Origin of the sequence: Bradyrhizobium sp. Arg816, from assembly GCF_029989365.1 — a bacterium.
Lineage (GTDB): Bacteria > Pseudomonadota > Alphaproteobacteria > Rhizobiales > Xanthobacteraceae > Bradyrhizobium.
The window spans coordinates 112,623-223,243 of the sequence record NZ_JAPRAQ010000012.1 but is presented as its reverse complement, the minus strand read 5'-3'; the positions used below and the strand labels follow the sequence as shown (position 1 = coordinate 223,243).

Genomic DNA, 110,621 nt, shown 5'->3' with positions numbered 1-110,621 from the left:
AAACATGCTTGGCGATATCCAGACCGATTATGATAACCTCTGACACGGACGCCTCCCTTAAGTGGTGCTCAACAACTCCACTTTGGCACATCGATGCCGTCGGGCGGGGCGTCCACCCCATCATAAAGCGAGCTTGATTGGTGCAGGCTCGCCCAATGTCCGTTGTGCCCTGGTAGCGATCAAATTCCGCACCGCCGCGAAACGACGCGATGGGCCAAAACCGGAAGTCGTCAATTTACCAGGAATACCGCACCGCGCCCTTGCCGGCGTAGCTGGTGGTGACGTCGGAGAACTCGCCCTCGAAGGTGGCGGCGGCGGACCAGCCGTTCAGCCATTTCTTTTCGGCAGAGGCGGTGACGAGCGCGGAGTCGCGGGCTTGCGCGGCGCCGCCAACGACAAAGGATGCGCCCGGCAGCGTCTGGAACGTCGCACCGATATTACGGTTGGGATTGAAATCCTGCGCCCATGCCAGGCGCCCCCGCAGCGTGAAGATTCCGTCCGGCATCGCATATGATTTGTCGCTGCGAAGGCCGAGTTCGCTGCGCGTATCGGTGACGCTCTTCGCGCCGTAGGCCAGCGCAAACGTGTTGGCGCCGGTTACTGCCTGCTCGGCATAAGCCGGCAGGTCGAAGGTGGTGAACTGGCCTGCGGCATAAGGCGTGATGCCCACCCCGCCCATCCCTGGGCTGACAAAACGATAGCCGCCTTCGACGCGACCGGACCACGCATTGGTGTTGAACTGCGCGCGCAACTGGTCGATGCCGGCCACCGTCACGGTGCGGTTGGTGGTGATGTCCTGCCAGCCATAGGCCAGCGCGCCGGAGAGATACGCCGCACCCGCATTGTGCCGGATGAAGGCGCCGGCCTGGAACATATCAGATCGGCCAGAGCCGCCATTGACGACGCTGAAGTTCGTACCACCGCCCGCCAGCGCAAAGCCCGCCAGCGTATTCGGCGAGATACGATAATCGGCGCCGACCGCGGTGCCTGCGATGCGGCTGGTCGTGTTGTTGGAGCCGAGTGTCGTGTTGCCATCGGTGGTCTGCGAGCCGCCATAGCCCGCCGCCCACACGCTCCAGCGCTGCGCGAACGGATCGGCCATGACGGCCGCCTTGGTGAACATCGCATTGGCGTCCCGCGCCGCACCGGAACGCGGTCTGTCCTGCGAGGCGTAGGCCGATGCGCCCGCGGATGATCCCGCTGAAACGCCATCGCCGCGACCGTCGACGAAGGGATCGGTCAGCAGACCCATGAACTGGTTCATGGCGTTGAACGTGGTTTGCTGCGATCCCGTGCCGGTCTCGCCGGAGATCTGGGCCAGTCCCGCCGGCGTCAACCCGCCGAACGCCAGCGGAATACCGCCGTTGGTGTTGAAGAAATTGACGATCGAGTCGGCGATGTTCCGTTGGTTGATGTTGAGACCCGTCCCGGTCAGCGGCACGAAGCTGAGAGCGAGATTGAGATAAGCATTGTTGGTGTCATAGCTCAGGCTCGACGTGAATCCACCCGGCAAGTTGGTGTTGACGATCGAGCCGAACTTGCTGGTGCCGATACCGCCGGTGGCGTTGAGGATGGTGTATTGCTTTGCGACATAGGTCCCGGCTGCGAAAGATGCCTTGACGGTGGCGCCGCCGAACGTCGCCACGCCGGTGACGTTGGTGCCGTCGGCCGCCGAAGGCGATACCTCGACCATGTAGCTCGATGCGGCCGTCAACACGAGATTGCCCTGCACGGTCAACGTCCCGATCGAATTGCCGGGCGCCAGCGTGCCGCCATTGATGGTCGTGTTGCCGACCGTGCCGTTGCCGCCGAGCGTGCCGCCGGCATTCACCGTCACCGCGCTGGCCGTGCTCGTGCCGTTGACCGAGAGCAGGCCGCCGTTGACCGTGGTCGCGCCTGTGAAGGTGTTGGTGCCCGTCACATTGGTCGCGCCGCTATTCACCGTCAGCGTCATGGCGCCGCCGAGGCTGTTCAGCGTGCCGCCGCTTGAGGTCACTGCGCCGGTCAACGCGCCGTTGGCCAACGTGCCGCCCGATAGCGAAGCGATATTGATCGTTTGTCCCAGCAAACCGAGATCGAGCGTGCCACCGGTGTTGATTGTCGTCGCACTCGTAGCGCTGAATGTGTTCGCCGCAGCGCCCCTTAGCGTGCCGGCATTGATCGTCGTAGCTCCGGCATAGGTGTTGGCGGCTGTGAGCGCAGTTGTGCCGACGCCGTTCTGCTGCACGCCGCCGGTACCGGAGATCGCGCCGTCGAACTGGTAGGCGTTGGAGCGATTGAACGCGAGCGTGGCGTTGTTGAGCACGTTGCCCAGGATCGAGCCGGTGGTGCCGCCGTTGCCGAGCTGCAGCACGCCGCCATTGACCGTGGTCGGCCCGCTATAGGTGTTGGTCGCGGTCAGCATGGTGGTGCCGTTCTCCACCGTCACCGACCCCGCGCCGGAAATGGTCGGGGCGAAGTTGTAGTTCGAGGCGGTGTGGTTGAAGACGATGCGGCCGGTGCCTGCCCCGAACGCGATCGAGGGCGTGGTCAGAGTGCCCGGCGCGGCCGCGGTCTGGCCGAGGCGGCGCCGATATTGAGCGTGCCGGTCGAGCCGGCCTGACGGGCGATTTGCATGCCCGAAGCCGGCGAGACGGCGCCGCCATTGGCGATCGTCAGCGTGCCGGTGCCGGATTCGCCAACAACGAGCACGCCGGAATTGGTCCAGGACGAGCCGGCGCCATCAACCGTCAGGGTGCCGGTCGAGCCGGCATTGTTGCCGAGGAAGGCGTGGCCGACGTTGCTCGCCTTGCCGCCGTTCTGGATCGTCAGCGTGCCGGTGCCGGAATAGCCGACAACGAGCGTGCTGGAACTGGTCCAGGCCGAGCCAGCGCCATCAACCGTCACGGTGCCGGTCGAGCCGGCAACGAAGCCGAGATAGCCGATGTTGGCGGTGCTCACCGTGCCGCCGTTCCGGATCGTCAGCGTGCCGGCGCCGAAATAGCCGACATAGAGGTCGCTGGAATTGGTCAAGGCCGAGCCGGCGCCATCCACCGTCACGGTGCCGGTCGCGCCGAAACCGTAGCCGAAATAGCCGAACCCGGCGTTGCTCATCGTGCCGCCGTTCCGGATCGTCAGCTTTCCAGTGCCGGAAATGCCGACAAAGACACTACGCGCCTGCGCGCCGGCCGCTCCGACCACTGTGGCATTGGGCGCAACGGTGTCGATATTCGCGTCGACCGCGCTGGTTGGAACGCCGGCCGACCAGTTGGTGGCGGTGAACCAGTCGGTTGAGGTGCCGCCGGTCCAGTCGGTGGCGCGCGATGGCGTCGATGTTGCCAGGACCAGTCCGAGCGCCACCATGGAGCTGGTGCCCAGCAGGCGGCGGGACAACGCGGCCAAGGTCAGCGCCGCAAAGCGGCTAATCGATCGCTTGCGCGCAACAACGGCCGCGCCGGTTTCCAGCGCGCCTTCAGACGCTTCAAAATAAGACAAACAAATCTCCCCGCAGCCCAAATAGCGACGTTTGAAATTCCGTTGCGCCGTTGTGGCGCCGGTCGCGCATGAACCCGTTAAGCGGGGCTCTGCGGTATCAGGTCTAGCGGGGGAACATCGCGGAGTCCGACCAATATCGGTCATCCGACAAAGCGCGCCGCCGTATTTGGCCGACTGCGTCACTAATATCACAGGAGGAACGCGGACAGGATATGAACGTCACCAGTTGGCAAAGAGGCGAGGTCCGTTGCGGGTCATTCGCGACCAAGTCGAGTCGCAGCAAGGTGCGCAGCACCTCGTCCATCGGACTACCCCACCAGTCGTTGGAGAATATCTCGATCTTCGAATAGCAGGATTTGTCCTGAAGCTGCCTGCGTCGGAAGATCGCAATGCCGGCCGCAGCCAACGACGAGTTAGCGGTCCGGCCAGAACCGGACTCGTGCAGCGCAGCAAACAGTAGTGACTCATGGTCCTAAGGCAAAACTCGGCATGATCCCGGCAACCGGATGAACGGCGTGCGTGGAACCTATCGGAGCGACGGACGTTTTTGTCCGCGAATGAGCAGCGCCGTGCCCGGCGCAGCAAGCGCTGAGGCCGGAGGCGATGAGCTGCGCGGATCGGAGAAATGCTCATGAGACTCACTCTTTCAGTCATCAAAGCTGACGTTGGCTCCGTTGGCGGGCATACGAAACCGTCTTCACGCATGATCGCGACTGTCGAGGGCGAGGTTGCCAAGGCGATCTGCAATGGCCTGCTGATCGACGGTTTCATCTGCCACACCGGCGACGACATTGCGATCATCATGACGCACACTCGGGGCGAAGGAAGCTCCGAGGTACATCAGCTCGCTTGGAAGTCGTTCCTCGCGGCCACCTCGGTCGCGAAAAGCTCAGGGCTCTATGGCGCTGGCCAGGATCTTCTCGCCGACGCGCCTTCCGGGAACATTCGCGGCGCCGGCCCAGGCGTCGCCGAGCTCAGCTTCGACCACAGCCTCTCCGGCGTGCGACCCGCGGAGTCCTTCATGGTGTTCGCGGCCGACAAATGCGGCCCCGGCGCCTACAACCTGCCGCTCTATCTCGCCTTTGCCGACCCTATGTACTGCGCTGGGCTGATGCTGCCTCCGATGATCAAGGGATTCCGTTTCCATGTCATCGACATGGACAACACAGCCGGCGACAGCCTACTCGAGCTCGACGCACCCGCCGACAGCTACCACATCGCCGCCCTGCTTCGCGACAACGAGCGCTTCGGCATCGATCGCATCATTTCTCGAACCCATGGCGAGGTCGTCGTAGCCGTTTCGGCACAGCGCCTCCACGCGATCGCAGGCAAGTACACCGGCAAGGATGATCCAGTCGCGATCGTCAGGAACCAGGGGATTTTCCCAGCTCCGGAGGAAATAATCTCGCCGTTCGCCAAAGCGCACTTCGTGGGCGGCGATGCACGCGGCTCGCATGTGATGCCGCTCATGCCGGTGCCACTCAACACGCCCGTTACCGGCATGTACTGCCTGCCGATCGTTTCTTGCGTCGGCTTTTCGATCGACAGGGAAGGCCGCTTTGCGGAGTCCTACACCGATTTCTTCGACAACCAGGCATGGGATGAGGTTCGCCGGCGCGCCCAGCGCAAGGCCATCGAGATGCGCAGCCAAGGCTGGTCTGGCGCCGCCATGCTACCCTATTCCGAACTGGAATATGGCGGCTTCCGCGACACCGTGTCCGGACTGCTGAAGCGCTTTCGACTGCGCGACGACCGCAAACCGGAAGCGGCCGAGTAGCGACCGCCTCCAATCAGAAGCTGGAGCGACGTTCACCATTCAATCGACAGATGCAGGCGCTATGACGACATGCCGATCCGGAGGTGGATATGGCCAAGAAACGCATCGGCATTCTCACGGGCGGCGGCGACGTCGCCGGCCTCAATGCAGTCATCAAGAGCGTGACTTATCGCGGCAGTGAGGACGACATCGAAGTTGTCGGTCTGCGCCGTGGTTGGGAGGCCCTCACGCACCTGAACCTCGACGACCCTAACAGCAGGTCCCACTACGTCATCCCGCTGAACCGTGAAAACACTCGAACCATCGACCGGCGCGGCGGTACCGTGCTGCACTCGAGCCGCGTCAATCCCTCCAAAATACAAAAGCTGCCAGATCATCTCGTCGGCAATGATGTGCCGGTCTCGCTGAGCACCAACGGCGGCATCGCGACAAAGACGTGGGACCTCACCAACCGGGTGCTCGCTAACCTTTCGGGACTTGGCATCGAACACCTGATCGCCATCGGCGGCGACGACACGCTCAGTTATGCGGCCAAGCTCAACGAACTCGGCGTCAAGATCATCGCCATCCCGAAGACGATGGATAATGACGTCCGCAACACTGAGTACTGCATCGGGTTCTCGACCGCGATCACCCGTGCCAGCGATGCCATCCAGCGGCAGCGCACCACCATCGGCTCGCATGAGCGAATTGGCATTTTCCGCGTCTTTGGCCGCGATGCCGGATTTACGGCACTCTACACCGCGTATGCGACCTCGATACGATGCGTCATACCGGAGTATAAGGTCGACCTCGACAAGCTGATCCAGTTGCTCGTCGAGGACAAGCGCGCCAATCCAAGCAACTACGCGCTGATCGTGCTCAGCGAGGGAGCTCAGTGGGAAGGCTACAAGCTGCGGGAATACGGCGAGCCTGACGCCTACGGTCACCGCAAGAAGGCCAACGTGGCGGAATCGCTTGCTGACGAGATCAAGCAGCGTACCGGGGAGGAGACGATCACCTCCGATCTCACCTACGATTTGCGATCGGGCGATCCGGACTTCATCGACAAGCTTGTGGCCCTGACTTTCGGTAACATGGCCTACGATGCCATGCTGGAAAGCAAGACCGGCCTCATGTCGGCGCTGGTCGAGGGCCGCTACGACCTCGTGCCCATCCCTGACGCCAAGCTCGGTCCGCGCAAATTGGACGTTGCGAGCAGCTACAACACGGAGCGCTACCGCCCCATCTACGCCAACAAGCAGGGGCTGCCGATCTTTCTCAACCGCGCGTCCTAGCGTGCCGGACCGGGCGCGCCAGCGCAGCGCCTCGTCCAATTGCCCCACCAGTCGTTGGAGAAGATCTCGATCTCCGAGAAGCCGGCATAGTCCTGCAAGGTCTTCCGACGTCAGCAACTCGCCCGCAATTGGCTCAAGCTGGACAGCCGCTTGAAATCGACTGGGCGCTGGAGCAGTTCGCCACCACCCTGACGCAGGATTTCTCCTGAAGCTGCCTGCGTCGGAAGATCGCAATGCCGGCCGCGGCCAGCAAAGAACGATTCCGCCAGCCGTGCGTTGAACGTCGTGGGCGATTACGAGCTGGGAGCGACAATCATGCTTCCGCGTGGCGTTTGCCTGACGGCTGTTCTAGTTGGTGTCTCGATGCTGACGGCGAGCATCAGTGCGTTCGCCCAAGGACCCGGCCAGGGACATGGAAGAGGCGGGCCACCCGGTCCAGCTGCAGCGCCGGCAGCCCGGCCAGCACCACCACCTGCGATGGCGCGTCCGGCAGCACCACCTGCCATGGCGCGTCCCGCCGCGCCGGCATTTCATCCTCCGGCCATGCCGCAGCGACCGGCCATGGCGCCGAATCCGGCGCCTCGCATGGCCTCACCGCCACCGCGCCCGGCCCCGCACTTCGCGGCACCGCCGCAGCGGGCTACCCCGCACGTGGCGGCGCCCCGGCCTGAATTCCACCGCGCGCCGGCAGCGCCGCAACGTCCGGCGATGGTACCGCAACCGACGCCGCAGATCGCCGCCCCCTCACACCCAAGCGCACCGTCGGCTGCGAGCGTGCGGCCGGAACAGCCGCGCGAGACGCTGTCGCGCCAAGCCTCGGAACGCCAGGGCCGCATCGACCGCTTGCAGCAGCGTGTGCAGACATTGCAGTCGCAAAAACCGGAAGGCGCGAGAGCGCAACGCGATCAGCAGCGATTGCTGCAGTCGCAGAACAGGCAGCTGGAGCGCGAGCAGCGCGTACAACAGCGTGAGCAGCACGTCGAGCAACGGCAGCGCGTGATGCTGTCGCGCCAGACGACGGAGCGTCAGACCCGCATCGATCGCCTGCAGCAGCGCGTGCAGACATTGCAGTCGCAGAAACCGGAAGGCGCACGCGCGCAGCGCGAGCAGCAACGGATACTCCGGACGCAGAACCGCTTGCTCGACCGCGAGCAACGCGCACAGCAGAGCGATCTGGCGCGCCAGCAGAGGCTGGGACCGCAGGCCCCCGCTGCAACAGTTGCAGCGGCAGGCGCCGCGCGCGGGCGGTTTGGCGCGCACTTCCGCGAGCGGCCTCTTGCGCAAACCCAGGCGGCCCTCGTCGCCCGCCAGAGCGGCTGGGCTCCCCGGCAGGCCTGGCGACACCGCCATCCCGCGGTGTTCGTGGCATGGCTTGGGCCCGTGTTCTGGCCCTACGCCTATTCCGACATTTTTGACTACACGTTCTGGTCCTATGCTTACGAGCCCGGCTATTGGGCGTACGCGTATGACGACTTCGTCGACACCGTGTTCTGGGGCGATGACAGTCCCTATTCCGCCTATGCCAGCACCAACCCGAATGACTATCCGCAAGCCGGCGGCGGCACCCGCGCGCGCCAGCGCGCCAGCGCGAGCCCGCAGACGCTGCAGCAATTGTGCGGCACACCGGACAAGGGCGTCACTGCTTGGCCGCTCGACGATATCACGAGCGCGGTGCGGCCGACGGCGGAGCAACGCGCGCTGCTCGACGCGTTGAAGACCGCGGCGGCCAATGCTGCCGGTGTGTTCAAGGACTCCTGCGCTGATACTTATGCACTGACGCCGCCCGGCCGCTTGCGGGCGATGATGAACCGCGTCAGCGCGACACTGGATGCTGTCAAGATCGTGCGACCGGCACTGGAGAATTTCTACAACTCGCTCAGTGACGAGCAGCAGGCCCGCTTCAACGCGCTCGGCCCCAACATCGGCGACCGCTCGCCTCGGCAGCAGGAAGCCGGTGCCCAGGAAGGCAGTGCCGAAGGCTGCGGCGATCCGAAGTCCGGCCTGACCCAATTGCCGATCCAAAGGATCGAGGCTGTGCTCCATCCCGCGGGCAAGCAGAAGGAGGCGCTCGACCGTCTCGGCGAAGCGACGGCGAAGGGCGTTGAGGGCCTACAGGCAGCCTGTCCGAACGATGTGCCGCTGACGCCGGTCGGACGGCTGGAAGCGATGCAGCACCGGCTCGAGGCCATGCTTCAGGCCGCCAAGCTGGTCGAGCCCGCCCTGGACGAGTTCTATGCCACGCTGAGCAGCGAGCAGAAGGCGCGCTTCAACACGCTGCAACAGCTCGCAGGCCCTTGACGGCGGCGTCGCATTCTCTCGTTGCAATGTGAGCAGCGGCCGAACGACGCGGGGTGCCATTATCGCCCTGCTCCACAGTTCGACCAGAACATGCGTGTCCGGGCCGCTTCTCTCTGTGATAAGTGCGGTGGCACGGGATGCAAACAACCGCTTCGTCTTGACCTCACGCGACGGAAATCGTCTTCGGTCCAGCGTCATTCGTGGTTGGGATCGCTTGAGGCCGCTCTTTCTCATCCGAGCCGACGGCGTTGCATTGCTGGGAGTGAGCAGACAACTCAAGATCGGCCAGGTGGTCCCAGTATTCTGCTTCTGCGAGCAGCTTCCATTTGTTCATGCTGTTGTACGCGGCCTGTTGGCGGCACAGCGAACCCATCGCACGCAAGCGCTGCACTCTCTCCACTGCCTCCACTGCCAACCTCCCTTCGCGCCAGCTTGTTTACAAGCGCATTTGTGTCGTCACAATTTCGCAGATTGAATTGACGAGTGATAGTCCGGTGTTTGACGTCAATCGATGATAGCGCAATCGTCAGACTTTTCACCGACGTGAGCAGCTTCAGCCCTCAGAGCTAGTCGAAGTTCTCAGCGCCGCAGCCCCTTCGGCCACCGCTGCACACAGGCACGCAACAAGACTCGCCTCGGACGGCGGGTTCCCAAGCCGCAGGTGCATTCCATTTCAGGACTGAAATCTTAATTGTCAGCGGCCTTCCCGGGATAGTGGTTAGCTGGCGATCAGACCGGGCCGGACAAGGTTTGATCCCGAAACTATTTTGGCCCGGCCCATTGGACTGCAAGACCGCCTTCGGGCGGTCTTTCCTTGTCGCCGCAATGGAACGGGCCTGGGGCTGGAACACGCCGGGGCCTCCGGCAAAAGTCGTTAGCGTTGCCCCCGCCGATCACAACAATGGCCCCGACGATTGCGCGCCGGGGCCATCCAAGATCATCAGGCGTGGGTACATCCGCCGTGCCTGCCGACCGTTGATGCCACTGATTACCGCATCCGATCTGGCGCAGACCGTGGCGAGGCTGCGGCATCGGGATGATATCATTCTGCCTGAAAGCTGACGGCTGTCCACCTCTCGTTGGTGGTACTCCAACCGGCTCGCTGAATCGCTCGAGCCCGCCGCTTCGGTGCCGTCAAGCGGAAGGCGCGCTTCAACGCGCTGCAACAAGTCGCACGCCCGTGAGGACAGCGCGCGTGGGAGCTACACCACCCTCTTGTGCCGCGTAATGCACGTGCTCAGCACCTCGTCCATCGGCTTGCTCCACCAGTCGTTGGAGAAGATCTCGATCTCCGAATAGCCGGCAAACCCCTGCGCCTCGACCGCAGCGCGCGCCGATTTGATGTCGATGACGCCGTCGCCCATCATGCCGCGGTCATTGAGGATGTCGTTGGTCGGCACCAGCCAGTCGCAGACATGGAAGGCGAGCAGGCGATCCTTGCCGGCGCGCGCGATCTGTCCCATCAGCTCCGGATCCCACCAGATGTGATAGACGTCGAGCGCGACGCCGAGGATGCCGGTACGATCAGGGTCGAGCCGGTCGCAAATGTCGAGCGCCTGCTTTGTGGTGTTCACGCAGGCGCGGTCGGCTGCATAGGCCGGATGCAAGGGCTCGATCGCCAGCGGCAGCTTTGCCTGTTTGGCATAGTCGAGCATCTCGGCAAGCGCTTCCTCAACCTGCCCGCGTGCGCGCGCGATATCCTTCGACGCCCCGCTGCCCGGCCGCGAATATTGCGGCAGGCCGCCGACGACGAGAACGATGCAGGGCGCGCCCAGCGCCTTGGCCTCATCCACGCAGCGGCGGTTGTCGTCGCGCACTTCCCCCCGGAGCGATGCGTCCGAGGTGAACATGCCGCCGCGGCAATAGCCCGACAGCTCGAGGCCGGCATCGCGCACCGCGCGCGCGGCGCGATCGAGACCGACGCAAGCGACCTGGTCGCGCCAGGGATCGATGGCGCGGATGTCATGCCTTGCACAGGCCTCGATGATCTCGACGAGGTCACCCTGCTTGCGGACCGTCGCTGTGTTCAGCGACAGCCAGCGATGGTCGGACGAGAAATCGCGCATCAGTCTTCCAGTCCGCGCGAGGCCAGCACGGTCTTCATCCGCCGCGTCGCGAGCTCAGGATTGGCGAGCAGGCCGGCCTGATCGGCAAGCCGGAACAGCTCGGCCAGATGCAGCATCGAGCGCGCGCTCTCCTGTCCCCCGACCATGGTAAAATGATCCTGGTGGCCATTGAGATACGCCATGAAGACGACGCCCGTCTTGTAGAAGCGCGTCGGCGCCCTAAAGATATGACGTGACAGCGGGACGGTCGGACCCAGCACGTCATGGAAGCCGGCTTCGTCGCCTGCCGCGAGCCGCGACAGCGCGTAGGACGCCGCCGGCGCGATCGCGTCGAAGATGCCGAGCAGCGCGTGCGAAAAGCCCTGGTCGTCGCCGGCGATCAGCTCCGCGTAGTTGAAATCGTCGCCGGTGTACATCTTGATGCGCTTGTCCAGGCGCCTGCGCATGTCGATCTCGCGTTGCTTGTCGAGCAGCGAAACTTTTACACCATCGACCTTGGCGGCGTTGCCGTTGATGATGGCCACCGCTGTGTCCATCGCCTTGTCGAGATCTCTGGTGCCCCAATATCCCGTCAGCGCCGGATCGAACATATCGCCGAGCCAGTGGATGATCACGGGCTCACGGACCTGCGACAGCACGCGGTCATAGACTTTTGCGTAGTCATCGGCGTTGCGGCCGAGTTTCGCCAGCGCGCGTGACGCCATCAAGATGATGCGGCCGCCGACCTTCTCGACCGCCGAGATCTGCTCCTCATAGGCGCGAATCACATCGTCAAGGCTCTTGGCATCCTCGACCGCAAGATGGTCCGTGCCCGCACCAGAGAACACCAGCGCATTGCGCCGCTTGGCGGCGCTGACCGAACGCGTGATCAGCTCCAGCGAGGTCGGCCAGTCCAACCCCATCCCGCGTTGCGCGGTGTCCATGGCTTCGGCGACGCCGAGGCCGAGGTCCCAGACGTGCTCGCGGAAGGCGATGGTTTTGTCCCAGTCGACAGCAGCGGAGAGCCAGGGATCGTTGTCCGCAAAGGGATCGACGACGGTGTGCACCGCCGAGAAGGCGATGCGGTTCAGCGGTCCCTCGAGTTTCGTGGGAAACGTTCGCGAGGCCGCGAGCCGGTAGGTCTCGATCGAACGATCCGCCTTCGGTAGTTTCAGGGACAACGACGACATCGGCTGGACGGGCTTGTTCATGACTTCGAACCTCTCTCCGTCATTGCGAGGAGCGAAGCGACGAAGCAATCCAGAGTATATCCGCGGAGGCAGTCTGGATTGCTTCGCTTCGCTCGCAATGACGGCTCAACATTGAGACTTATCCAATCAACCTCAGGCCTTGATCGGGGCGACGTCGATCCAGCGCCGCTCCTTCCAGCTCTTCAGCGCGCATTCGGCGAGCTGCACGCCCTTGACGCCTTCGAGCAGCGTGAACTTGTAGGGCGCGTCCTCGTAGACGTGGCGGATGAACATCTCCCATTGCTCCCTAAAGCCGTTGTCGTAGGTGACGTTGTCAGGCAGCTTCTGCCAGTCTCCGTAGAAATCGTGCAGCCGCTTCTCGTCGGGATTCCACACCGGCCGGGGCGTCGCCTGCCGCGTCTGGATCATGCAATCCGACAGGCCCGCGACCGCCGAGCCGTGCGTGCCGTCGACCTGGAAGGTGACGAGGTCGTCGCGATAGACGCGCGTCACCCAGGACATGTTGATGTGCGCGATGACGCCGCCTTCGAGCTGGAAGGTCGCGTAGGCGGAATCGTCCGCGGTCGCCTTGTACTTCTTGCCCTGCTCGTCAAAACGCTCGGGGATGTCGGTGTTGCCGATGCAGACCACGCTCTGGACGTTGCCGAAGAGATTGTCGAGCACGTAGCGCCAGTGGCAGACCATGTCGAGGATGATGCCGCCGCCGTCCTCGTCGCGGTAGTTCCAGGACGGCCGCTGCGCTTCCTGCCAGCCGCCTTCGAACACCCAATAGCCGAATTCGCCGCGCACCGAGAGGATGCGGCCGAAGAAGCCGGAGTCGCGCAGGAAGGCGATCTTCTTCAGGCCCGGCAGGAACAGCTTGTCCTGCACCGTGCCGTGCTTGACGCCCTTGGCGTTCGCAAGCTTGACGACTTCGAGGGCCTCTTCAAAATTCGTCGCGATCGGCTTCTCGCAATAGACGTGCTTGCCGGCATTGATGGCCTGGGTCAGAAGGCCCGGCCGCGCCTGCGTGGTCGCGGCGTCGAAGAACATGGTGTCGTTCTTGTCGGCGAGCGCCGCATCGAGGTCGGTGGTCCAGCGCGTGATGTTGTAGCGCTTGGCGAGGGCTTCGACCTTGTCGGCGCTGCGGCCGACGAGGATCGGATCGGGCATGACGCGGTCGCCGTTCCTCAAGCGAACGCCGCCCTGCTCGCGAATCGCGACAATCGAGCGGATCAGATGCTGGTTGAGACCCATGCGGCCGGTAACGCCGTTCATGATGAGGCCGAGGCGTTGGGTGGTCATGCCAATTGCTCCTGAAGTGAAGTTGGATGTTCGAGCGGGCGGAGCGCCGACCAGTCCGGATGGACCGACGTCGCAAAGCCCACTGTCTTGAGCGATCCCGTCAGGAGATCGCCGTTGTGAATGGAGAGGCGGATGCCCTGCCCGGCATCGGCATAGAGATCTGGATGCGCGGCCGCGAAAGCCTGCGCTTCAGCGGGCGGCGTCTCGCCGAAACCGTCGACATAGTGGTGGCCGTTGCGCTCGGCATGCTCGAGGCAAAGGAGCGCGCCGAGTGCCAGATCCTGTTGAAGAGCAAGCCCGGGCTGGCAAGTCAGATCTTCGCCCGTCACGAGACACTCCGCACCCTCGTCGTTCAGCTTGGCGATGCGGGTGAAGTTTACGATCGACTTGTAGATGCCTTTGCAGGACTTCGACGAGACGCCGCGGTAACCGAGTTTGTAAGCGGTCGGCCAGGCGTCATAGGAATCGTCCGCTTCGTCGATAATGAAATCGCGCCAACGCAAGGCTTCACTGAGCGACGATTGACGCGTGACGTCGCGCGGCATGGGCTGTTCGATATAGAGCAGCTTGCGAAAGATCGGTTCCAGGGCGTCGTCGCGCTCCAGCCGGCTGACCAGGGTCGTGAGCGCCGTCAAATCCGCATATTGCTCATTGCCGTCAAGCGTCACCTTGTAATCAAAAGGCAGCGGCGCCAGCTCACGTCCAATACGGATCAACCGGGCGGCATCTGCCTCCGGATCGCCGCCGAGCTTCAGCTTGAAATAGCGAGCGCCGGAATTCTCCTTCGGATCGGCTACGCCGCCATCGCCCTCGACCTTGTCGTCGAGGCCGACAGTGTGGCGAACGGCAACGCGTTCAGACCGGTACTGATTGGCAATAACGAGAAATCGCGCGATATCCCCATCATTCAGGTCAGGCGAGAGCCGCGCATCGATGCCGGCAATGTTGCCTCCCATGCCGTCAAAGAAGTTCGTCTCGACACCGCGGAGCAGCGCATCGAGGATCGCCTTGTCGATTTCGGCCGGGCCATAAGCCGCCGCAAGCGCCGGAATGTTCTTGTTCGCACAGGTCGCGATCTGCGCACCGATGCACGAGGCATGCAGATCGAACGCCGTCAAGAATCCGGTCCGCGCCAGGTAAAGACCGCGCGCGATCTCAAGCGAGCGTCGCAAGCCATCGACCGTTTGTGCCGGCGACAGCTCCGGCCGCTTGTCGAACCATTTTGGCACCAGCAACTCGGCGCTGGCGCCGACGGCCGTGCCCCTGCCCTCGACCTCGACCTCGACCCGCACGAACAGCTGCGGCGTCGCGTTGATCGTGATCGCGCCAAAGCGGAACGGCCGCGCGAAATGCACGGGACGTTCGAAGAAAGCGATGTCTCGCAGCTTCAGGCGCGGCGCCATGATCGTCAGTCCAGTGCACCCTGTGAGAAGAAATGCTTGCGGATGCGTTGCACGAGCTCGGTGAAGACAGGATCCGCCATCACGTCGAGCGAACGCGGGCGCGGCAGCGGCACGTCGTAGATCGCCGCGATCGCGCCGGGCCGCTCGGTCATGACCAGCACGCGGTCGGCGAGGAAAACGGCTTCCGGAATCGAATGCGTGATCAGCAGCACCGTCTTCCTGGTCTCGCGCTGAATCCGCATCAGCTCGACATTCATGCGCTCGCGCGTCAGCGCGTCGAGCGCGCCGAACGGCTCGTCCATCAGCATGATCTTGGGATCGTGCACCAGCGCACGACAGATCGAGGCGCGCTGCTGCATGCCGCCGGAGAGCTGCCAGGGCAGCTTCCTCTCGAAACCTTCCAGCCCGACCAGCTTCAGCAGCGCCTTGGCGCGGTCGAGATAGTGTTGTCGGGCGAGACGCTTCATGTCGATCGGCAGCATCACGTTGTTGAGGATGTTGCGCCAGGGCAGCAGCAGCGCGTTCTGGAAGACGATGCCGACATTGCCGTGCGGCTTCGTCACATTCTCGCCCTCGACCAGGACCTCGCCTGATGTCGGCGGCAGCAATCCCGAGATCAGCTTGAGCAGCGTGGACTTGCCGCAGCCGCTTGGGCCGACCACGACGAAGAACTCGCCGTCGTTGATGTGGAAATCGAGCGGACGCAGCGACGGCACGTCGCCGTCGCGCGTCCGGTAGGTTTTCGACACGCCGGACAATTTGATGCCCGACGCATCGCCGGCAGCCCGGTCGCTCACCAGTCTCAGATGCGCGGCCTGCTGCGCGGTTTCGCTCACGGCTGCGGCTTGCTTCACGATCCGCTCTTCGGCAGATAATCGTTGGTGTAGAAGGCCTTCGGGTTCTCCTTGGCCTTGGCATCCAGCCCGCCATATTCGACCATCAGATTGACGGAGTCCGTCATGTTCTGGTCGGTGACCTGGAACGGCCGCTTGCTCTTGGTCTCCGCGGTCCGGTAGAGCGGAATGGTCAGCTCAAAGCCCTGCGTCAGCGTATCGATCTTGCCGCCCTTGGGGTTGGCATCGAGGATCGATTGCGCGGCGGCCTTCGGCTCCTTCTCGGCGGCTTCGACCGCCTTGGTCGTCGCCGACATGAAGCGGCGGACGAGATCGGCATTGGCCTTCACATAGTCGGCGTTGGCGATGATGCCGGAGGAGACCATGTTGATGCCGTAGTCGGCGAACTTGATCGGGAACACGTCCTTGCCGGTGGCGTCCTTGATCTTCATCGACTGGTCCATGACGTAGCCGAGCAGCAGATCAGCCTGGCCGTTGATGACGGCGTTGAGCTTGGTCTGGCCGTCGCCGGCGACCGTCTGGAAATCGCTCTCCTTCAGGCCGGTCTTTTTCAGGAACAGCGGCCAGATCTGGGTCATGGAGTCGGCCGGCGTGATCGCCACCGTCTTGCCCTTGATGTCCTCGGGCTTTTTGATGTTCTTGTCGGCAAAACCCATGGCGGACATCGGGCTGGTCTGCAGCAGCACGCCGGTCGCGACGACAGGCGCGCCCTTGATCGCGGCGCGCATCATGGTGGGGACGTCGACATAGCCGAAATCGGCGGTCTTGGCGGCGACAGCCTGCGTGGTCGCAGCCGATCCGCGGCCTTCCTGGATTTCGAGATCGATGCCTTCGGCGGCATAGATGCCCTTGGCCTTGCCGTAATAGAACGGCGCGTGCTCACCATAGACGTACCAGTTGAGCATCAGCACGACCTTGTCGGCTGCCTGCGCGGGCATCGCCGCAAACACCATCAGCGCAGCCGAGACAGCTCCTATCCACCGCTTCATCGTCACTCTCCCTTGTCGTTGTTGCGTCGGCCGTTGGTGGCCGTTCGTTGTTGTAGTTACGAGGCGAAAATCACGTCTTCACGCTGGCTGACATGCCAGGGAATGACCAGCTTCTCGATCCGGTCCACGATCCAAAACAGGATCACGCCGAGCAGCGCCAGGATCACCAGCGCTGCGAACATCGTCGGCAGGTCGAACGTGCCGATCGAGCGCTGCATCACGTAGCCGATGCCGGAATTGGAGCCGACGAACTCGCCGACGACGGCGCCGACCACGGCGAGCGTCACCGACACTTTGAGGCCGGAGAAGATCGCCGGCAGCGCGTGCGGCAGGTTCACCGCGAGGAAAACCCGGAAGCGGCTGCCCTGCATGGCGCGGGCGAGATCGACCATGTCGGGGTCGACGGACTTGAAGCCCTGCACGGCGGAAACGACCACGGGGAAGAAGCCGAGCAGGGACGCCGAAATCACTTTTGGAATGATCCCGAAGCCAAACCACACCACGAACAGCGGCGCGATCGCGATCTTCGGCACGGATTGCGAGAACACCAGCAGCGGATAGACATAGCTCTCCACCGTCTTCGAGCCCGCGATCAGCATGGCGACGGGGATGCCGAACAGCGCCGACAGCAGGAAGCCGCAGACGGTGGCATAGGTGGTCGGCCAGGACTGGCGCAGCAGTTCCGGCCATTCGGTGCGCAGCACCGCGACGACGTCGGCCGGCGCCGGGATCTGATAGGCGGGGATCCTGAACAGGCGGATTGCGAGGTCCCAGGCCACGACGATGAAGACCAGGAACAAAAACGGCCGGACCCAGGCCGCGTTCAGCATCTTGGACACCGCACCTTGCGGCTTCAACTCAGCCACGTCTCACTCCCGGCATTCTTCTTCGTTCGGGGGAGAAATTAACTCGTTGGATAAATACTGTCCAGAGCTTTCCCTGTGACGTTTTGTGCCGGTTCCTGGCCTCCGCTCGTGTCCCGGACGCGCTGCTGCGCCACGTCAGGGCACGAGACCGCCCCACCCTCGGTGTCATTCCCCGCGAAGGCGGGGAATCCAGTACGCCGCGGCTTCTCGGTTCAATCTCAACCGTCTCTGGAATACTGGATTGCCCGCCTTCGCGGGGAATGACGGCGGAGATTGAGGAAACGACGGACGATTAGTCCACCAACGCGCGGATTAGGCCGCTAAACCGTCTGCGCCACCGCGCTGCGCGACTTCGGCGCCTTGGCGATCTCGAACAGCGCGGTCGATCGCCCCGTCAGCGCGGCCAGCACGAGGCCGACCATGTGCGAAAGCCGCTCGTCCTTGGCGTCCTTGGCCAGCAGATCGCGGCCGAAGATCACGCTCAACGTGGCCGAATTGGAGAGATAGAAGAAGCAGAGCCCCGCGATCGAGATATAGAGCTGCACCGGATCGACCGCGACCTGGAAATCGCCGCTGTCGACGCCGCGCAGCACCACGGTGCGGATCATCTCGACGAAGGGCGAGTGCATCGACTTGACCTTGGTCGAGCGCTTGAGGTGCTTTGCGCGCGCGAGATTCTCGGTCTGGAGCAGCGACAGGAATTCCGGGTTGCGCAGGAAGTAGTTCCAGGTGAACTCGATCAGGCGCCGGATCGCTTCGGGTGGATCGAGATGCTCGAGATCCAGCCCCCGCTCTTCGCTGCGGATCTTGTCATAGGCGCCTTCGAGCACCGCGAGATAGAGCTCGTCCTTGTTGCCGACGTGATAGTAGAGCATGCGCTTGTTGGCGCCGGCCTTCGCCGCGATGCGGTCGACACGCGCTCCGGCAAGGCCGTGGGCCGAAAACTCCTGCTTGGCAGCTTCGAGAATGCGCAGCCGCATCCCCTCGGGGTCGCGCTGCCATTTCAGAGTTCGCTTTGCCTTCGCCAAACCGGTTGCTCGCTGGGTGCTGTCATGACGCGTGTAACACGCGGGCGGGCGTTTGAGAACGATCTCGTGCCCCGGACGCAGCTTCGTAGGGTGGGCAAAGGCGCATTTGCGCCGTGCCCACGTCTTCTCATCAATTGGGCAAAGACGTGGGCACGCTCCGCTTTGCCCACCCTACGGGAGTCTTCGTCGCATCCGCACAACGACGCGGGAAGAGTACGGCCCCTTACTCCACCGGCTTCGGCGAGCGTTCCAGCAGCACCGTCTGGATCCCGCAGGTCCCGTTTCGCACCGTCATGATCCGCGTGCCCGGCTTGCGGCCGTTGCGCACCTCGGTGACGTCGAGGCCGGCGGCGATCAGGCGGGCGCGCGTGGCGTCGATGTCGGCGACCCGCCAGCTCAGGCCCCAGAGACGGTCATGCAGGGAATCCCCACCGGCCACGGGGCGGCGCACCAGTTCGACGATGAGGTCGCCGCAGCGGAAGAACATCAGCTGGCCCCAATCCTGGTGCGAGCGGTCCAGTGCGAGCTCAAGGCCGAGCCGCGCGCCATAGAGCGCAGCGGCGCGGTCGGACTCCTCGGTGGTGATCACGACATGGTCGAGCCCATCGATCGGCGCGAGGTCGGTCGCAGCCGACAGCGGCCGCTCCTCGGCGAGCTCGAGGAAGAACATGCGCACGCCGCGCGTCAATTCGGTTGCGGCACGCGTGCGTTTCCAGTGCAGGACTGCGCCGCTCTCGACGTCGTTGCTTTCGACCTCGGCGACCGGATCAGGCCTCAAGGCCACCCGCTCCAGCCGCCGGCGCATCTTGCCCATGTCTGCGACACGAAAGCACAGGCTGGCGAGCACGCCCTCGCGGTCGTCGAGCAGCGCGCGGATCCGGTCCGCCGCGACGTTAAAGCCGCTCGGCGCCATCAGCTCGATCGTCATGTTCGCAAGCGTGAACAGCACGCGGTCGGCGCCCTCGCCGGAATTCTGCCAAGCCGGCGCGCGCCCGAGCAGCGTCTGATACGCCGCCTTGGCCGCACCGATATCCCTCACCAGGGCGACGACGTGATCGAGGCCGGTGATCATCATTCCCCCCTTGATCGACCTGGAACCATATTCCGAAGGACGGCGTTTGTCCGGGCTTGGCATGGACCGGTGATGGTCGTATTCCGGCCCCATGCCGACCTCAAGCGCTCGGGCGGCAGATTTGCGAATAATTTCAGCGTCCCTAGAGCGGAACCGGTGTTAGAGTAAGCCCGCCGGCCGGGACCACCCAGCGCATCACGGACAACCAATGCAGGCTCTCTTTATCGGTCAGACCTATATCGACGTCGTCTTCATCACCGACCACATGCCGACCGGCGACGAAAAGCACGTGGCAACCGATTACGCGGTCTCCTTCGGCGGCAACGCGGTCACGGCGGCGTTCTGCTGCGCCAAGCTCGGCATCGTGCCCGATCTCATCGCCACGGCGGCCAATGACTGGCTGGGGCGGATGTTCCAGGACATGTGCGCGAAATACGCGATCTCGCTGCACGGGCGGAAGGTGAACCAGTCCTCGCTGTCCTTCATCATGCCCAAGGACGGCAAGCGCGCCATCGTCCGCTGCCGCGACGACGAGCACATCCATCCGTTCCCGATGCTCAATCTCGGCGGCTGCCGCGCCCTGCACATCGACGGCCATCAGCCCGATGCCGCGATCCACTATGCAAAGGTCTGCCGCGAGGCCGGAATCCTGACCTCGCTCGACGGCGGCGGCCTGCGCACCAACACGCATGAGCTGCTCGCATTCATCGACGTCGCCATCGTCGCCGAACGCCTGTGCGAGCAGATGGACCTGACGCCCGAGAAGATGCTCGACTACCTCAAAAGCCGCGGCTGCAAGATCGGCGGCGTCACCATGGGTGAGAAGGGCCTGCTCTGGTACAATGAAACGGGTGCGGTCGAGGTCATGCCGGCGATGCCGATCCCGCGCGAGCGCGTGATCGACACCAACGGCGCCGGCGACGTCTTCCACGGCGCCTATGTCTATTCCTACCTCGCCCACCCCGGCAAAAGCTGGCGCGAGCATTTTGATTTTGCCCGCGCCGCCTCGACCTTCAAGATCCAGCGGCTCGGCAACGAGGCCGGGCTACCGACCCTTGTGGACATTGCCAAAGTCAGGCACGAGTTCGAAGTCAGGGTCTAGACTTCGAAGAGGTTGTTATGGGGCGCGTCTTTATCGCCGGCAGCATCAACATGGATGTGGTGGCGACCGCCGATCGTCACCCAAAAGTCGGCGAGACCGTCGCCGGCCGGCAGGTGCTGTATTTTCCCGGCGGCAAGGGCGCGAACCAGGCCGTCGCGGCGTCACGGCTCGGTACGAAGACCACGCTGATCGGCCGGCTGGGCAAGGATTCATTTGGCGCTGAGTTGCGGACGTTCCTCGGTGCGCAGGGCATCGACCTCGGCTCTGTTCGGGACGCCGACACGCATAGCGGCACCGCGATCATCACCGTCGCGGCCTCCGACAACACCATCGTCGTCATCCCCGGCAGCAACGCGCTGGTCGGCGCCGACGATGTCGCGGACGTTCCGCTGGCGACAGGCGATGTGGCCGTCAGCCAGTTCGAGATTCCGCTGCCGACGATTGCCGCCTTCTTCCAACGCGCCCGTAGCGCCGGCGCCACGACGCTGCTCAACCCGGCACCCGCGCAAAAGATGTCCGCCGAACTGCTGGCGCTCGTCGATATCCTCGTGCTGAACGAGACCGAGCTCGGCTTCCTCGCGGGTGTGGAGCTCTCCGACGGCGACGAGGCCGCAAGGATCATCGACGTCGCGCGGCAACTTCAGGCGCGCGCGGACCAGACCATCTGCGTGACGCTCGGCAAGCGGGGCGTGCTCGCGCTCGCCGGCGGCGAGGAATTCGCGGTGCCCGGCCGCGCGGTGAAGGCGGTCGACACGACAGGCGCCGGCGATTGCTTCGTCGGCGCACTCGCGGCGCAGCTGGCGGAGGGCGTGTCCCTGCGTACCGCGCTCGCTTTCGCCAACGCGGCCGCCTCGATCAGCGTGCAGCGGATGGGCGCCGGGCCGTCGATGCCGACGGCCGCGGAAGTCGCCGCGGTCGTCAAGGCCGGCTGATCAGGCGAGCGCGCTCTTCAGGTCGAAGCCTTCATCCGCGGCCTGCTCCGGCGTGATCGAGCGCTCCAGTCCGAACAGGCGGCGGCCGAACATGTGGTCGCCGGCACGGTTGACCGACTCGATGCCGAGCAGTCTGTCGCCCTTGTAGCAGAACGCCGAGAACGCCTTCTTCGCGGGATCGCCGCGCAGCACGACCCGATCGTAGCCGGTGGTCAGCCCCGCCATCTGGAGCTTGTCGTCGGCCTGGTCGCTCCAGAACCAGGGATGGCTGGCGTAGGCCTTGAGGTCGCCGGTCAGCCGCGCCGCGAGGCAGCGGGCCTGATCGGTGGCGTTCTGCACCGATTCCAGCCGCTGCGAGCCACCAAAGCGCGGACTGGCGAACAGCGCGCAGTCGCCGACCGCGGAGATGTCAGGATCGGACGTCGAGAGATATTCGTCGACGATGATGCCGGCGGCGACGGGAAGCCCCGCCTCCGCCGCAAGCTCGATGTTCGGCAGCACGCCGACACCGACCACGACGAGGTCTGCCGGCAGATGTCTTCCGTCGCTCAAGGAAACGCCGGTGACCTTGCCGCCCTCAGCCTCGATCGAGGTTGCCTGCACACCGAGGTGAATGCGGATGCCGGCCTCGCGATGCCGCGCCTGAAAATACTCCGAGACCTCCGCCGTCACCGCGCGCGCCATCACGCGCGGGGCGAGCTCGAGCACGTCCACCTCGAGGCCCTTGATCCGCGCGGTGGCCGCGAATTCGAGGCCGATGAAGCCGGCGCCGATCACCACGACACGCGACTTCGACGGCATGATCTGTCGCAGCGCCTCGCTGTCGTCGAGGATGCGTAAGTATTTCACGTCGGGCAAATTTGCATTCGGCAAATCAAGCAGCCGGTTGCGCGCGCCCGTGGCCAGCACGAGATGGCCGTAAGGCAGCGTCTCGCCGGATGCGAGATGCACCTTGTGGTCGGCGCGATCGATCGACACCGCGCGGCCCGCGATCAGCTCGATCTTCTGATCCTGGTAGAATTTCTCCGGCCGGAACATCAGGCTCTCCGGCCCGGCCGAGCCCTTGATATAGGCCTTGGACAGCGGCGGCCGCTGATAGGGCAGATGCGCCTCGTCGTTGATCAGGCAGACGCGATCGGAAAAGCCCGCCTGACGCAGGGATGCCGCGACCTGATAACCGCCATGGCCGGCACCGACAATGATCACCGGACCGTCAGTCATTGCAACAGCCCATTTCCGGAGACACGAGCGTCACCCATGTCGTCTCCTTTCTCGCTGATATTGGCTTGGCTTGCCCAGGAGGAGCCGGCGCTCGTGTCCGTTCCTAAACGAAGGCGGCCCCATTTGAGCCCATCATTCCGTCCTGCGCAAGAGCGGCATGCGGGGCACTGGCGGCCGGGGATTGTCACCCCCGACCTTCTGCGATTTAGTTGCAGCAACGACCTCATGCCGGGGATATTCCAGATGCCAGCTCCCGTCTCCAAACCCGATGATCCCGCCCTGCTGCGGATCGACGGCCCGATCGCAACCATCACGCTCAACCGCCCCGCCGCGTTCAACTCGGTCAACCTTGCAATCGCGCAGAAGCTCGAACAGCTCGCGGCCTATCTCGAAGGCGCCGACGACATCAGAGTCGTCGTGCTCGAAGGAGAAGGACGCGCCTTCTCGGCCGGCGGCGATCTGCAGACCATCGGCGCTGCGGCCGAAACCGGCACGGTCACGCCGGTCGTCGGCGAGCTGCTGAAGCACTATCACGCCTTCATCGAGATGATCCGGCGCATGCCGAAGATTTCGCTGTCCAGCGTGCACGGCTCGGCGGCCGGCGCCGGCATGGGCCTCGCCTTCGTCACCGATCTCTGCATCGCCGCGGAGGATGCCAAGTTCACGCCGGCCTATGCCAAGATCGGGGTGTCGCCGGACGGCGGCTCAACGGTCGGGATCGTCGGCACGGCCGGCTCCCGCCGCGCGCTCCAGATCTTCCTGTCGGAGGACAATTTTACCGCGCAGCAGGCCTATGAATGGGGCCTGGTTGCGAAGGTCGTCCCCGCCGCGGAGTTGAAGGCGGCCACGCGAAAACTCGCCGAGCGCCTGGCGCAGAACCCGCCGGCAGCGATCGCCGGCACCAAGTCGCTGGTCTACCAGGCCGCGACCACGCCGGTGAAGCAGCAGCTCGACGCCGAGGAGCACAAGATCATCATGGCGATGAACACGGAGGATTTCCGCGTGGCCGTGAAGAAGTTCACGAGCAAGGGCAAGTGAGCGCGCCGGCACCGACGCGCTCGTTCTGCGGCCTGCGCCACGGCGCGACCGACTGGAATAGGCAGGGGCTGTTTCAGGGACGAACCAACAACCCGCTGAACGCGGACGGCCTTGCGCAGGCGCACGAGGCCGCGGACATGTTGCGCGGTATCGGCATCAGCCGAATCGTCGCGAGCCCGCTGGTGCGCGCGGCACGGACGGCCGAGATCATCGCAGACGCCATCTCGGTGCCGCTCTCGATCGACGACGGCATCATCGAGTTCGATTTCGGAAGCTTTGAGGGCCTCCCTGTCCGCGACCTCATGATCAAGCACGGTGTCAACTCCGCGACGGGCCTCGTCTCGATCCTGCCCGCCGACGGCGAAAACTGGGACGCCATGACCGATCGGTCGCTGGCTTGCGTCGCCGCATGGCTCGACCGTCATCCTGACGATGACTTCCTGTTCGTCTGCCACGACGCGGTGATGCAGGGAATGGCGAAATCGCTGTGCGGCAGCTATTTCAAGAACAGCCACGGCACGCCGTTTCGCTACCTGCGCGAAGGCGAGCAATGGCGCGTCGAGCAGCTCGTCACTTAGGACAGATGTAGCCCGTCCCTGCCGGCGACTTGAAGCAGCCGACCGATTCCGGCAGCACTTTCTGTGGCAGCCACAGCACCACGCTCGGGAAGTAGATCGCGAACGCGATCGTGGCCAGGAACACCACATAGATCGGCAGGGCGGCGCGTAAGGCCTTGGCAAAACTGATGCCGACGAATTTCGAGGCCATCAGCAGCACCAGGCCGTATGGCGGCGTGATCAGGCCAAAGGCGAGCGTGGCGATCAGCACCACGCCCATGTGCACGGCGTTGATGTCGCCGGCCTCGGTCAGCGCGTTGACCAGCGGCATGAAGATGATGATGGTCGGCACCGGCTCGATGAAGTCGCCGACCACGGTGAAGAGCAGCACCATCAGCAGCATGATCAGATGCGGATCGTTGCCGGCGATCGAGGTGATCATGTCGGCGATGTAGCTCGCACCGCGTAAGTAAGCGAGCATCCAGCCGAAGGCATTGGCGGCGCCGATCGTGATCAGCGGCAGCGAGAAGATCAGGCCTGCAAGGCAGAAATCGTATGGGATCTTTTTGATATGCCCGCGGTTCAGCGCGGGGATCACGACGACGACAATCCACACCACCGCAACGACGCCGGCTTCCGTCGGCGTGAACCAGCCGGTGAGGATGCCGCCGAGCAAAATGACAGGGATCATCAGCGGAAGGGCAGCGTCACCCGCGGCGAACACCACCTGCCGCAGCGGCGCGCGCGGCTTGCGCAGGCCGGAAGGGCCGAAGAAGTAGCAATAGATCATCAACCCGAAGCCGATCATCAGCCCGGGCACCACGCCCGCCATGAACAGGCCGGCGATCGAGACGTTGCCGACCGCGCCATAGACCACCGCCGTGATGCTCGGCGGCACCAGCGCAGCGATGGTCGAGGCGGACGCGATGATCGCCGCAATGAAGGCGGGCTCGTAGCCCTCGCGCTTCATCGGGCCGCCCAGCGCACGGCTCATCACGGCAACGTCGGCGGTGGTCGAGCCCGACATTTCCGAGAAGAACATGCTGAAGACAACGACGACCTGCGACAGCCCGCCCCTGATGTGTCCGACCAGCGATACCGACAAATTGGCTATTCGTACCACCACGTTGGCCGAGCTCATGAGCTCGCCGACCAGCAGAAAGAACGGGATCGCCAGCAACGCCTCGGAGTCCACGCCGTCAAATATCTTCTGGATGATCGCGGCCAGCGAGACATCGGAGAGGAGCGCACCAATGAACACGCCGGCCATCAGCGAGAACGGCACGGGCACGCCGAGATAGCCGAACGACAGGAAGCAGATCGACATCAACGCCAGGACAACGGGTGCGCTCACGGCTGCGCCCTCATCTGCACGTCCGTGATGACGGGCGCTCCGTCCTCTTCGGGCGGCTCGCGATGGTCAAAGCCGTTGCGCAAGCCGTTGACGAGCTGCTCGATGGTGAACAGGCCGATCAGCACGCCGGACAGCGGGATGATCGCATAGAGCGAGGCGATCGGGGTGCCCGACGGCAGGCGGAAACTGCCGAAACCGCGGAGATAGTTCTGATAGCCGTACCAGATCAGGCAGAATGCGACACCGAGCACGACGAGTCGAATGATCACTTCGACGATCAGCCGCGCCGTGCCGTGCATCGCTTCGGAGATCGCCGTGAGATAGAGGTGATCGTTGCGCCGGGTCGCGACCGCGGTGCCGACGAAGATCGCATAGATGAACAGCGTCGATGTGACTTCCTGAAGCCACAGCCAGGGGTGGCCGACGGTGCGTGTGACGATGTCGGCGGTGACCGACAGCGAGAAGCCTAAGCAGAGCACGCCGCAGAGGATCATCAGCGCGAGCTCGAGCCAGTCGAGCCAGCGCCATTTCAGGTGGCGTTGCCGTTGCACCAGAAGTTTGTCGGCGATGGCCATTTACGTCCCCTGTCGTCCCGGAGCTATCGCGTGTGACAGCTGGGAAGCTGCCGATCGTGCTCGGCCTGCATGGTTCGAGACGCCCGCTTTGGCGGGCTCCTCACCATGAGGGTCTAAAATCTCGCCGCAAACGAGACCTCATCCTGAGGGCCCGCCGTAGGCGGGCGTCTCGAAGGATGGCCGCGGGCGACCTAGTTGACCGACCGGATCAAGTTCTTGATCTTCTCGGCATGCGGGCCGAGCTCCTTGGCGAGCTTATCGAGATAGGGATCGGCGATCACCGTAAAACTCTTCTTGTCGACGTTGTCGACGACCTTCACGCCCATCTTCTTCAGCTTGTCGGCCGCGGTGCGCTCGAGGTCGAACGCTTTCGCGGGCTCTTTCGTGCTGACCTCGTTGGCCGCGGTCTGCACCCACTGCTTCTGCTCGGCCGACAGGCTCTGCCAGAGCTTGTCGGAGACGAACACCAGCGCGTTGTTGGCCTCGTGCTCGGTGATATTGAGGACCGGGGCGACCTCGTAGTGTTTGTTGACGAGGTAGACGTTGATGCTGTTCTCGGCGACGTCGACGACGCCGGTTTGCAAGCTCGTGTAGACGCTGCCGAACGGCATGTGCACGGTCTGGGCGCCGTAGGCCGGGAACATGGTGTCCTCGGTCGCGGTCGCCTGGACGCGGATCTTCAGCCCCTTGATGTCGCCGACATTGTGGATCTCCTTCTTGGAGTACATGTGGCGCACACCCTGCGAACCGGTCGCAATCACGTGCAGGCCCTGCGTGGTCTCGTCGATCAGGGTCTTGAGCGCTTCGAACACGCGGGGATCGGCCAGCCCCTTGATCACGTGGTTCTCGTCGCGGAACAGATAGTGCAGCGACATCACGCCGGCCTGCGGCGAGATCGTCGCGGTGTTGGCCGAGGAGATGATCGCGAATTCGATGTCGCCGGCCTTCACGAGCTGGAGCACCTGCGGCTCCTGCCCGAGCTGCGCACCCGGATACTGGTCGATGATCATGGTGCCCTTGCTCAATTCCTTGAGCTTGTCGGCAAAGAGGTCGCCCGCGATGGAATAGCCGGTGTTGCGCGGCTGATCATAGGCAAAGCGGTAATGCTTCACCTCCTGTGCCCCGGCCCCGGTGACGAAGAGTACGGCGGCCATGGCCACCAACCCATGTAAGAATCTTGGCATGGATCGTGCAATCATCGTTTCCCCCTGTTTTATCGCCCGCCGCTTGTACGGTCTGAGCGCTCGTTCGGGTGGCTCGTCACCCCTTCTCAGTCTGCTTCCCAGTCCTCTGCATGAAATCGAAGTCGCAGCCCTCGTCGGCCTGCATGATGGTCTCGTTGAACAGCCAGGCGTAGCCGCGCCGCGCCTCGTCGGGTGCTGCGGCCGGCTTCAATGCGGCGTGCCGGCGCTCCAGCTCGGCGGCATCGACCAGCAGCTCGATGCTGCGCTTGGCAACATCCAGCCGGATCATGTCGCCGTTCTTCACCAGCGCGAGCGGTCCGCCGACGGCTGACTCCGGCGTGATGTGAAGCACGATGGTGCCGAACGCGGTGCCGCTCATGCGCGCATCCGAAATGCGCACCATATCCTTGGTGCCGCCGCGCGCGAGCTTCTTCGGGATCGGCAGATAACCCGCCTCCGGCATGCCGGGCGCGCCCTTGGGGCCGGCGTTGCGCAGCACCAGCACGTCGTCGGAGTTCACGTCGAGATCGGGCTGGTCGACCCGCAAGGTCATGTCCTCGACGGATTCGAACACCACCGCGCGCCCGGTGTGCTGCAACAGCTTGGGGCTCGCGGCCGACTGCTTGATGACGGCACCGCGCGGGGCGAGATTGCCGTGCAGGACGGCAAGGCCGCCTTCCTTCTTGATCGGATTGTCGCGCGGACGGATCGCATCCTGGCCCGGCACGTCCTCCGCATTCGCGACGACATCGCGCAGCGTCTGGCCGCTGATGGTCTTCGCGTCGAGATCGACGAGATCGCCGAGCTGCGCCAGCAATTTCGGCACGCCACCGGCGTGGTGGAAATGCTCCATGTAATGTTCGCCCGACGGCTTGAGATCGACCAGCACCGGCACCTCGCGGCCGATCTGGTCGAACACTTCGAGATCGAGGCGGTGAGGCGAGCGGTGCGCCATTGCCGTCAAATGGATCAGGCCGTTGGTCGAGCCGCCGATCGCCTGGAGCACGACCTGCGCATTCCTGAACGACGCCGGCGTCAGCAATTCGCTCGGCTTCGGCCCCTTGGTCTTGGCCATTTCGGCCGCAACCCTGCCGCTCGCTTCGGCCAGGCGAAAGCGCTCGGCATGCGGCGCGGGAATGGTCGCGCTCATCGGCAGCGACAGGCCCATGGCTTCGATCATGCAGGCCATGGTCGAGGCCGTGCCCATCACCATGCAGGTGCCGACCGACGGCGCGAGGCGGCCATTGACCGCCTCGATCTCGGCATCGTCGATTTCACCGGCGCGATACTTGCCCCAGAGACGGCGGCAGTCGGTGCAGGCACCTAACACCTCACCCTTATGGTGGCCGACGACCATGGGACCGACGGGAATGACCACGGTCGGCAGGTCGGCGCTGATCGCGGCCATGACCTGCGCCGGAAGCGTCTTGTCGCAGCCGCCAATCACGATCACCGAATCCATCGGCTGAGCCCGGATCATCTCCTCGGTGTCCATCGCCATCAGATTGCGCAGATACATCGAGGTCGGATGCGCAAAGCTCTCGGCGATCGAGATGGTCGGGAACACGAACGGCATCGCGCCCGACAGCATCACGCCGCGCTTGGCCGCCTCGATGATCTGCGGAACGTTGCCGTGGCAGGGATTGTAGTCGCTGTAGGTGTTGGTGATGCCGACGATCGGGCGCTCCAGCGCGTCGTCGGAATAACCCATGGCCTTGATGAACGCCTTGCGCAGGAACAGCGAGAAGCCGGCATCGCCATAGCTCGTCAGCCCTTTACGCAAGCCACTCGTCATCATGCCACTCCATTCACGTTGCCATTGTCGTACAGCCTACCCCCTGATTGTCAATAAGATTGGTCTATATCGCCGCACCTTCTCGCCCCGAGCGCCGCTTGCGGCACAAATTATTGACAATCCGTCCCTTCCCTGCTCCACAAGGCGGACCGGCCGAAGCCGGAGGCTGAGGGCATGTCCGACATTCGCACCGCTGAGGCACTGCCGGTCCGGCGCGACGATCCGGACGATGTCGTCGCGCGGCTGGAAGAGGACATCATCTTCGGCCGCCTGCCGCCGGGCGCGCGCCTCACCGAGGACGCGCTGATGTCGCGCTACGGCACCTCCCGGCACTTCGTGCGGCAGGCCTTGGTGGATGCGGAGCGTCGCGGCATCGTCCGGCGCGAGAAGAACGTCGGCGCCACCGTGCGGTTCTACTCGGCCGAGGAAGTCCGGCAGATCTACGAGGTCCGCGAGATGCTGACGCGGCAGGCCGCGCTGATGATCCCCCTGCCCGCACCGCAAGCCCTGATCGACGAGCTGACCGCGCTGCAGCGGCAATATTGCGCGAAAGCCGATGTGCAGGATCTGCGCGGCATCCACGAGGCCAACGACGCCTTTCACCTCGCGCTGTTCTCGGCCTGCGGCAATCCCTATCTCGTCCGCTCGCTCCAGGACTACATGAGCCTGACGCTGCCGATGCGCGCGAAAAACCTCGCCGACCGCGATGGCCTCGCGCAATCGCGGCGCCAGCATGAGTTGATGATCGAGCTGTTGAAGGGCCGCGACAGCTGGGCGCTGGCGCAGCTGTGTGTCGATCACATGCAGTTCAGCAAGTCGGATTATCTGGCAAGGATTGCGGGAGAAGAGGCGCGACGGTAGGGCTTCGCTTCGACGTCTCAGGAACTCGCGACCGGCCGGCGCGCGACGAGGACTGTGCCGATGCATTGCAGCACGATTTCACGCTTTTGATTGCGGAGATGAATCTGGTTGCGGACGACACCCCTGTCGGAATGCGACTTGGTTTCGCGCTTCTCTAGGATCGTCACCTCAAGACCAAGCTCGTCTCCCGGGCGCACCGGCGCGGGCAACCTGAGTTCATCAAAACCGAGCCCGGCCAGGACACGAAGCGAAAAGGGCTGTGTCTTGCTCAACAACGAAATGAGGATCGCGAAGGTGTGAGCACTTGATGCCGTCAGCCCCGCAAAGACCGAGCGCGCGGCAGCTTCCTCATCGACATGAAAGGGCTGCGGGTCGAACTTCCTGGCAAATTCGATGATTTCGTCCTTCGATACCTGATACGGGCCCGCCGTCCGCAATCTGCCGACCTCAGCCTCGTCGAAATACAGGATGGCCATCAACGCCTCCCACGTGCTGGCTGGATGTGATGCAACCCTACCCGTCCCGCCGCTCAAGGTCTGCAGATGGCGCGGTTCGGCGCTACCGCATACGCACGTTCAGTACCGCCTCAGCAAACCGCGATCCACGCTGGCATCGCCGTAGTCAGCACAGGCCCTTTTCGGGTCCCTGATCAAGTCCGCCCGGACGCGCCTGAACGTTTTGCCGGCCGCCTCACGCACCTCGGGGCGGAACTTGCCGGGATCGTAGCTCTCGCCGCCGCGAGCCTTGATGGCGGCGGCATAGGCGTCGATCATGGCCATCGCCGCCTCAGGGCTGCCGAGAAGCCGGGCGCCGAGTTGAACGCCGCCGGCACCATCGACCTCGTAACCGTCGCATCGCTGCTCCAGCACCACGGATGCGGTGACGAGCTGGTCGAGAAACGTCGCCTCGGCGTCGCTGAGGGCTGCGGCTCGCGCCGGTCCTGATACGATCATCGCGAGCATCGCGACGGCAGGCAGTTTGAATTTCTTGCGCAACCGGATCATGCGGGCCGATCAGGCGCGACGACCCATGACAAGCCCGTACACGAAGAGGAGAATGATGGCTCCGACGATGCTCCCGATGAAGCCGGCGCCCTCCCCGAAATGATACCATCCCACGGCTTGACCGAGCCAGGTCGCAACGAACGCGCCGACAATTCCCAGAACCGTCGTCAAGATGAACCCCTTGGGCTCGGACTTGTCGCCGGGCATGATGAACTTCGCAACCACTCCAACAATAAATCCGATGATAATCGTCCAAAGTATGCCCATGCCATCGCTCCATTTGGTCAGTTTGCACATCTACGTCTGAAGGCGTGATCGCTTGATGGGCCAGACGATCTCGGGAACGACGTTGATCTAGATCAATAGGCAGCAGCGGCCGAACCGAAGGCTGGCGCCTGCTCTTTCTTGTGTGGACGGTGCTCAACGAGCCGCGCAATGCGAAGCGGATCAATGCATGGCGATCATTGGCGAGATCACGCACACCACGACCTACCGCTATGCAAAGCCGGTGACCTTCGGCACGCACCGGGCGATGTTCCTGCCGCGGCGCGGCGCCTCGACCCGGCTGCTTCGCTGGTCCGCTTCGACCAGCCTGCCGTCAAAGGTGCGTTGGGTCACCGACTCCCGCTCCAATGCCGTCACGGTGATGGACTTCAGCGAACCCGGCAGCGAGCTGACCTTCACGTTCAGGGTTCGTGGCGTCTATTTCGGCATCAAGGGTCTGGAGACATTTCCGCTGGAGCCCCGGGCCGAGGAGGTCCCCGTGCAGTACACCCCGGACGAATGGACCGACCTTGCCGGTTACCTGCGCCCGCATACCGACGATGCAGACGGCAGTCATGCGGCGTGGACCAAGAGCTTCGTTGCCGGCGATCAGGATCGGACCGCCGACGTGCTGCGCCGAATGCTCGGCAAGTTTCGCAGCGACTTCAGCTATCGCGGCAGAGATGCCGAAGGCACACAGACACCCGGCGAAACGCTGCGCACGAAATCGGGCACCTGCCGGGACTTCGCCTGGCTGATGATCGAGACGTTGCGCCGGCTCGGCTTCGCCGCTCGCTTCGTCAGCGGTTATCTCTATGACGCGGCGCTCGATGGCGGCGCCGTGGGCATGACCGGCTCGGGCGCGACCCACGCATGGGTGCAGGTATTCCTGCCCGGCGCCGGCTGGCTGGATTACGATCCGACCAACAGTTTGAGCGCCGGCTTCGACCTCATTCCGGTGGCGATCGCGCGGCATCCGGGCCAGGCCGTGCCGCTGACTGGCTCGTGGTTCGGCGATCCCGGCGATTACCAGGGCATGTCGATCAATGTCGCCGTCAACAAGATCGGCGAAATGCTCGATCCTTCGGAAGCATAGGCTACCGAGATGCGCGGCGGTCGCTGACCATGGCATTTTATCGCAACAGTACGAAGGGACATGGGCCGCTCGACGCCGTCGCCGTCCCATTTGAGGCCCTGAAGGGCAGCGGCCGCCTGATCACCGTCGTCATCATGATCTTTGGCGTGACCCTTTTCCTGAATCTCGCCAAGGCACTGCTCGCGCACCGTATTGAACATTCCCGATGAAGGCATGGACTAGGCTGCGTGCCGGCGCGCGTGCCGCGTAGAGGCCCCCTCACCTCATCACTATAGAGAGGGGGCATGGCATTTCAGCGCTTATTCCAATCAATGATCCGGCTCGCGTCGCCGTCGAACTCGTTGCTGCAGAACGCGCCGCCCTGATAGTGGTCGCCGACCGGATCCGGCTTCAGCTTGGCCTGCTCGGCCATGGCGTGCTCGCGGAAATCCTCGGCGCGCCCTGTCGGGCGATAGCCGAATTCGTAGGCGCGGTGGTTGTCCCACCAGGCGCGCTCGTTGAGGGAGGCGCCGTAGAAGACCTCGAAATGAATGTCGGGATGTTCGAGCCCGATGCGGCAGAGCTGCACGAGGTCGTCGGGCTTCAGCCAGATCGAGAGCCGGCGCTGGTCGAGCGGCATGTCGCCGAAATTGCCGATGCGCAGGCAGGTCACCTTCAGGCTATGCTTGTCGGCGTAGAGCGCACCGACGGCCTCGCCGAACACCTTGCTGACGCCATAACGGCCGTCGGGGCGCGGGGTGACGTCGGTCCCGATCTTGTGGTGGCGGGGATAGAAGCCGACGGCGTGGTTGGACGAGGCGAACACCACGCGCTTGACACCCTTGCGGTAGGCGGCCTCGAACAGATTGTAGCCGCCGATGATGTTGGCCTGGAGGATCTGGTCCCAGGTGCCTTCGACCGAATAGCCGCCGAAATGGATGATGCCGTCGACGCCCTCGCAGATCGCCTCGCACTGCGCGAGATCGGCGAGATCCGCCGCCTTGAATTGTTCGTTCGCACCGAGATCGGCGGGCGGCTTGATGTCGGAGAGCAGGAGATCCGGATAGATCGGCGGCAGCAGCTTTCGCAGGCTCGTGCCGATTCCGCCCGAAGCTCCCGTCATCAAAATACGCGGCATGTCTTCCCTCGCCCGTGGTGACCGATTTGCGGCCGTAGATAACTGATGCTAGCAGACTTGGACAGAGGGAACGCAACAAAGAGACCTGCACATGAACGATGCATCGTCCCACACTCAAGGCTGGCGGCCGGCGACCTATTACCCCGATCCGGCGATAAAAGCACTGGACCCCCGCTTCGAAAAATACTGGCTGAAGCTGTCGGCGGTGGAGCGGCTGGCGACCGGCCTGCGCTGGGCCGAGGGGCCCGTGTGGTTCGGCGACGGCCGCTATCTCTTGTGCAGCGACATTCCGAACCAGCGCATCATCAAATGGGAGGAGGAGACCGGAACCGTCTCGGTTTTCCGAAAGCCCTCGAATTTCGCCAATGGCAACACCAGGGATCGTCAGGGCCGGCTCGTCACCTGCGAGCATGGCGGGCGGCGCGTGGTGCGCACCGAATATGACGGCAGCATCAGCGTGCTGATGGATTCCTTTAATGGCAAGCGGCTGAACTCGCCGAACGACGTCGTGGTGAAGTCCGACGGCTCGATCTGGTTCACCGATCCGACCTTCGGCCTGCTCGGCAATTACGAAGGCTACAAGGCGGAGCCCGAGATCGAGCCGAACGTCTATCGGCTCGATCCCGCGACCGGCAAGGCGACCATCGTTGCCGAGGGCGTGCTCGGTCCGAACGGGCTGTGCTTCTCGCCCGACGAGAAGATCCTGTATGTCGTGGAATCGCGCGGCGTGCCGAACCGAAAGATCCTCGCCTATGACGTCTCGCTTGACGGCACCACGATCTCCAACAAGCGCGTCCACATCGATGCCGGCCCGGGCACACCGGACGGCATGCGCTGCGACATCGACGGCAATCTCTGGTGCGGCTGGGGCATGGGCGATCCCGAGCTCGACGGCGTCGTGGTGTTCGCGCCCGACGGCGTCATGATCGGCCGCATCGCGCTGCCCGAGCGCTGCGCCAATCTCTGCTTCGGCGGCGTCAAGCGCAACCGCCTGTTCATGGCGGCGAGCCAGTCGATCTACGCGCTGTATGTGAACACGCAGGGTGCGGTCGGCGGCTAGCGCTGCACTCGTAGGGTGGGCAAAGCGAAGCGTGCCCACCACTCCTCGTTCGTCGCGCAATGGTGGGCACGTCGCTTCGCTCCTTCGCCCACCCTACGAAGGAGCCGTGTAGCCCGGATGGAGCGAAGCGCAATCCGGGGACCGGTCCCGCATTACGCTTCGCTCCATGCGGGCTACAAAAAAACGCCGGAGCGGTCTCCCGCTCCGGCGCGTTGTTCGTTCAGGCGAAAAACTTACGCCGCGTTGAAGCCGGCGACCGCCTTCACTTCGAGGAAGTCCTCGAGGCCGTACTTGCCCCACTCGCGGCCGTTGCCCGACTGCTTGTAGCCGCCGAACGGCGCGGTGCGGTCGTTGGGCACGCCCTGGAGGTTGACGTTGCCGGCGCGGATCTGCCGGCCGACGCGCTTGGCGTCCTCGACCGAAGCACCCGTAACGTAACCAGCAAGGCCATACGGCGTGTCGTTGGCGATCTGCACGGCCTCAGACTCGTCCTTGGCGCCGATGATGGTCAGCACCGGTCCGAAGATTTCTTCACGGGCGATCGTCATGTCGGGGGTGACGTCGGCGAAGATGGTCGGACGGACGTAGAAGCCCTTGTTGACGCCCTCGGGCAGGCCCGGGCCGCCGGCGACGAGCGTTGCGCCCTCGTCGATGCCCTTCTTGATCAACCCCTGGATCTTGTCCCACTGGCCGCGGTTGACCACGGGGCCGATCGTGGTGCCGTCGGCGCGCGGATCGCCCGCCTTGGTCTTGTCGGCGACAGCCTTCGCGATCGCGGCGACGTCCTTCATCTTCGACAGCGGCACGATCATGCGCGAGGGCGCGTTGCAGGACTGGCCGGAATTGTTGAACATGTGCATCACGCCGCCGGTCACCGCCTTCTGCAGGTCGGCACCTTCGAGGATCACGTTCGGCGACTTGCCGCCGAGCTCCTGGCTGACGCGCTTCACGGTCGGCGCGGCGCGCTTGGCCACGTCGATGCCGGCGCGGGTCGAGCCGGTGAACGAGATCATGTCGATGTCGGGGTGCTCGCTCATGGCGGCCCCGACCTCGGGGCCGAGGCCGTTGACGAGGTTGAACACGCCCTTCGGCACGCCGGCTTCGTGGAGGATTTCCGCGAAGATCAAAGCCGAGGTCGGGGTGAACTCCGACGGCTTCAGGATCATGGTGCAGCCGGCGGCGAGCGCGGGCGCGACCTTGCAGGCGATCTGGTTCAGCGGCCAGTTCCAGGGCGTGATCATGCCGACCACGCCGATCGGCTCACGCAGCACCATGGCGGTGCCGACCGGTTCCTCGAAATGGTAGTTCTTGAGCACGTCGAGCGTGGTCATGAGGTGGCCGAGGCCGGCGCCGGCCTGGAGCTTCTCCGCCATCGGCAGCGGCGCGCCCATCTCGTCGGAGACGGCGGCGCCGATCTCCTTGAGGCGGCCCTTGTAGATCTCGATGACTTTCGTGAGCAGCGCGACGCGCTCCTCGCGGCTGGTCTGGGAGAAGGTTGCAAAGGCGCGCTTGGCAGCAGTGACGGCCTTGTCGACGTCAGCCTTGGAGCCCAGCGCAACCTCGTACATCGCCTCTTCCGTCGCGGGATTGACCACGGCGGTGGACTTCTTGACGGCGGGATCGACCCAGGCGCCGTCGATGTAGAATTGCATGCGATTGACCATCGTTAACCTCTTCTTGGGGGCTTGGAGGGGGCGTTTCGGCAGGCATCCTTGCACGAAAGCGCCGGCAATTGAACCCGCCATATGCGGGGCCAGCGTTGCGGCGGACGGAGGATATATGAGCCGATGGCGGGAACGAGGCAAGGTGGCCCCGCCGTCATTCCGGGGCGCGCATTATCCCGTGGAATGACGGCCGGGTTACTTCAGCTACACCGCCATCTTCCGGTGCAGCACCGGCGCGCCGGTGGTGAGGCTTTCCGCCGCATCGATGATCGCATTCGCATCAATGCCGTAATGGCGGTAGAGGTCCGCGATGGTGCCGGTCTGGCCGAACTGCTCGACGCCGAGCGCCTCGACGCGATGACCGCGGACGCTGCCGAGCCAGCCGAGCGCGGAGGGATGGCCGTCGATCACGGTCACGATGCCGCAGTCGCGCGGCAGCGGTGCGAGCAGCTTTTCGATGTGGCTGAGATGCTGCACACCCCGCCGATCACGCCGCAATTTCCGCGCCGCGGTCCAACCTGCATGCAGACGATCCGCCGAGGTGATCGCGAGCAGGCCGATGTCGCGGCGGCTCTCGCCGATGAAGCCGGTCGCCTCGATCGCTTCGGGCGCGACCGCGCCGGTATAGGCGATCACGAGTTCGGCATTGGGCCCCGGCTTGCGCAGCCAATAGGCGCCGTCGGTGATGCCCTGCGCAAGCTCCGGCGTCATGATCCGCTGCGCCTGCTCGATGCTGCGCGTCGAGAGCCGCAAATAGACCGAGCCGCCCTCGCCCGGATCGCGCTGCATGTGATTGAAGCCCCAAGCCATGATCACGGCGAGCTCGTCGACGAAGGCCGGCTCGAACGAGGCGAGCCCGTCCTGCGCCATGCCGATCAACGGCGTCGCGATCGACTGGTGCGCGCCGCCTTCAGGCGCGAGCGTGATGCCTGACGGCGTCGCCGCCACCATGAAGCGCGCATCCTGGTAGCAGGCATAGTTCAGCGCATCGAGGCCGCGCTCGATGAAGGGATCGTAGAGCGTGCCGACCGGCAACAGCCGCTCGCCATTGATCTGGTGCGACAGGCCGAGCGCTGAGAGCATGATGAACAGGTTCATCTCGGCGATGCCGAGCTCGAGATGCTGGCCCTTGGGAGAGAAGTCCCAATTGAACGTGGAGGGAATTTTCTCGCTGCGGAATAAGTCCGCCCTCTCGCCGCGCGCGAACAGGCCGCGCCGGTTCACCCACGGACCGAGATTGGTCGAGACCGTGACGTCGGGCGAGGTCGTGACGATGCGTCTGGCCAGCTCGCTGTCGTCGCGCGCGATCTCGTTCAGCACGAGGCCAAAGCCCTGCTGGGTCGACATCTGCGGCGACGGCTTGAACGCGAGCTGCTGGGGCACCTCGATAACAGGCGCGGTCAGCCGGCGGCCGTCCTGGTTGAACGGCACGCGCGCGAGGAAGGCGTCGAGCTCGGCGGCGTCCTGCGCGAGGCCCTCGTACTTGTCCCATTCGTGGCCCGGACGGATGTTCTGGCTCTCGCGATATTTCTCCATCTGCGTGACCGTCATCAGGCCGGCGTGGTTGTCCTTGTGGCCCTGGAAGGGCAGGCCGACGCCCTTGATGGTGTAGGCGATGAAGCAGACCGGGCGATCGTGATCGATCGACTCGAACGCCTCCAGCATGCTCGCCATGTCGTGGCCGCCGAGGTTCGACATCAGCGCCAGCAGTTCCTCGTCGCTGCGCTTGTCGATCAGCTTGGTGATCGGGCCCTGGTCGCCGATCTCGTCGTGCAGATGCTTGCGGAAGGCGGCACCGCCCTGGAAGCATAGCGCCGCGTAGAGCGCGTTCGGGCAATTGTCGATCCAAGCTTTAAGCGCCTCGCCGCCGGGCTCGGCAAAGGCTTCACGCATCAGGCGGCCGTATTTCACGATCACCACGTCCCAGCCGAAATTGCGGAACATGGTCTCGAACTTTTCCCAGAGCCCTTCGCGCACGACGGCGTCGAGCGACTGGCGGTTGTAGTCGACCACCCACCAGGTGTTGCGCAGGCCGTGCTTCCAGCCTTCGGCGAGCGCTTCGAAAATGTTGCCCTCATCCATCTCGGCATCGCCGACCAGGGCAATCATCCGCCCTTCGCGGCGGTCCTTCATCCAGCCATGCGCCTTGACATAGTCCTGCACCAGCGAGGCAAACAACGTCTGCGCGACGCCGAGGCCGACGGAACCGGTGGAGAAATCGACGTCGTCGACATCCTTGGTGCGCGAGGGATAGGACTGCGCGCCCTTGAACCCGCGAAAGTTCTCCAGCTTCTCGCGCGTCTGCCGGCCGAACAGGTACTGGATGGCGTGGAACACCGGGCTCGCATGCGGCTTCACCGCGACGCGATCCTCAGGGCGCAGCACGCTGAAATACAGCGCCGACATGATCGTCGCGAGCGAGGCGGACGAGGCCTGGTGTCCCCCGACCTTGAGCCCGTCCGCATTGGCGCGGATGTGGTTGGCGTGGTGGATGGTCCATGACGACAGCCACAGCGCCTTGCGGGCCAATGCAGTCAATGTGTCCAGACGGGCGGTATCAACGGGCATGACAATGGCTCCCGGAAACAGGTTCCACGATGATACGCCTGCGGGCGGCGCCAAACTTCTCAATTTTTCGCGCCATACCTCCAAATATTGGGATACTTTACCAATGAAACACCACATCAGACAGGTTTCATTCCAATGCCCGACCTCGACGCCATCGACCGGAAAATCCTCGCTTTGCTCCAGAACGACAGCCGGCTGACCATGCAGGAACTGGCCGACAAGGTCGGGCTCTCGGTGTCGCCCTGCCATCGCCGGGTCAAGCTGCTGGAGGAGCGCGGGGTCATCAGCCGCTACATTGCGACCGTCGACCAGAAGGCGCTGGGGCTGCACGTCAGCGTCTTCATCTCGATCAAGCTGGCGCGGCAGAAGGAAGAGGATCTCAACCGATTTGCGCGCGCGATCTCGAAATGGGACGAGGTGCTGGAGTGCTACCTGATGACCGGCAACCGCGACTATCTCCTGCGCGTCGTCGCGGCCGACCTCGCCTCCTACGAGACCTTCCTGAAGACCAAGCTGACCCGGCTCGACGGCATTGCCTCGATCGAATCGAGCTTCGCGCTCAGCCAGGTCAAATATTCGATCGCCCTGCCGGTCTGACGGCCCCGCCGGGCAATTTCGGAACCGGTGTCACATGGGCGCAATAAACCCCGCCGATGGTCACGGGCGACAGGCACCCTGCCGAAAGAAGGACCCATGACCGCATCCGATCGCACCCCTGAAATGGCCAAACGCGAGCGCATCATCCGGGAAATGACCGACGATCTCGACGAAGAGCTGGAGATGGAGCTCGATGACAGCAGGCTCGACGAGCTGCTGGACGAGACGGACGCGCTCCGCCCGACGGTGGACCGCAGGCTGTATTTCCGGGAATTGCTCCGCCTCCAGGGCGAGCTGGTCAAGCTCCAGGACTGGGTGCAGAGCGAGAAGAAGAAGGTCGTCGTGCTGTTCGAGGGCCGCGACTCCGCCGGCAAGGGCGGCGTCATCAAGCGCATCACCCAGCGCCTCAATCCCCGCATCTGCCGTGTCGCGGCGCTCCCCGCCCCGAGCGAGCGCGAGCGCACGCAATGGTATTTCCAACGCTACGTGGCGCATTTGCCGGCCGGCGGCGAAATGGTGCTGTTCGACCGCAGCTGGTACAACCGTGCCGGCGTCGAGCGCGTGATGGGCTTCTGCACCGACGAGCAATACCAGGAGTTTTTCAAGACGGTGCCGGAGTTCGAGCGGATGCTGATCCGTTCCGGCATCAATCTCGTCAAATACTGGTTCTCCATCACCGACGACGAGCAGCAGTTCCGCTTCAGCATGCGTATCAGGGATCCGCTGAAGCAGTGGAAGCTGAGCCCGATGGACGTCGAGGCGCGCAGCCGCTGGGAGGCGTACACCAAGGCCAAGGAGACGATGCTGGAGCACACGCATCTGCCGGACTCGCCGTGGTGGATCGTCGACGCCGTCGACAAGAAGCGCGCCCGCCTCAATTGCATCGCGCATCTCCTCAGCCAGATGCCGTACCAGGAGGTCGCGCGCGTGCCCGTAGTGCTGCCGCCGCGCGTGCGCAACCCCGACTATCACCGCGGCCCGATTCCGCCGGAGATGTACGTGCCTTCGAAATACTGACGGCACCCGCCGCGCCTGCCGTCGGGCGAGCTTGCCGATGAGGAAAGCGAGATGCCCGTGCCGAGCGATCTGAGCGTGAGGAGAGACACGTCGTCTCGCCGCCGCAATCGCTTTGGCCCGTGGCTCGCGCTCGCAAGCGTGCTCTCGGTGCTCACGGTCGCTCTGGCCCTCGCCTATTGCGTCTGGCAGCCGGCGACGCTGCGCATCGCGGTCGGGCCGGCCGGCAGTGACGACCAGGCGCTGATTGCGGCGGTGGCGAAGGCGTTCGACGCCAGGGGTGGCGCGGTGCGGCTCGTACCGATCGGGACCGACGGCACGCTACAAAGCCTCAATCTGCTCGGCGCCGGCAAGGCCGACCTTGCGGTGGCTCGCGGCGACCTCGCCATGCCGGCCGACACCAATTCGGTGGCGATCCTGCGGCGAAATTTCGTGGTGTTGTGGGCGCCAGCGGCGCGCAAGGGCGCCGCCAGGAAGATCATGGAGATCGCCTCCCTCACGGGGCGCCGCATCGGTGTCGTCGGCCTTGGCGATGCCAATCTCAATCTGCTCCGTGTCATCCTCGCCGAGTCAGGCGTCAACCCGCAGAAGGTCACGATCGCACAGTTCAGTATCGACCGCATCTCCGAGATGACCCAGGACTCGACGCTCGACGCCTTCATGATGGTGGGCGCACTCGACGACAAGGCGATCGCAACCACGATCGCCACCACCGCGCGCCTGCGTGGCGAGCCCAAGTTCCTGTCCGTCGACGTCTCCGACGCCATCGCCGAGCGGCATCCGCTCTACGAATCCGAGGAAATTCCCGCGAGCGCATTTTCCACGACGCCGCAGCGGCCGGACGACAAGATCGACACCATCGCCGTCAATCATCTGATCGTCGCGCCCGCTTCATTGTCCGAGGACACGGTCGCTACCTTCACCCGCGAGCTGTTTACGGTCCGTCAGTCGCTCGTGAAGGACTTGCCCGGCGCCAGTCACATTCAGAAGCCTGACACCGACAAGGACGCCGCGCTGCCGGCGCATCCGGGAGCCGCCGCCTTTATCGACGGCAACGAACGCACCTTCATGGACAAATACAGCGACTACATCTGGGGCGTGGTGCTGCTGCTCTCCGGCCTCGGCTCGGTCGCCGCATGGCTGCGGCATTATCTGCGGCGCGAGGAGCGCAGCGAGAACGCGCTGCATCGCGACCGCCTGCTCAACGCGATCTCCAGCGCGCGCGAGGCGACGTCGCTCGACGATCTCGCGGCAATGCAGAGCGCAGCCGACGACATCCTGCGCGAGACGCTGGCCTGTCACGAGGACGGCGCCATCGAAGACGGCGACCTCACCGCCTTCGGTCTCGTGCTGGCGCAATTCCACCAGGCGATCGTCGATCGCCGTGCCGTGATCGCCCAGATGAGCGATGCCGACGTCGCCGCGAAACCCGATGGCGGCGTGCTTCAGCCGTTCCCTATTTCCACGGCTGCACGATGATCTTGGTGTGCGCCTCAGGATTGGCGAGATCAGCGAACGCCTTTGCGACGCCGTCAAGGCCGACCTCGGCGGTGACCATCGCGGCCGCATCCACCTGCCCTTCCGCGATCAGGCGCAGTGATGCCGCGAACTCCTCGGGCGTGTAGCCGAGCACATATTGGACGTTGAGCTCCTTCATGATGCCGAGCATGGGTTCGCTCTTGTCGGTCTCCATGCAGACACCGACCACCACGATGCGCGCATCACGCGGGGCGCCCTCGAACACCTGCTGCAACAGGCCGGGCACGCCGACGCATTCGAAGATGATTGCGGGCTTCAGTGCCGGCAGCATGGCCTGCAACGGCGGCCGAACCGCCTTCTCGGCCTCCGACATCTGCGCGTGCTCGGCCCAAGTCGCGTAGGGCTGCGTCACCTTGGGATCGACGACGATATCGGCCCCCAGCTTTGCGGCCAGCGCACGCCGCGCCGGCGAATAGTCGGCCGCGACGATCGGATGCAGGCCCTTGATCCTCAGCGCGGCGATCACCGCGAGGCCGACCGGGCCGCAACCGATCACGAGCGGCACCTCGCCGCCCCGGATATTGGCTTTCGCCACGGCATGGACGCCGACGGCGAGCGGCTCGGTCAGCGCCGCATGTTCCGGCGCGAGACCGTTCCGCACTTCGAGCAACAGCGGCTCGCTCAAAATCATCTGCTCCGCATAGCCGCCGACAAGATCGTTGGAATAGCCGATCCCCTTGATGCCCTCCGCCGTCACCAGCGCGGGCAGCGAGCAGACATGCGTCCCCGGCTTGAGCTTGCGTTCGGTGCCGGGGCCGCAATCGACGATCTCGCAGCAGAACTCGTGGCCGAACACGACGTCGCGCGACAGGTCCATCGGTGTGCGCCCGGTCTTCCTTGCCATCTCCACCATGCGGGGCGCGTGCTGGCGCGCGTGCAGGTCGGAGCCACAGATGCCGCAGGCGAGCGTCCTGACCAGCACCTGGCCGGGGCCCGGCTTCGGTTCGGCCATTCGGTCGACGACAATCTCACCGTTCCTGAAAATCGCAGCGCGCATCCGGCTCCTCCCGTGTTGTTGGCGCCGTTGATAGCACGAAGCGCGACGCGCGAACTTGCGTCAGGGGTTCGGGGAACGCTCTTCCAACACCAGCAGCTGGGCGCGGCGGATGCGCTCGCGATGGGCGATGTAGAGACCGCTGGCGACGATGAAGGCAGCACCAGTGACGGTCCAGACGTCAGGCAGTTCGCCGAACAGGAAGAAGCCCAGAATGCTGACCCACAGCAACTGCGTGTAGGAGAACGGTGCCAGCACCGAGGCATCGCCGTAGCGATAGGCCAGCACGATGATCCACTGGCCCACGGTGGACGCGACGCCGATCACGATGCCGAGCCCGATCGCGGTCCAGCTCGGCGTCACCCAGACGAACGGCACCATCAGGCTGAGGATCGCGACGCCCGTGAGCGCCGAATAGGCCATGGTGGTGAGGACGGCTTCGCGCCCGCTCATCATGCGCGTCAGGATCAGCGCAGCGGCCCAGCAGAATGCCGAGATGATCGGGAAGAACGCGGCGGCGTGAAACGCATTGGAGCCCGGACGCAGGATGATCATCACGCCGATGAGACCGATCGCGGTCGCGATCCAGCGGCGCATGCCGACCTTCTCGCTCAGGAAGATGATCGACAGCGCGGTGACGAACAGCGGCGAGACGAAGCCGGTGGCCGAGGCTTCCGCGATGGGGAGGAAACGGAGACCGGTGATGAAGAACAGCGAGGAGCCGAGCAGCGCGATGCCGCGCATCAGCTGCAGGCCGAGGCGATCGGTGCGCATCGCATGCAGCGGCGAGCCCGGCAGCATCACCGGCGTGAACATCAGCGCGAACGTGACGAAGCGGATCCAGGTGATCTCGATCGACGGCAGGCTCGTCGACAGGTATTTTGCGGTGACGTCGGAGCAGCCGAGGAACACCGTCGACAGCAGCACCAGCGCGATGCCCTTGAAGGGATGATCGACGCGCGCAGGCGCGCGGCGAGCCTCCTGCTTCTTCTCCGGCACGGGCATGGGAATACTGTCGAGCCTTGCGGCTACGGCGGGCGGCGGTGTCACGGCTGGAACCTGGGAAAACGACGATTCGGGAACGATCGTAAAAAACGACAAATGCGCTGCTTTCACAACTTCCGAAAACAGGATGCCGATATGCGCTGACGACCCCGCGCGTCAATACTCCATTAATAATAGGCGCTTGTGCACTACAGCATGGGCAGGCTGCGCGGCTTCGGACCGCGCGGAAACGCCGCATCGAGCGCCGAAATCTCTTCTTTCGTCAGCACGAGATCGCCCGCCGCCGCATTCTCGCCGGCATGTTCCGCGGACGAGGCCTTCGGGATCGCGAACACCGTAGTCGCACGGGTGAGGAAGCTCAGCGCGACCTGACGCGGTGTCACACGACGCGCCTCCGCGATGCGTGCCAGCACCGCACCTCCCTTGCTGTTGCTTGCGGGAAAATCGTCGTGGCCGAACGGAGAGTATGCGACGACAGCGACGCCATGTTTCTCGCACCACGGGATCACCGCATGCTCGATCGCGCGCTCCTTCAGATGATAGAGCACCTGATTGCAGGCGATGCGGCCTTCGCCGGAGACGTCGAGAATCTCGTCGAGATCGTCGGCGTCGAAATTGGAGACGCCCCAGGATTTGATCTTGCCGGCCTTCACCAACTCCTCGAATGCGGCGACCGTGTCTTCGAGCGGATAGGAACCGCGCCAGTGCAGCAGATAGCAGTCGAGACGATCGGTCTTCAGCCGCTTCAGAGAGCGCTCACAGGCCGTGATGGTGCCGCCGCGCGAGGCGTTGCTCGGCAGCACCTTTGAAACCAGGAACACTTCATCGCGGCGGCCTGCGATTGCATCCGCGATAACGAGCTCGGCATCGCCGTACATCTCGGCGGTGTCGATGTGGGTCATGCCGAGATCGAGCCCGCGCTGAAGCGCCGCGACCGCGCGCTTGCGGTCGCCGTGGTCGAGATACCAGGTGCCCTGCCCGATGACAGAGACGTTGGCGCCGGTCTTGCCGAAGGGTTTCGTGTTCATGTTCGTTCCTTCAGATGCTCTATAGGCCACTGATATCCGCGACCAGCACGCTGCCGGTCCCGGACTCCGTGATATAGAGCCGATCTTTCTTGACGCCACCGATGGCGACATTGGTGCAGCTCGGACCCGCGCACGACTTGATCTGCGCGATCAACTCCCCGTTCGGTGCGAACACGAAGACGTGGCCGAGCGAGGCGTGGCCGACGAACAGGCGACCGGCCGCGTCCATGGTCATGCCATCAGGTCCGCTGGTGCCGAACAGCGAGCAGAAGCGGCCGACCTTCGACACGCTGCCGTCCTTCATGAACGGCAACCGCCACACCGCGTTGTCGCGCGTCATGGCGACGAACAGCACGGTTTCGCTGGGGTCGAGCACCAGGCCGTTCGGGCTGATGCCGGTGTCGAGCAGGCAATCGAGCCGGCCGCTCGGCGTCAGGCGATAGACACGACCGCTTGCGTCGTGCAGGCCGGTCTGGCCCTGATCGGTGAACAAGATGTCTCCGTTGGAGGCGAGATGCAGATCGTTGCAGCCACGGAACGATTCTGAATTGCGCGCGGTCAGGATGGGCCTGATGCGCCCTGCCCCGGCGTCGAGCTCCATGATGCCGTGCATATAGTCGGCCACGAGGATGCGGCCGTCGGTGGCAATCTTCAATCCGTTCGGCCAACCGTCGTACTCGATCACGAGCGACCACGCGCCATCAGGCGCGATGCGGAAGATGCGGCCGAAGGGAATGTCGACGATATAGAGGTTGCCGTCTTTGTCGAACGACGGCCCTTCGATGAAACTATCGGTCGGCACACCCGGCCGGTTGGCCTCGGCCCAATCGGTCCGCACGCCCTTGCGGCGGAATTGGTCGGGCATGGCGGAGAAGATCTTGGTTTCGATCAAGCGCGGCGGCGTTTCCAGGTACATCATGATTGTTGTGATTGTTGACTTTGCGTGAGATGGACGGAGTGGGCGTCAGCATAAGGCACAACGCGGCGGCCGTCGATTGGCACCGACGTCAAGGCTGCGCGACCGCCCCACGCACTTTTGCAGATGTACTTCAAATGAATTCGTGACTGCAATGCGCGCAGCTCCGCCCAAGCCGCTCCAATGAGCAACCCGTGGGATCAGGCCGGTGACTTGCGATTGCAGCTCTCTTCGCCGACAGGCAGCTCGACCGACGGTCCGTCAACAGCGACGAACGACCATTTGTAACCGTCGCGATAAAGGGTGAGCTTCAGAAAGCCCCTGCTCTTGTTGGCAAAGCGCTCGCTCAGTGGATGCTTGATGTATGTTGAGTACAGCGTCGCACCGCCGGTGCCGACCACAAACGGCCGCACGCCTTTCGCCTCATCCCGCTTCCCGGCACCATCGACCTTCGGAAACTGCTCCAAGTGATGGTCGTGACCGGATACCAGGACGGTAGCGCCTTGCGCATAGAGGATGGGCATCAGCTTCGCTATCGGCGTGTAGGCTTCGCCCTGCCCGTGCTCGCCTGAACTGATGAAGAAAGGATGCGTAAAAACCAAAACGCATCGTGCCGTCGATGCCGAGAGTTGCTCCTTAAGCCATGTCTTCGAATCGACGTCGCTGCCGTAGAAATTCAACCCGGCAAGCAGCCACCCCTCCTTGTCGGGAAAGCGCGTGGCGAAGCTGAGCCTCTTGTCTTGCGGTCCAGATGAAATGCCCGTCGCACTCTTCAATTCGGCGATGCGCTGTCCGAAATAGTCCCGATAGTGCTTTGCCGGCGTAAGCTTCTTGTTGGGTGTAATATCGTCGGAATAGTCATGGTTGCCGGGTACGGGAAAGATGCGATCCTTGTGCACGCCCCATGTCGCGGCGAATTTGTCGAAGCAAGGCCCATACGTCCCCGGCTGCGGCTTCTGGTTTCTATAATTCGCATAGGCCAGATCGCCCAGAGCCAGAATGCCAACCGGAACCTGGTTGGCGGCGTCGATCTCTTTCTGGATCTGCGCCGCCACCTCCGCATGTTTGTTTCCGGTCTGGTGGCAACCGGTGATATCGCCTGCGGCCAACAGGATTCCAATCGGCTCTCCACTCGGACTCTCGGCCCGGCAGACTGTGACACCCGCAGCGGTGAGCATCGACAGGAGCAACGCGCCGACCGGAAGCGCCCGAATACAGCGACGCGAGTGGTTCGAGAGAGCATCCGCAATCTGTCGAAGCATCATCATCTCCAATAGCTCGATGTCTCGCCCGGCAATTCGGGCCCATCTTAAATTCATTCGTGAAAATCGCTCTCAAGTTGAGCCGCATCTTATCAAGTTGCAAGAAAAGAGAGCAGGCGGCGAGCCCGTGCGGGTGCGTCAGAATGTAACACAACCCATGGATGAAACCACAATGACAAGAGAGCTCGTAGCCCGGATGGAGCGAAGCGTAATCCGGGTTCTCGCCACGCGGCACGGAGAGAGGTCCCGGATTTCGCTTCGCTCCATCCGGGCTACAAGAGCGGGAGCACCTACCCCGCCGCGACCTTCGCCTGCTTCGCCGGAGCGACCTCCGTCGTCGCAATGAGCCGCTTCAGCTCGGGGATACATGACCCGCAATTGGTGCCGGCCTTCAGCTTGGCGCCGATCTCGGCCGCCGTGCGCGCGCCGCCGGCGATGGTGTCGCAGATGGTGCCGCGGCCGACGCCGAAGCAGGCGCAGACGATGGGGCCGGTCGAGGCCGCGCCCTCCGTCGATTTGCCTGACAGCAGCATGCGGCGCTGCTCGTCGGTGACGTGATCGGCCACGAACAGACTCTTCACCACCTCCCAGTCGCCGGCATCATGCGCGGGGCCGACGAACAGGCAGGTCTCGATGCGGTCGCCCGCGAACGAGGCCGCGCGATAAACGCCGCCACCGAAATCGCGATAGTCGGCGACGTCCTCGCCCGCGACGCCGTCGAGCCAGGCCGGCCAGCGCGACAGATCCGCATTGTCGGCGAAGAGATAGCCGAAGCCGCCCGTAACCGTGACACGAGTCCACATCAGGTTCGGCGGCAGATTGAGCTGATCGCGCGACAGCGCAAAGCCGCGGAAGACGTATTCATAAGGCGAGATCGCCGCCGGCGTGGCTTTCGACTCCGGCTGGCCCGAGAACGGATCGGTGAAGGGCTGCACGAGCGCCCCGACGCGGCCGTGCGAGGCGTTCATCGCGCTCCAGTGGATCGGCGCGAACACGGTGCCGCGCTGCTGACGGTCGCTGACGACGACTTTCAGGATGCACTGGCCGTAATCGGTGGTGATGCGGGCGTAGCCGTCATGCAAGATGCCGTATTTGCTGGCATCATCAGGGTGGATCTCGACGAACGGTTCCGGCAGATGCGCGCCGAGACGCTGGCTGAGCCCCGTGCGCGTCATGGTGTGCCACTGGTCGCGGATGCGCCCGGTGTTGAGCCGCAGCGGGCGCGACGGGCCGGTCTCGCCGCGCAGTGACGGCACCTCCGGCGCGACGAAGCGGCCTTTGCCGTCATTGGTGAAGAAGCCGCCGCTCGCGAAGAAGCGCTCGCTCGACGCCTGCCCCTCGCGCACCGGCCACTGAACCGGCTTCAACGCATCGAACGCCTCATCGGACAGCGAGGTGAGCCCGCTGATGTCGAAATCGCGGCTGCCATCGTTCTCGAACGCCGAGAGCGCGGCATGCTCGCGAAAAATGTCGGCGGCGGATTTGTAACTAAAACTGTCGCCGAAGCCGAGACGCTTTGCGGTCTCGCTCAGAATCCACCAGTCCGGCCGTGCCTCGCCCGGCGCCGGCAGGAACGAGCGCTGGCGCGAGATGCGGCGTTCGGAGTTGGTCACCGTGCCGGACTTCTCGCCCCAGGCCAGCGCCGGCAGCAACACGTGCGGGCCAGCCTCGACCGTGTCATTGGACAGCACGTTCTCGGAAACGACGAACAGCTCGAGCTTCTTCAGCGCTTCGCGTACGAAATCCGCATCGGGAAGCGACACCGCCGGGTTGGTGCCCATCACCCACAGCGCCTTGACCTCGCCGCGGTTGATGGCCTCGAACAGCTGCACCGCCTTCAGTCCTTCATGGGTGGCGATGCGCGGCGCCTTCCAGAACCGCCTGACACGATCGATGTCCGGCGGGGTGAAGTTCATATGCGCGGCGAGCTGGTTGGCGAGGCCGCCGACCTCGCGGCCGCCCATCGCGTTGGGCTGACCGGTGAGCGAGAGCGGCGCGGCGCCCGGCTTGCCGATGCGCCCCGTGGCGAGATGGCAGTTCAGGATCGCGTTGACCTTGTCGGTGCCCTGCGCCGACTGGTTGACGCCCTGCGAATAGAGCGTGACGACCCGCTCGGTGTCGCGGAACATCTTGAAGAAGGCGGCGACGTCCTGTTCGGACAAGCCTGTCGCAAGCGCGGTCGCGGTGACACTGCCGGCGATGTTGCGCGCGCGCGCCAGCGCGTCATCGAAGCCCGACGTGTTCTGCGCAATGTAATCCTGGTCGAGCGCGCCATTGTCGGCGAGATGGACGAACAGGCCGGAGAACAGCGCGGTGTCGGTACCGGGCTTGAGACCGAGGAACAGATCGACGTCACTGGCCGTGTCGGTACGGCGCGGATCGATCACGATCATGCGCGCGCCACGTTCCTGCCGGTTCTTCAGCATGCGCTGGAACAGCACGGGATGGCACCAGGCCGCGTTCGAGCCGACGAAGACGAGGAGGTCAGCCTGGTCGAGATCCTCGTAGCAGCCGGGCACGGTGTCGGCACCGAAGGCGCGGCGATGGCCGGCGACCGAGGACGACATACAAAGCCGCGAATTGGTGTCGACATTGGCCGTGCCGACAAAGCCCTTCATCAGCTTGTTGGCGACGTAATAGTCCTCGGTCAGGAGCTGGCCCGAGAGATAGAACGCGACCGCGTCGGCACCGTCGCGCGCGATGATGTGTTGCATGCGATGGGCGACGTGGTCGAGTGCATCGCTCCAGGCGACGCGCTCCAGCACGCCCTTGCAGCGGATCATCGGATAGAGCAGCCGGCTCTCCAGTCCGACGGTCTCGCCGAGCGCCGAGCCCTTCGAGCACAGCCGGCCGAAATTGGCGGGATGATCCGGGTCGCCCGCGATCGCCGCCCCGCCCTTGCCATCGGGCGTCGCCAGCACGCCGCAGCCGACGCCGCAATAGGGACAGGTCGTCTTGGTGGCGCGGAGCGTGGGATCGATCGCCGTCATATCGAGCTGCCTTATCAAGCCGCCTTGGAAGGACGCGCCAGCGCGCGGCCGAACATCATGTCGGTGCGGATCGCCGTCACCTTGTCGCGATTGCGGATCAGCTCGAGATACCAGAGCGCATCGACGGTATCGCCGATCAGCACCGCGCCGGTAAGCCGGCCGTCGGCGATGACGAGCTTCTTGTAGGTGCCGCGCCTGCGGTCCGACAGCACCAGGCTCTCGCTGCCGTCCCCACCCATGAAGTCGCCGGCGGAGAAGACGCTGACGCCGGAGACCTTCAGATTGGTCGAGACCACGCTGCCCTGATAGGCGGCGGGACGTCCGGCGAGATGCCGCGCCAGCACGCGCGCCTGCTCGTAAGCGGGCTCGACCAGGCCGTAGCAGGTGCCGCGATGCTCGGCACATTCGCCGAGCGCGTAGATGTCGGGCGAGGCCGTCTGCATCTCGTCGTTGACGACGATGCCGCGGTTGACCGCGATTCCCGCCTCTTTGGCAAGCGCCACATTCGGCCTGATGCCGGCGGCGAAGATCACGGCATCCGCCTCGATGCGCGTGCCGTCGGCAAGCTCGACAGCTTCGACATGGCCCTCGCCGTGAATCCGGGCGGTGGATGCATTGAGCAGGATGCGGATGCCCTTGCGCTCGACCAGCGTCTTCAGCAGGTCGGCCGCCGGCAGATCGAGCTGGCGCTCCATCAGCCGGTCCATCAGGTGCAGCAGCGTCACCGGCGCGCCGGCTTTCGCAAGGCCATAGGCCGCCTCTAACCCGAGCAGGCCACCGCCGACCACGACGACGCGCTTCTTCGCCGCAGCGAGCGTCAGCAGCAGATCGACGTCGCGCGTGTCGCGAAAGGTGTGCACCCCCGTGAGATCGGCGCCCGGCACGTTGAGCCGCAGCGGCGTCGAGCCGGTGGCGAGCACGAGCTTGGAATATTCGACGCTCTCTTCACCTTCGATCTTGAGCTCGCGGCGGCCGGTGTCGATCTCGGTGACGCGATAGCCGTAGCGCACCGTGACGCCGCGATGGCGCCACCAATCGGCCGGTCTCAGCTCGATCTCATGCGAGCCGGTCTCGCCGGCCAGCACGGAGGAGAGCAGCACGCGATTGTAAGCGAGACGCGGCTCTTCGCCGATCACCGCGACCGCGTAGCGGCCGAGCGAGGTCTTGGCGAGCTCGTCGACCAGACGCGCGGCCGCCATACCGTTACCGACGATGACCAGCGGTTCACTCACAAGGCATCTCCTATTCGGCGGCCTGCGCCTGTGCGCCGTAGGCCTCGGAAATCATGTAGCCGGACAGCACGCCATAGGTGTCGGTCCAGGCCGTGGCGAGTTCGGGCGTCCAGGCTTCGCCGAGCCCCTTTTCCAGGGTCCACAGCAAGGTCGCGCCGACCACCGGATAGTGCTCAGCCTTGGCGCCATAGGCGACGTGACGCTTGGCGAGCGCCGAGGCCGCGGGAAGAATCGTCTCGAGGTTCGACAGGCCGCCGACGACGGCGGCGAGCATGCCCATCAGCTTCTTGCGCTGCTCGGTCATGTCCTCGGGAAACATCGCGCGCACGGACGGCGCCACCTCGAACAGGCGATCGTAGAACAACACAGAGGCTGCCTCTGAAATCGGCGCGACCTTGGAAAAGCTCTGCTGGACGAGGGTAATCTGTTCGGGCGTCATGATGTTCTCCTGTCTGTTTCGGTCTGCCTTTGTCCGCGCCGTTGCGAACAAGGTTCATGGGTCAAACGTCATCAGAGAGTCTTCTCCCCGCGTACGGGGAGAAGCGACATTCGTGCCAAGTGTCACACACGTGCTTCGGCCAGGCTTGACGCGCCCTCACCCTGCGGGCTGCGACGCAGGTAGAACCACCAGGTCAGTCCGAGGCAGGACGCATAGAAAGCGAGATAGATCGCGAGCGCGAGCGACGGACCGCCGGTCATGGCGATCGACTTGCCGAAACCGGTCGGGATCAGATAGCCGCCGACCGCGCCGATCGCGCCGATGAAGCCGACCGCCGCACCGCTCTCGATGCTCGCCGTCTTCAGCGCGAGCGCGCGCGCCGCATCGCCCTTGCCGCGCACCCTGAACAGGTTCTGCTCGCGGAAGATCGAGGGGATCATGCGGTAGGTCGAGCCGTTGCCGATGCCCGTCGTCACGAACAGGATCAGGAACATCGACAGGAAGCCGATGAAATCCTTGTGCCCGACGAAGTAGAGCACGCCGACGGTGGCGCCCGCCATCGCGATGAAATTCCAGAAGGTGAGGATCGAGCCGCCGATCTTGTCGGCGAGCAAGCCGCCGAGCGGTCGCGACAGCGAACCGACCAGCGGCCCGAGGAACGCGATCGAGATCGAGATCGCCGGAAACTGGGTCTTGATCAGCAGCGGGAACGCCGCGGAGTAGCCGATAAAGGATCCGAACGTTCCGATATAGAGATACGCCATGATCCAGGTGTGCTTGCGCTTGACCACGGCAAGCTGGTTCTTGATCGACGACTTGGCCGTGGTCAGGTTGTTCATGAAGAACACCGCACCGAACACCGCGATCGCGATCGGCAGCACCCACATCAGGCCGGCGTTCTGAAGAAAGATGCCGTCGACAGGGCTTGCCTGAAACAGGTTGATGACGGCGAGAGTCATCAGGATCGGGGTCAGCAGTTGCACGCTGGAGACGCCGATATTGCCGCCGGCCGCGTTCAGCCCCAGCGCCCACCCCTTCATCCGGTCAGGGAAGAAGAAGGAGATGTTGGTCATGCTGGAGGCGAAATTGCCGCCACCGAGACCCGCAGTCGATGCGATCAGCAGCATCAGCCAGAACGGCGTGTCCGGCTGGCTGACGAAATAGGCGAGCGACAGCGTCGGGATGAACAGGACAGCCGCGCTGAAAATGGTCCAGTTGCGGCCGCCGAAGGTCGTGACCGCGAACGTATACGGGAAGCGCATCAATGCGCCGATCAGCCCTGGCACCGCCACGAGCTGGAACAGCTGGTCGGTGGTGTAGTGGAAACCCGCCTGCGGCAGCTTGGTGGTGACGATGCTCCAGATCAGCCAGACGGAGAAGCCGATATGCTCGGCCACGATCGACCAGATCAGGTTGCGCCGGGCGATCACTTTGCCGCCCGCATTCCAGAACGCCTCGTCTTCGGGGCGCCAATCAGAAATCCACGTCGGATTTCGAGTCGGATTCGTCGTCATTGATAATCCCTTCTAGGCTCACCGCTGCGTCGTTGCAGGCTCAGCCTCCACGCGGAGGCGCGCGCCGAGGCCATGCCCCGGTGGCGAGTTCACGATGCTGATTGATGATGTTGAGGGACGTCGTCGTTGGCGTCGGAAAAGGTATTTCAATTTCCGTGCCAATTGCGCGCGTTCGGGAAATACAGGGAATTCAGGGGCTTGTTCGCATTGCCCGAAATTGTTCCAGGTGTATTTCGCTCGCAAATTTTGCGATTCGCTCAATCCTTGTGCGGCGCACAAGGATTGAGCGAGGTGTCGATTATTTAGGCGCGCGGATCTTCCGCGTTAAACCTTCGTTTACGCGGCCTCGACGAAGCGATGACGCTCGTAGAGGAATTCGAGCACGCGATGCCGGCACTTCAAATAAGTGGAGTTGGTCGCGAGATCGAGCCGCTTGCGGGGACGTGCGAGCGGCACCTCCAGCACCTCGCCGATGCGCGCGCTCGGCCCGTTCGTCATCATGACGATGCGATCGGATAGCAGCACCGCCTCGTCGACGTCGTGGGTGATCATCAAAATGGTGTTGCCGAGCTTCTGATGCAGCGCCATCACCGAGTCCTGCAGATGCGCGCGGGTCAGCGCGTCGAGCGCGCCGAACGGCTCGTCGAGCAGCAGGACCTTCGGCTCCATCGCCAGCGCACGGGCGATGCCGACGCGCTGCTTCATGCCGCCGGAGATTTCCGAGGGGCGCTTGTCCCTGGCGTGGGCCATCTGCACCAGGTTGAGATTGTGCATGACCCAGGCGTCGCGTTCGGCGCGGGTCTTGGTCCTGGCGAAGACCTTGTCGACGCCGAGCTTGACGTTCTCGTAGACGGTCAGCCACGGCAGCAGGCTGTGGTTCTGGAACACCACGGCGCGATCGGGACCCGGCGAGTTGACCTCGCGGTTCTCGAGCAGCACGCCGCCGGTGGTGGCGCCGGTCAGGCCTGCGATGATGTTGAGCAGGGTCGACTTGCCGCAGCCGGAATGGCCGATGATCGAGACGTATTCGCCCTTCTCGATCGTCAGGTTGATGTCCTTCAGCACCTCCGTGGTGGCGGCGCCGCGGGTAAAGACCTTGTCGATATGGTCGAGCTTCAGATAGGCGGTCATGTACCCTTCTCCCTCAGTTCTGCGCCGTGCCGCGGGTGACGATCTTGCCGACGCCCGCGATCAGGCGGTCGAGCACGAAGCCGACGATGCCGACATAGAACAGCGCCAGGATGATCTCGCTGATATGCGAGGAATTCCAGGCGTCCCAGATGAAGAAGCCGATGCCGACGCCGCCGATCAGCATTTCAGCTGCGATGATGGCGAGCCAGGACAGGCCGATGCCGATGCGCAGGCCGGTGAAGATGTAGGGCGCCGCCGCCGGGATCATGATCTTGCCGAAGAACTCGAGCGGGTTGAGCTGCACCACCGCGGCGACGTTGCGGTAGTCCTGCGGGATGTTGCGGATACCGACCGCGGTGTTGATGATGATCGGCCAGATCGAAGTGATGAAGATGACGAAGATCGCCGATGGCTGGCCGTCTCGGAACGCCGCGAGCGACAGCGGCAGCCAGGCCAGCGGCGGGATGGTGCGCAGCACCTGGAACAGCGGATCGAGCCCGCGCATCGCCCAGACCGACTGCCCGACCAGCACGCCGAGCGCGATGCCGGCGATGGCAGAGAGCGAGTAGCCGAGCGCGACGCGCTGGAGGCTTGCGGAGAGATGCCAGAACAGGCCCTTGTCGATGCCACCATGATCGAAAAACGGATCGAAGATCAGCTCCTTGGTGTCCTTGAACACCTTTGACGGCGGCGGTAGCGCCGAGCCGGCGCGGCGGCACACCAGCTCCCACACCAGCGTCAGCAGCGCGATCACGACCAGCGGCGGAATCACGCGCACGGCGGTCTCCCTGGCGATGCGGGCGTAAGTCTCGGCGCGCGGCGGACGCTTGAGCGTCATCGCGACGACCGGCGCGGCAGCGATTGCTGCAGGCGTCGCGGTCTCAACCTCAATCTTCGTGGCAGGCATGTTCATTGAAAATCCCTCTCCGGCTTCAAAGGACGACGCGGCCGCCTGCCGGCGGCCGCGGGCTCCATCAGACTTCGACGCGCTTGATCGCGAGCGACTTCAGATAGGCAGCCGGATTTTCGGGATCGAACACCTTGCCGTCGAAGAAGGTCTCCTTGCCGCGCGAGGTCGAGGCCGGGATATCGGCGGCCGCGACGCCCAGCGTCTTGGCCGCATCCTTCCAGAGGTCCTCGCGGTTCACCTTGGCAATCAGCGCCTTGGTGTCGAAGCCGGCTTCGTACTTGCCCCAGCGGATGTCCTCGGTGAGGAACCAGAGGTCGTGGCTTTGGAACGGATAGGACGCCTGGTCCTTCCAGAAGCGCATCTGCTGCGGCGAGTTGTCGACGACACGGCCGGTGCCGTAATCGAACTTGCCCTTCATGCGGTCGGTGATGTCCTCGACCGGGCAGTTGATCCACTGCCGCTTGGCGCAGATCACCGCGGCCTCTTCGCGGTTCTCGATCTTCTCCGCCCATTGCTGGGCTTCCATCACCGCCATCAGCAGCGCCTTCGCCGCCTTCGGATATTTGTCGACCCAGGCCGCGCGCATGCCGAACGACTTTTCGGGATGCTTGTCCCAGAGCTCGCCGGTGGTGATTGCGGTGTAGCCGATCTCCTGATGGATGAGCTGCAGGTTCCAGGGCTCGCAGACGCAGAAGCAATCCATGGTGCCAACCTTCATGTTGGCGACCATCTGCGGCGGCGGGACCACGATGGTCTCGATGTCCTTGTCGGGATCGATGCCGCCGGCGGCAAGCCAGTAACGGATCCAGAGATCATGCGTGCCGCCCGGGAAGGTCATCGCGGCCTTCACGGCCTTGCCGCCGGCCTTCTTCTTCTCCAGCGCCGTCTTGAAGGGCGCGGTGTCGATTCCGACCTTGAGGTCGGCATATTCCTTGGCGACCGAGATGCACTGACCGTTCAGGTTCAGGCGCGCCAGAATGTACATCGGCGTCGGCTGGTTGTTCTGCGTCACCTTGCCGGAGGAGATCAGGTACGGCATCGGGGTGAGGATATGCGCGCCGTCGATGCCGTTGCCTTCAGAGCCGAGCACGAGGTTGTCGCGCGTGGTGCCCCAGGAGGCCTGCTTCTGCACCTCGACGTCGGGCATGCCGTATTTGGCGAAGATGCCCTTCTCCTTGGCGACGAACAGCGGGGTTGCGTCGGTGAGCGCGATGAAGCCGAGCTTGGCGCCCTTGACCTCGGGGCCTGCATCCTGCGCGAAGGCGCCGGCGGGAAAATTCAGTTTGGCGGCGGCGAGAAGAGCAGCGGTGCTGCCGGCGGCCTTCAACAATTGACGGCGGCTCAGGCCCGAGGGCTGGCGGGTGCGCTTGGTCATAGGCAGTGTCGTCCTTTGCATCGTTGCAGAATTGATGGCGTCAGTGCGCGCGAGCGGCCCGTCCGTCCGTGACGCCAGAAAGAGGCGCGTGCGAACGCATGGCGGGGGAGACCCCCGTCTGGTGGCGTCGGCAAATCGGATGAGAAGTCTCGCGGGACGGCTTCAATGGCGTCGGCTTGAATGATTCAAGCTTCATGCCAAGCCCGCCACTCCGAAAAGCATCGAAAAATGAATGGGTTATTGATACCGCGCCAGACTGTCGCAGGCCTGCTGCGCACGCGGAACTTGCGGATTGCTCGTTCCTTGTGCGCCGCACAAATCTTGTGCAGCCGCCCAAGCAAAAGGCCGGGCGCTCGCAAAAGTCGGATCAACGCCGCAGCATCCGTTTGATATCGCTTACCTTTTCCAACCCTCCCACACGGCACGCAACTTGCATTTTCATTGACGTCAACGAAGACTGCGGCTTGCCGCATTGGTGCAGCCTCTGGCGGCTGCATCCCGGAAGCTCAACTGCTTCGCGGCCCTCCCGGCTCAGTCCTCGTGACGCGATTCCCAAGGCTTCCAGACCTTCCATAGCCCTCGTGCGCGGCAGAGCTGCCCGCACGGCCAATGATGTTCAGCTGCGCTCTCTCGGGCGTGTCGATCTCACTTACGAAGCAAAAGGAACCATTGATGTCGTATCTCGCGCCTTCGGAATTCGTCACCAAGATGGTGGATGCGGGCGAGTCCAAGATCTTCATGTCCACCCGGGATACTGCCATCCGCGCCTTCATGGCCGGCGCCATCCTCGCACTCGGCGCATGGTTCGCCATCACCATCAACGTGAACACGGGCCAGCCGCTGATTGGCGCGCTCCTGTTTCCGGTCGGCTTCATCATGCTGTACCTGCTCGGCTTCGATCTGCTTACCGGCGTGTTCGTGCTCTCGCCGCTCGCCCTGATCGACAAGCGTCCCGGCGTCACGCTTGGCGGCGTGCTGCGCAACTGGGGCCTGGTCTTCGTCGGCAATTTCGCCGGTGCCTTCACCGTCGCCTTCATGATGGCCTTCGTAACGACGTTCGGCTTCACGCAAGACCCCGACAAGGTCGGAGCGGCCATTGGAAACATCGGCGAAGGCCGTACGCTCGGCTATGCCGCGCACGGCGCGACCGGCATGGCGACGCTGTTCATGCGCGGCATGCTGTGCAACTGGATGGTCTCGACCGGCGTCGTCGGCGCCATGATCTCGACCTCGGTCCCCGGCAAGGTCATCGCGATGTGGATGCCCATCATGTTGTTCTTCTACATGGTGTTCGAGCATTCCGTCGTGAACATGTTCCTGTTCCCGTCGGGCCTGATGCTCCATGCCAAATTCTCGATCATGGACTATCTGATCTGGAACGAGATCCCGACCGTACTCGGCAACCTCGTCGGCGGCCTCGCCTTCACCGGCATGACCCTCTACGCCACCCACGTCATGACCAAGCCGAAGCGCCAGGCCGGCAAGGCTGCGCCGACCCGCGTCGCGGCTTGATACGTCTCGACAGAGGAGCCTCGCCCGACCAGGGTGAGGCTCCCTTCGCCTGGTGATGACGATGACCCGCGGACTCCTGATTTCGATCGGCCAGCACTCCGACAAGGGGCGCAAGCCCGTCAACCAGGATTTTCACGGCGTCCTGATTCCGGAAGAGCCGCTGCTCAGCCTGAAGGGCATCGCGGCCGTTCTCGCCGACGGCATTTCCAGCAGCACAGTGAGCCAGATCGCCAGCGAGTCGGCGGTCAAGAGCTTCCTGATGGACTATTACTGCACGTCGGAATCCTGGACGGTGAAGACCTCCGCCCGGCGCGTGCTGGACGCGACCAATTCCTGGCTGCACGCGCAGACGCGCAAGAGCCAATATGCCTATGACCGCGACAAGGGCTATGTCTGCACCCTGACCGCCATGGTCATCAAGGCGACCACCGCGCACATCTTCCACGTCGGCGACTGTCGCGTCTACCGCGTCGCCGGGAAGGCGCTCGAGCAGCTGACCGACGATCACCGCATCATCGTGTCGTCGGAGCAGACCTATCTCGGCCGTGCGCTCGGCATCAATCCTCAGCTCGAGATCGACTACCAGGCGTTCGAGATCGAGGCCGGCGACACCTTTATCCTCGCAACCGACGGTGCCTATGAATTCGTCGATCAGCGTTTCATCACCAGCGCACTCGGCGAGCACGCAGCCGAGCTCGACGGCGCGGCAAAGGCGATCGTCGAGGAAGCCTACCGGCGCGGCAGCGACGACAACATCACCGTCCAGATCCTGCGCATCGACGCGGTGCCGCAGCGCGAGCCGGCCGGTATCTTCAATCAGACGTCACAGCTGCCGCTTCCGCCGCTGCCGGAGCCGCGAGCGGTCTTCGACGGCTACAGGATTATCCGGGAAATCCACGGCAGCAGCCGCAGTCATATCTATCTCGCCGTCGATATGGAGACCGAGGCGCCGGTCGCGCTCAAGCTGCCGTCGATCGATTTGCGCGACAACGCCGCCTATCTCAAGCGCTTCCTGATGGAGGAGTGGATCGCGCGCAGGATCGACAGCCCGCACGTGCTGAAGCCGCTGTCACAGTCGCGACGGCGCAGCTACCTCTACGTCGCGACCGAATTCGTCGAAGGGCAGACGTTGAAGCAGTGGATGACCGACAATCCGCGCCCGGATCTCGAAACCGTCCGTCGGCTGGTCGAGCAGATCGCCGCGGGGCTGCGCGCCTTCCACCGCATGGAAATGCTGCATCAGGACCTCAGGCCCGATAACATCATGATCGACAAGACCGGCACCGCGAAGATCATCGACTTCGGGTCGGTCAGGGTCGCGGGCGTCGCGGAGGCGGCGCCGCGAGACGAGGCCGACGACATCCTGGGAACGGTCCAGTACACGGCGCCGGAGTATTTTCTTGGGCAAGGCGGCTCGCCGCGCTCCGACATGTTTTCGCTGGCCGTGATCTGCTACCAGATGCTGACGGGAAAGCTTCCCTATGGCACCCAGATCGCCAGGATCCGGCGCAAGGCGGACGCGCGGAGACTTCAGTATCGTCCGGCCGACGACGACCGCAACGTGCCGGCCTGGGTCGACGGCGCGCTCAGGCGCGCGCTCCATCCCGATCCCTACAATCGGCACGAGGATCTGTCCGAATTCGTCTTCGAGCTTCGCACGCCTAATTCGGCCTATCTCGACACACGGATCACGCCGCTCCTGGAGCGCAGCCCGCTGATGTTCTGGAAGCTGACCACGGCAGCGCTTGCTTGCGCGGTTGTCGTGCTGCTGGCGCTGCTGCACGGGCGATAGGGCGCAGAAGGGCGCAGACGTCCACTTCTAGCGGCCAAGTGGAACCATTATCGTTCGTCAGAGCATTGCCGCTGGTGACCCATATGCGACATCGGCCAAATAGCCCAAACATCGCGCGACTAGCTGGGTTTAAAGGTTGATTGCGGCTAGACGTTTTTGCGCTCGACTATGCCGTCGCGACGGCGTTGAATCCGCGACGCGGGCCCTTTTGTTTCAAGGAGGGAGGACCGAAAAGTGAAGACAACGATCATCGCACTTTGTGCCGCCGCTCTCATCGCCGCCGCACCAGCAGCGCTTGCGCAGGGTGTACCAGGCAAAGCACTTGGTCTGCAGCATAAGATCTCCAAGAGACATCACCCGGGCGTCTCCGGCTACGCTCCGCTGCATGAGCCGCAAACAATGGGATCGAAGAAGGGCTATCCGGGAGCTTTCGGTTACGCGCCTAATGAACCCAGTCGTTTGGACAGAAATCTCGAAGCGTCCAGACAAGCTGGTGGTGGCGGCGGCGGTGGCGGAGGGAGTGGCATGTGAACCCACGCGCTGCACGGACAGGCGGTATCCGTCCTGCTTGATCGGGACGCTCCGGGGGCGTTAAGGCCGGCTCGCCTCGCGTCTCCTCACGCCGGCTCCTCCGCCTTCACCCCCAGCGGCTTCGGCGCCATGCCGCCGCCGGGCTTGAGGTGGAATTCGTAGGTCATCAAATGCCACTGCCCGTTCGCCTTGAGGCCATCAGGCATCGCGGGATCGTTGCGCGGCTCGACCTTGGCGACGAGGTCGTCCTTGACCCCGAACACCACGTCGGAATCGAGATATTTGTCGCCGTCCATGAAGACGTGGGTGATCAGCGGCTCGTAGCCCTTGGCATTGACCAGGAAGTGCACATGCGCGGGGCGCATCGGATGGCGCTTGGTCTGCATGATCATCTCGCCGACAGGGCCATCGGTCGGAATAGGATAGCTGCACGGCAAAATGGTGCGGAAGAAGAAGCGGCCGTCGCTGTCGGTGATGAAGCGCGCCCGCGCCGAGGCGCCGACCTCGTCGTAGTTCGGTTTCTGTGAATCGTAGAAGCCGTCATCGTCGGCATGCCAGACGTCGACGGGAACGCCCGCGAGCGGCTTGCCCTTGAGGTCGGTGACGCGGCTCTGCACGAACATCCGCTCGCCGGTCTGATTGTTCGGCGAGATGTCGGTACCGTGCGCCGTCACCTTGTGCTCGCCGACATAGAACGGGCCGAGCACCGTGGTCTGGGTGGCGCCCTCGCGATCCCTGTGGTTGACCGCGTCGACCAGCATGGAGACCCCGAGCACGTCGGAGAGCAGGATGAACTCCTGCCTTGTGTCGGTGCATTTGTGGCCGGTGCGGGTCAGGAAATCGATGGCGTATTCCCATTCCTCGAAGGTGAGACCGGTCTTGCTCACGTAATCGTGCAGCGACTTCACCAATTCCTGGAGCAGGAATTTTGCCCGCGGATCAGGCGTATTGTCGAAGCTCTTGACGACGGCTTCGGTGAGTTCGGTCTCGTTGAACTGGGTCATGGTGCGTTTGCCCTGAGTTTTCTCGTTGGCCCGGATGGGCTCCTTGGAGGCGTTCCAGGGTGCAGCCTACACCAGCAGGCCCGGCCGCGTTAAGCGCAACCGGCTTGGAATGGGGCCTGCATTTCGCTATCAACTTTCCGACAAAACGCCCGGAGGAACTGATGCTCGCCCCTACCCCCGCCTCGCCCGAATCCGTCGGCATGTCGAAGGCTGCGCTCGACCGCGTCGATGCGCATCTGAAGAGCCGCTACATCGATGCCGGCCGCTTCCCGGGCACGCACCTGCTGGTCTACCGCCGCGGCAAGGTCGCCCACAGCTCGGTGCAGGGCTTTGCCGACGTCGAGCGCAAGGTGCCGGTCAAGGACGACACCATCTACCGCATCTATTCCATGACCAAGCCGCTCACCAGCGTCGCCTTCATGATGCTGGTCGAGCAAGGCCTCGTCGCGATCGACGAGCCCGTCGCCAAATACATTCCGGAATGGAAGGATCTCGGCGTGTTCGTCGCCGGCACCGCGCCGGCCTTCCTGACCCGGCCGCCGTCCCGGCCGATGCTGATCGTCGACCTGCTGCGGCACACCGCCGGCCTCACCTACGGCTTCCAGCAGCGTTCCAACGTCGATGCCGCCTATCGCACCGAAAAGATCGGCGAGGTCGAGAAAGCCGGCACGCTGCAGAGCATGATCGAGGCGCTGGCGAAAATTCCGCTGGAGTTCTCGCCGGGCGAATCCTGGAACTACTCGGTCGCGACCGACGTGATCGGCTATCTCGTCGGCAAGATCTCCGGGATTCCCTTCGAGCAGTTCCTTAAAACGCGCATCCTCGATCCGCTCGGCATGACCGACACTGATTTTCACGTGCCGGCCTCCAAGGCGCATCGCTTCGCCGCCTGCTATTCCGCCGATCCCGGTGGCGGCATGACCTTCCATGCCGGCCAGCGCCGCGAGGGCCTGACGCTCCAGGACGACCCGACCAAGAGCTCGTTCTTGTCCCCGCCCTCGTTCATCTCGGGCGGCGGCGGACTCTGCTCGACGGTCGCCGACTATCTCACCTTCTGCCGTGCGCTGCTCAATGGCGGCGAGCTGGGCGGCGTCCGCCTGCTCGGGCCGAAAACGCTGGCGCTGATGACGAGCAACCACATTCCGGGCGGACGCGCGCTGCCGGAAGTGTCGCGTTCGCTGTTCTCGGAAGCCACCTATAACGGCATCGGCTTCGGCCTCGGCTTCGCCGTGACCATGCGGCCGGCGGAGACGCTGATCGCCGGCAGCCCGGGTGAATATAATTGGGGCGGCGCGGCCACGACCTCGTTCTGGATCGACCCGGCCGAGGAGCTGATCGCCATCTTCATGACGCAGGTGCTGCCGTCGAGCGCCTATCCGCTCCGGCGCGAACTGCGCAGCATGGTCTATGCCGCGATCACCGAGAGCAATCTCTGATCTGCGTCTCAACGAAAACGGGCCCTCGCGATCGATCGCGAGGGCCCGTCATTGCTAGTGCATATGGCCGATCAGATAAATGCCGCCGCTGATCACCAGAACGGCGGGCACGGCCCACAAAATCAGAACGGGCATCGCGTCATTCTCCTCAGTTGGACGTGCAGACCTTGACGGTCTTCATGCCGCTTTCGGCCTCGGTGCGCGACTTGTAGATCGTGCCCGACGGGCTGACGACGGTCATGGATGTCTCGGTCGGCTTCTTGTCGACAACCGTGCACTTCTTCGTCTTGACGTCCTGCACGACATAGAACTCGTCGGCCGCGAACGCCGGCAGGGAAAATGCAGCAATCATCAAGGCTGCAGTCGCAAGCTTCATCTTCATTATCTTCTCCTCCAGTTGCCGGGCATTTCAGTCCGGTCGATCCGCTAACGGGAAAAAGTCGCAATTTGTTCCTGACGTCGGGGAACGGCGCCCGCGGCGGGATGTTGGTGCAGCGCTTATTCCTGTGAGGAGAACAAGATGAAGAAGCTGTTCCTGCTATCCGCCGCGGCCGTCCTGATTTCGACCGGCGCTTTCGCGCAATCCACCGTGGTGACCACCACCGGAACCGGTCACGCGGCAACGGTTCAGATCGAGCCGCAATACCGGACCAGGATCAGATCCTACGTCACCGAGCACCGCGTCCGTCCGGTCACGACGCAGGAAAAGATCATCGTCGGCGCGACGGTGCCGAGCGACGTCGAGCTAGAGGCCGTCCCGGCGGACTGGGGTCCGTCACTAACGAAGTATCGCTACGTCTACTCCGGCGAACGCGTGATGCTGGTGGATCCCGGCTCGCGCACAGTCGTTCAGGAAATCGATTGATCAGGATTGACCAGCGCGGCCGCCTTCCAAGGCGGTCGCTTCCCCTGGAGCTCACGATGACATCTCACCGAGAGGCCGGATCGCCGGGCTCAGTCTGGCAGCGGTCTATGCCATGTGTCTGCTGCTGACCGCGATCGGCATGACTTGACGCGCGGACGCCCGCGACCGCGCTGCAAAATCCCTCTCTCACGTGCCCGCCGGACGCGAAAATCGTGGCGCGGTGGAAGTCTCACCCGTATGGTCTCCCCAAAATCATAATCCGGCGCCGCTGCGCTGGAACCGGGACGCCCGCGCTTGTCAAAGCTCACTCTGCCGGTCCGGCTCGCTCTTCTGGTCACGGGAACGATGTTGCCGCTGATCGTCTTTGCGGTCGGTATTGCCTATTCCAACTACCGCCAGGACCGCAGCGACGCGACACGACGCGTGCTGGAGACGGTGCGAAGCATGCGCCTCGTGCTCGATTCCGAAGTGCAGCGAATGACCGGCGGCTTGCAGGTGCTGGCGCTCAGCAACGCCCTGCAAAGCGGCGACTTCGACGACTTCCGCCGGCTGGCAACCGGGTTCATCAGCCAATATGGCGAGGACAGCGTCCTGCTGGTGGCGGATGGGAGCGGGCACCAGCTGTTTTCGACCGTCACGCGTGAAACGACAAACCTGCCGCCCCGCAACAATCGCGAGATCGTCGAGCGGGTATTTGCGAGCAAGTCGCCGCAATATTCCGACCTGTTCACCGGCTCGACCAAGAACCGGCCGATCGTGACCGTCGAGGTTCCCGTGCTGCGCAACGATGAGGTCGTCTACGCGCTCTCCTTCAGCCCGCCGATCGCGACATTCCAGAAACTGGTCGAGCAGCAGCGGCCGAACGATCAGTGGACGGTGTCGCTGCTGGACACCAAGGGTCGCGTGTTCGCGCGCGCGCCCAATCCGGCCGAGACGTTCGGCAAGCAGGCCTCCGGCGCACTGAACGATGCGATGGCCCGAGCGCCGGAGGCGACCCTCTCCAGCGTTTCTCTCGACGGCGTCGCGCTGTCCTCGGCCTATACGAGGTCGCGGCTGACCGGCTGGACGGTCGTGGCCGGTGTCGCCGAGAGCTCGCTGATCGCCCCGCTCTGGCGCGACATCGCGATCACCAGCCTGATCGGCGGCATCCTGCTGCTGACCGGCCTGACCTTCGCGGTGCGGATGGCGACCACGATCGCGCGCGGCGAGATGCTGCACAATCTGCTGATCGAGGAGCTCAACCATCGCGTCAAGAACACGCTGGCCTTGATGCAGGCGATCGCGGTGCAGACCTTCCGAAGTTCAAGCCGGGACGAGCGGACCAAGTTCGAGGGACGGCTCGGTGCGCTCGCCGAGGCGCATAATCTCCTGAGCCAGGAGAAATGGGCAGGATCGGAGCTGAGGGATGTGATCGCGCGCGTGCTCCAGCCGTTCCTGCTGAGCAATCCCGATCGCATCCGCATGGCCGGCCCCGCCGTACCGCTGTCGCCGCGGCTCGCCGTGGTGCTGTCGATGATCGTGCACGAGATCGCCACCAACGCCGCGAAATACGGCGCGCTGTCGAACGAGACCGGCCGGGTCACGCTGGACTGGGAGGTCATCGCCGACACGCCGAAGTCGCGGCTGCGGCTGATCTGGAGCGAGATCGGCGGACCGCCGGTGACGGAGCCGGTGCAGCGCGGTTTCGGCTCGCGCCTGATCGAGCGCAGCGCGCGCGACCAGCTCGGCGGCGAGGCAACCGTCGACTTCCTGCCGCACGGCGTCGTCTGCACGGTGATGTGCGTGCTGGACGAGGCGCGGTGAACGGATTGAAGGAACATCGGCGATGAAGATCACCAAGGTGCGCACGCACATCCTCGAAGCAAAGCTCTCGCAGCCCTTCGCCTATTCGCGCGCCTGGTACGACACGCGCACCGCGATGCTGGTCGAGATCGAGACGGATGACGGCCTGACCGGCTGGGGCGAATGCTACGGGCCGGCGCGGATGACGGCGGCGGTGGTGCAGAGCATCGCGCCCTGGCTGATCGGCGAGGATCCACTGCGCACCGACGTGCTGTGGCAAATGGTCTACGCCCGCTTGCGCGATCACGGCCAGAAGGGCGTCGTGATCCAGGGCCTGAGCGGCATCGACATCGCGTTGTGGGACATCAGGGGCAAGCATTTCGGCGTGCCCGCGCATCAGCTTCTCGGCGGTGCGGCGCGCAAGGACATTGCGGCCTATGCGACCGGGCTGTACCGGCGCAAATCAGGCGATCCGCTCAAATACCTGCCGGAGGAAGCGGCCGGTTATGCCGCGGAGGGTTTCCGCGCAGTGAAGCTGAAGGTCGGCTTCGGCATTGCCGAGGATGCCGCGGTCACGCGCGCGGTGCGCGAGGCGATCGGCCCTGATGTCGCGCTGATGGTCGATGCGAACCACGCCTTTGACGCAGTGGCGGCGATCCGGCTCGGCCGCATGATCGAACGCTACGACATCGGCTGGTTCGAGGAGCCGGTGCCGCCGGAGGACGTCGCGGGATATCGTGCGGTGCGCTCCGCGCTGACGATTCCCATCGCCGGCGGCGAGTGCGAGTTCACGCGCTTCGGCTTCCGCGCCCTGTTCGCATCGCATGCGCTGGACATCGCCCAGCCCGACACCTGCGCGGCAGGTGGCCTCTCCGAATGCAAGAAGATCGCCGACATGAGCGAGGCGTTCGGCATCCGCTACAATCCGCATGTCTGGGGCACCGGGATTGCGATCGCGGCCTCGCTGCAACTTCTCGCCGTGCTGCCTTTGCACACGCCGACCTCGCTTGCGCCGATCGAGCCGATGCTGGAATTCGACCGCACCGAACATCCGATCCGGCAGACGATCCTGAAGGAGCCGATCGAGCACACGAAGGGTGTCGTGCGCGTTCCCGACGGACCGGGACTGGGCATCGAGATTGATCGTGAGGCGCTCGCGCGCTTCGCGGTGAGTCAAGGCGTGTAGTCAAAAATCGCCGTGGTCCCGGATATAGCGAGAGGTCCCGATGAATGATGTGTCTGGAGCATCGCAAGGATGACAAGTCCCGAGCTCGTTATTTTCGATTCGGACGGCGTTCTGGTCGATAGTGAAATCATTGCGCTGACCGTCTTGGTCCGAACGGCATCTGAGGAGGGCATCGCGATCAGCCTGGAAGACGCCATACGTTCTTTCCGAGGGGTAAAGATGGCGGATTGCGTGCGCGAAATCGAGCACCGGTTAGGCCGCAGCGTCCGAGACACATTCATCGCCGACATTCGACGAGCCACCGCACTGGCGTTTGACGCCGAACTGAAGCCTGTCGAAGGAATCCATGCGGCGTTGGCTGAGATTGCCGTTCCGGTTTGCGTGGCGTCTAACGGACCCATGTCGAAGCTCACGCATGCACTCGGATTGACGAAACTGCTGGAGCGCTTCGAAGGACGCATCTTTAGCGCGTACGAGGTGGGTTCGTGGAAGCCGGACCCCGGCCTGTTTCTGCATGCGGCGCAAACGCTGGGCGCTCACCCCTCACGCTGCGTCGTCGTTGAGGACTCGTTGTCCGGAATTCGCGCAGCAAAGGCCGCGGGCATGAGAGTCCTCGGTTTTACCGGGGGTGATTCCGGAGTTGAGCGAGAGCTGGCAGCCGTCTGCGACGAGGTCTTTCATCGTATGAGCGAGCTTCCGGTGTTGTTGCGGATGGAATGATCCGCTCTGTTCCGGGCCTCGCCGTTCCGCTCACCCTACCCGATTGTCTGCAGCGCCGGAAACGTCTCCAGCAGCCAGATGCTGACATTCGAGACCGCACCGGTGAGGAAGCCGATGCCGGTGATCACCATCAGGACGCCCATGGCGCGCTCGACATTGACGAGCTGGCCCTTCATGCGCGCGAACAGTTTCGAGAACTGCTCGATCATCAGGGCGGCGATCAGGAAGGGAATGCCGAGGCCGGCCGAATAGACTGCGAGCAGGCCCGCCCCCTTCGTCATCGTCGCCTCCGCCGCGGCGATCGAGAGGATCGCGGCAAGGATCGGGCCGATGCACGGCGTCCAGCCGAAGGCAAAAGCGAGGCCCATCACATAGGCGCCCCAGAGACCGACGGGCTTAGGCGCGGTCAGGCGCCCCTCGCGCATCAACAGGCCGATCCGGGTCAGTCCCAGGAAATGCAGGCCCATGATGATGATGACGATGCCGGCGAGGATCGACAGCTCGGCCGACCAGGCACGGATCAGCCCGCCGATCAGCGAGGCGCTGGCGCCGAGCGCCACGAACACCGTGGAGAAACCGAGCACGAACAAGAGCGCCGACATCATGATGGCGCGCTTGGACGCCGAGGCCGGCTCCTCGTTCTCGACATGCTCGATCGTGGCGCCCGTGAGATAGATCAGATAGGGCGGAACCAGGGGCAGAACGCAGGGAGAGAGGAAGCTGACGAGGCCGGCAATCAGGGCCGCCGGGATCGAGACATTTTGCATGATGCAGTCGGAGCCATCTCAGGCTCTTTGGCCGCGCGCCGGGAATGCGCGCGGGCGGGAGCCGAACCGGCTCTGGTGTAGCCGATGCCGGGGAATGCGCACAACAGAGGCGCACGAAACCAGGCTCCTCCCGATGCCGTCTGCGATCACAGATGCGGCATCGGGACGCGCACAAACCTCGCCAAAAAGCGAGACTCGGCGGCGCGGCTACTTCACCACGCGGAGCAGCGGACGCCGGGGCTGGTCCTGCGTCTGCTTGGAGGGGGGCTGCGGTTCGCTTCCAGCGCTCCGCAGCATTTCGTCGCACAGCGCCTTGAGATCGGCACTGTCAATTCCTTTGAGCTTCATCCGCACGTCGAGGATGACGATAGACAGCAGCTCGGCCGACTCGCGGTTATTGCTCTCGTTGAGAACCTTGCGGCACCCCTCAAGCGTTTCCAGCACCGACTGCAACTGTTCGTCTGAATGCGACACCGGCGTTCTTTCCGTTAGTTCGGCCTGCGAGACGTGTTTGTGGAAATCCCCTCGGCCCCCATGGGATACCGAGAATAACACGAGGCGCCGACGCCTCCGAACATGATTTCAGTATGATTTTGCCTGGAAACCGTGGTTCCAGCGAACATCAACCCGCTGCGCGGGACGCCATTATCGTGGTGGCCGGGAGTCGAACGTGCGGCGCTGTATGATCGATCCATTCCGCACGGCGACAGCTCGCGCGCGAGGACTTCCGTGACGGAAAGCGCCGACAATCCTGCAGCCATTTCAGGGCTCGCAACGGAACTCACGCCACACCCCTCATTCGAACGGTGGTCCGTCCGATTCGATTTTCAGCCTTGGTAGCACTCGGATACCACCCGCGAGGCGGTAACGATGGCGTTCAAAAGTCGCCGTACCCCAACCCGCAGTGGTTGTGGTTTGCGCCCAATTCTGCCAGTTTAGCAACCCGAAGGGACTTGTATGCACTCCTTGGCGGAAAGGGGCGTTCCACTGGAGGAACGCCCAAAGATCAACATCAGCGGCCTCTCCGATTGGGATGCGGCCCGCATATTCTTGGAAGTCGTTCGATGCGGCAGTTTTCGCTCGGCGTCTGAACGTCTGTCGCTGTCGATCAACGCCGTTCGCCGCCGGATTGATGATTTCGAGCGCCAGACCGGCACCACCCTGTTCACCCGCGACGTCCACGGCACGCATCTGACCGATGAAGGTGCACTGGTGGTCTCCGCCGTCGAGCGCATGGAGGCGGCGGCCTTCGACGTGCTGCGCACCAGCGATTCGACGGCCAACGCCCTGTCCGGAGAAGTTCGCGTGGCCGTCACCGAGGGTCTCGGGACATTCTGGCTCGCCCCGCGGCTGGTCGAATTCCAGCAGGCCTATCCGAAGATCCTGGTCGACCTGCATTGCGCGATGCGCTCGGCCGACGTCTCGCGTCACGAGGCCGACGTCGCCATCCATCTGTCGCGTCCCTCCGCGCTCGACGTCAAGCTGGTGCGGCTCGGCCGCATGCACCTGATGTTCTGGGCTTCGGAAAAATACCTTGAGAAACACGGCACGCCGCGCTCGGCGCTCGAATTGATCAAGCACCGCCTGGTGTTGCAATTCGCCGACCAGCTTGCCGCCAAGGAGACCTTCGAGAGCTTCTTCCCAGGCGTTCCGGAACGTGACCTTCTGGTCATGAAGACCAACGTCTCGAGCGCCAATTATTGGGCGGTCGCGAATGGCGCCGGCATCGGCGTATTCCCGAGCTACGCCATTGCGCTTGGCGGGAAGTTGATTCCACTGGAGGTCGAGCTGAACAGGCCGCTGGATATCTGGTTGTCTTACCACCCTGGTAGCGGCCGGATTCCACGCGTTCGGCACATGATTGACTGGCTGATCGAAGCTTTCAATCCGGCGCGATTCCCGTGGTTTAAGGAAGAGTTCGTGCATCCGCATGAATTCAAGGACGTGTATATGGGCGAACCCCTGACCCAGCTCTTCGGGGGATTTTCAACCGAAGAACAAAGGTGAGAGTATGAAAACAGCGGCGAAAAGGATGAAGCAGCGCAGTGCCGGCAAGCCGGACATTGAGCTTGGCAAGCGGATCCGTCTGCGGCGCGTCGAGATGAAGATCTCGCAGGCCGAACTCGGTGAGAAGCTCGGCGTGAGCTTCCAGCAGGTCCAGAAATACGAGAAGGGCGTCAATCGCGTCGGCGCGGCTCGGCTTCAGCAGATCGCCACCGCCCTCGATGTGCCCGTGACCTTCTTCTATGACGGCGACAACAAGGCGCGCGAAGTCGAGAGCCTGCTGTTCCTCGATTCGGCCTTCAGCCTCCGCCTGCTGCGCGCCTACAGCAAGATCAAGGACCAGACGGTCCAGCGTCAGCTCGTCTCGCTGATGGAATCGATCGCAGCGAACGAGGCCTGAGCCGACCGGGCTCTGGCCTTTACGGCCGATGTTCAATCCGCCGCGTCACGGGGGCGCGGCCGGATTGAACGAGACCCAGTCCGCGCGCTCGCGCGCGGCTCTCTTTTCGGGGCGGCCAAGCCGCCCTTTTTTTGCGGATTTCTTGCTGCGGGTTTCCTGCAATTTGCCCGCCATTCGTCGCGGATTTCGCGAACCCATCCCGCCCCTGGCGCGACCCAATCGAGACGCCCCGCCTCAAGCGCGCGGGCTTTCGACAGCCGTGCTTAATGGGACCTCAACTCCGGGGCTCTAGCTTCCCGCCGATTTTTGCGAATCGGCGCACGCGGCGCGGTGAGCAGGAATGGCCAATGCGAGCGCCCGTCCGGGCCTCGTCCTCGTGGGGAAATGGGACACATGTCGAAACGCCATGCGATGATCGTTGCCGTCGGCGTGCTCGCGAGCGCTTCCGCGCTGGCGCAAACCGAAACCAGGGGACAGGCAGGCCCCAGGCCGGCAGCGGCGGCCGGTACGGTGCCGGCAGCGGCGAACCCGGCCCATGCCGCCGCGCCGAAGGCTGCCGCGCCCGCTTCGACGGCGGAGAGCCGCTCCGCCGCGGCGCTCGCGCTGACGCACGAGCCAACTTATGACGAGGGCTCGGCCCAGCGCATCAAGGATGCCGCGCTCAGCTACTCCGATCTTGCCGTGCGCGGCGGCTGGCCGACGATCCCGGCGGATGCCAAATTCGGGGCCGGCGTCCAGGGCGCCAATGACGATCTCTTGCGCAAGCGACTAATCCTCTCCGGCGATCTCGCTGCCGACAAGACGAGCGGCGCCTTCGACCAGGATCTCGCCGACGCCGTGAAACGCTTCCAGGCCCGTCATGGCTTGGCGCCGACCGGCACCATGACGCCGCGCACGATCGCAGCGATGAACGTCTCCGTGCAGAAGCGCATCCGGCAGCTGGAGGCTTCGCTGCAGCGGCTCGAGAACATGAATTTCGACTTCGGCCAGCGCTATGTCGTGGTCAACATTCCCGCCGCCTTTGCCGAAGCGGTCGAGAACGATGTGGTGGTGCGGCGCTATCGCGTCATCGTCGGCAAGACCGAAAAGCCCTCGCCGACGCTGACGGCCCAGATCACCAGCGTCGTGCTCAATCCGACCTGGACGGTGCCGTCCTCGATCGCCAAGACCGAGATCTCGGCGCATATGCGCAAGGATCCGACCTATCTGTCGCGCATGCACATGGAGGTGCTCGACGCCCACGACAATCCAATTGATCCGCACGCGGTCGACTGGTCGGGCACGCACACGCCGAACTTCACCGTGCGCCAGCACAACGGCACCTTCAACGCGCTCGGCGCGGTAAAGATCGACATGCCGAACGCCTATTCGGTCTATATGCACGACACCAACCAGCGCAACCTGTTCAGCGACGACTACCGCTTCGATTCCCACGGCTGCTCGCGCGTCGACAATGTGCGCGATCTCGCCGCCTGGCTGCTAAAGGACCAGCCGAAATGGAGCCGCGCCGCGATCGATGCGGAGATTGCGAGCGGTCAGCACCTCGAGGTCGCCATGGCGAAGAAGGTGCCGGTGGCCTGGATCTACTTCACGGCATGGATGACCAAGGACCAGACCGTCCAGTTCCGCAACGACGTCTATAATCAGGACGAGCAGTTGCTGGAGGCCACCGCCGAAGAGGCGGCGTTCTTCAGCAATGCCGGCAGCCACCCCCTGACCGCGCACATGCACGTAATGCAGTAGAGCATGATCCGGACCCGGAGGGCCGCGTCAGCGCAAAGCGTGCAGCGGTTTTCCGAAAAGCTCATGCTCAAGGAATAACCGCTTCTCGCGCCATGCAATCGCGGCACAGGCGGATGCAAACCCGCGTCCCTCGTCGCGGTTGACCCGGGCCGCGCCCCGGCCGCACATTGCGCCCGGCCTACGACAAGCGAGCGCGCAATGCCTGACATGTCCAGCACGACCGAAACACCCCTTGCCGACGGCAGGATCCTCAAGCAGGTCGTCGACGGCGTCGGCGTGATCACCTTCAACAATCCCGACAAGCGCAACGCGATGTCGCTGGAGATGTGGGAGGGATTTGGCGAGGCGCTGACGAGCCTGCGCGATGACGAGACGGTGCGCGTCGTGATCCTGCGCGGCGCCGGCGGCAAGGCATTCGTCTCCGGTGCCGACATCAGCCAGTTCGAGAAGTCCCGCCACAACGCGGCGGCGTCCGAGGAATATGCCAAGCGCAGCGCCGCCCAGCGCGCGCTGCTCGCCGACTATCCCAAGCCGACCATCGCCTGCATCGAGGGCTTTTGCCTCGGCGGCGGCATGCAGGTCGCGATGCTCGCCGACATCCGCCTCGCCGCGCATGGCAGTCAGTTCGGCATTCCCGCGGCAAAACTCGGCATCGCCTACGGCTATGACGGCTTGAAGCATCTGGTGTCGCTGGTCGGTCCGTCCTGGGCACGGCTTCTGATGTACACGGGCATGCGGATCGATTCCGCCGAGGCGCTGCGCATTGGCCTCGTCGAGCGCTTGTTCCCGATCGACGAGTTGTGGGGAGAGACGATGACGATCGCGCAGACCATCTCAGAGAACGCCCCGCTCGCGATCAAGGCCGCCAAGATCACCATCGCGCAGGTGTTGAAGGACGAGAACCAGCGCGACCTGGAGGCGATCAAGGCGATCGGTCACGCCTGCATGGACAGCGCGGATTTTCGCGAGGGCCGGCAAGCCTTCATGGAAAAGCGCAAGCCGCAGTTCCAGGGGAAGTAGTCTCCGTCATTGCGACGAGCCCTTGCGACGAAGCAATCCAGAATCTCTCCGCGGAGGGACCCTGGATTGCTTCGTTGCGCTCGCAATGACGAAGCGGAGAGAAGCAAGGAACGCAGCGCCTACAGCGCCGCCAGCACCGCCTTGGTGATGTCAGCCGTGCCGTTGCTGCCACCGAACTCCATCGGGTTGATGCCGCCGGCGTAGATCTGATCGACCGCACGCTCGATCTGCTCGCCGGCCTCCGCCGCGCTCTCGACGCCGTGCTTGTCGGCGAGCCAGTCCAGCATCATCGCCGCCGACAGGATCATGCCGGTGGGATTGGCCTTGCCCTGCCCCATGATATCGGGTGCGGTGCCGTGGCACGGCTGGAACACGGCGTATTTATCGCCGATGTCGGCCGATGGCGCCATGCCGAGGCCACCGATCAGGCTCGCGGTGATGTCGGAGACGATGTCGCCGAACATGTTCTCCATCACCATCACATCGAAATCCCAAGGACGCTTCACCAGCATCGCCGAGCAGGCATCGACATAGAGCCGGTCGGTCTTCACGTTCGGATGCTTCTTTTCGATCTCGTCGAAGATACCGCGGAAGAACGCAAAGGCCTTGAACACGTTCGCCTTGTCGACGCAAGTCAGCATCCCCGGCTTGCCGCGCGCCTTGCGGCGCTCGGCGAGGCGAAACGAGAACTCGAACAGGCGTTCGGAAGTCTTGCGCGTGATCACCATGGTCTCGCGGGCATCCTCATGGGTGACAACGCCCTTGCCCATCGAGGCGAACAAGCCTTCGGTGGATTCGCGGATCACGACGAGATCGATGCCGCGCTGGTCGGCGCCGACGATCGGGCTGGGCACGCCCGGAATGAGCCGCGCCGGGCGCACGCCGGCATAGAGATCGAAGATGAACCGCAGCTCGATCTGTGGCGCGATCTCGGTGTTGTCAGGGTAGCGCACCGACGGCAGGCCACAGGCGCCGAGCAGGATCGCGTCGGCCTCCTCGCAGAGCTTGATGGTGGTATCCGGCATCGACTTGCCGGTCGCGAGATAGTTGTTGGCGCCGGCGGGCGCCTCGGTGAAGCGGAAGCTCAGGCCGGACTTCGCCTCGATCTTGCGCAGGACTTCGATGGCCGGCGCCATGACTTCGGGACCGATGCCGTCACCGGCGAGCACGGCTATGTGGAAGGCGTTGTTTGCGGACATGGGGCTTCTCTGCGTGAAGAAAGGTGTGGCTCGTCATTGCGAGGAACGAAGCGACGAAGCAATCCAGACTGTGTCCGCGGAGGGATTTCTGGATTGCTTCGCTTCCGCCTTCGCTCTTCGAGCTACGGCGGACAAGTCGCTCGCAATGACGACGGAGAGAGTGAGACTACGGCGTCAGCACCGTGCGCCCGACCACGGCGCCCTGCTGCAATTGCACCAGTGCGTCATTGGCCTTGTTGAGCGGCTGGCGCGTCACCGGGATCGGAGGTACGTTTCTCGCGCGGACGAGATCGAGCAGCTCCTGCGTCTCGCGCAGATTGCCGACATAGCTGCCCTGGATCGTCACCGCCTTGATCGGGATCAGCGGCAGCGCCCAGGTCGCGCCGCCGCCGAACAGGCCGACGATGACGAGCTTGCCGCCCTTGGTCAGGCAGTCGAAACCGAGTTGCGTCGTCGCGGCATTGCCGACGAGATCAATCACAGCGCGGATCGGCCCGCCCGCCTTTTTGGCAAGCTGCTCCAGCGCATCCGGCGCCTTGGGATCGACGGTCGCGAGCGCGCCGGCCTTTTCCGCGGCCTCGCGCTTCCTGGCGTCGATGTCGACCATGATCGCGCCCTTGCCGCCCATTGCCTTCAGCAGCGACAGCGCCATCAGGCCGAGACCGCCGGCGCCGAACATCACGATCGGCGTGTCAAAATGCTGCTCGACCTTCTTCAGCGCGCTGTAGGTGGTGACGCCAGAGCAGGCATAGGGCGCTGCCGAGGCGGGATCGAGCCCCTTCAGGTTGAGCAGATAGCGGGGATGAGGCACCAGCATGTGGTCGGAGTAGCCGCCGTCGCAATAGACGCCGAGCGAGCGCGGCGTCAGGCACATGTTCTCGTCACCGGCCAGGCACGTGGCGCACTTGCCGCAGCCGATCCAGGGATAGACGAGGCCGACATCGCCGAGCCTGAGATCGCCCTGGTCGGTCGGCTTCACGTCGGGGCCGAAGGCTGCGATTTCGCCGACCGTCTCATGGCCCATGGTCAGCGGCAGATTGATGCCGCGATCCTTCAGCGACAGCGGCTTGCGACCGTGGCCGAGATCGTAGCCGCCTTCCCAGATGTGGAGGTCGCTGTGGCAGACGCCGGCGGCCTTCACCTTGATCAGCACCTGCGTGCCCGACGGCTGCGGCGTGGCCTCGTCGAACTCCTGCAGCGGCGCCTTGAAATCGGCAACCTTGAAACTCTTCATTGGAATCCTCCCGGCATGCTTGTCGTTCTCGGCCTCACCATGCCATGGCCGGCGACGCCAGACAAACCGGTCTTAGTTCAGGCCAGCGGATGGTGGCAAGCGGCGAACTGGCCGGGTGCGACTTCGCGCAACTCCGGTATCTCCGCGCTGCATCGCTGATCGGCCCGCGGGCAGCGGGTGCGGAAGCGGCAGCCGGACGGCGGCGCAATCGGCGATGGCGGCTCGCCGGTCGCCACACTCTCGACGGGACGCACGTCCGGATCGGGCACCGGGATCGCCTGCAACAGCAGGTCCGTGTAGGGATGTGCGGGCTTCGCGAACAATTGCTCCGACGGCCCGACCTCGCAGAGGCGGCCGAGATACATCACCGCGACGCGGTCGCTGACCGCTTTCACCACCGCGAGATCATGCGCGATGAACAGCAGCGTCAGGCCGAAGCGTGTTTTCATCTCCTCCAGCAGATTGAGGATCTGCGCGCGGATGGAGACATCCAGCGCCGAAACCGGCTCGTCGCAGACGATGAATTCGGGGTTGAGCACCAGCGATCGCGCGATGCAGATGCGCTGGCACTGGCCGCCGGAGAATTCATGCGGCAGACGGCCCGCCACGATATCGGGGTCGAGCCCGACCGCGGACAGCACCTCGTGAACGCGCCGCTTGCGCTCGGCGGCATCCTTGACGCCGGCGATGATGAGCGGCTCGGCGACGATGTCGCCGATGCGACGGCGTGGGTTGAGCGAGGCGATCGGATCCTGGAAGATGAGCTGCACACGGCGGCGCATCTTGCGCAGCGCCTCGCCTTCCATCGCGGTGAGGTCCTCGCCGTCGAACAGCACGCGGCCGGACTTGGCGCGACGCAATTGCAGCACCGCGCGCCCCAGCGTCGACTTGCCGCAGCCGGATTCGCCGACCAGCCCCAGCGTCTCGCCGCGCGCGACCTGGAGGCTGACGCCGGAGACCGCGTGCACCGTCTTGTTGCCGAGACCATATTCGACGACGAGATTGTCGACGTTCAGGAGCGGCTCAGCGGGCATGGCAAGCTGCATCATGCGCCAATCCCCTCCGTCATCTGGATCGGATGGAAGCAGGCATAGAGATGATCAGGCATCTCGGCGCCCTTCAATTCGGGCTTGGCCTCGTGACAGCGCCCTGCGGCATAGCGGCAGCGCGGCGCGAAGGAGCATCCTTTCAGTGGCCGCGTGGGATCGGGCGGACGGCCGGAGATGGCGGGCAGCGGCGTATGCGGCGCGGTGTCCAGCTTCGGGATCGCCGCCAGCAGCGCCTCGGTGTAGGGCATGTGCATGCGCTTGAACAATTCCTGCGTCGGCGCGCGCTCGACCACCCTGCCCGCATACATTACGGCGACCTCGTCGGCGCGGCCGGCGACGACGCCGAGGTCGTGGGTGATGATGATCATCGCCATGTGGCGGCGGCGCTGCTCGCGCGCCAGCAGATCGAGGATCTGCGCCTGGATCGTGACGTCGAGCGCCGTGGTCGGCTCGTCCGCAATCAGGAGCTTCGGCTCGCAGGACAGCGCGATCGCAATCGCGATGCGTTGGCGCATGCCGCCAGAACATTGATGCGGATATTGCGTGAGCCGCTGCTCCGGCGCCGGAATGCCGACGGCGGCGAGCAGCTCGATGCTGCGCTTCCGCGCCGCCGGCGCGTCGAGCTCGAGATGCTCCTGGATCGTCTCCATCAGCTGGGTGCCGATGGTCAGCACCGGGTTGAGCGAGGTCATCGGGTCCTGGAACACGACCGCGAGGTCACGCCCGCGCAGGCTCCGCAGACGCTCCGAGTCGAGCCGCACCAGGTCCTGGCCGTCGAACATCACGCGCCCGGTCAGCTTCGCCTTCTTCGGCAAGAGCTGAAGCACCGCGCGCGACAGCATGGTCTTGCCGCAGCCGGATTCGCCGACGATGCCGAGCGTGCGGCCCGCCTCCAGCGACAAATCGACATGATCCACGGCGCGCAAATTGCCGCGCGGGGTCGGCAGTTCGACCGCCACGTCCTCGATGGTCAGAAGCGGCGCGCTCACAGCGCCCCCTGACGCGGGTCGGTCAGGGCCCGCAAGGTGTCGCCGACCAGGTTGAAGGCCAGCACGGTCAAGAACAGCGCGGTTGCCGGCAGGAAGGCCAGCCGCGGCGCGACGTCGAGGCTGTCGCGCCCCTCGCCGATCATGCTGCCCCAGCTCGCCATCGGCGGCGGCACGCCGAGCCCGAGGAAGGACAGCGCGCCCTCGACCACGATGGTGACGGCAACGCCGAGCAGGAAGAAGGCCAGCAGCGGCAGGATCACGTTCGGCAGCAGCTCGCGCAGCAGGATGCGCGCATGGCTGGCGCCGAGCGCCTCGGCCGCGATCACGAACTCGCGCCGCGCCAGCGTCAACGTGGCCGCGCGCGCCACCCGCATGAAGGCGGGAATGCCGAGCACGCCGAGGATCAGGGTGAGATTGGGAATGGACTGGCCGAGATAGGCGGTCACCGCGAGCGCGAAGATCAGCGGCGGAAACGCCAGCAGCACGTCCATGCTGCCGACCACCAGCGTCTCGAACCGGCCGCGGAAATAGCCGGCGAGGAGACCAAGCGCGCCACCGAGCGCAAGGCCGATCATCGGCGCGATCAGCCCCACCGTCAGCGAGACGCGCGCGCCAAAGATCAAGCGGGCGAATTCGTCGCGGCCGAGCCCGTCGGTGCCGAGCCAGTGTTCCCCGGAGAACGCGGCACGGCGCTCCAGCATGTCCATGTCTACAGGGTTCTGCAGCGGCAGCACCGGCGCGAGGATCGCGAGCGTCAGGACAATCGCGAGCCAGGCGCTCGCGAACCAGAACAACAGGCCGAGCCTGCGGCCGCGGCGGACGGGCGCGGACGCCTCGTCCTGGATGGAGAGCTCAAGCGTGGCCATGGCGGATCCTGGGATCGAGCACGGCATAGAGCATGTCGACGATGAAATTCACGATGACGAAACCCGAGGCGACCAGCAGCACCACGCCCTGGAGGATGACGAGGTCGCGGGTGTAGATCGCGCCAACCAGCAGGCGGCCGATGCCCGGCAGCGCGAAGATCGATTCCACGATCAGCGTGCCGCCGAGCAGGCGGCCGATGTTGATGCCCGTGACCGTCACCAGGGTCAGCGACGATGGCTTGAGCGCATGCACGAACAGGATGCGCGCGGGCTTGAGGCCTTTTGCTTTCGCGAGCGCAATGTAGTCCTCCTGCAGGGTCGCGATCATGTCGGAGCGCAGCACCCGCATGATTCCAGGCCATTCCGCCAGCGCCAGCGTCAGCGCCGGCAGCACGAAGAAGCGTAAATTGGCCAGCGGCTCCTCGGTGAACGGCACATAGCCGGTCGCCGGCAGCCAGCGCAGCTCGACCGCGAACAGATAGATCAGCAGGATCGCCATCAGGAAGGACGGCATCGACAGCATGGCGAACGCACTGCCGGTCATGAAGCGGTCGAAGGCGCCACCGGCGCGCGCGGCGCAGGCGATCGCGAGCGGCACGCCGATCAGGAGCCCGATGAATTCGGCCATCAGCATCAGCTCGAGCGAGACCGGAATGCGCTCGGCCACCGCCTGCAACACCGTCTGCCCGGTGCGGAAGGAGCGGCCGAGATCGCCCTGCAGGACGTGACCGAGCCAGCTCAGGTAACGCCACCACAGCGGCTGGTCGAGCCCCATGTCACGGCGCAACGCCGCGACATTCTCCGGCGTCGCCTGATCGCCGAGGATGACATAGGCGAGGTCGCCCGGCAGCAGCGAGGCGATCAGGAAGGTGAGCAGCGAGACGGCGAGCAGCACCGGCAGGATGGCAAGGAGCCGCCGCGCGACGAAGTTCAGCATCGCGTGGTCATTCCAGCCAGGTGGTCGAGACGTCGATCACGCCGTTGTACATTTTCGGAAAGCCCTTCAGCTTGGCGCTCGACAGCGCGTAATAGGTGTTCTGGAAGGTCCAGAACCAAACGGCCTCCTTGTTGATCAGGCGGCTGATCGCGCAATAGTCCTCGATACGCGCGGCGGGATCGGCGGTGACGCGGGAGTGGTCGAGCAACCGGTCGAGCTCCGGATCGGCGAAGTTGGCCAGCGCCAGCGGGCTGCCGCTGCGGAAGTTCGCATACATCTGCGGATCCGGATCGGCGAGGTCGACGATGCGCCAGGGTATGAGCTGGAACTGACGCATGAAGGCGCGCGGCGGAATGGTGGCCTGGTCGACCTGCTCGATCTCCATGTTGGCGCCGGCGCGCTTCCAGAATTGCTGGAGCACCTGGCCGATCATGCGGCCGCGAGGCGTCGCGGTCACCAGCGTCTTGAACTCGACCGGCTTGCCATAGTCCTTGATCAGTGCCTTGGCCTTCTCGACGTCGAACGGCAGCGCGCCGTCGTCCTTGCACTTGACCCAGGAGCCGTCGCCGTAGGGATTGGTCGCGGGCCGGCTCAGGCCGTTGCTAATTGCCTGCGACATCTTCGGACGGTCGATCGCCATCACCAGGGCCTGCCGCACGCGGACGTCGTCGAACGGCGCCACCTTGGTGTTGAAGGCATAGACCGCGGCGCCCGAGCCCTTGTAGGTGTGCACGGTGAGCTTGGAGTCCTTCTGCGCCTTCATGATGTTGTCGGCGTCGTTCTCGTCGTCCCAGATGATGTCGGCCTCGCCCGATTGCAGCGAGGCGAAACGCGACTGCGCGTCGGGCAGCGGCTTCAGAATGATACGGTCTAGATAGGGACGGCCCTTGTTCCAGTAGTCCGGATTCTTCTCCAGAACCATGCGGTCGCCGGCGGTCCATGATTTCAGGATGTAGGGACCGGTGCCGACGGGATTGCGATTGTAGTCGTCGCCCTTGGTCTTCCAGGCCGTCGGCGAATGCACCGCATTGTTCTGGCTCTGGATGGTGATCACCGACGGCAGATTCACCGAAGGGTCGGTGAGCTTGTAGACGACGGTGTATTCGTCGGGCGCCAGCACTTCCTTGACGTTGGTGATGTAGAAGGCGCAGCGGCACTTGTTGGCCGGGTCCTTCTGCCGGTCGAAATTCTCCTTGAACGCCTGTGCATTGAATGGCGTGCCGTCGTGGAATTTCACGCCCTCGCGCAGCTTGAAGGTCCAGCTCATGTAGTCGTCGGAATGGGTCCAGGATACTGCCAGCTTTGGCGCGGCCTCGCCCTTCTCGTCGAGCGTGGTGAGCGTATCGAAGATCGCAGCCGCGGCGGTGAAGGTCGAGGTGTCGTAGACCCCGACCTTGAGCGGATCGAAGCCGGGAATATCCAGCTCCTGACCGACGGTGATGCTGCCGCCCGCCTTCTGCGCCTGCGCCGGCCCAGCCGGCGGAAGGAGAGTAAATGCCGCAACAAGGAAAATCGGCGCATGCTTGCGCGCCGCGGCAGCAAGGTTCGTCATGGTTCCTCCCGGGATCCCTCGTCCGATGTTTCGGATCGTTGAATGACTCGGCGGCGAGCTTGGCGATAAATGCTCGCCACGGCAAGAGGAACACGCGAGAGATCAAACGCTGTAGTGGTGCTGCGATGCGCTCAGTTTGTCGCAGCCGTTTTGCCTGACGGAATTGGAGCATCGTCGGCGAGGCCGATCTCCTCGCGCAATTCGTCCGTGTGCTCGCCAAGCACGGCCATGGTCTTGGCAGGCGCCGTATCGGCGCCCGACATCCGGAACGGCAGATTGAGCACCTGGAACGAGCCACCCTCGTCCTCCACGGACGAGAGCGCCAGCCGGTGCGCGAGTTGCGGATCGGCCAGCGCCTCGGACACCGTGCGATAGGCCGAGGCCGGCACACCGGCCGCGCCAAGCGCGACAAGGCACGCGTCGGTCGTGAGCGGCCGCGACCAGGCCTCGACGCCGTCCATCATGTCGACCCAGTTCTCGCGCCGCGCGGCGTAGGCGGAGAAGCGCGGATCGGAAATCCATTCCGGGCGGCCGATCACACCCATCAGGCACTGAAACGTCTTCTCGCTCGCGACCGTGATCATGACATAGCCATTGGCCGTCTCGGTCGGCCCGAACATCGGGCGCGGCGGCGGCTTCACCGCGAATTGCGAGCTCTGCAGCTCGATCACCGTCAAGGTCAGCATCGATTCCAACATCGAGACGTCGATGTGCTGGCCCTGCCCGGTCATGGTGCGCTGATAGAGCGCCGATGCAATCGCGCCAAAACCGTAGGTGCCGGTGACGACGTCGGCATGGTAGATGCCGCAATAATCCGGCCGGCTGCGGCCGGGCTGGTAGGCGAGATGCGCCATGTCGTAGCCGGAGGCCGCATGGATCACCGGCGCATAGGCCGGCAGCTCGGCCGAGGGGCCGGTCTGGCCGTAGCCGGAGATCGAGCAATAGATCAGCTTGGGATTGACCGGACGCAGGCTGTCGTAGTCGAGCCGCAGCCGGTGCATCACACCCGGGCGAAAGTTCTCGACCAGGATATCGGCGGTCGCGGCCAGCCGGCGCACCGCCTCCTTACCCTCCTCGGACTTGAGATCGAGCACGACGCTTTTCTTGCCGACGTTGAGCTGGCCGAATACGGTGCTGCACCCCTTGCGCAGCGGCGGCCGGGTGCGCATCGTCTCGCCCCCGTCGGTCTCGATCTTGATGACCTCGGCGCCCATGTCGGCAAGCATCCGCGCACAATGGGGACCGGCGATGGTGGTCGAAAAATCCAGGACCCTGAGGCCCGCGAAGGCCTTTGTCGTCGTCCGCTCATGCTTATCTGCTAACGGCATGCCTGCTTACGCCCCCTCGGTCTCTTAGGAACTATCGAAGTTCTTTCTTGTTGGTGCGCCGACCCTAGAGGGCGGCGGGTGAGTAGGAAAGTCTTTACCGAACGGACGCGTCTCGCGGGCGGCTTGGGAATTCCAGGACAACTGGACCCGTTCTTGCATAGCAGCAAGCGGGATCGGATGAGGGCAGCTGTTCTTGAGGGTCTTGTTCGTCACAACCGAGATGGACGATTTCGTCCGCGTTGGCGGACTCGGCGCCGTTTCCGCTGCACTTCCCAGGGCGCTTCGCCCTCTTGCCGATATCCGGGTCATGTTGCCCGGCTACCGCGACATCATCGAACAACTCACGCATATTCAGATCGTTGGCCGCTGCCCGGCGTTTGCGGAGATGCCGGCCTGCTCGCTCGGCCGTGCTGCGACCAAGGACGGGCTGCCGGTCTATGTGCTGTTGTGCTCACAACTCTACGACCGGCCCGGCAATCCCTATGGCGACGAGTCCGGGCACGACTGGCCGGACAACGACATCCGCTTTGCGCGCTTTGCCTCGGCAGCTGCTGAGCTGGCCATGGGCAAGCTGGACAAGAATTGGGCAGCAGACCTGATCCATGCCAACGACTGGCAGGCCTCGCTCGTGCCGGCCTACCTCGCCTGGCGCGGCGCCAAGCTGCCGTCGATCCTGACCATCCACAACCTCGCCTATCAGGGCCTCTTCCCGAAGGACTCGCTGCGGCGGATCGGCGTCCCCGAGAGCTCCTTCCATATCGACGGCGTCGAGTTCTACGACCAGCTCTCCTTCCTCAAGGCCGGGCTGGTCTATGCCTCGCACCTCACCACCGTCAGCGGCACCTATGCACGCGAGATCACGACGGAGGAATTCGGCTGCGGCCTCGAAGGCCTGCTTCGCGTCCGCTCCGACGCGGCCGAGCTCACCGGCATCCTCAACGGCATCGACGAGAGCTGGGACCCGCGCTCCTGCTCCCAGCTCGCCCAGCAATTCGGCGCCGGCGACTGGGTCGGCAAGAAGGCCAATGCGGATTACGTGCGCAAGCAATTCGGGCTCGCGGTGTCGCGCGGCCCGATGTTCGCGATCGTGGCACGCCTCGTGCACCAGAAGGGTATCGACCTCGTGCTGTCGGCCGCCGACGAGATCATCGATGCCGGCGGGCAGATCGTGGTCACCGGCTCCGGCGAGCCGGCGCTCGAGCAGGCGCTGATCGACGCGCATCGCCGCCGTCCCGACGCGATCGGGGTTACGATCGGCTTCAACGAGGCCCAGGCGCGGCGCATCTTCGCGGGCAGCGATTTCACATTGATGCCGTCGCGCTTCGAACCTTGCGGCCTCAGCCAGATGTACGCCCAGCGCTTCGGCTCGCTGCCGATCGGTCACCAGACCGGCGGCCTCGCCGAGACCATCACCGACGGCGAGACCGGCTTTCTGTTCTCGCAGCCCTCGCGCGCGTCCTTCCTCGGCGGCGTCCGCCGCGCCTTCTCGACCTTCATGGCGCAAGACCAGCTCGACTCCATGCGTCGCAGCGCGATGGGACGATCGTTCTCCTGGAGCATCTCGGCCGGCAGCTACAGCGCGCTGTATCGGAGGCTGGCCTCGGTGTGAGGCTGGAGCGCTTCCTCACACTCCGTCATTGCGAGCGCAGCGAAGCAATCCAGACTGCCTCCGCGGCGGCAGCCTGGATTGCTTCGTCGCAAGGGCTCCTCGCAATGACGGCGGTTGTGGCAGCAGCTGGGAACCTCATCCCTTCCCGCGCACGTCCATTTGCGGCCGACCGATCCAGGCGCGATTGAGACACCGGGTCATCCAGTCGGGCTTCGGCTCGCCCCGCAGCCGCGCCTGCGCTTCCTGGTAGGGACCGACATAGCGCAGCCGGTCCGGCAATCTCGGATAGACGCGGCCGATCCACTTCAGCGCGTTGTCGGCTGCCCTCTTGTCGCGCTCGTCGAGTACAAACCCGAAGCCCGCTCGCAGGCGCTCCGGCAACATCCTCGCGGTGAGCGCGCGATACCATCGCGGTGGCCGCAGCCACGGACGAGCGCCGCCAAGGATCTGCGCGGCGATCTCGCGCGCCGCCGGGCTGACGGTCAGCGTCTCCGACTGCGCCATCGCCGCGGTGTAGGCCGCAAAGCCGGACCAGTCCGCGGGCAAATCGTCCGCCGTCAATCCGAACAAGGCGCCGAACATCCGGCTCTCGCTCCAGTAGCGCTCGCGCTCCTCCGCCGAGAGCGGCGGCAGGACCAGGTCATGCGCCATCACCGCGGTCTCGACCAGCGTCGCATGAACCCAGCGCAGCGACGGAATGTCGTTGGCGCAGTAGCGCGAGCCTGCCGCGAACGGACCGACAGTCTCGGGCATCTCGCCGACGATCATGCTGTGGCGCCGATGCAATTGCCGGGACGACAACTGCGCCCGGTCGAGCGAGCCGAACACCATCGCAAAGACGATATCGAAGGTGCGATGGAAGCGGCCGATCGGATCGGCGAGGGTCCGCGAATGCTCCGCGATAGCGGCAGCGACCCAGGGATGCGCCAGTTGCAACAACAGCGCACGGCCGGCGCCGAGAAAGATGACGGCCTCCCGGTCGATCCGCCATGTCACCGTGTCAGGACCGAACACGCCGGCAACCGGTCCCGCCGCGTCAGCGCGGACCTGATCGAGGGCCAATTCCAGATCGTTCCCGGATACCAACTGCAAGGCCTCTCAAAGGCGGGCGACAACCGACAATCCGCAGGGCCTGTGGCAATTCGATGAAAGCGGACGCGGCCCTACTCCGCCGCCATCGGCATCTCGTCCATATGCTCGTGCAGCACCACGCCGGCGAGCGGATCGAATTCACCGATCCACGGCTTTCGCGCTAGCACCGATTTCGTGTGAGCATAGCCAGCATGCCAGCGCCGCGTAATGCCTGACGGACTGAAGTCGATATCCTTGGTATGGGTCTCGCGCTCGAGCTGCGGCGCCAGCAGCCGCACCACATGCATGCGGGTCGGACAGCCGTAGCTCATCAATTCCCTCACCGCGGCATCGTTGCGCTCGCTCTCGGGCAATCGCGCGGCAAGCTGGTTGATGACGTGGCGCAGGCGATGGGCCTGCTGCTGTCGCACGATCTGGCTCGCGATGCGGCTGGAGTACTGCACGTCCTTATGGCGGTTCAAGACCTCCGCCATCGTGGTCGGCTCGGCGCCGACGGGATTCCACAGATGCACGGAGAAGATCAGCGAATCCCTGCGTGGATTGTCGTCGAATACGGCCTCCGTCGGCGTGTTCGACAGGATGCCGCCGTCCCAATAGAGCTCGCCATCGATGCGCACCGCCGGGAAGGCCGGCGGCAGCGCGCCCGAAGCCATCACATGCTTCACCGTCAGTTCGCCGTCGCGGCTGTCGAAATAGCGCATTTCGCTGGTGCCGACATGAGCCGCACCGACCGTCAGTCGCGGCGCGCAGCGATTGGCCAGATCGAAATCGACCAGCTCGCTCAGCGTCTTCTCCAGCGGCGCGGTCGAATAGAAGCCGGCGTGATCGGCGCCGAGCGGATAGGAATCCCCGGCATGGGCCAGCGCATTGGGGCGGAAGAAACCTGGAATGCCGTGGGTCACGGTCGACCAATAGGCCAGCTTCTCGTTGAAGTCGGGAAACGCGCCACCGAGAGCCCAGACCTGATTCTGCTCCATCCGCTTCCAGAACTCCTTCAGGCGCGCGAGCCTGTTCTCCGGTGCGTTGCCGGCGATCAGGCTCCCGTTGATCGCGCCGATCGAGGTGCCGATGACCCAGTCCGGCTCGATCCCGGCCTCGTGCAGGGCCTGGTAGACGCCCGCCTGATAGGAGCCGAGCGCACCGCCGCCTTGCAGCACCAGCACGACCTGTCCCGGCAGATCGTCAGGCCCGCACACTCCGACATTTTTCTGCATGCTCGTCACACTCCTGCTCCGGAGAGCCTGCCCCGTCGCTTCTACGCAAAATCCTCCGGCATTGTTACGCCCGGCGACCGCCGGCCGTCCAGCGACCATGTCCGGAAAGGGCAGCGCGGAACCAATGGAGCGTTAACGCTTGGCCGGGGCGTCCTGCGGCGGCTCGTCGTCGGCGATGGCGCGCCAAGCCGCGCCGTCGAGATCGTCATACTGGCCGCTCCGCAGCGACCAGAGGAAGGCGAAGAGGCCGGCAAGACCGAGCATCAGTGCCAACGGGACCAGGATCACCAGGATTTCCATCACACGATCTCCCGTGACGCATTGCGCGCCCGCAGCGAATTCAGCATGACCAGGATCGACGACCCGCTCATGGCCGCCGCCGCAATCAGGGGCGTCACGATGCCGCTGATCGCCACCGGCACGGCGAGGACGTTATAGCCGATCGCCAGCCAGAGGTTCTGCCGCATCAGGTGCAGCGCCTTGCGCGCGGAGTCGATCGCGGCGACGACAGGTGCCAGCGGCCGGCCGAGGAAGACCAGATCGGCGGTCGCCTGGCTGAGATGCGCGGCCGAGATCGGCGACATCGAGACATGGGCCGCCGCCAGCGAGGGCGCGTCATTCATGCCGTCGCCGACCATCAGCACTTTGGCGCCGCGCTGCTTCAGTTCCTCGATCCGTGCGATCTTGTCGGCCGGCGTGACGCCGGCGCGCCACTCGGCGATGCCCAGCGCATGCGCCGCCGCGATCACCGCGGGCTCACGGTCGCCGGAGAGGATCTCGATGCCGACATTGCGCGCCTTCAGCGCCGCGATCACGGCCTGCGCGTCCGGCCGCAGGCCCTGACGAACCGAGAGGATGACTTTTTCAGTCCCTTTACTGAAAGCTACGATGGAGGCTTCGGGATCGAGCGTGGCCCCGCCGACCAGCGCTTCGGCGCCGCAGAAGGACGGACGGCCAAGACGGATCTCGACGCCGTCCACCACAGCCCGCACGCCCTGCCCGGCCTCCTCGACCGCACCAACGATCGGCGACCTTGCGCCGGCGGCCTGCGCGACTGCGGCGGCGACCGGGTGATGGCTCGACAGCGCGAGACGGCCGGCGAGTTCGAAGACGTTGGGGGGGATGTCGGCCGCATTCATCACTTCGAGATCGGGCAGCGTCAGTGTGCCGGTCTTGTCGAAGATGACGTGGTCGGCCTCGGCCAGCCGCTCGATGGCGTCGCCTGAATTAAGCAGCACGCCAGCTTTGAACATGGCACCCGAGGCCACCGTCTGCACGGTCGGGATCGCGAGCCCGAGCGCGCAGGGACAGGTGATGATCAGCACGGCCACGCCGGTCACGACCGCATCGTGCCAGCCCGCACCCGCGATGACCCAGCCCAAAATGGTGATCAGCGCGGTCGCATGCACCACCGGCGCGTAGAGCCGCGAGGCGCGATCTGCGAGCCGCATGTAGCGCGAGCGCGCCTGCAGCGCGTTGTCGAGGAGCCGCGTGATCTCGGCGAGCAGCGTCGCCTCCGACGCAGCCGAGACCCGCACCCGCAGCGTGCCGGAGATGTTCATGGAGCCCGCATAGACCGCCGTGCCCCGCTCCGCCGTGACATAGAGCGTCTCGCCGGTGATCAGGCTCTGATCGATCTCGGAACGCCCCTCGATCACCGTGCCGTCGACGGCGCAACGCTCGCCGGGCCGGAGCAGCACGATGTCGCCGGGATGGATCGCCGCGACCGGGACCTGCGAAATCTCGTCGGGACCGACGAATTTTGCGGCCGTCTCTGCTTTCAAGGCGGCGAGATTGCCGGCGACCGCGCGGGTCCGCCGCCGCATGTTCTGGTCGAGGACGCGACCGACCAGGAGAAACGTGAGCAGCATGATCGCCGCGTCGAAATAGGCGTGCTCGGCGTGATGGATGGTCTCGACCACGGACATGCCGAGCGCAAGGCACACCCCGATCGAGATCGGCACGTCCATGTTGGTGGTCTTGGCCGACAGCGCGCGCCAGGCCGAGCGGAAGAACGGCTGGCCGGCATAGGCCGCCGCCGGTAGCGCGATCAGCGCCGACAGCCAATGAAAGAAGTCGCGCTGCTCCGGCAGCATGTCCGAGACGTTGCCCGACCAGACCGGGATCGACAGCATCATCACGTTCATGGTGGCGAACGCGGCGACGCCGAGACAGCGCAGCAGGAAGCGCGATTCCGCCACTTCCGTCGCTTCCGCGCTCTCGGTCTCGTAAGGATAGGCCTTGTAGCCGAGTTCCGCGAGCCGATCGATGAAGCTGATAGGGTCGAGCGTGCCCTGCTTCCATTCCAACGCGACGCGGCGGTCGGTGAGATTCACACGCGCCAGCGTGACGTCGGGGATGGCGGAGAGGCCGCGCTCGATCTTGGCCATGCAGCCGGCGCAGTGAACCCCCTCGACCGCGAGATCGATGTGCTTGATACCCTCGCCCGCGATCCGGACGTAATGCGAAAAATCCCGCGTGACATGCATGACGGATTCCCTCAGTTCAGGATCACGCGGTTGCGCGACATGAACACGCGTGTTCCGCGCGCCTCGCCTTCGATCACGAGATCCCACTGCCCCGGCGCGACCGAGGTGGCATTGCCGCGATAGATGCCGATGCCGGCCTCCGAGAGTGTGACCTGGAGATCGGCGCGCTTGTCGGTCGGCCGCTCCAGGCGGCCGCCGAATTTCAACCCGCTCATCGGCTGGCCCTTCGCATCGCGGGCGTCGACCTGGAGCGTGGCGGCGCCATCGGCGCGGCGCTCGATATGGGCGCTGACCTGCCATTTGCGCGCAGCCTGGTCCTGCGCTGCCGAGATCTCGCGGTCATAGGTGAGGCCTGCGGCATAGGGGCTGTCGACGTCGGTGCCGGGCAGCGTCGCGATCGCGAGCTTCATCATGGTCACGTTGACACCGATCACGAGCCCGAAGAAGGCGACCAGCATCAGGAACACTTTTGTTCCGGTCAGCGGCTTGGTGGCCATGGCGGTCTCCTGATCCTAGGGCGAGACGAAATTGTCGGTGGCGGTGGCGACCTCGCCGAGCCCGATGTCGGTGACGTGGAAACGAACGGGAACCGACTTCTCCGGATTGCTCTCCGCCGGTGCGGTGACCAGCAGGCGCAGCTCGCTGGTGGAGTCACGCGGGATCACGATCATCGGCCGGTCGGGCGTCACGGAATCGATGCCGACGACATGCGTGGTCAGGTTGGCCGGACCGTTGGCGTCGATCGCGATGACGCGGTCGTAGCCGCTCTTGTTCAGCAGCCGAACCGTATAGGCATTGCGGATCGAGCCGTCGCTGAGCTTGACCGCGACGGGATTACGGTCGTGCAACACGTTGACGTCGAGCAGGCTGCGGGTCGCGAGCGTGTAGATCATGATGCCGCCGACCGCCGCGATGATCGCGCTGTAGGCGACGGTGCGGGCCCGGACGATGCGGTAGACCGGCGCCTTGCCTTCCTGGCGGCGCTGGATGTTGATGTCGTTGTCGTAGCCGATCAGCCGCTTCGGCCGGCCGATCTTGGTCATGACGTTGTCGCAGGCATCGATGCAGAGCCCGCACTGGATGCATTCGAGCTGCGGCCCGTTGCGGATGTCGATGCCGGTCGGGCAGACCGCGACGCATTGATAGCAGTCGACGCAGTCGCCGACATGCTCGCCAAGCGCGCGCAGCTCGATCGCCTTCTTCACCGAGGTGCGCTTCTCGCCGCGGTCGTAGCGGTAGGTGACGTTGAGCGCCCATTCGTCGGTGAGCGCGGCCTGGATGCGCGGCCACGGGCACATATAGGTGCAGACCTGCTCGCGCATGTAGCCGGCGAGCACATAGGTCGTCGCCGTCAGGATGCCGATCCAGATATAGGCGATCATCGGCGCCTGGAAGGTGAGGAGCTCCTTCACCAGCGTCGGCGCGTCGTTGAAATAGAGCACCCAGGCGCCGCCGGTCCACCAGGCGATCAGAAGCCAGATCGAATGCTTGAGTGCGATCTCGGAGACGCGCTTCAGCGTCAGGCCGGACGACTTGTCTTTCTTCATCCGCTCGCGGCGATCGCCTTCGACGAACCTCTCGACGGCGTAGAACAGATCGGTCCACACCGTCTGCGGGCAGAGATAGCCGCACCAGATTCGGCCGCCGACCGAGTTCATCAGGAACAGCGCCACCGCGGCGACGATCAGCAGTCCGGTGAAGTAGTAGACCTCCTGCGGCCACAGCTCGATGAAGAAGAAGTAGAAGCGGCTGTTGGGAAGATCGATCAGCACCGCCTGGCTGGGAGCGCCGAGGCCGCGGTTCCAGCGCACGAACGGCAGGAAGTAGTAGACGCCGAGGCAGAACGCCATCAGGCCCCATTTGATCCGGCGGAACGTGCCGGAGACGCTCTGGGGATACACCTTCTTCTGGGCTACGTAGAGCGGCCCGTCGTCATCGTTCGATGTGAGGTCGTTCGGGTTCGCGGTCTTGTTCATCGCCAGGAAGCTTCTCGAAAAGGTGCGATTAAACCTAGACCCGACGCGAGCGCGTCAGTTGATCCAGCGCAAGCGGGGGCACTTTATGTTCGCCCCCACATGTCGCGAGCAGGCTATTTTCCGCCGCCCAGCGAGTGGACGTAGACCGCCATCGCCTTGATGGTGGCGGGGTCGAGCCGTCCTTCCCAGGCCGGCATCACGCCGGCGCGGCCCTGGCTGATGGTGTCGATCAGGCTCGCTTCGTCCGAGCCGTAGAGCCAGATCTTGTCGGTCAGGTTCGGGGCGCCCATCTCCGGGTTGCCCTTGCCGCCGTCCCCGTGGCAGGCGACGCAATTCTCCGCAAAAATCTTCTCGCCCTTGGCGGCATCAAAGCCGTTGCGGGTCGAGAGGCCCGACAGCGACCGCACGTAATTGGCGACCGTGACGATCTCGTCGCCCTTCAGCACGCCGTCCTTGCCGAAGGCGAGCATCTGCCCTTCATGCGCCTTGGCATGGCCGGAGCGCGCGCCGAACCGGATGGTCTGCATGATCTGGTCGAGCGTGCCGCCCCACAGCCAGTCGTCGTCGTTCAGGTTCGGAAAGCCCTTGGCGCCGGCGCCGCCCGAGCCGTGGCACGGCGCGCAATTGTCGCCGAACACGGTCTTGCCCTTGGCCCGCGCCAGCGCCAGCAAGGCCGGGTCCTTCTCGATGTCGGCGAGCGAAGCCGCGCCCAACGCCGCCATCTTGTCACCCCGGATCTTCTCGAGGTTGGCGAGCTCGACCGCGACGTCGGCGCGCGATGAATAGCCGAACAGGCCGGTGGTATTGCTGGAGATCAGCGGCCAGGCCGGATAGACGATCCAGTAGCCGATCGCCCAGACGATGGTGAGGTAGAATGAGATCACCCACCAGCGCGGCAGCGGCGTGTTGAGCTCCTTGATGCCGTCCCACTCATGTCCGGTCGTGGACTTGCCGGTGACGGAATCGATGTCGCCATGATGATCGGTCATGATCTCTTACTCCTCCCGCAACGGCAGGCGTGCCGCTTCGTCGAAAGCGGCCTTGTTGCGGGGCCATAATGCGTAGGCGATGATCGCGAGAAAGATCGCGACGAAGACCGGCGTCCAGATCGTGGTCACGAGACCAGACGCGAGATTGTCGAGTGTCAGGATGGCTTTCATCGTTGATGCCTTCTCAGCGAAGATTGGCTTTCTCGTTGTAGAGCTTGAAGTCGACCAGCGTGCCCAGCATCTGCAGATACGCGATCAGCGCATCCATCTCGGTCGGCGTGCCGGCCTTGCCGTCGAAATTGCGCACGACGGCCTTGGCGTAACGCTTGGTGAAGGCATCGCTTCCGGCATTGTCCGGATCGGCCTGGGCTTTCAGATCGGCGCCCGCGTTGGCGATCTGGTCGTCGGTGTAGGGCGTGCCGACGGCCTTGAGCGTCTTCATGTGGTCGGCGATCGTATCGGGATCGACCTCGGTCTGGCTCAGGAACGGATAGCCCGGCATCACCGACTGCGGCACGATCGCGCGCGGGTTGGTCAGATGGGTGACGTGCCAGTCGTCGGAATATTTGGCGCCGACGCGGGCGAGATCGGGACCGGTGCGCTTCGAGCCCCACTGGAACGGGTGGTCGTACATGCTCTCGGCGGCGAGCGAGAAGTGGCCGTAGCGCTCGACCTCGTCGCGCAAGGGGCGGATCATCTGCGAATGGCAGAGATAGCAGCCTTCGCGGACATAGACGTTGCGGCCCGCGAGCTCCAGCGGCGTGTAGGGCCTGACGCCGTCGACCGCCTCGATCGTGCTCTTGAGGTAGAACAGCGGCGTGATCTCGACGAGACCACCGATCGCGATCACCAGCAGAATGCCGACGATCAGGACGATCGAGTTCTTTTCGAAGATTTGGTGGCGTGTCCAGAACGACATGGAAGGCTCCTCATTCCGCCGGCTGAAGCGCGACGGGCATCTGGACTTCCTGTTCGCCGACGCGAACGGTCATCCAGAGATTGTAGGCCATGATCAGCGCGCCGATCAGGAACAGCCCACCGCCGGCGGCGCGGATGATGTAGAACGGATGCATCGCCTCGACGCTCTCGATGAAGGAATATTCGAGGAAGCCGAGCGAGGTGTAGGCGCGCCACATCAGGCCCTGCAGGATGCCGGACACCCACATCGCCGAGATGTAGAGAACGATCCCCAGCGTCGCGATCCAGAAGTGCCAGTTGACGAGCTTCAGGCTGTAGAGGCCCTTGCGATTCCACACCCACGGCACCATGCAGTAGAGCGCGCCGAAGGAGACGAAGCCGACCCAGCCGAGCGCGCCGGAATGCACGTGGCCGATGGTCCAGTCGGTGTAGTGGCTGAGCGAGTTCACCACCTTGATCGACATCATCGGGCCTTCGAAGGTCGACATGCCGTAGAAGGCGACGGAGACCACGAGCATGCGCAGCACGGGATCGGTGCGGAGCTTGTCCCAGGCGCCGGACAGCGTCATCAGGCCGTTGATCATGCCGCCCCAGGAGGGCATCCACAGCATGATCGAGAAGGTCATGCCGAGCGTCTGCGTCCAGTCGGGCAGCGCCGTGTAGTGCAGATGGTGCGGGCCGGCCCAGATGTAGAGGAAGATCAGCGCCCAGAAGTGGATGATCGACAGCCGGTAGGAATAGATCGGCCGCTCCGCGCGCTTCGGGATGAAGTAGTACATGATGGCGAGGAAGCCGGCGGTCAGGAAGAAGCCGACCGCGTTGTGGCCGTACCACCACTGGAACATGGCGTCCTGGATGCCACCCCAGGCGACGTAGGATTTTGAGCCGAACACCGAGACCGGCAGCGCGGGATTGTTGCCGAGATGCAGGACCGCGATCGTCACGATGAAGGCGAGATAGAACCAGTTCGCGACGAAGATGTGCGGCTCCTTGCGCTTGATGATCGTGGCAAGGAACACCAGCAGATAGGCGACCCAGACGATGGTGAGCCAGAGGTCGGCATACCATTCCGGCTCGGCATATTCCTTCGACTGGGTGACACCGAGCAGATAGCCGGTGCCGGCGATCAGGATGAAGAAGTTGTAGCCGATCACGACGAACCAGGGCGCGAGATCGCCCGCAAGGCGCACGCGGCAGGACTTCTGCACGACATAGAGCGACGTGCCGATCAGCACGTTGCCGCCGAAGGCGAAGATCACCGCGGAGGTGTGCAGCGGACGCAGCCGGCCGAAGCTGGTCCAGGGCAGATCGAAGTTCAGCGCGGGCCACGCCAGCTGCGAGGCGATGATGAGGCCGACGAGGAAGCCGGCAATGCCCCAGAACATCGCCATGACCGCGGTGAACTTGACCGGGCCCATGTTGTAGTTGGGGCGGCCGTTGATCTCCGCGGGCGGCAACTCCGCCGGGCGGTCGAAGTAGCGGTTGACGATGCCAAAGACCACAGCCACGCTCGCCGCCGCGCTGAGCGCGGCGTGGAAAGCGAACGGCGCGTCGAGCGCCTTGGCCGCGGCGATCACGCAGAGGAAGGCGGTGACCGCGAACACGACAGCCAGGCCGCTTTCACCTGCTGTCATCGATTTGGAGATGGAGGGCTGGGGCATCGCGGATTCTCTCTCGAAAGAACACGCCGCCAGAAACCACATTCACCCTCGCGGGGAATTGATTGAAATCAAGGTGTGCGTTTGAGTTCTAACTATCGGGCGGCCATTTTCCGGGAGGGGCCGTATTTCTGCGGAGCCGCCAGTTAAAGTGCCCTCTCCCCTTGCGGGAGAGGGCAGCGCGGACAGTGCGGCAGACTCACTAGGGTGAGGGGTATGCCTCTCCGAGTTCAGAATCGTAGGGCGGGCAAAGGCGCACTTGCGCCGTGCCCACGCTCTATTCAACACCGCGACTGAATGGTGGGCACGCTTCGCTTTGCCCACCCTACAAGAAAGGAGTCACTCCCTTGCCGTCGCCTTGAGCGCCTTGATGACGTCCTCGCGGGCGATGATTCCGACCAGCTTCTCGGCGCCGTCGAGCACGATGATGCTCCTGATGCGGTGCTCGACCATGACCTGGAGCACGCGCGTCAGCCGCGTGTCGGGGCTGACATAGATGAACTCGGGCGTCATGACGTCGCCGATCCTGCGGCTCATCAGGTCGTGATAGCGCGGCAGCATCTGGTTCGGCGAGAACGCGAAGCATTTCAGGATGTCGAACTTGGTGACGATGCCGACCACCTGCCCGTCGTCCTCGACCGGATAGGAGTTGAAATCATCACGCTCGAACATCTCGCTGAGCGCGAGCAGGTCGTGGTCGCGCCGCACCGTCGTGACGTTGCGCGTCATGTAGCTGTCGACGATCTCTTCAAGAAATTTATACACAGCGCGTCCTCCGATTTTCGTTTTGGCCCGCCCGCCGTCAGTGCGACAGCAGCACGCTGCGGGCGGATTGCGTGACCAGATATTCGGTGACGCCGCCGAGGATCAGCTCGCGAAAGCGCGAATGCCCATAGGCGCCCGCCACGATCAGGCCGGCGCCGAGGTCGCCAGCGACCTGCTCCAACTGCGCGGCAGCGGTTGCGTTCCGCACGACCTCCGAGACGCGTGCGCTCGCGGTGACGCCGTGACGGGCGAGCCAGGCGGCAACGTCGGTGACGCCGGCCATCACCGCCGAACGGTCGTCATCGCGCTCCGGGATTTCGACGATGGTGACGTCCCTCGCCTTGCGCAGCATCGGCAGCGCATCCGCTACCGCGCGCCGCGCCTCCGGCGTGTCCTTCCAGGCCACCAGCACGCTGCGCAGATCGAGCCAGTTGACCTTGTCGGGAACGACGAGAAGCGGGCGGCCGGCCTGCATCACCAGGTCCTTGGGGCTCGCGAGCGCGAACGCATCGGAGAAGGCCGGGCTGTGGCCGCCGCTGACGATGATATCGGCACATCGTGCCTGCGCCAGCACAAAACGGGTCGGAAAATCCATGGCGCCGCGCCACTCCACGCGGCCGCCGCGCGCTTTGGTGGCGGCGCGGAACTGCGCCTCCAGATCAGCAAGGCGCTTCCTGATGGAGGCTTCCTCCTGATCGATCAGGCTCTGGGCTTCAGCGCCGTCGGTGAAATAGAGCGGCGGCGCGAATTGCCCTGCGGCAACCCCGATAATGGCCGCCTCGAATCGCTCGGCGAGCTCACCCGCGACCTGAAGGCGCGCCTCGTTGGACTGATCGAGCGCCAGACTGACCATCACGGTCGCGTAAGTCATTGGGATTCTCCGCGCAGGCAATGAACTGACGCGAAATCTAGCCTCGCCGTGACGAGGCAGGATGAGGTAGATCAAATCGCCGGATGCGGCCTTGAGCGAAATCCGCCAATGGAATCAGACATCCGAACTTGCCTCGGGCCGGTCCATGGGCGAAATTGCGGTCATGTTCGCGGCACTACGCCCGCCGCGCGAAGATGGGAGTCATCGATTGTCGCCGACCCGCGTAACGCATCCGCCAGACGACAGTCGCGGCGAGCATTTCCGGGTCCGGATCGAGGGATTCGGCGTCGGCACCTGGGATCTCGACCTCACCACGCGCGAACTGGAGTGGTCGGAAACCGCGAGGATGCTGCTCGGCATCGAGCGGGGCCAGCCGGCGAGCTACGACCTCTTCCTGTCGCGCCTCGAGCCCGGCGACCGCGCGCGCGTCGAGAACGCGATCAAGCAGGTCTCCGAGCATGGCGGCGGCTTCGACGTCTCCTTCAGGATTTCCGCCAATTCCGGCCGCGGCAAATGGATCAGGGCCCGCGCCGGCTTGATCCGGGACGATTCCGGCTGCGCCCGCCATCTCAGCGGCATCTTCCTCGACATCGACGAGGAGAAGCAGGTCGAGGAAGCCCTGCGCACGCGCGAGACCCACCTCCGCTCGATCCTTCACACCATTCCCGACGCCATGATCGTCATCGACGGCCGCGGCATCATGCAACTGTTCAGCACCGCCGCCGAGCGCCTGTTCGGCTGGTCCGAGCAGGAGGCGATCGGCCAGAACGTCAGCATCCTGATGCCGGAGCCCGACCGCACCCGCCACGACAGCTACATCGCGCGCTATCGCAGCACCAACGACCCGCACATCATCGGCATCGGCCGCATCGTGACCGGCAAGCGCCGCGACGGCACGACCTTTCCGATGCACCTCTCGATCGGCGAGATGCAGTCCGGCGGCGAGCCCTATTTCACCGGCTTCGTCCGCGACCTCACCGAGCACCAGCAGACCCAGGCGCGGCTCCAGGAATTGCAGTCCGAGCTCGTCCACGTGTCGCGGCTGACCGCGATGGGCGAGATGGCCTCGGCGCTTGCCCACGAGATCAACCAGCCGCTGGCGGCGATCAGCAATTACATGAAGGGGTCGCGGCGGCTGCTGGCCGGCAGCACCGATCCCAACACGCCAAAGATCGAAAGTGCGATGGATCGCGCCGCGGAGCAGGCCTTGCGCGCCGGCCAGATCATCCGCCGCCTGCGCGACTTCGTCTCCCGCGGCGAGTCCGAGAAGCGGGTCGAGAGCCTGTCCAAGCTGATCGAGGAAGCCGGCGCGCTCGGACTTGCCGGCGCGCGCGAGCAGAACGTGCAGCTCCGCTTCAGCCTCAATCCCGACGCCGATCTCGTGCTCGCCGACCGCGTACAGATCCAGCAGGTGCTGGTCAATCTGTTCCGCAACGCGCTGGAAGCGATGGCGCAATCGCCTCAGCGCGAGCTCGTAGTCGCCAACACCCGCGTCGGTGACGACATGATCGAGGTCGAGGTGTCCGACACTGGCTCCGGCTTCCAGGGCGACGTCATTCCCAACCTGTTCCAGACTTTCTTCACCACCAAGGAAACCGGCATGGGCGTGGGACTCTCCATCAGCCGCTCGATCATCGAGGCTCACGGCGGACGCATGTGGGCCGAGAGCAACCCATCAGGCGGCGCGACATTCCGCTTCACTCTCCCGGCAGCCGATGAGAATTGATCCATGACGACCAAGGGACATGTCTACGTCATCGATGACGACGAGGCGATGCGGGACTCGCTGAACTTCCTGCTGGATTCCTCCGGCTTCGGCGTCACCCTGTTTGACGATGCGCAAGCCTTCCTCGATGTCCTGCCCGGCCTCGCCTTCGGCTGCGTCGTCTCGGACGTGCGCATGCCTGGAATCGACGGGATCGAGCTGTTGAAGCGGATGAAGGCGCAGCAGAGCCCGTTCCCGATCCTGATCATGACCGGTCATGGCGACGTGCCGCTCGCGGTCGAGGCGATGAAGTTGGGGGCGGTCGACTTTCTCGAGAAACCATTCGAGGACGACCGCCTCACCACCATGATCGAGACGGCGATCCGCCAGGCCGAGCCGGCGGCGAAGAACGAGGCGATCTCGCAGGACATCGCCGCCCGCGTCGCCTCCCTCAGCCCGCGCGAGCGCCAGGTGATGGAAGGGCTGATCGCGGGCCTCTCCAACAAGCTGATCGCCCGTGAATACGACATCAGCCCCCGCACCATCGAGGTCTACCGGGCCAACGTCATGACCAAGATGCAGGCCAACAGCCTCTCGGAGCTGGTCCGGCTGGCGATGCGCGCCGGGATGCTGAAGGATTGAGGCAAATCGGATTGAGGCAGGTCAAAATCATTCTGCCGGGCCGTGCTAGCCAGATGGGATGATCGAGATCGGCTCGCACCATCAGCGGCTTCCAATGACGTCATCCGCAAAGCCCACCGTCTACGTGGTCGACGATGATGCCGCTGTGCTGGGATCCCTGCAATTCCTGCTGGAAACCGACGGCTTTGCCGTGCGGACCTTCAGGAATGCCACGGCCCTGCTGAATGCCAGCGGCGCGCAGGGGGCGGACTGCTACGTGATCGACTACAAGATGCCCGACATCAACGGCATCGAGCTGGCCGGCCGATTGCGCCAGTCCGACGAGGGCACGCCCGTGATCCTGATCACCGGCTATCCCGACGGGAATATCTCGGCCCGGGCGGCAGCCGCAGGCGTCAAGGACGTGATTTTGAAGCCGCTTCTCGACGAAACCCTGGTCAAGTCCATCCGCCACGCCATCCAGGGCGGCCGCGGCAACTAGGGATGTTTCGTAGCCCGGATGGAGCGCAGCGCAATCCGGGATGACAAGCCACAGCGGCCCCGGATTTCGCTTCGCTCCATCCGGGCTACGCGTTCCCGTGACCTAAGGGATTCTACGTAAGGGCCCCCCCTTAAGATATCTCGCGAAATTTTCGAAGCGCGCGAACCCGCGTACCAAAGCGTCATCACAACGGAGATGGCGCAGATGCTGACCGAGACCCTCAACACCCAGGCGATCAACACGCAAGTTCGTGGCAAGATTGCTCCTGCCCATCCCGTCTCCGACCAGTTCGGCGCGATCGCCGGCCAAGTCGGCCTCGTCGCCACGGAGTTCTCCTACCGCAAGGACGAGGAAATCTACGGCGAGGACGAGCCGGCCGAATATGTCTACCAGGTCATCACCGGCGCGGTGCGCAGCTACAAGCTGCTCTCCGACGGCCGCCGCCAGATCGGCTCCTTCCATCTCCCCGGTGACGTGTTCGGCCTTGAATCCGGTCCCAGCCACCGCCTCGCCGCTGAAGCCATCATCGACACAACCGTGCGCCTGGTGAAGCGCGCGAGCCTGGAGAAGGCCGCCGGCACCGACGTGCAGGTCGCCCGCAAGCTCTGGGCCATGACCGCCGGCGAACTACGTCACGCCGAAGACCACATGCTGCTGCTGGGACGCAAGACTGCGATGGAGCGCGTCGCAACCTTCCTGCTCGAGATGGACCGCCGCCTTGCGGTAGCCGGCATGATGGCACTGCCGATGTGCCGCCGCGACATCGGCGACTATCTCGGCCTGACGCTGGAGACCGTTTCGCGCGCGCTGTCGCAGCTTCACGCCCAAGGCATTTTGGGATTTTCCGGCGCCCGCCAGATCGTGCTGCGCAACCGTCAGCGCCTGCACAATCTCGACGCCTGATCGCTTTTCCCTCCCCACGCACTTGGCCGGCTGTTCAGCCGGCCATTTTCTTTGGCGCGATCATGCCGGTGCGCCGGGTTTCCGGCATCACGAAGAGGATCAGCAAAAGCCCGGTCGCGGCGACGCCGGACAGCCCGATGAAGGCGGTGGCATTGCCGAACTTGTCGCTGACATAGCCGCCAAGCGCCGTGCTCAAGGACGCCCCGATGCCGGTCGCGGTCCCGACAATGCCTTGCGCCAGATTGAAATGGCCACTGCCGAAGGCGACGTCAGCCACGATCAGCGGGATCATCACCGCAAACACCGCCGCCGTGATGCCGTCGAACACCTGCACCGCGACCAGCAGATAAGGATCGCGCACGGTCGCAAACAGAAGGCCCCGGATCGTCAGCGCGGCGAACCCGATCAACAACAACGGCCGCCTGCCCCAGAGCTGCGCCTTGCGCCCGACCGTCGGTGACAACAGCGCAACAATCGCCTGTGGCACGACGATGCAGAAGGCGACGAGCACCGTCGCCCACTGGCTCGACCGCGCCGTCACCGCGCTCGCCATCAGCGGCATCATCGCGGCGTTCGCCAATTGCAGCAGCAGTACGCTCAGCGCGAAGACGATCAGCGGGCGCTGCCGGATCAGGTGCCAGATATTGGTGTCGCCTGGAACCGGCGCCTCGCGCGGCATCTCGCCGTGACAGCGCGCGATGTCCACTTCCTCCTCGCGGATGCGCGACAGCGCGATCAGGGTCGGAATCGCCAGCAGGAAGGTGACCAGGAACACAGAGCGGCTCGACAGGAGATAGCCGGCCGTGCCCATCACGGCGGCGGCGACGCCGTTGCCGAGGGACGCAAAGCGCGCATTGCGGCCGAGCCGTTCGCCGATCGCAAGCGGACCGACGAGGCCGAGGCTGATCGCCGCGATCGCCGGCCCCAGCACGCAGCTCGCCGCCGCATGCAGCGTGGCCGCAGCCACCACCACAGGGAAGATCGGCATCGCCGCATAGGCGAGCGCGCAAAAGCCGATGGTCGCGATCGCGAGGGCTGCGACCAGCCGCTCGGACTTCGCGGCATCGATGATCGCGCCACCCGGCATCTGCCCGATCAGCGCGACGATGCCGCCGATCGACAGCACGAGGCCGATCTCGACCTGGGTCCATTTCTGCGTCGTGAGGTAGACCGCGATGAAGGGGCCGAACCCGGTCTGCACGTCGGCGAGGAAGAAGATGAACCAGTCGAGGCCGCGCAGGCTCTGGCGCGACGGCGCCGGAAGGCCTGCAGGCGGCGGCGCGGCAACGTTGTACCGTTCAACGCGGCTATCGCGATCTGCGTGGTTCGGCTTCCTCGACAACAGCACCGGCGGCCATTCCTCCCCGTGCCTCACTGAATCGCTTGCAGCGGCTGCAGGCTGCCGGACGCGCCGAGCACCACCATCGGCGTGTCTTCCTTGTATTCCGGCGCGGCTGCGACCTGCGCCTTGGTCAATTCCAGCGTGATGCTGTCCTTCTTGTTGGCAATCTTGCCGAACCGCATCGCGTTCCAGTCCACCACGATCTTGCGGCTGCCGACGCCGAGGAAGCCGCCGAAATCGATCACGGCGGCGCGCACATGGCCGGTGCGGTCGACGATGATGTCGACAATGCGGCCCATGTCCTCGTCGGCTGCGCTGCGCACGTCACGGCCGAGCACGCCATGGGCGTCACTCGCACCGATGATGGTCACGGACGGCGGCGGCGCGGCGTCCTTCGGCGTGACCGGCACGGTGGAAGCCGGCGGCTGCACCGTGGCCGGCGCGTTCGCTTCGCTGGGGGGCGTCGTTGGGCCCGCGGGCGGTTCCTCCGCGGCACGCGATGCGGCGACTGTCAATCCCGCGACGATCGCCACGCTCAGAACCAACCATCCGGCGATACGCATGAACCCTCCTCCCGGCACGCCGCTAGCGTGCCAGCACGATCGAGACCTGGATCTGGCCGCGCGTGCGCAAGACCTCGAGCGCGACGTCGTCGCCGTGACGGCTGACGCGCAGATCCACGCTGGAATTGCCCAGGCGCAGATCGCGCAGGATCACCTCGTTCAGGAACGCCGGCAGATGCGGATTGCGCAGGCGAATCTCGCCGCGCGCGACGTCGAACTCGATGCCGAGCGCGGCCTCCAGCAGCGTGAATGGCGTCGCGCTGGCCCAGGCCTGCGGCGCGCAGGCGACCGGATAGAGCGTCGGGCCCCGCCGCTTCTCGCGCCGGAAGCCGCAGAACAATTCGGGCAGCCGCCGCAGGTCCATGTAGGTCGCCGCGTCGAACAGGCCCTTGAAGACATGCGCCACCGAATGCTTGAGCCCGTAGCGCGCGAGCCCGAGCGCGATCAGCGCATTGTCGTGCGGCCAGATCGAGCCGTCATGATAGGACATCGGATTGTAGCGCACCTCGCCGACAGCGACCGTGCGGATGCCCCAGCCCGAGAAGAAGTGTGGCGCCATCAGATCGGCGGCGACGAGACGTGCGCGGTCCTCGCGGATCATGCCGCTGAACAGCACCTGCCCGGCATTGGATGTCCGCACCTTGCAGGGCCGCTTCCTGCCGTCGAGCGCGAGCGCATAGGTGCCGAGTTCCTCGCACCAGAATGCCTTCTCGAACCGCTCGGCCAGCGCCTTGGCCTCGGCCTCGAGCTTTTTGGCGAGGTCCGGCTTGCCGAGCCGCAACGCGCAACGTGCGGCGAGCTGCTTGGCGGCAAAGACGTAACCCTGCACCTCGGCAAGGGCGAGATTGCCTTCCGCAAGCTGGCCATCGGCATGGAAGATCGCGTCATACGAGTCCTTCCAGCCCTGGTTGGCGAGGCCCTTTTCGGTGGCGCGCTGGTATTCGACGAAGCCGTCTTTGTCGGGGTCGCCGGGGCCGTCGATCCAGGCCAGCCCCGCCTCGATCGCCGGCCACAGCTCGGTCAATGTCTTCTCGTCGCCGGTGCGCTCGAAATAGCTTCCGGCGAGCAGCACGAACAAAGCGGTTGAATCCACGCTGCCGTAATATTGCGCGAACGGCACCTCGCGGAGCGCAGCCATCTCGCCGCCACGCATCTCGTGCAGGATTTTTCCAGGCGCCGCATCGTTCAGCGGATCGACCGCCTCTGCCTGAAAATGCGCGAGCCGCCGCAGCACGCCCTTCGCGACCCGCGGATCGATCCAGAGCATCTGGAGCGCGGTGATCAGGCCGTCGCGGCCGAACGTCGTCGAGTACCAGGGAATGCCGGCATAGGGGTAACGCCCCTGCGGCGTCTCCGTCATCAGCATGTTGAGGTCGGCCATGGCCTGGCACAGCACCTCGTTGAAGATGTTGTTCGACGTCTCGATGCTGGCCATGCCCGTCGTCGACTGGCGCATCTCGCGGCGATGGGCGAGCAGGCCCCTGAAAAAGCGCGCGGGCTTCTCCGCGATCGGCCGATTGCAGGACACCGCCACGAACAGGGATTTCGACTGATGCGGGTCCAGGTCGAGCTGCCAGGTCGCGGCATTCACCGACAGCCGCGTCGGACGCGGGTCGAAATGCAGGCCGGTGGTACGCTGGGCATCGTCAAGGCCGCGATAGTGGAACAGCACGTCGGTCGGCCCGAGCAACTTGCTGGTGCCGGTCCCGCGGTGCGGGCGCCGCTCGCCACGCACCTCGAACAGGTCGGCAAAATCGTTGTCGAACAGCAGCGTCAGCTCCAGGCTGGCGCGACGGTCGCCATGGTTCTGCACGCCGATGCGCTGATAGGCCGTGCCGCGCCACAGGAAGATCGTGCGCACGATGTGCAGCAGGTCCTTCTGCAGCACGATGCGGCCCTGCCGATAGATATCGGGATTGGTGAGATCGACGGTCAGGGCCGAATTGTCGTCGCGCAGATTCGAGCCGAGCAGCAACGGCTGGAGATCGTCGAGCACGAGCTCCAGCCGCGCCAGATAGCGCGTGTCGCAGTTGAACAGGCCGTCCGGCCCGCCGGCGGAAGCGCCGATGTCGCCATGGCTGTCCAGCACGATGAAGGTGTCGTCGTGCTTCAGCGACCGACGGGGCCGCGCGGCGGGCCCCGTCATCGGAATGTAGAACGCCTGCTCCGCGACGGCCTCCTCCGTCTGCGATGCCGAGACGATCTGGGTTACGGCTTCGGCTGCCATGAGCTGCTCCCCTGCGGCCAGTTTTTCGAACGCGACCAACGCAAACGCAACTGTTGGACTTACGCGGCGAACTTCGCCAGCCGGCTCATCTCCTGCGTCACCAGCTCACGGTAGGGGCCGTGGCCCTGCATCAGGCGGTCGGGCGCGCCGTCCTCGATGATCTTGCCATTCTTCAGCACCAGGACGCGATCGAAATTTCGCAGCGTCGCCAGCCGGTGCGCGATCGCGATCACGGTGCGGCCGCGCATCAGGCGCGACAGCGCCTCGCGGATCGCCTCCTCGGATTCGCTGTCGAGCGCGGCGGTCGCTTCGTCCAGCAGCAGGATCGGCGCGTCCTTCAGGAAGGCCCGCGCGATCGCGATGCGCTGGCGCTGGCCGCCGGACATCTTGACACCGCGGTCGCCGACCATCGTGTCGAGACCTTCCGGCAGGCTGTCGATGAAATCGCAGCGCGCCGCGATCGCCGCGCGCAGCACCTCGTCGTCGGTCGCGTTCGGACGGCCGTAGCGGATGTTCTCGCGGATGGAGCGGTGGAATAGCGAGATATCCTGCGGCACGACCGAGATGGCCTCACGCAGGCTCAGCTGGGTCACCTTGGAAATATCCTGCCCGTCGATGGTCACGCTGCCTTCATCGACATCGTAGAACCGCTGCAGCAACGTGAACAGGGTGGATTTCCCCCCGCCCGACTGGCCGACCAGACCGACGCGCTGGCCGGGCTGAAGCCGCAGGCTGAACCGTTCAAAGATCTTGTCGCCGCCGGGATAGCCGAAGGTGACGTTGTTGTACGCGATCGCGGCGCCGCTCTTCATCAGCGGCTCAGCCTCGGGATGATCGCGCAATTCATGCGGCACGAGCAAGGTCGCGATCGCCTCGGTCAGGCGCGCGACGTGCTGGGTGACATCGACCAGCGCCACCGCGAGGTCGCGCGTCGCGTTGAGAATGGAGAGGCCGAGCGTACAGACCAGCACGACATCGCCGGTGGTCGCCTCGCCCTGCTGCCAGAGCGTGATCGCCCAGGCCATCAGCGCCACCGTCAGGACCACCGTCACACCGGCATGCGTGAGCCGCAGCTTTTCCAGATAACGCAGGCTACGGCCACGCGCGGTCAGTTCCCGGTTCACCGTCGCGTCGAAGCGCTCATGCTCATGACCGATGCCGCAGAAGGCGCGGACCAGCGGCATGTTGCTGATGACGTCGATCATCTCGCCGTCGACGACGGCAGCCTTGTCGGCGAAGTCGTCATGCAGCGGCTTGCCGGCTGCAGCCAGATGGAACATCGCTATCACCATACCGCCCGCGACCACGATCAGGCCGAGTGCCATATAGGGACTGACGGTTCCAATCAGACCGATGGCCGCAAGTGTGGCGATGCACGGCGGCAACACATTCCAGACGAACATGTTCTCGACCGTGAACACCGCGTTCGAGGTCGCGGTGATACGGCTCGTGAGCATGCCCGGCATGCGATCCGAGAAATAGCTCGGCGCGTGTCCGGTCAGATGACGAAATATGTCACGACGCAAATCGCCCGTGACACGAACGAAGGTGAAGCTCGCGGTCCAGCTCGCGATCCGCCACAGGAAATTGTCGGCCGCAATCAGCGACATGAGTAAAATGAATGCCAGCCATACGCTGCCACCGTGCGAAGTTCCCGCGGACAGGCTGTCGACCAGGGATTTGACGCCGTATTGCGTGCCCACAGAACAGGCAACGGCTGCAACAACAGCGGTCAGGATCACGAGATGCGATGCCGGCCGTCGCCGCAGATAGCGCAAGACAAAGGCAAATGGCCTGCGCGCGTAACCAGAAAGATGATCCATGTGACTGCGACCCCGTCGTATTGATTTCGATTTTTCTATTAGCGGATTGAACATCGACCGCTTCGCCTCGGTTCCGGGCCAGGCCATCACGACATGCGGATGCGGACGATGTGAGAAGAGGAGATGGCAGCATCGCGGCCGACTGAAGTGTGTCGAAGAAGTAACGTTCGTTGAAGGAACTTCGCAATTGCGAGAACGTTCCCTCGACTGGCATGCCGGTGGCGAGACACGGCGGGGGTTTAACTTCCATGATCACAGAGGAGATGGCGAGATGCGCATCGCGCAGGTAGCTCCGTTGACGGAGGCTGTTCCACCCAAGCTGTATGGCGGTACCGAGCGGGTGGTGCACTGGTTGACGGAGGAATTGGTTGCCCTTGGACACGATGTGACCCTGTTCGCCAGCGGTGACTCGCAGACGTCGGCGAAGCTGGACGCATTATGGCCGCGGGCGCTTCGTCTCGACGGTTCCGTGCGCGATCCCAACGCGCTGCATATGGTGCTCCTGGAGCGCGTGCGGCAAAAATGTGACGACGAGGAGTTCGATTTCCTCCACTTCCATCTCGATTACTATCCGTGGTCCCTGTTCCACCGGCAGCCGACCCCGTTCCTGACCACGCTGCACGGCCGGCTCGACCTGCCGGAGCATCAGCCTGTGTTCAACACCTTCTCCGAGATGCCTGTCATCTCGATCTCGAACGCACAACGCAGGCCGGTGCCGCAGGCGAATTGGGTGACGACCATCCACCACGGCCTGCCGGAGAACTTGCTGACGCCGAAGCCGGCGAAGCAGGAATATCTCGCCGTGCTCGGCCGCATCGCGCCCGAGAAGGGTGTCGACCGCGCCATCAAGATCGCGATGCATTGCGGCATCCCGCTGAAGATCGCGGCCAAGGTCGATCGCGCCGACCAGGACTATTACGACGAGCTGATCAAGCCGATGATCCATAACAATCCGCTGGTCGACTTCATCGGCGAGATCAGTGACCACGAGAAATCGGACTTCCTGAGCGGCGCGCTCGGCCTCCTGCTGCCGATCGACTGGCCGGAGCCATTCGGCCTCGTGATGATCGAAGCCATGGCCTGCGGCACGCCGGTCGTCGCGTTCAATCGCGGCTCGGTGCCCGAGATCATCGACGAGGGCCTCACCGGCTTCGTGGTCGAGGACATCATCAGCGCCGCCGGCGTCGTCAAGCGCCTGCCGCAACTCGATCGCGCGGCGATCCGCAAGCAGTTCGAGACGCGCTTCACGGCGCGGCGGATGGCGCTGGATTATCTCGCGGCCTATCGCAGCCTGACGGAAGCGCAGGCGCCGCGGATCAAGCTGGTCAGCAGCGCGGAGTAAGGGCCGCTTTCACCTCACGATACACTGTCATGCCCCGGCTTGACCGGGGCATCCAGTACTCCGCGGCTTCTCGGCTCAAGCACTGCGGTCTCTTGGATACTGGATCGCCCGGTCAAGCCGGGCGATGACAGCGAGGGTGCGGAGGGCGATGCCAGCGAGAACGAGGCGAGCGGCGCCTTACGTCACCACTGCTCTCTTCGGCTCCACGATCTCGAACATCCTTGGAAACTCGTCCATCAGGCCCATCAGCTCGGCAAGCCGCATCGGGTTGCCCGTGAGCTTGATCTTGCCGGCGGCGACCGCTTCCGGAAAGCTCGTCAGTTTCGCGATGACTTCATCGAGCGTTGCGCGCGCGAGCGTGAAGCTCGCGTCCGCATTCTCCGCCTGCACGCCTTCGGTATAGGTCAGCGCAGAGTTTTCCAAATTGAGCGCGAATATCTCGCCGGTATCGGAAAAGCTCCAGTTCAGCACGATGTGCTTGCCCTCGGCCTTGGGGCCGTTGAGCCGAATGCCGAGCACGTCCCAGAGCTGCTCGGTGCGTAGCGCCGCCAGCGTCTCGCGCGGCATCGGCGGACGCGGTGGGGTCTTGGGCATGCCCTGACGCAGCTCCTGCGCGCCGAACAGATAGGCGTTGCGCCAGGTCGAGCTCTCGGCGGCATAACCGAGCTGCTCGAGCGTATCCGCGAGCAACGCACGCGCCGCTTCATTCTCCGGCTCCGCGAAGACGAGATGCCCGAGCGCCTGCGCGACAAAGCGAAACTCGCCTTTGTCGAAGTCCTTGCGTGCGCGCGCGAGGATGGCCTCAGCGCCACCCATGTACTCGACATACTTCTTGCCGGACTCGACCGGCGGCAGCGGATCGAGATTGACCGGATTGGCATCGTACCAGCCGAGATATTTCTGGTAGATCGCCTTCACGTTATGCCGGATATGGCCGTAATAGCCGCGGCCATGCCAGGCGCCCTCCAGGCTCTTCGGCAACTGGATCGTCTCGGCGATCTCGGCGGCGGTGAGGCCGTGGTTCATCAGGCGGATGGTCTGGTCATGCGCGAACTTGTAGAGATCGCGCTGCTGCCGGATCATCGTGCCGATGCGCTCGCGGCCCCACACCGGCCAGTGATGCTGCCCGCACATCGCCTCCGCCTTGCCGTCCCAGAGCCGCAAGGCCTCATTGAGGTACTTCGACCAGGCCAGCGCATCGCGCACATCGGCGCCGCGGAACGGCAGCAGATTGTGGAAATTGTGGGTGCAGTTCTCCGCGAGGTTCAACAGTCTGTAACGCGGGATGAAGAAGTGCATCTCCGCCGGAGCTTCGCTGTTCGGCGCCATCTGGAATTCGAATTCGACGCCGTCGATCACGCGCCTGTCGCCGGTCGCCATGATCAGATCGGTCGGCCGCATCAGCGCGACCGATCCCGCCGCCATCGACTTGCCGAGGCCGCAATCGACCTGCCCTCGCGCCCCCTTGGCGAGGAACGGGCCGAACTGGTACTGCGCCCGGCGCAGCATCGCCGGCCCCGCGATGATGTTCTCGGAGACGGCGTGCTCCATGAACAGGCTCGGCGCGATGATGGGCACGCGCCCGGTCGCCAGCGCATCCTCCTCCAGCACACCGCGCGCGCCACCCCAATGGTCGGTATGGGTGTGGGTGAAAATGACGGCGGCGACCGGCTTCTGGCCACGATGCCTGTAATAGAGATCGAGCGCGGCACGTGCGCCCTCGATCGACGTCAGCGTGTCCACGACGATGACGCCGCTGTCGCCCTCGATCAGCGTCATGTTGGCGATGTCGAGCCCGCGCACCTGGTAGACGCCGGGCACGACCTCGAACAGCCCGTGCTGCATGTTGAGCCGCGACTGCCGCCACAGGCTCGGATTGACGGTCGGCGGCGCCTGCTCGGACGACAGGAAACCGTAGGGCTTCAGGCTCCAGACCATCCGCCCCTGCGGGTTGGTGATCTCCGCGTTCTCGATCGTGCCGAGGAAGCCGCGCGCGGCATCGTCGAAATCCCGCGTGTCGGAAAACGGCAGCGCATTCAGCATCGCCGTTTGCTGCGCGATGACGGAGGGTGTTGCGTCCTTCGGCTCGCTGCTGATTTCGGTCATGTTTGTTTCCTCCCGGCTCGTTGCGGTCATCTAACCGCATCTCGCGCGTGATTGCCATCGCTGGTGGAGGAGGAATGCGTAGCCCGGAAGGAGCGAAGCGCAATCCGGGAATCGTGCCATAATCGAGCCGGCCCCGGATTGCGCTTCGCTCCATCCGGGCTACGACTCCGCTCGCAAGAGGGTGCACCGTCTACGCGGCGAGCCCTTTGGTGGAAGGTACGATCTTATCCGCCATCCGCAACTCCCGCGCCAGCACATAGCCGCCGCGTTCCTGCTTGGCCCGATAAAGCGCCTTGTCGGAGCGCGACAGCAGCGCCTCCGCGGTGCGCCCATCGTCCGGCGCGACGGCGACCCCGATGCTGACGCCGAGCTCGATCATTTGTCCATCGATATCATAGGCCGCGCTGATCGACTGCACGATGCGCTGCGCCATCGCTTCCGCATCAGCCGCCGCGCGCTGCACCAGGACGAACTCGTCGCCGCCCATCCGGACCACGAGGTCATCCTGCGCGGCGAGCACCTTAAGCCGCCCGGCGACCTGCTTCAGCAATGCGTCACCGACGGGATGGCCGAACCGGTCGTTCGCCTCCTTGAAGCGGTCGAGATCGAGCGTATGGACGGCAATCATCCCGGCCGCCAGCATCTGCGGCAGGTCCGTGGCCAGCACCGAACGATTGGACACGCCGGTCATCGGGTCCAAGCGCGACAGCTGCTCGAACTGCCGCTTCAGCGTGATCTGGTTGATCGAGGCGTTGAAGCTCAGCCGCACCATCTCGAAACTGGCGGCTACATACATCAGGATGAGGAGCCCGAGCCCGACGTGGCGCAGATCGGGCTGCATGAAGGTCACGATCGCAGCAGGCGCTGCGATTGCGACGAGATCGAGCAGCGCCGCGACCGGACGCAGCGCCAGCCGCGCCACCACGCCGGCGCCAAAGCCGAAGCCGATGCCGATCGCCATCACGGAGCAGAGCGCATCACCCAGCACGATGCTGCGCGCGGCAAAGACGCCAAGCACGAGCGCCGTTACAACGGTGCCGGCTATGTAACGCCGCGCCCAGATCACGGCCTCGG

100 protein-coding genes (1 of these 100 only partly in view) are annotated in these 110,621 nt (G+C 64.4%); 32 read left to right on the top strand and 68 right to left on the bottom strand.

The window, feature by feature from the left end:
• Nucleotides 1-235: 235 nt before the first annotated feature.
• Both OWC48_RS27800 and OWC48_RS27795 read right to left on the bottom strand, forming a co-directional pair.
• On the bottom strand, nucleotides 236-2,428 hold the full coding sequence (locus OWC48_RS27800) for an autotransporter domain-containing protein (protein ID WP_282522830.1): 2,193 nt from the start codon (nucleotides 2,426-2,428) through the stop codon (nucleotides 236-238).
• Nucleotides 2,429-2,529: 101 nt separating this feature from the next.
• Nucleotides 2,530-3,474, bottom strand: a complete 945-nt coding sequence (locus OWC48_RS27795; protein WP_282522829.1) for a hypothetical protein — start codon at nucleotides 3,472-3,474, stop codon at nucleotides 2,530-2,532.
• 625 nt (nucleotides 3,475-4,099) lie between these two features.
• Between OWC48_RS27795 and OWC48_RS27790 the strand changes: the two genes are divergently transcribed.
• Together OWC48_RS27790 and OWC48_RS27785 are read left to right on the top strand one after the other, a co-directional pair.
• Complete coding sequence (locus tag OWC48_RS27790) at nucleotides 4,100-5,251, top strand: fructose-1,6-bisphosphatase (RefSeq protein WP_306664498.1); 1,152 nt, start codon at nucleotides 4,100-4,102, stop codon at nucleotides 5,249-5,251.
• Between the two features lie 89 nt (nucleotides 5,252-5,340).
• Nucleotides 5,341-6,528: a 6-phosphofructokinase gene (locus OWC48_RS27785; protein WP_282522827.1), complete on the top strand. Its 1,188-nt coding sequence runs from the start codon at nucleotides 5,341-5,343 to the stop codon at nucleotides 6,526-6,528.
• Between the two features lie 379 nt (nucleotides 6,529-6,907).
• Here the strand turns inward: OWC48_RS27785 and OWC48_RS27780 are convergent, their stop codons facing one another.
• Nucleotides 6,908-7,057 (bottom strand): hypothetical protein, encoded by a 150-nt coding sequence (locus tag OWC48_RS27780; RefSeq protein ID WP_282522826.1) that lies wholly within the window; start codon nucleotides 7,055-7,057, stop codon nucleotides 6,908-6,910.
• Between the two features lie 215 nt (nucleotides 7,058-7,272).
• Nucleotides 7,273-7,641 carry a hypothetical protein gene (locus tag OWC48_RS27775; RefSeq protein WP_282522825.1) on the bottom strand — a complete coding sequence of 123 codons (369 nt, stop codon included), beginning with the start codon at nucleotides 7,639-7,641 and terminating at the stop codon, nucleotides 7,273-7,275.
• A 24-nt stretch (nucleotides 7,642-7,665) separates the two neighbouring features.
• On the opposite strand from OWC48_RS27775, the gene OWC48_RS27770 reads away from it, so the two are divergent.
• Entirely contained in the window at nucleotides 7,666-8,826 is a 1,161-nt protein-coding gene (locus tag OWC48_RS27770; RefSeq protein WP_282522824.1) for a Spy/CpxP family protein refolding chaperone, read from the top strand.
• Nucleotides 8,827-8,989: 163 nt separating this feature from the next.
• Here the strand turns inward: OWC48_RS27770 and OWC48_RS27765 are convergent, their stop codons facing one another.
• From OWC48_RS27765 to OWC48_RS27720, 10 genes are all read right to left on the bottom strand, one after another.
• The gene (locus OWC48_RS27765; protein ID WP_282522823.1) at nucleotides 8,990-9,235 is read right to left on the bottom strand and encodes a hypothetical protein; all 246 of its coding nucleotides are present in this window, start codon (nucleotides 9,233-9,235) and stop codon (nucleotides 8,990-8,992) included.
• A 793-nt stretch (nucleotides 9,236-10,028) separates the two neighbouring features.
• Nucleotides 10,029-10,892: a sugar phosphate isomerase/epimerase gene (locus OWC48_RS27760; RefSeq protein WP_282522822.1), complete on the bottom strand. Its 864-nt coding sequence runs from the start codon at nucleotides 10,890-10,892 to the stop codon at nucleotides 10,029-10,031.
• Nucleotides 10,892-12,082, bottom strand: a complete 1,191-nt coding sequence (locus tag OWC48_RS27755; protein WP_282522821.1) for a dihydrodipicolinate synthase family protein — start codon at nucleotides 12,080-12,082, stop codon at nucleotides 10,892-10,894. The genes OWC48_RS27760 and OWC48_RS27755 overlap by 1 nt, the downstream gene beginning before the upstream one ends.
• A 132-nt stretch (nucleotides 12,083-12,214) precedes the next feature.
• A complete protein-coding gene (locus tag OWC48_RS27750) occupies nucleotides 12,215-13,366 on the bottom strand; it encodes a Gfo/Idh/MocA family protein (RefSeq protein ID WP_282522820.1) in 1,152 nt (383 codons plus the stop codon).
• Nucleotides 13,363-14,769, bottom strand: coding sequence for a hypothetical protein (locus OWC48_RS27745; RefSeq protein ID WP_282522819.1), 1,407 nt, complete (start codon nucleotides 14,767-14,769; stop codon nucleotides 13,363-13,365). The genes OWC48_RS27750 and OWC48_RS27745 overlap by 4 nt, the downstream gene beginning before the upstream one ends.
• 5 nt (nucleotides 14,770-14,774) lie before the next feature.
• Nucleotides 14,775-15,623, bottom strand: coding sequence for an ABC transporter ATP-binding protein (locus tag OWC48_RS27740; RefSeq protein WP_282522818.1), 849 nt, complete (start codon nucleotides 15,621-15,623; stop codon nucleotides 14,775-14,777).
• Nucleotides 15,620-16,612: an ABC transporter substrate-binding protein gene (locus OWC48_RS27735; protein ID WP_282522817.1), complete on the bottom strand. Its 993-nt coding sequence runs from the start codon at nucleotides 16,610-16,612 to the stop codon at nucleotides 15,620-15,622. Before OWC48_RS27735 ends, OWC48_RS27740 begins: the two co-directional genes overlap by 4 nt.
• A gap of 56 nt (nucleotides 16,613-16,668) precedes the next feature.
• Nucleotides 16,669-17,478: an ABC transporter permease gene (locus tag OWC48_RS27730; protein WP_282522816.1), complete on the bottom strand. Its 810-nt coding sequence runs from the start codon at nucleotides 17,476-17,478 to the stop codon at nucleotides 16,669-16,671.
• Between the two features lie 320 nt (nucleotides 17,479-17,798).
• Nucleotides 17,799-18,506, bottom strand: a complete 708-nt coding sequence (locus OWC48_RS27725) for a TetR/AcrR family transcriptional regulator (RefSeq protein WP_014496982.1) — start codon at nucleotides 18,504-18,506, stop codon at nucleotides 17,799-17,801.
• Nucleotides 18,507-18,729: 223 nt separating this feature from the next.
• Nucleotides 18,730-19,578: a VOC family protein gene (locus tag OWC48_RS27720; protein WP_282522843.1), complete on the bottom strand. Its 849-nt coding sequence runs from the start codon at nucleotides 19,576-19,578 to the stop codon at nucleotides 18,730-18,732.
• A 208-nt stretch (nucleotides 19,579-19,786) separates the two neighbouring features.
• Here OWC48_RS27720 and OWC48_RS27715 point away from each other — a divergent pair, with 208 nt between their 5' ends.
• Entirely contained in the window at nucleotides 19,787-20,680 is an 894-nt protein-coding gene (locus OWC48_RS27715) for a sugar kinase (RefSeq protein WP_014496984.1), read from the top strand.
• 17 nt (nucleotides 20,681-20,697) lie between these two features.
• On the top strand, nucleotides 20,698-21,612 hold the full coding sequence (locus OWC48_RS27710) for a ribokinase (RefSeq protein ID WP_282522815.1): 915 nt from the start codon (nucleotides 20,698-20,700) through the stop codon (nucleotides 21,610-21,612).
• Here the strand turns inward: OWC48_RS27710 and OWC48_RS27705 are convergent, their stop codons facing one another.
• Complete coding sequence (locus OWC48_RS27705) at nucleotides 21,613-22,833, bottom strand: NAD(P)/FAD-dependent oxidoreductase (protein WP_282522814.1); 1,221 nt, start codon at nucleotides 22,831-22,833, stop codon at nucleotides 21,613-21,615. It abuts the gene before it with no gap.
• A 243-nt stretch (nucleotides 22,834-23,076) separates the two neighbouring features.
• Here OWC48_RS27705 and OWC48_RS27700 point away from each other — a divergent pair, with 243 nt between their 5' ends.
• Both OWC48_RS27700 and OWC48_RS27695 read left to right on the top strand, forming a co-directional pair.
• Entirely contained in the window at nucleotides 23,077-23,871 is a 795-nt protein-coding gene (locus tag OWC48_RS27700; RefSeq protein WP_282522813.1) for an enoyl-CoA hydratase/isomerase family protein, read from the top strand.
• Nucleotides 23,868-24,449, top strand: a complete 582-nt coding sequence (locus tag OWC48_RS27695; RefSeq protein WP_282522812.1) for a histidine phosphatase family protein — start codon at nucleotides 23,868-23,870, stop codon at nucleotides 24,447-24,449. The genes OWC48_RS27700 and OWC48_RS27695 overlap by 4 nt, the downstream gene beginning before the upstream one ends.
• On the opposite strand, the gene OWC48_RS27690 is transcribed toward OWC48_RS27695, so the two are convergent.
• The 4 genes from OWC48_RS27690 to OWC48_RS27675 all read right to left on the bottom strand — a co-directional run bounded on the left by OWC48_RS27690 (nucleotide 24,442) and on the right by OWC48_RS27675 (nucleotide 29,336).
• Nucleotides 24,442-25,782: a TRAP transporter large permease gene (locus tag OWC48_RS27690; protein WP_166099373.1), complete on the bottom strand. Its 1,341-nt coding sequence runs from the start codon at nucleotides 25,780-25,782 to the stop codon at nucleotides 24,442-24,444. The two genes, OWC48_RS27695 and OWC48_RS27690, sit on opposite strands and share 8 nt — an antisense overlap.
• Complete coding sequence (locus OWC48_RS27685) at nucleotides 25,779-26,357, bottom strand: TRAP transporter small permease (RefSeq protein WP_282522811.1); 579 nt, start codon at nucleotides 26,355-26,357, stop codon at nucleotides 25,779-25,781. The genes OWC48_RS27690 and OWC48_RS27685 overlap by 4 nt, the downstream gene beginning before the upstream one ends.
• A gap of 191 nt (nucleotides 26,358-26,548) precedes the next feature.
• The gene (locus OWC48_RS27680) at nucleotides 26,549-27,556 is read right to left on the bottom strand and encodes a TRAP transporter substrate-binding protein (RefSeq protein ID WP_282522810.1); all 1,008 of its coding nucleotides are present in this window, start codon (nucleotides 27,554-27,556) and stop codon (nucleotides 26,549-26,551) included.
• 61 nt (nucleotides 27,557-27,617) lie between these two features.
• Entirely contained in the window at nucleotides 27,618-29,336 is a 1,719-nt protein-coding gene (locus OWC48_RS27675; RefSeq protein ID WP_282522809.1) for an IlvD/Edd family dehydratase, read from the bottom strand.
• A gap of 174 nt (nucleotides 29,337-29,510) precedes the next feature.
• On the opposite strand from OWC48_RS27675, the gene OWC48_RS27670 reads away from it, so the two are divergent.
• Entirely contained in the window at nucleotides 29,511-30,197 is a 687-nt protein-coding gene (locus OWC48_RS27670; protein WP_282522808.1) for a GntR family transcriptional regulator, read from the top strand.
• A 17-nt stretch (nucleotides 30,198-30,214) separates the two neighbouring features.
• Here OWC48_RS27670 and OWC48_RS27665 read toward each other — a convergent pair whose 3' ends face one another.
• From OWC48_RS27665 to OWC48_RS27655, 3 genes are all read right to left on the bottom strand, one after another.
• The gene (locus OWC48_RS27665; RefSeq protein ID WP_282522807.1) at nucleotides 30,215-30,673 is read right to left on the bottom strand and encodes a MaoC/PaaZ C-terminal domain-containing protein; all 459 of its coding nucleotides are present in this window, start codon (nucleotides 30,671-30,673) and stop codon (nucleotides 30,215-30,217) included.
• 99 nt (nucleotides 30,674-30,772) lie between these two features.
• Complete coding sequence (locus OWC48_RS27660; protein WP_282522806.1) at nucleotides 30,773-31,201, bottom strand: hypothetical protein; 429 nt, start codon at nucleotides 31,199-31,201, stop codon at nucleotides 30,773-30,775.
• Between the two features lie 9 nt (nucleotides 31,202-31,210).
• Entirely contained in the window at nucleotides 31,211-31,468 is a 258-nt protein-coding gene (locus OWC48_RS27655; RefSeq protein ID WP_282522842.1) for a GlsB/YeaQ/YmgE family stress response membrane protein, read from the bottom strand.
• 187 nt (nucleotides 31,469-31,655) lie between these two features.
• Here OWC48_RS27655 and OWC48_RS27650 point away from each other — a divergent pair, with 187 nt between their 5' ends.
• Both OWC48_RS27650 and OWC48_RS27645 read left to right on the top strand, forming a co-directional pair.
• Entirely contained in the window at nucleotides 31,656-32,561 is a 906-nt protein-coding gene (locus OWC48_RS27650; RefSeq protein WP_282522805.1) for a transglutaminase family protein, read from the top strand.
• A gap of 29 nt (nucleotides 32,562-32,590) precedes the next feature.
• Entirely contained in the window at nucleotides 32,591-32,770 is a 180-nt protein-coding gene (locus OWC48_RS27645; protein ID WP_282522844.1) for a hypothetical protein, read from the top strand.
• A gap of 83 nt (nucleotides 32,771-32,853) precedes the next feature.
• On the opposite strand, the gene OWC48_RS27640 is transcribed toward OWC48_RS27645, so the two are convergent.
• Nucleotides 32,854-33,678 (bottom strand): NAD(P)-dependent oxidoreductase, encoded by an 825-nt coding sequence (locus OWC48_RS27640; protein ID WP_282522804.1) that lies wholly within the window; start codon nucleotides 33,676-33,678, stop codon nucleotides 32,854-32,856.
• Nucleotides 33,679-33,769: 91 nt separating this feature from the next.
• Here OWC48_RS27640 and OWC48_RS27635 point away from each other — a divergent pair, with 91 nt between their 5' ends.
• The gene (locus tag OWC48_RS27635; protein WP_282522803.1) at nucleotides 33,770-34,738 is read left to right on the top strand and encodes an SMP-30/gluconolactonase/LRE family protein; all 969 of its coding nucleotides are present in this window, start codon (nucleotides 33,770-33,772) and stop codon (nucleotides 34,736-34,738) included.
• A 233-nt stretch (nucleotides 34,739-34,971) separates the two neighbouring features.
• Here OWC48_RS27635 and OWC48_RS27630 read toward each other — a convergent pair whose 3' ends face one another.
• Complete coding sequence (locus tag OWC48_RS27630) at nucleotides 34,972-36,402, bottom strand: aldehyde dehydrogenase family protein (protein ID WP_282522802.1); 1,431 nt, start codon at nucleotides 36,400-36,402, stop codon at nucleotides 34,972-34,974.
• A 204-nt stretch (nucleotides 36,403-36,606) separates the two neighbouring features.
• Entirely contained in the window at nucleotides 36,607-38,970 is a 2,364-nt protein-coding gene (locus OWC48_RS27625) for a transketolase (RefSeq protein WP_282522801.1), read from the bottom strand.
• A 135-nt stretch (nucleotides 38,971-39,105) separates the two neighbouring features.
• Here OWC48_RS27625 and OWC48_RS27620 point away from each other — a divergent pair, with 135 nt between their 5' ends.
• From OWC48_RS27620 to OWC48_RS27610, 3 genes are all read left to right on the top strand, one after another.
• On the top strand, nucleotides 39,106-39,567 hold the full coding sequence (locus OWC48_RS27620; RefSeq protein ID WP_014497003.1) for an Lrp/AsnC family transcriptional regulator: 462 nt from the start codon (nucleotides 39,106-39,108) through the stop codon (nucleotides 39,565-39,567).
• Between the two features lie 96 nt (nucleotides 39,568-39,663).
• Nucleotides 39,664-40,584, top strand: coding sequence for a polyphosphate kinase 2 (gene ppk2 / locus OWC48_RS27615; protein ID WP_282522800.1), 921 nt, complete (start codon nucleotides 39,664-39,666; stop codon nucleotides 40,582-40,584).
• Between the two features lie 51 nt (nucleotides 40,585-40,635).
• On the top strand, nucleotides 40,636-42,060 hold the full coding sequence (locus OWC48_RS27610; protein ID WP_282522799.1) for a TAXI family TRAP transporter solute-binding subunit: 1,425 nt from the start codon (nucleotides 40,636-40,638) through the stop codon (nucleotides 42,058-42,060).
• Here the strand turns inward: OWC48_RS27610 and OWC48_RS27605 are convergent.
• From OWC48_RS27605 to OWC48_RS27550, 12 genes are all read right to left on the bottom strand, one after another.
• Entirely contained in the window at nucleotides 42,038-43,117 is a 1,080-nt protein-coding gene (locus OWC48_RS27605; RefSeq protein ID WP_282522798.1) for a zinc-binding dehydrogenase, read from the bottom strand. The genes OWC48_RS27610 and OWC48_RS27605 overlap by 23 nt on opposite strands.
• A 60-nt stretch (nucleotides 43,118-43,177) precedes the next feature.
• Complete coding sequence (locus OWC48_RS27600) at nucleotides 43,178-44,119, bottom strand: DMT family transporter (protein WP_282522841.1); 942 nt, start codon at nucleotides 44,117-44,119, stop codon at nucleotides 43,178-43,180.
• 188 nt (nucleotides 44,120-44,307) lie between these two features.
• On the bottom strand, nucleotides 44,308-45,147 hold the full coding sequence (locus OWC48_RS27595) for an aldo/keto reductase (RefSeq protein WP_282522797.1): 840 nt from the start codon (nucleotides 45,145-45,147) through the stop codon (nucleotides 44,308-44,310).
• Between the two features lie 19 nt (nucleotides 45,148-45,166).
• Nucleotides 45,167-46,063 carry an SMP-30/gluconolactonase/LRE family protein gene (locus OWC48_RS27590; RefSeq protein WP_282522840.1) on the bottom strand — a complete coding sequence of 299 codons (897 nt, stop codon included), beginning with the start codon at nucleotides 46,061-46,063 and terminating at the stop codon, nucleotides 45,167-45,169.
• A gap of 200 nt (nucleotides 46,064-46,263) precedes the next feature.
• Nucleotides 46,264-47,325 (bottom strand): metallophosphoesterase, encoded by a 1,062-nt coding sequence (locus OWC48_RS27585; RefSeq protein WP_282522796.1) that lies wholly within the window; start codon nucleotides 47,323-47,325, stop codon nucleotides 46,264-46,266.
• Nucleotides 47,326-47,615: 290 nt separating this feature from the next.
• Nucleotides 47,616-50,315, bottom strand: a complete 2,700-nt coding sequence (locus OWC48_RS27580) for a nitrate reductase (protein WP_282522795.1) — start codon at nucleotides 50,313-50,315, stop codon at nucleotides 47,616-47,618.
• 14 nt (nucleotides 50,316-50,329) lie between these two features.
• Nucleotides 50,330-51,547, bottom strand: coding sequence for an NAD(P)/FAD-dependent oxidoreductase (locus tag OWC48_RS27575; protein ID WP_167768250.1), 1,218 nt, complete (start codon nucleotides 51,545-51,547; stop codon nucleotides 50,330-50,332).
• 10 nt (nucleotides 51,548-51,557) lie between these two features.
• Nucleotides 51,558-51,986, bottom strand: coding sequence for a globin family protein (locus OWC48_RS27570; protein ID WP_282522794.1), 429 nt, complete (start codon nucleotides 51,984-51,986; stop codon nucleotides 51,558-51,560).
• Between the two features lie 122 nt (nucleotides 51,987-52,108).
• Nucleotides 52,109-53,500, bottom strand: coding sequence for an MFS transporter (locus tag OWC48_RS27565; protein ID WP_282522793.1), 1,392 nt, complete (start codon nucleotides 53,498-53,500; stop codon nucleotides 52,109-52,111).
• Between the two features lie 336 nt (nucleotides 53,501-53,836).
• Nucleotides 53,837-54,631: an ABC transporter ATP-binding protein gene (locus tag OWC48_RS27560; protein WP_282522792.1), complete on the bottom strand. Its 795-nt coding sequence runs from the start codon at nucleotides 54,629-54,631 to the stop codon at nucleotides 53,837-53,839.
• A 13-nt stretch (nucleotides 54,632-54,644) separates the two neighbouring features.
• Nucleotides 54,645-55,544 (bottom strand): nitrate ABC transporter permease, encoded by a 900-nt coding sequence (gene ntrB, locus OWC48_RS27555; protein WP_282522791.1) that lies wholly within the window; start codon nucleotides 55,542-55,544, stop codon nucleotides 54,645-54,647.
• A 61-nt stretch (nucleotides 55,545-55,605) separates the two neighbouring features.
• Entirely contained in the window at nucleotides 55,606-56,916 is a 1,311-nt protein-coding gene (locus tag OWC48_RS27550; RefSeq protein WP_282522790.1) for a CmpA/NrtA family ABC transporter substrate-binding protein, read from the bottom strand.
• Between the two features lie 672 nt (nucleotides 56,917-57,588).
• Between OWC48_RS27550 and OWC48_RS27545 the strand changes: the two genes are divergently transcribed.
• From OWC48_RS27545 to OWC48_RS27535, 3 genes are all read left to right on the top strand, one after another.
• Nucleotides 57,589-58,428 (top strand): formate/nitrite transporter family protein, encoded by an 840-nt coding sequence (locus OWC48_RS27545; protein ID WP_282522789.1) that lies wholly within the window; start codon nucleotides 57,589-57,591, stop codon nucleotides 58,426-58,428.
• A 55-nt stretch (nucleotides 58,429-58,483) separates the two neighbouring features.
• On the top strand, nucleotides 58,484-60,220 hold the full coding sequence (locus tag OWC48_RS27540) for a bifunctional protein-serine/threonine kinase/phosphatase (RefSeq protein ID WP_282522788.1): 1,737 nt from the start codon (nucleotides 58,484-58,486) through the stop codon (nucleotides 60,218-60,220).
• A gap of 234 nt (nucleotides 60,221-60,454) precedes the next feature.
• Nucleotides 60,455-60,751, top strand: coding sequence for a hypothetical protein (locus OWC48_RS27535; protein WP_282522787.1), 297 nt, complete (start codon nucleotides 60,455-60,457; stop codon nucleotides 60,749-60,751).
• Nucleotides 60,752-60,837: 86 nt separating this feature from the next.
• On the opposite strand, the gene OWC48_RS27530 is transcribed toward OWC48_RS27535, so the two are convergent.
• The gene (locus tag OWC48_RS27530) at nucleotides 60,838-61,755 is read right to left on the bottom strand and encodes an intradiol ring-cleavage dioxygenase (RefSeq protein ID WP_282522786.1); all 918 of its coding nucleotides are present in this window, start codon (nucleotides 61,753-61,755) and stop codon (nucleotides 60,838-60,840) included.
• 161 nt (nucleotides 61,756-61,916) lie between these two features.
• Between OWC48_RS27530 and OWC48_RS27525 the strand changes: the two genes are divergently transcribed.
• On the top strand, nucleotides 61,917-63,191 hold the full coding sequence (locus OWC48_RS27525) for a serine hydrolase (RefSeq protein WP_282522785.1): 1,275 nt from the start codon (nucleotides 61,917-61,919) through the stop codon (nucleotides 63,189-63,191).
• Between the two features lie 148 nt (nucleotides 63,192-63,339).
• On the opposite strand, the gene OWC48_RS27520 is transcribed toward OWC48_RS27525, so the two are convergent.
• On the bottom strand, nucleotides 63,340-63,573 hold the full coding sequence (locus tag OWC48_RS27520) for a hypothetical protein (RefSeq protein ID WP_282522784.1): 234 nt from the start codon (nucleotides 63,571-63,573) through the stop codon (nucleotides 63,340-63,342).
• A 138-nt stretch (nucleotides 63,574-63,711) separates the two neighbouring features.
• On the opposite strand from OWC48_RS27520, the gene OWC48_RS27515 reads away from it, so the two are divergent.
• The 4 genes from OWC48_RS27515 (at nucleotide 63,712) to OWC48_RS27500 (ending at nucleotide 67,744) form a co-directional block, all read left to right on the top strand.
• Nucleotides 63,712-64,056, top strand: coding sequence for a DUF1236 domain-containing protein (locus OWC48_RS27515; RefSeq protein ID WP_282522783.1), 345 nt, complete (start codon nucleotides 63,712-63,714; stop codon nucleotides 64,054-64,056).
• A gap of 345 nt (nucleotides 64,057-64,401) precedes the next feature.
• Nucleotides 64,402-65,859, top strand: coding sequence for a sensor histidine kinase (locus tag OWC48_RS27510; RefSeq protein WP_282522839.1), 1,458 nt, complete (start codon nucleotides 64,402-64,404; stop codon nucleotides 65,857-65,859).
• A 22-nt stretch (nucleotides 65,860-65,881) separates the two neighbouring features.
• Nucleotides 65,882-67,024, top strand: a complete 1,143-nt coding sequence (locus OWC48_RS27505; RefSeq protein ID WP_282522782.1) for a mandelate racemase/muconate lactonizing enzyme family protein — start codon at nucleotides 65,882-65,884, stop codon at nucleotides 67,022-67,024.
• Between the two features lie 69 nt (nucleotides 67,025-67,093).
• Complete coding sequence (locus tag OWC48_RS27500) at nucleotides 67,094-67,744, top strand: HAD family hydrolase (RefSeq protein ID WP_282522781.1); 651 nt, start codon at nucleotides 67,094-67,096, stop codon at nucleotides 67,742-67,744.
• 35 nt (nucleotides 67,745-67,779) lie between these two features.
• On the opposite strand, the gene OWC48_RS27495 is transcribed toward OWC48_RS27500, so the two are convergent.
• Complete coding sequence (locus tag OWC48_RS27495) at nucleotides 67,780-68,511, bottom strand: cytochrome c biogenesis CcdA family protein (RefSeq protein ID WP_282522780.1); 732 nt, start codon at nucleotides 68,509-68,511, stop codon at nucleotides 67,780-67,782.
• Between the two features lie 207 nt (nucleotides 68,512-68,718).
• Nucleotides 68,719-68,985, bottom strand: a complete 267-nt coding sequence (locus OWC48_RS27490) for a hypothetical protein (protein ID WP_282522779.1) — start codon at nucleotides 68,983-68,985, stop codon at nucleotides 68,719-68,721.
• Nucleotides 68,986-69,468: 483 nt separating this feature from the next.
• On the opposite strand from OWC48_RS27490, the gene OWC48_RS27485 reads away from it, so the two are divergent.
• Together OWC48_RS27485 and OWC48_RS27480 are read left to right on the top strand one after the other, a co-directional pair.
• On the top strand, nucleotides 69,469-70,518 hold the full coding sequence (locus tag OWC48_RS27485; protein ID WP_282522778.1) for a LysR family transcriptional regulator: 1,050 nt from the start codon (nucleotides 69,469-69,471) through the stop codon (nucleotides 70,516-70,518).
• A 25-nt stretch (nucleotides 70,519-70,543) separates the two neighbouring features.
• Nucleotides 70,544-70,915 (top strand): helix-turn-helix domain-containing protein, encoded by a 372-nt coding sequence (locus OWC48_RS27480; RefSeq protein ID WP_014497036.1) that lies wholly within the window; start codon nucleotides 70,544-70,546, stop codon nucleotides 70,913-70,915.
• Nucleotides 70,916-70,960: 45 nt separating this feature from the next.
• Here OWC48_RS27480 and OWC48_RS27475 read toward each other — a convergent pair whose 3' ends face one another.
• Nucleotides 70,961-71,089 (bottom strand): hypothetical protein, encoded by a 129-nt coding sequence (locus OWC48_RS27475; protein WP_282522777.1) that lies wholly within the window; start codon nucleotides 71,087-71,089, stop codon nucleotides 70,961-70,963.
• 219 nt (nucleotides 71,090-71,308) lie between these two features.
• Here OWC48_RS27475 and OWC48_RS27470 point away from each other — a divergent pair, with 219 nt between their 5' ends.
• Nucleotides 71,309-72,658 carry a murein L,D-transpeptidase gene (locus OWC48_RS27470; RefSeq protein ID WP_282522776.1) on the top strand — a complete coding sequence of 450 codons (1,350 nt, stop codon included), beginning with the start codon at nucleotides 71,309-71,311 and terminating at the stop codon, nucleotides 72,656-72,658.
• A 198-nt stretch (nucleotides 72,659-72,856) separates the two neighbouring features.
• A complete protein-coding gene (locus OWC48_RS27465) occupies nucleotides 72,857-73,678 on the top strand; it encodes an enoyl-CoA hydratase (protein WP_282522775.1) in 822 nt (273 codons plus the stop codon).
• Between the two features lie 119 nt (nucleotides 73,679-73,797).
• Here OWC48_RS27465 and OWC48_RS27460 read toward each other — a convergent pair whose 3' ends face one another.
• The 8 genes from OWC48_RS27460 to OWC48_RS27425 form a co-directional block, all read right to left on the bottom strand.
• Complete coding sequence (locus OWC48_RS27460) at nucleotides 73,798-74,877, bottom strand: isocitrate/isopropylmalate dehydrogenase family protein (protein ID WP_282522774.1); 1,080 nt, start codon at nucleotides 74,875-74,877, stop codon at nucleotides 73,798-73,800.
• Nucleotides 74,878-75,043: 166 nt separating this feature from the next.
• Nucleotides 75,044-76,111, bottom strand: coding sequence for an alcohol dehydrogenase (locus tag OWC48_RS27455; protein ID WP_282522773.1), 1,068 nt, complete (start codon nucleotides 76,109-76,111; stop codon nucleotides 75,044-75,046).
• A 77-nt stretch (nucleotides 76,112-76,188) separates the two neighbouring features.
• A complete protein-coding gene (locus tag OWC48_RS27450) occupies nucleotides 76,189-77,160 on the bottom strand; it encodes an ABC transporter ATP-binding protein (RefSeq protein ID WP_282522772.1) in 972 nt (323 codons plus the stop codon).
• On the bottom strand, nucleotides 77,157-78,149 hold the full coding sequence (locus tag OWC48_RS27445; RefSeq protein WP_282522771.1) for an ABC transporter ATP-binding protein: 993 nt from the start codon (nucleotides 78,147-78,149) through the stop codon (nucleotides 77,157-77,159). Before OWC48_RS27445 ends, OWC48_RS27450 begins: the two co-directional genes overlap by 4 nt.
• Nucleotides 78,146-79,015 (bottom strand): ABC transporter permease, encoded by an 870-nt coding sequence (locus tag OWC48_RS27440; protein WP_282522770.1) that lies wholly within the window; start codon nucleotides 79,013-79,015, stop codon nucleotides 78,146-78,148. Before OWC48_RS27440 ends, OWC48_RS27445 begins: the two co-directional genes overlap by 4 nt.
• The gene (locus OWC48_RS27435) at nucleotides 79,002-79,952 is read right to left on the bottom strand and encodes an ABC transporter permease (RefSeq protein ID WP_282522769.1); all 951 of its coding nucleotides are present in this window, start codon (nucleotides 79,950-79,952) and stop codon (nucleotides 79,002-79,004) included. The genes OWC48_RS27440 and OWC48_RS27435 overlap by 14 nt, the downstream gene beginning before the upstream one ends.
• 7 nt (nucleotides 79,953-79,959) lie before the next feature.
• Nucleotides 79,960-81,504 (bottom strand): ABC transporter substrate-binding protein, encoded by a 1,545-nt coding sequence (locus OWC48_RS27430; RefSeq protein ID WP_282522768.1) that lies wholly within the window; start codon nucleotides 81,502-81,504, stop codon nucleotides 79,960-79,962.
• Nucleotides 81,505-81,635: 131 nt separating this feature from the next.
• Nucleotides 81,636-82,832: a CaiB/BaiF CoA-transferase family protein gene (locus tag OWC48_RS27425; protein WP_282522767.1), complete on the bottom strand. Its 1,197-nt coding sequence runs from the start codon at nucleotides 82,830-82,832 to the stop codon at nucleotides 81,636-81,638.
• Between the two features lie 193 nt (nucleotides 82,833-83,025).
• On the opposite strand from OWC48_RS27425, the gene glgA reads away from it, so the two are divergent.
• Nucleotides 83,026-84,441, top strand: coding sequence for a glycogen synthase GlgA (gene glgA / locus OWC48_RS27420; RefSeq protein ID WP_282522766.1), 1,416 nt, complete (start codon nucleotides 83,026-83,028; stop codon nucleotides 84,439-84,441).
• 135 nt (nucleotides 84,442-84,576) lie between these two features.
• Here glgA and OWC48_RS27415 read toward each other — a convergent pair whose 3' ends face one another.
• From OWC48_RS27415 to OWC48_RS27360, 12 genes are all read right to left on the bottom strand, one after another.
• Nucleotides 84,577-85,527, bottom strand: coding sequence for an oxygenase MpaB family protein (locus OWC48_RS27415; protein ID WP_282522838.1), 951 nt, complete (start codon nucleotides 85,525-85,527; stop codon nucleotides 84,577-84,579).
• A gap of 77 nt (nucleotides 85,528-85,604) precedes the next feature.
• Nucleotides 85,605-86,747 (bottom strand): patatin-like phospholipase family protein, encoded by a 1,143-nt coding sequence (locus tag OWC48_RS27410; protein WP_282522765.1) that lies wholly within the window; start codon nucleotides 86,745-86,747, stop codon nucleotides 85,605-85,607.
• Nucleotides 86,748-86,879: 132 nt separating this feature from the next.
• Entirely contained in the window at nucleotides 86,880-87,047 is a 168-nt protein-coding gene (gene ccoS / locus OWC48_RS27405; protein WP_282522764.1) for a cbb3-type cytochrome oxidase assembly protein CcoS, read from the bottom strand.
• Complete coding sequence (locus OWC48_RS27400; protein ID WP_282522763.1) at nucleotides 87,047-89,236, bottom strand: cation-translocating P-type ATPase; 2,190 nt, start codon at nucleotides 89,234-89,236, stop codon at nucleotides 87,047-87,049. Before OWC48_RS27400 ends, ccoS begins: the two co-directional genes overlap by 1 nt.
• Before the next feature lie 11 nt (nucleotides 89,237-89,247).
• Entirely contained in the window at nucleotides 89,248-89,733 is a 486-nt protein-coding gene (locus tag OWC48_RS27395) for a FixH family protein (protein ID WP_282522762.1), read from the bottom strand.
• 15 nt (nucleotides 89,734-89,748) lie between these two features.
• Nucleotides 89,749-91,212 carry a cytochrome c oxidase accessory protein CcoG gene (gene ccoG / locus OWC48_RS27390; protein ID WP_282522761.1) on the bottom strand — a complete coding sequence of 488 codons (1,464 nt, stop codon included), beginning with the start codon at nucleotides 91,210-91,212 and terminating at the stop codon, nucleotides 89,749-89,751.
• Between the two features lie 113 nt (nucleotides 91,213-91,325).
• Nucleotides 91,326-92,201, bottom strand: coding sequence for a cytochrome-c oxidase, cbb3-type subunit III (gene ccoP, locus OWC48_RS27385; RefSeq protein WP_282522760.1), 876 nt, complete (start codon nucleotides 92,199-92,201; stop codon nucleotides 91,326-91,328).
• 6 nt (nucleotides 92,202-92,207) lie between these two features.
• On the bottom strand, nucleotides 92,208-92,372 hold the full coding sequence (locus tag OWC48_RS27380; protein ID WP_014497064.1) for a CcoQ/FixQ family Cbb3-type cytochrome c oxidase assembly chaperone: 165 nt from the start codon (nucleotides 92,370-92,372) through the stop codon (nucleotides 92,208-92,210).
• 13 nt (nucleotides 92,373-92,385) lie between these two features.
• The gene (gene ccoO, locus OWC48_RS27375; RefSeq protein ID WP_282522759.1) at nucleotides 92,386-93,120 is read right to left on the bottom strand and encodes a cytochrome-c oxidase, cbb3-type subunit II; all 735 of its coding nucleotides are present in this window, start codon (nucleotides 93,118-93,120) and stop codon (nucleotides 92,386-92,388) included.
• A 10-nt stretch (nucleotides 93,121-93,130) separates the two neighbouring features.
• The gene (gene ccoN / locus OWC48_RS27370; RefSeq protein WP_282522758.1) at nucleotides 93,131-94,780 is read right to left on the bottom strand and encodes a cytochrome-c oxidase, cbb3-type subunit I; all 1,650 of its coding nucleotides are present in this window, start codon (nucleotides 94,778-94,780) and stop codon (nucleotides 93,131-93,133) included.
• A gap of 336 nt (nucleotides 94,781-95,116) precedes the next feature.
• Nucleotides 95,117-95,542 carry an HPP family protein gene (locus OWC48_RS27365; RefSeq protein WP_282522757.1) on the bottom strand — a complete coding sequence of 142 codons (426 nt, stop codon included), beginning with the start codon at nucleotides 95,540-95,542 and terminating at the stop codon, nucleotides 95,117-95,119.
• A gap of 37 nt (nucleotides 95,543-95,579) precedes the next feature.
• On the bottom strand, nucleotides 95,580-96,413 hold the full coding sequence (locus OWC48_RS27360; RefSeq protein ID WP_282522756.1) for a universal stress protein: 834 nt from the start codon (nucleotides 96,411-96,413) through the stop codon (nucleotides 95,580-95,582).
• A 208-nt stretch (nucleotides 96,414-96,621) separates the two neighbouring features.
• Here OWC48_RS27360 and fixL point away from each other — a divergent pair, with 208 nt between their 5' ends.
• From fixL to OWC48_RS27340, 4 genes are all read left to right on the top strand, one after another.
• A complete protein-coding gene (gene fixL, locus OWC48_RS27355) occupies nucleotides 96,622-98,139 on the top strand; it encodes a sensor protein FixL (protein ID WP_282522755.1) in 1,518 nt (505 codons plus the stop codon).
• Nucleotides 98,140-98,142: 3 nt separating this feature from the next.
• Nucleotides 98,143-98,760: a response regulator FixJ gene (fixJ, locus tag OWC48_RS27350; protein WP_028150099.1), complete on the top strand. Its 618-nt coding sequence runs from the start codon at nucleotides 98,143-98,145 to the stop codon at nucleotides 98,758-98,760.
• Nucleotides 98,761-98,818: 58 nt separating this feature from the next.
• Nucleotides 98,819-99,241, top strand: coding sequence for a response regulator (locus tag OWC48_RS27345; RefSeq protein WP_282522754.1), 423 nt, complete (start codon nucleotides 98,819-98,821; stop codon nucleotides 99,239-99,241).
• Nucleotides 99,242-99,445: 204 nt separating this feature from the next.
• Nucleotides 99,446-100,144 carry a helix-turn-helix domain-containing protein gene (locus OWC48_RS27340; RefSeq protein WP_282522753.1) on the top strand — a complete coding sequence of 233 codons (699 nt, stop codon included), beginning with the start codon at nucleotides 99,446-99,448 and terminating at the stop codon, nucleotides 100,142-100,144.
• 34 nt (nucleotides 100,145-100,178) lie between these two features.
• Here OWC48_RS27340 and OWC48_RS27335 read toward each other — a convergent pair whose 3' ends face one another.
• The 4 genes from OWC48_RS27335 to OWC48_RS27320 are packed head-to-tail and all read right to left on the bottom strand — an operon-like array spanning nucleotide 100,179 to nucleotide 106,099.
• On the bottom strand, nucleotides 100,179-101,492 hold the full coding sequence (locus OWC48_RS27335; protein ID WP_282522752.1) for an MFS transporter: 1,314 nt from the start codon (nucleotides 101,490-101,492) through the stop codon (nucleotides 100,179-100,181).
• A 23-nt stretch (nucleotides 101,493-101,515) separates the two neighbouring features.
• Nucleotides 101,516-102,049 carry a PRC-barrel domain-containing protein gene (locus OWC48_RS27330; RefSeq protein WP_282522751.1) on the bottom strand — a complete coding sequence of 178 codons (534 nt, stop codon included), beginning with the start codon at nucleotides 102,047-102,049 and terminating at the stop codon, nucleotides 101,516-101,518.
• Between the two features lie 22 nt (nucleotides 102,050-102,071).
• Complete coding sequence (locus OWC48_RS27325) at nucleotides 102,072-104,276, bottom strand: amylo-alpha-1,6-glucosidase (RefSeq protein WP_282522750.1); 2,205 nt, start codon at nucleotides 104,274-104,276, stop codon at nucleotides 102,072-102,074.
• Between the two features lie 59 nt (nucleotides 104,277-104,335).
• A complete protein-coding gene (locus tag OWC48_RS27320) occupies nucleotides 104,336-106,099 on the bottom strand; it encodes an ABC transporter ATP-binding protein (protein ID WP_282522749.1) in 1,764 nt (587 codons plus the stop codon).
• 271 nt (nucleotides 106,100-106,370) lie between these two features.
• Here OWC48_RS27320 and OWC48_RS27315 point away from each other — a divergent pair, with 271 nt between their 5' ends.
• Nucleotides 106,371-107,441 (top strand): glycosyltransferase family 4 protein, encoded by a 1,071-nt coding sequence (locus OWC48_RS27315; RefSeq protein ID WP_282522748.1) that lies wholly within the window; start codon nucleotides 106,371-106,373, stop codon nucleotides 107,439-107,441.
• Nucleotides 107,442-107,618: 177 nt separating this feature from the next.
• Here the strand turns inward: OWC48_RS27315 and OWC48_RS27310 are convergent, their stop codons facing one another.
• Nucleotides 107,619-109,547: an alkyl/aryl-sulfatase gene (locus tag OWC48_RS27310; protein WP_282522747.1), complete on the bottom strand. Its 1,929-nt coding sequence runs from the start codon at nucleotides 109,545-109,547 to the stop codon at nucleotides 107,619-107,621.
• Between the two features lie 190 nt (nucleotides 109,548-109,737).
• Nucleotides 109,738-110,621: the 3' portion of a GGDEF domain-containing protein gene (locus OWC48_RS27305; protein WP_282522746.1), read on the bottom strand. The gene runs 265 nt beyond the window's last position; the window shows 884 of its 1,149 coding nt (coding positions 266-1,149); its start codon lies off the right edge, out of view; its stop codon occupies nucleotides 109,738-109,740.

Excerpts from the sequence above, each read along its gene's own strand:
- OWC48_RS27790 (WP_306664498.1), top strand. The coding sequence starts at position 4,100 with ATGCTCATGAGACTCACTCTTTCAGTCATCAAAGCTGACGTTGGCTCC.
- OWC48_RS27785 (WP_282522827.1), top strand. The coding sequence starts at position 5,341 with ATGGCCAAGAAACGCATCGGCATTCTCACGGGCGGCGGCGACGTCGCC.
- OWC48_RS27780 (WP_282522826.1), bottom strand. The coding sequence starts at position 7,057 with ATGCCGGCGCGGCGGGACGCGCCATGGCAGGTGGTGCTGCCGGACGCG.
- OWC48_RS27760 (WP_282522822.1), bottom strand. The coding sequence starts at position 10,892 with ATGCGCGATTTCTCGTCCGACCATCGCTGGCTGTCGCTGAACACAGCG.
- OWC48_RS27755 (WP_282522821.1), bottom strand. The coding sequence starts at position 12,082 with ATGAACAAGCCCGTCCAGCCGATGTCGTCGTTGTCCCTGAAACTACCG.
- OWC48_RS27750 (WP_282522820.1), bottom strand. The coding sequence starts at position 13,366 with ATGACCACCCAACGCCTCGGCCTCATCATGAACGGCGTTACCGGCCGC.
- OWC48_RS27745 (WP_282522819.1), bottom strand. The coding sequence starts at position 14,769 with ATGGCGCCGCGCCTGAAGCTGCGAGACATCGCTTTCTTCGAACGTCCC.
- OWC48_RS27735 (WP_282522817.1), bottom strand. The coding sequence starts at position 16,612 with ATGAAGCGGTGGATAGGAGCTGTCTCGGCTGCGCTGATGGTGTTTGCG.
- OWC48_RS27720 (WP_282522843.1), bottom strand. The coding sequence starts at position 19,578 with ATGATCACCGGCCTCGATCACGTCGTCGCCCTGGTGAGGGATATCGGT.
- OWC48_RS27715 (WP_014496984.1), top strand. The coding sequence starts at position 19,787 with ATGCAGGCTCTCTTTATCGGTCAGACCTATATCGACGTCGTCTTCATC.
- OWC48_RS27710 (WP_282522815.1), top strand. The coding sequence starts at position 20,698 with ATGGGGCGCGTCTTTATCGCCGGCAGCATCAACATGGATGTGGTGGCG.
- OWC48_RS27705 (WP_282522814.1), bottom strand. The coding sequence starts at position 22,833 with ATGACTGACGGTCCGGTGATCATTGTCGGTGCCGGCCATGGCGGTTAT.
- OWC48_RS27700 (WP_282522813.1), top strand. The coding sequence starts at position 23,077 with ATGCCAGCTCCCGTCTCCAAACCCGATGATCCCGCCCTGCTGCGGATC.
- OWC48_RS27685 (WP_282522811.1), bottom strand. The coding sequence starts at position 26,357 with ATGGCCATCGCCGACAAACTTCTGGTGCAACGGCAACGCCACCTGAAA.
- OWC48_RS27680 (WP_282522810.1), bottom strand. The coding sequence starts at position 27,556 with ATGATTGCACGATCCATGCCAAGATTCTTACATGGGTTGGTGGCCATG.
- OWC48_RS27675 (WP_282522809.1), bottom strand. The coding sequence starts at position 29,336 with ATGACGAGTGGCTTGCGTAAAGGGCTGACGAGCTATGGCGATGCCGGC.
- OWC48_RS27670 (WP_282522808.1), top strand. The coding sequence starts at position 29,511 with ATGTCCGACATTCGCACCGCTGAGGCACTGCCGGTCCGGCGCGACGAT.
- OWC48_RS27665 (WP_282522807.1), bottom strand. The coding sequence starts at position 30,673 with ATGGCCATCCTGTATTTCGACGAGGCTGAGGTCGGCAGATTGCGGACG.
- OWC48_RS27660 (WP_282522806.1), bottom strand. The coding sequence starts at position 31,201 with ATGATCCGGTTGCGCAAGAAATTCAAACTGCCTGCCGTCGCGATGCTC.
- OWC48_RS27655 (WP_282522842.1), bottom strand. The coding sequence starts at position 31,468 with ATGGGCATACTTTGGACGATTATCATCGGATTTATTGTTGGAGTGGTT.
- OWC48_RS27650 (WP_282522805.1), top strand. The coding sequence starts at position 31,656 with ATGGCGATCATTGGCGAGATCACGCACACCACGACCTACCGCTATGCA.
- OWC48_RS27645 (WP_282522844.1), top strand. The coding sequence starts at position 32,591 with ATGGCATTTTATCGCAACAGTACGAAGGGACATGGGCCGCTCGACGCC.
- OWC48_RS27640 (WP_282522804.1), bottom strand. The coding sequence starts at position 33,678 with ATGCCGCGTATTTTGATGACGGGAGCTTCGGGCGGAATCGGCACGAGC.
- OWC48_RS27635 (WP_282522803.1), top strand. The coding sequence starts at position 33,770 with ATGAACGATGCATCGTCCCACACTCAAGGCTGGCGGCCGGCGACCTAT.
- OWC48_RS27630 (WP_282522802.1), bottom strand. The coding sequence starts at position 36,402 with ATGGTCAATCGCATGCAATTCTACATCGACGGCGCCTGGGTCGATCCC.
- OWC48_RS27625 (WP_282522801.1), bottom strand. The coding sequence starts at position 38,970 with ATGCCCGTTGATACCGCCCGTCTGGACACATTGACTGCATTGGCCCGC.
- OWC48_RS27620 (WP_014497003.1), top strand. The coding sequence starts at position 39,106 with ATGCCCGACCTCGACGCCATCGACCGGAAAATCCTCGCTTTGCTCCAG.
- ppk2 (WP_282522800.1), top strand. The coding sequence starts at position 39,664 with ATGACCGCATCCGATCGCACCCCTGAAATGGCCAAACGCGAGCGCATC.
- OWC48_RS27610 (WP_282522799.1), top strand. The coding sequence starts at position 40,636 with ATGCCCGTGCCGAGCGATCTGAGCGTGAGGAGAGACACGTCGTCTCGC.
- OWC48_RS27605 (WP_282522798.1), bottom strand. The coding sequence starts at position 43,117 with ATGCGCGCTGCGATTTTCAGGAACGGTGAGATTGTCGTCGACCGAATG.
- OWC48_RS27600 (WP_282522841.1), bottom strand. The coding sequence starts at position 44,119 with ATGCCCGTGCCGGAGAAGAAGCAGGAGGCTCGCCGCGCGCCTGCGCGC.
- OWC48_RS27595 (WP_282522797.1), bottom strand. The coding sequence starts at position 45,147 with ATGAACACGAAACCCTTCGGCAAGACCGGCGCCAACGTCTCTGTCATC.
- OWC48_RS27590 (WP_282522840.1), bottom strand. The coding sequence starts at position 46,063 with ATGTACCTGGAAACGCCGCCGCGCTTGATCGAAACCAAGATCTTCTCC.
- OWC48_RS27585 (WP_282522796.1), bottom strand. The coding sequence starts at position 47,325 with ATGCTTCGACAGATTGCGGATGCTCTCTCGAACCACTCGCGTCGCTGT.
- OWC48_RS27580 (WP_282522795.1), bottom strand. The coding sequence starts at position 50,315 with ATGACGGCGATCGATCCCACGCTCCGCGCCACCAAGACGACCTGTCCC.
- OWC48_RS27570 (WP_282522794.1), bottom strand. The coding sequence starts at position 51,986 with ATGACGCCCGAACAGATTACCCTCGTCCAGCAGAGCTTTTCCAAGGTC.
- OWC48_RS27565 (WP_282522793.1), bottom strand. The coding sequence starts at position 53,500 with ATGACGACGAATCCGACTCGAAATCCGACGTGGATTTCTGATTGGCGC.
- OWC48_RS27560 (WP_282522792.1), bottom strand. The coding sequence starts at position 54,631 with ATGACCGCCTATCTGAAGCTCGACCATATCGACAAGGTCTTTACCCGC.
- ntrB (WP_282522791.1), bottom strand. The coding sequence starts at position 55,544 with ATGAACATGCCTGCCACGAAGATTGAGGTTGAGACCGCGACGCCTGCA.
- OWC48_RS27550 (WP_282522790.1), bottom strand. The coding sequence starts at position 56,916 with ATGACCAAGCGCACCCGCCAGCCCTCGGGCCTGAGCCGCCGTCAATTG.
- OWC48_RS27545 (WP_282522789.1), top strand. The coding sequence starts at position 57,589 with ATGTCGTATCTCGCGCCTTCGGAATTCGTCACCAAGATGGTGGATGCG.
- OWC48_RS27540 (WP_282522788.1), top strand. The coding sequence starts at position 58,484 with ATGACGATGACCCGCGGACTCCTGATTTCGATCGGCCAGCACTCCGAC.
- OWC48_RS27530 (WP_282522786.1), bottom strand. The coding sequence starts at position 61,755 with ATGACCCAGTTCAACGAGACCGAACTCACCGAAGCCGTCGTCAAGAGC.
- OWC48_RS27525 (WP_282522785.1), top strand. The coding sequence starts at position 61,917 with ATGCTCGCCCCTACCCCCGCCTCGCCCGAATCCGTCGGCATGTCGAAG.
- OWC48_RS27520 (WP_282522784.1), bottom strand. The coding sequence starts at position 63,573 with ATGAAGATGAAGCTTGCGACTGCAGCCTTGATGATTGCTGCATTTTCC.
- OWC48_RS27515 (WP_282522783.1), top strand. The coding sequence starts at position 63,712 with ATGAAGAAGCTGTTCCTGCTATCCGCCGCGGCCGTCCTGATTTCGACC.
- OWC48_RS27510 (WP_282522839.1), top strand. The coding sequence starts at position 64,402 with ATGTTGCCGCTGATCGTCTTTGCGGTCGGTATTGCCTATTCCAACTAC.
- OWC48_RS27505 (WP_282522782.1), top strand. The coding sequence starts at position 65,882 with ATGAAGATCACCAAGGTGCGCACGCACATCCTCGAAGCAAAGCTCTCG.
- OWC48_RS27500 (WP_282522781.1), top strand. The coding sequence starts at position 67,094 with ATGACAAGTCCCGAGCTCGTTATTTTCGATTCGGACGGCGTTCTGGTC.
- OWC48_RS27495 (WP_282522780.1), bottom strand. The coding sequence starts at position 68,511 with ATGCAAAATGTCTCGATCCCGGCGGCCCTGATTGCCGGCCTCGTCAGC.
- OWC48_RS27485 (WP_282522778.1), top strand. The coding sequence starts at position 69,469 with ATGCACTCCTTGGCGGAAAGGGGCGTTCCACTGGAGGAACGCCCAAAG.
- OWC48_RS27480 (WP_014497036.1), top strand. The coding sequence starts at position 70,544 with ATGAAGCAGCGCAGTGCCGGCAAGCCGGACATTGAGCTTGGCAAGCGG.
- OWC48_RS27475 (WP_282522777.1), bottom strand. The coding sequence starts at position 71,089 with ATGGCGGGCAAATTGCAGGAAACCCGCAGCAAGAAATCCGCAAAAAAA.
- OWC48_RS27470 (WP_282522776.1), top strand. The coding sequence starts at position 71,309 with ATGTCGAAACGCCATGCGATGATCGTTGCCGTCGGCGTGCTCGCGAGC.
- OWC48_RS27465 (WP_282522775.1), top strand. The coding sequence starts at position 72,857 with ATGCCTGACATGTCCAGCACGACCGAAACACCCCTTGCCGACGGCAGG.
- OWC48_RS27460 (WP_282522774.1), bottom strand. The coding sequence starts at position 74,877 with ATGTCCGCAAACAACGCCTTCCACATAGCCGTGCTCGCCGGTGACGGC.
- OWC48_RS27455 (WP_282522773.1), bottom strand. The coding sequence starts at position 76,111 with ATGAAGAGTTTCAAGGTTGCCGATTTCAAGGCGCCGCTGCAGGAGTTC.
- OWC48_RS27450 (WP_282522772.1), bottom strand. The coding sequence starts at position 77,160 with ATGATGCAGCTTGCCATGCCCGCTGAGCCGCTCCTGAACGTCGACAAT.
- OWC48_RS27440 (WP_282522770.1), bottom strand. The coding sequence starts at position 79,015 with ATGGCCACGCTTGAGCTCTCCATCCAGGACGAGGCGTCCGCGCCCGTC.
- OWC48_RS27435 (WP_282522769.1), bottom strand. The coding sequence starts at position 79,952 with ATGCTGAACTTCGTCGCGCGGCGGCTCCTTGCCATCCTGCCGGTGCTG.
- OWC48_RS27430 (WP_282522768.1), bottom strand. The coding sequence starts at position 81,504 with ATGACGAACCTTGCTGCCGCGGCGCGCAAGCATGCGCCGATTTTCCTT.
- OWC48_RS27425 (WP_282522767.1), bottom strand. The coding sequence starts at position 82,832 with ATGCCGTTAGCAGATAAGCATGAGCGGACGACGACAAAGGCCTTCGCG.
- OWC48_RS27410 (WP_282522765.1), bottom strand. The coding sequence starts at position 86,747 with ATGCAGAAAAATGTCGGAGTGTGCGGGCCTGACGATCTGCCGGGACAG.
- ccoS (WP_282522764.1), bottom strand. The coding sequence starts at position 87,047 with ATGGAAATCCTGGTGATCCTGGTCCCGTTGGCACTGATGCTCGGTCTT.
- OWC48_RS27400 (WP_282522763.1), bottom strand. The coding sequence starts at position 89,236 with ATGCATGTCACGCGGGATTTTTCGCATTACGTCCGGATCGCGGGCGAG.
- OWC48_RS27395 (WP_282522762.1), bottom strand. The coding sequence starts at position 89,733 with ATGGCCACCAAGCCGCTGACCGGAACAAAAGTGTTCCTGATGCTGGTC.
- ccoG (WP_282522761.1), bottom strand. The coding sequence starts at position 91,212 with ATGAACAAGACCGCGAACCCGAACGACCTCACATCGAACGATGACGAC.
- ccoP (WP_282522760.1), bottom strand. The coding sequence starts at position 92,201 with ATGACCGATCATCATGGCGACATCGATTCCGTCACCGGCAAGTCCACG.
- OWC48_RS27380 (WP_014497064.1), bottom strand. The coding sequence starts at position 92,372 with ATGAAAGCCATCCTGACACTCGACAATCTCGCGTCTGGTCTCGTGACC.
- ccoO (WP_282522759.1), bottom strand. The coding sequence starts at position 93,120 with ATGTCGTTCTGGACACGCCACCAAATCTTCGAAAAGAACTCGATCGTC.
- ccoN (WP_282522758.1), bottom strand. The coding sequence starts at position 94,780 with ATGCCCCAGCCCTCCATCTCCAAATCGATGACAGCAGGTGAAAGCGGC.
- OWC48_RS27360 (WP_282522756.1), bottom strand. The coding sequence starts at position 96,413 with ATGACTTACGCGACCGTGATGGTCAGTCTGGCGCTCGATCAGTCCAAC.
- fixJ (WP_028150099.1), top strand. The coding sequence starts at position 98,143 with ATGACGACCAAGGGACATGTCTACGTCATCGATGACGACGAGGCGATG.
- OWC48_RS27345 (WP_282522754.1), top strand. The coding sequence starts at position 98,819 with ATGATCGAGATCGGCTCGCACCATCAGCGGCTTCCAATGACGTCATCC.
- OWC48_RS27340 (WP_282522753.1), top strand. The coding sequence starts at position 99,446 with ATGCTGACCGAGACCCTCAACACCCAGGCGATCAACACGCAAGTTCGT.
- OWC48_RS27330 (WP_282522751.1), bottom strand. The coding sequence starts at position 102,049 with ATGCGTATCGCCGGATGGTTGGTTCTGAGCGTGGCGATCGTCGCGGGA.
- OWC48_RS27325 (WP_282522750.1), bottom strand. The coding sequence starts at position 104,276 with ATGGCAGCCGAAGCCGTAACCCAGATCGTCTCGGCATCGCAGACGGAG.
- OWC48_RS27320 (WP_282522749.1), bottom strand. The coding sequence starts at position 106,099 with ATGGATCATCTTTCTGGTTACGCGCGCAGGCCATTTGCCTTTGTCTTG.
- OWC48_RS27315 (WP_282522748.1), top strand. The coding sequence starts at position 106,371 with ATGCGCATCGCGCAGGTAGCTCCGTTGACGGAGGCTGTTCCACCCAAG.
- OWC48_RS27310 (WP_282522747.1), bottom strand. The coding sequence starts at position 109,547 with ATGACCGAAATCAGCAGCGAGCCGAAGGACGCAACACCCTCCGTCATC.